Genomic DNA, 114,284 nt, shown 5'->3' on the forward strand with positions numbered 1-114,284 from the left:
GGTGGCTTTGCGTTGTTCGAGCGTCAAATGCCCACGGTCATCGGCATGCGCGGCATCGAACAGGCGACCGGCGAGCAAGCGCGCGCCGTACACCCGGAAATAGTCCTGTCCGGTGCCGACAACCATGATCGACGTCTTTTGGTCCGGCGTGCCGGGCCGATGATATCCTGAAAAGTTCGTCGAATTCTGGTCGCCCGGGGCGTTGTTGCCGACCGTGACGCCGGTGACGCCGGGCAGCACGGCGAACGCGCTTAGCAATCCGGCGCGTTGCGCGACGTCGAGGGCGGGGTCACGGAACGAGCGGACGATCATCAACCCATCGCGCCGGAAGCCGAGATCCGCGTCGCGGATGTGCGCGGTCTGCGCGAGCATGGCAGCGGTGGTGATCGCAAATGCGATCGCGATCGCGAACTGGAACACCACCAGCGCTCCACGTAGCCGCGCACCGGCACGCCCGCCGCCCGGCGCACGCGCCGAAGCCAGGACCGCCGCTGGGCGAAAGCTGGACAGCACGAACGCCGGGTATAGCCCCGCGACCAAGGCAACGCCCAGCACCAGCGCGATCATCGGCAACAGGATGCTGTCCCAGCCACCATAGTGTATCGCCAATGTGGTCCCGCCGAGTGCGTTGAGGAACGGCAAGGCGATCTCGGCAAGCGCAAGGCCGGTCAACGCCGCCATCGCGACCGTGGCGACCGCTTCGCCAAGAAATTGTAGCACCAGCGCGCGCCGCGTGCCCCCCAGCACCTTGCGCATCGCCACCTCCCGCGCCCGGAGCCCGGCGCGCGCGGTCGCCAAATTCACGTAATTGACGATGGCGATCAGCAGCGTCAGCAACCCGACCACGGCCAGCGTCGTCACGATCGCACGGTCGCCCGGCGTGTAGAGATGCATGCCGGTCAGAGGGCGCAGCGTCTGGAAATACTGGCCTTTCTTGAGGTTGCCGCTGGCATAAGCGTGGCGATCGAGAAAGGCTGGCAATTGGGCTTCGAAAGCGCGTGCCGCCGTCTCGTCGGGGAAACGCAGCAAGGTGGTCAGCGACGTGCTGCCCCAATGGTCCCAATATTCGCTGGCGAAGCGCGCGGGCACGATTTGCGCGAACATCTCGTCCTTGAACGTTACGTTGGCGGGCATGTCGCGCAGCACCGCGCCAACGCGGTAGGCGTACAGCTTCCCCTGGACCGAGATGCCGAGCGTCTGGCCGATCGCGGGCTGGCTACCGAAATATTTCCGCGCCGCGCTCTGCGTGATCACCAGCCCGTCGGGGTCGGCGATCGTCGCGGTCGGATCGCCCTCGACCGCGGGAAAGCGCATCAGGTCAAAGAAGTTGGTGTCGACCGTACCGAGTTCCTCGGCGGTCGCTTGCGCGCCTTGGCGGATCGTCACCGACGCGCCATTATACCGCGTCGCCGCCAGCTGGGGATAATCGGCGCGCATGATCTGGAGCTGATTGCCCATCGTGTACGGGTTGGTGTCGGGCGGATAGCCCGGCATGATATAGCGTTCCTCCACCAGCCACAGCCGGTCCTGCCCGGGCAGCGCTCGGTCGAAGCTCGCTTCGAACCGGACGAACAGGGCCAGCACGATGAAGGTCGCGATCCCGAGCGCGAGCCCGCCAATGTTGAGCGCCGCGAACAGCCGATGGTGCGTGAGCGAGCGATAGAGCGAGGTCAGCATCTTATGCCGCCCGGCGTGCGGAGGAGAGGATACGGCCATCCAGCATATGCACCGTGCGCTTGGCGATGTCGGCATGCGCCGGCGAATGCGTTACCATCACGATCGTCGATCCGTCGGCGTTGAGCTGCTCAAGAATGTCCATCACCTGCGCCCCATTCTCGGTATCGAGATTGCCGGTCGGCTCGTCGGCGAGGATCAGCCGCGGCGTGCCGACGATCGCGCGCGCAATCGCGGCGCGCTGCTGCTGGCCTCCCGAAAGCTGGTAGGGATGGTGCCGCTGGCGGTGCGCGATGCCGACGCGATCCATCGCCGCAGCGACGCGCTCTTTCTTGTCCCGCGACGACATGGGACGATAGGCAAGACCGAGCGCCACATTCTCGGCGATCGTCAACTCGTCGATCAGATTGAAACTCTGAAAGATGAAGCCCAGTCGATCGCGCCGCAGCTTCGCAAGCTCGCCCTCCGGCGCGCGCGCAATGTCGGTGCCCTCGAACAGATAGCGCCCGCCGCTCGGGCGATCGATCGTGCCGAGGATATTGAGCAGGGTCGATTTGCCGCAACCCGACGGCCCCATGATCGCGACGAATTCGCCCGCCTCGACGGCGAGTTCGATCCCGCCGAGCGCGGTCGTCTCGATCTCGTCCGAGGCATAAGTGCGGCTGACATCCTGGAGCTGGATCATGGACACATCCTGTTTGAGGAGAAGAGTCTGGCTATTTGAGAAAAAGCGTCTGGAAGGCGGAATAGGGGCTGAGCGCGGTGGTCACGATCCGCTCGCCGGGGGCGAGGCCGGAGATGATCTCAACCTGATCGGGATTGCGCCGCGCGGTAACGATCGCGCGCCGCACGGCTTTCGCATCGCCGTCGAGCACGAAGGCCGTGGTGCCGCCAGCATCAAGCCAGCCGCCCGAGGGCGCGACGATCGCAGGCCGGTCAGCCCCGAGCACAAGCCGCACGTCGAGCGTCTGGCCACGGTTGAGCCCGAGCGGCGCGCTGCCCCGGAAGGCGAGTTCGACGCGAAAGCGGCCGGCGGTCACTTGCGGCAACACCTTCAGCACGGTCATCGGATAGCTGCGCCCGTCAAGGTCGGCGGTCGCGCCTAGGCCCGTGCGGACACGGCCGAGATAGAATTGATCGACATCGGCGGTCAGCTTCCATTGCCCTTCCGAATCGATCTGCCCGACCGGATCGCCGCTCTTAAGCATTTGCCCCGGCTGGAGCGTGAAGGCGGTGAGCCGCCCGGCGACCGGCGCGCGGATCACCAGCGCCGATAGGCTCGCGCGCACCATCGCCAGGCTCTCGCGCAATTGCCGCGCGGTCGCGGCGATCCCCGAGGATTGGTCAGCCAGCGTGACGGCCGCCTCGCTCGCGCCGCGCTGGAGCGTGGCGACCCGCGCCTGCTGGTACGCGACATCCTCGCGCACCGGATCGATCGCGGCGCGCGCGATAATGCCCTTGTCGAACAGCACCTGTTTTTGCCCGAGCAGCGTCTGTGCCTTGGACAGTGCGTTACGCGCTTCGGCGAGATCGCGCGCGCCGCCCTGGCGGGTGTTCTGCACCGACAGGCGTTGTCCGCTGGTCGCGCTCAACTGGCCGACGATCTCGGCCGAGCGGCTGGCCACATCGAGTGCGAGCGTCGGGTTGGAGAGGCGCGCGAGCGGCGTGCCCGCCGCGACCATCGCACCATCGGCCGCGGCCAGTTCGGCGACCTGACCGCCGGAGATGGCGGTGACAAAGACGGTGCGCAGCGGCGCGACTTCGGCGCGCAACGGCACGTAATCGCGGAACGGCGCGCGCACCACCACCCCGGTGCGGATCGCGGCGGCGTCCACGCTCAGCGCATTGGCACCGGGCATCAGCCCCCACAGCAGGATCGCCGCCGCGACCACCGCAATGCCGATCGCACTGCGCGCGATCATGCGCCGCCGCTTGGCGTGCGGCCGCTCGATGCGCCGGTCCATCGCGGCTCCGGAAGGGGTCGTCTGCGTCATGCGGACACTATATCGAATGCCGGATGATGGCGCTAAGGCACGAAAATCCGTCGATTTTCGAGCTAGTCCAGGCGATCGGGCATCCCATCTGTACGGACTGTCCGTTTCCGGACACTATGTGCGACCATGTCAAGCGAATCGCCCGTCATCCTGATCGTCGAAGACGATGCCGACGTCGCCAAGGCCGCGCGCCTGTTGCTCGAACGCCAAGGCATGGCCGTTTCGATCGCGGCTGATCCAGCGGCAGCCTGGGTGCGCCTCGCCGAGCGTCCGATCGACGTCATCCTGCTCGATCTCAACTTCGCGCGTGGGCGCACCAGCGGCGAAGAGGGGTTCGCGCTGCTCGACCGGCTCATCGCCGCCGACCGTCACGCCGTAGTGATCGTCGTCACCGGCCATAGCGGGATCGCCGTCGCGGTCCAGGCGATGCGCCAGGGCGCGACCGATTTCGTGATCAAGCCGTGGAGCAACGAACGCCTGCTCGCGACGGTCCAGCGCGGCATTGCGCTGCGCCGCGCAAAGCTCGACGCGACGAGCGCGCCGCCGGTTACCGAGGGCCTGTTGCTCGGCGAAAGTGCCGCAATCGCGCGGGTGCGCGATCTGATCGCCCGAGTCGCCCCGACCGAGGCACCGGTGCTGGTCAGCGGGGCGACGGGCACAGGCAAGACACTGGTCGCCCGGCTGCTCCATCAGAGCTCGGCGCGCGCCGATGCGCCCTTCGTCACGCTCCACGCCGAGACCGCCGACAGCGCGACGCTTGCGGCGCAATCCACCGCAGCGCTGGGCGGGACGCTGGTGATCGACCAGGTCGATCGCCTGGCGCGTGCGCTGCAGGCCGACCTTGCACAGCGGCTCGACGGCGCGCGCGTGATCGCGACGACACGGCTCGATCGCGCGAGCCTGCGCGCCGCAGTCGGCGAAGACCTGCTGTACCGGCTCAACACGGTCGAGATCTTCCTGCCACCGCTCGCCGCACGCGAGGGCGACGCGCTCCTGCTCGCGCGCCATTTCCGGTCGGTCTTCGCGCATCGGCATGGCAAGGTCGATCAACCGATCTCCGACGCGACCGCACAGGCCATTGCGCAGTCCGCGTGGCCCGACAATGTCCGCGAAGTACGCCTTCTCATGGAACGCGCAGTGCTGCTCGGCACCGACGGTGCGACCGGGCTGGACGACCGGCCCTCTTCGGCCGCCGACGATGCCCAACGGGTCCCCGAAACCGTCCGGTCGCTCGCGCAGAGCGAGCAGGCGATGATCGATGCCGCGCTCAAGCGCCACGCGTTCAATGTGAGCCGCGCTGCCGCCGAACTGGGACTGACACGTGCGGCGCTGTATCGGCGGATGGCGCGCTATGGCCTCTGAGCGCAGCCGTCGCTTGGTTCAAGCCCTCGTGCTTACGGCGGCGGGCGCGCTCCTCGCGCTCGCCGCGACGCGCGGAATGTATGCGACCGCGGTGCTGGCGACGATGGTCGCGATCTGGACCGGCTTACTCGGCGCGATCGATGCCACCGCGCCGCTCCCCGCGCCAGCCGCCGCGCCGCATACACCGTCCGACTCCGACGCGCTGCACCGCCTGACCGCCTATCTCGACCTCTCCCCTGCCCCGCTGGTATCGCTCGATGGCGACCGGCTGAAGGCAGTCAACCGCGCGGCGCGACGCTTGCTGGGCGCAAACGATCTGGTCCCCGATGCACCGACCGCGCTGATCGAAGCGCTGTCCGCCACCCGCCCCGGCCGCACCGCAAAAATCGAACTGGACGATGCCGGTGCGGTACGAAGCTATGCGCTTACCACGAGTGACCTGGCGCTGGCCGACCGGATGCTGCGGATCGGTGCGTTGATCGATATCGACACCGAACTCAAGGCCGCAGAGGCCGCCGCTTTGCGCGAGCTCGTGCAGGTGCTGAGCCACGAAATCGTCAACGCGCTGACGCCGATCGCATCGCTTGCCGCCACAGCCGTGGCGATGCTCGACGATCCCGTACCCGCGCTGCCGGAGGTTCGCGAAGCGATCGAAACCGTCGCGCGGCGTGCGGCCAGCCTGCACCGTTTCGGCGAAAGCTACCGCGCGCTCGCGCGCCTGCCGCACCCCGACCCACGCCGCATTGCGGTCGCCGGGTTCGCAAGCGATCTCGCCAAGCTGTTCACGTCGCGCTGGCCGGCGATCGACCTGGTGGTCGAAACGCAGGAAGCCCCGGCATCCGTGATGATCGACCCGGATCAGATCACCGCCGCGCTCTGGGCCGTGCTGCAGAACGCGGCAGAGGCACTGCGCGATCTGCCGACCGCCCAAATCCGCTTGATGTTTACGGCGCATGTTGGCCGGACGCTGATCGCGATCGTCGACAACGGGCCCGGAATCGCGGCACAGGACGCCAGCGAAATCTTTCGACCGTTTTTTACGACCAAAGCCGAGGGTAGCGGAATAGGCCTGTCGCTCGCACGCCAGATTCTGCGCGGCCATGGCGGCGATCTGACACTGGCCTTCTCGCGCTCGGGGAAAACAGCCTTTGAGGCAACGCTTCCGGCGTGATTGCGGGAAGCTTCCAATTTGCCTCACTATTCCAGCAAGATCGGCGAATGATCGGAAAGGCCGCGCCAGCGCGGGTGACGCATTGCTCTCACGGTGATCTCACGCTTGACCTGAAAACAGGCCGAGGCTGGGTCTCACCCGCCGCGCAAGCCAGGTAAGAAACGCCGCAGCCGCTACCGTTCGCACCGGTCAGGCATGTTCAATCGCCCGCGAATGCGATCAGATTACCGTCCGGATCGCGAACGATGAAGGTGTTCGATCCCCACGGCTCGCGCCTCGGCTGCTGATGGAATTTCGCCCCGGCGGCCTCATATGCAGAGAACAACGCCGCAATGCCGCGCACCGTGATGACGGCGGCGAGCAGGTCCGTGTTCCTCGCGCGACAATCCTCGGCATAAACCGGGCCGTCAACAAACCGCAGGTTCAGCCTTGCCGCGCCGCGCGCGACCTGCGCGTAAAAGGGGGGCTCGCCGTGCGAGAAGACCAGCTCGAAGCCGAGCGTACCGACATAGAAGGCCGCAGCCGTCTCAACATTCGCGACATAGATTTGCGGCTCGGCGGCGAGCAGGGTCGGTTCGTCAATCGGCGGCATGGTCGTCCTCCAAGGGATCGGCAATCCTGAGCATGATCTCGGCCGCGGCGAGCAAGCTTGCGCGCTCAGCCTCGCTCAGTCGTTCGGCCATCATGGTGCCGAGCCACTCGCGGCGCTGGGCCATCGCCGAACCCAGCGCGCTGCGTCCCCGAGAGGTCAGCGTGATGACGTGGCGTCTCCGGTCCGTCGGATCGACCGTGCGCTCGATCAGCGAATCGCCCTCCATCCGCACAAGAAGGCGGCTCAGCGATTGCGGTTGCAGCCCCTCCGCGCGGGCGAGGGCCACCGCACTCATCGGCCCGTTACGATACAGCGTCGCAATCAGCGCGAGCCCGCCGCCCGTCAGCTCGGCTGCACCCGCCGACCGGCGCATGGCCCGTGCAAGGCGCAGCACCGCCCGCACGATCCGCGCCTCGTCACTTTCCCGATCGTGCGCGCTCGACATAATACTACGCATAGCGTATTAATTGGTGACAGACAATAGGAGCGTGGGCGTGCCGGACCTTGCGAGAACCAGTGCCGCCCTGCCGCGGACCGCCCCCTCCCGGCTTTGGCGCGATGTCATGGCGATCGATCGGGGGGAGCCCTTCAGCGTGCGCATGTTGCTGATCGCCGCGCTGGGCATGGGAGCCCCCGTTGTCGCCGGCCTGATGCTCAAACACGCGGAGGCGGGCTTCACGATTGGACTCGGCGCAATCCTGCTAGCCGGCACGGGCACGGGCGGCAGCACGGCAGCACCGCCTCCACCCCTCAGCCAGACGGTTGCCCCTGCGCTGATCGCCGTTGCTGCCGCGACGGCGATTGCCGGATTGCCGCAGCCCGACATCGCGTTGATCTTACTCGCCGCAGTGGCCGCTCTCCTGTCGGGTTACAGTCGGCCTATTGCAGGGGCTGCCATCCGTTTCATCATCTATCTCGTGCTGAGCGTCGGCTTTCTCGACGGTGCCCCGGCGCATCGTGGCGCTGCCGCGCTGATATTCGGATCGGGCGCGTTGTGGAATATTGCGCTACGCGGCCTCCTGTCCGGTGGCGGCAGCAAACGGCAAGGCGCTGCGCAAAAGACCCGCCAAGGGCCGACCAACGCGCAACGTCGCGCCCACTTTCGCCGCACGCTGTACCGGCTCGAGGGATGGCAGTTTCCGCTTCGGCTTGCGCTTGGTCTCGGCATCGCCAGCGGTCTGCGCCAGCTATGGCCAACGCATCATTTCTTCTGGATCCTGCTGACGGTCGCGCTGCTGACGCAACGCCCGATCGAACATGTACCGGTGAAGACGGTGCAGCGATTGACGGGCACGCTCGGCGGCGTTGCCCTGACGGCCGCGATCCTGTTCTGCCTCTCGTCGCCGATTGCGCTTGGCAGCGTCGCGTGTCTGCTCGCGACGGTCGTGCCATGGGCACGCGCGCGAAGCTATCTCCTCTACGCAATCGTCAGCACCCCGCTGATCCTGCTGGTGCTCGATATCGGCAAGCCGATCGCCCCCGCCCTGCTAACCGACCGACTGATCGCAACCGTGGCAGGAGGTCTGACGGTGGTGGCCCTCAATCTGCTCTTCGATCGCTTGCTTGCCGCCAGTGCCGGCTCTTCTCCAGAAAGACCAGGGCGACGATAGCGGCGGCGAAGCCCGACGAGGCTCCTACACCAAGCGCCCAGCGCGGCCCCATATGGTCGGCGACCCATCCCACGATCGGGGCCCCGATCGGCGTTCCTCCCATGGCAACGCCGATGCGCAGCGCCATCACGCGGCCGCGCATGTTCGGCTCGGTCGACAGCTGCATCAGGCTGTTGGTCGTGTTGGTGAAGGTGAGCGCCGCGACCCCGATCAGGACCAGCGCAGCGGCGAAGAACCAATAGCCAGGCGCGATCGCGGCCAGCGCGCAGCCGATCCCGAAAAGGCAAGCTCCCACGAGCAGCGCGGGAAATCCGGGCTGCTCGCGCCCTGCGCTGAGCAACGCCCCGCTCACCGTGCCGATCGCCATGATCGACGACAACAGGCCATAGCCGCGCGCGTCGGCATGGAACACGCTAACCGCCATGGTGGAGATAAAGATCGGGAAGTTCAGCCCGAAGGTGCCGATCAGGAACAGCATGATCAGGATCGCCTTGAGGTCAGCGCGCGCCCAGACGTAACGGAAGCCGTGGGTGAAACTGCCGGTGGTGCGGCGCGCGCGCGGTTGCGGATGCAATTCGCGCGCGCGCAGCGACAGCAGCGAAACCAGCACGGCGACGAACGACGCGCCGTTGATCAGAAAGGCCCACCCCGTGCCGATCGCGGCGATCACCAAACCCGCGATCGCCGGGCCGATCATCCGCGCGGCGTTGAAGGAGGTCGAATTGAGCGCGACGGCGTTGCCGAGGTCAGCGTCGCCCACCAGCTGCGCGACGAACACCTGCCGCACCGGCGCGTCGAACGCAGCGGCGCTCCCGAACAGGAAGGCAAAACCATAAACGTGCCAAAGCTGCACCCTGCCGCTGACGGTGAGCACGCCAAGCGCCAGCGCGAGCACGCCCATTGCCGCTTGCGTGGCGATCAGCAACGTGCGCTGGTCGAGGTGATCGGCGGCGAATCCGGTCCAGGGCAGCAACAGAAACTGCGGACCAAACTGCAACGCCATGACGAGGCCGACCGCAGCAGCGCTATGCTGGGTCAGCACCGTCAGGACCAGCCAGTCCTGCGCGGTACGCTGCACCCAGGTGCCGATGTTGGAGACGAACGCGCCGCCGACCCACACCCGGTAATTATAGCCCCGCAGCGACCGGAACATTCCGGTCGCGGGCACGCTCACGAACGCTCGGGCGTGGCACCGCCATGGAAACGCCCGAAATGCCGGGCGGCAAAGAGCCCGATCGCCAGCATGCCCAGCCCGAGCGCAGCGGCATGCACCGGGTTGCGCCCGTCGAAATCACCGACCTGGGCGACCAGCAGATAGAAGAAAACGAGATTGGCAAAGCCCCACAGCACATTCACGGTCGAGGACGACAGCCCCTCACCGGACGGCGTGGCAAAGGGGCTTTGGAACGGCCGCCCCATCATTCCGCTGACGAAGTGCGGAACCGCATTCGCCAGAAAGGCGCCTCCGAAGGCATAAGCCAGTAGGTGAAGCCAGGGCATCAGGCGGTCCTTTCCAAAAGGGCGAGGATGTCGTCGGTCGATCCGCTCTCGCCCAGCCGCGGAAAGACGCTGCGGATACTGTGATCATGCGCTTCCGGCCGCGTATCGGTCATCGCGTCGGTGGCGAGGGTGACGTTGAAGCCGTGCTCATAGGCCTGACGGGCCGTCGCCTCGACACCCGTTGCGGTCGCAACGCCGGTGATGACGACCTGGGTGACCCCAAGCGCTTTCAACCGCGCTTCCAGATCGGTGGTGGCGAACGCGCCCCAGCTTTGCTTCGTGATCAGAATGTCGTCCGGCTGCTGGCCGAGTTCGGACACGAGCGTGGCGAAATCCGCGGGCACTGTGCTGAGATCACGTCTCGGCTGCTCGGTTCGCCCTGGCGGGACGCCCGTGACGGTCACCAGCACCACCGGCAGACCATGTGCGCGAAACGCATCCGCCAGCGTGCGGCTGCGTGCGATCACGTCCCCGATAGGAGGCGCGACCGGGGTGCCGACGATGCCCTTTTGGAGGTCGACGATGATGAGGGCGGTTTTCGGATCAAGCGCGGTGAGCGCCATGGGACGGTCCTTTCGAAGGCGAAAAGCGGGCGCGCTCAATCCCCGACGAGGCGTTGCAGCAGGGTGAGCGCGGTCGCGAGCTGGTCTTGTTCTTGCGACGACAGACGCGCGCGGATGGTGCGCGCAAGCCAGTCCTGCCGCGCCGCACGCCCTTCGCTGGCCCACTGTCTGCACGCGTCGGTCAGCGATAGCAGGGTCTTGCGTCCATCGTGGGGGTCCGGCGCGCCGTGCACCAGGCCGGCGCTTTCGAGTGCAACAATGACGGTCCCCATCGACTGCGGTCGCATCGCTTCCGCACGGGCCAGTTCGGAGGTCGTGGCGGGACCGTCCTTCTCCAGGCGAAGCAGGACGGCGATCTGGGACGGGGTGAGGTCGCCGACTCCCCCTTGTTCGCGCAGCCGTCGTTTCAGCTTTCCCGACACGCCACGAATGCCCTGCGCCAAAGCCGCGATACGGTGGTCTTCCTGAGTCTCTTCTGCGCTCATGTCGGCACATTATAACAATACAGCTAATCTGTAAAGGTTATCTGTATATTGCCGGTTAGCACAACATTCGCTGCCGAAAAATTGGATCGAACGAAAAGCGAATCTTCTGGCTCTGGGGCTACGCCGCCTTTGGTGCTGGCCGGAGCATTGGGACGCGAAGGCCTCGAACTGGGTTCCGACATCATCGTCAACGAGCGTAAATACGGCAGCTACAACGACGCCCCCTTTGCGCCGCCCACGCTCAGCGGCGATCCGGAGACCCTGCCGCACTCCCTACACCCAAGCGCCAGTCCGCTGGAGTTCACGATCGTGTCTGCGGAGCAACGACCGGTGCGGTTGGTTCCCTATTACCGTATCGCGCACGAACGGTACGCCACCTATTGGAAGCTGGGGTCGGGCGCAGCCCAATCCGGGCGGGCACCGGCCACGACTTGAAGGGGCATCCGGCGCACCCGCCAGCGCCACCGCGAGACCGACCCGGCTGCTCGTGCCTGACGCGGACAGAACTGTAATCCCGGCGAGCACGGCCCGCCCTCGCCGCAGAACCGCATACGGTCAACGCAACCGTCGGGGCGCTGGCGGTCGGTTGCCAATCTCGCAAATGCGGGGTTTGTCGATCAGCGCTGCGGCCTCTATGTCACCGCAATGGTGTTCCGTTCGATCGTTATCGCCTCCGCTGCGGCGCTCCTGCTGACCGCCTGTTCGTCGAATGACGACAAAGAGGCGCGGCGTCGCGCGGCGGGCCCTGCCCCCTCAGCTGCAGCGCTCTTGCGCGTTGCCAGCGCATCCAGCGGCGAAAGACTTTTCTATCAGTGCTTCGCCTGCCATTCGATCCAGCGCGACGCTGCGGATCGTAGCGGGCCGAACCTGTTCGGCGTCATGGGTGCCGAAGTCGGCCAACGTCGGCCACGCTTTGCCTATAGCGGCGCGTTGCAGCTGCTCGGCGGGCGTTGGACGCCCGAGCGGATGGATGTCTGGCTTACCAATCCGAAGCGGATGGTGCCTGGCACGGCGATGGGGTTTGCAGGGCTGGCCGATCCACTCGACCGCGCCGACGTGATTGCCTACCTGCAAAAGCAACACTGAACCGCCACCGATCGCACCGGCTGCGGGGACGCATGTCCGCGTTTGAGCAAGCTCCGATGCGGCTTACGTGGATGCCTTCATCGCCGCCGGCTTCACCAAGCGCGATGTGCTGGACGTCGCCACCAAGGTGATGAGCAACCACACCAACCCCATCGTCCATAGGATCAGCTCGGTACCCCTTGATGCGCGACTGGTCGATGTGGAGATAGGCGACGCCCGGCGCGTCGAGCTGGCGCGCGGCATAGTCAAAGGTCGCTTGCGAATCGCTGTCCTGCATCGAGAGCGGTAAGTGCCGCTGGGCGAGAGCCGCACACCGCCCCGGTCCGCGCCAAAAACATCAGTGGCCCCTAAGTGATCTTGAGCAGAAAACGCGCTCTGTTCTGAAACGGGCCACCATGTTGCTGTCTCAGCGGCCGAGCAGCACGCGCGCCTGTCCCGCAATCTGCGCCAGCATCGCGGCATTGGGGGCGGGAGCCATGCGCGCGCGATCGACCACCGCTTTGAACTGGCCGACGCGGCCGGCATTTTCGGCGAGCCACGTTTCAACCAGCGTCTGCGGGTCCGCACCGGGTGCCGCAGCGCCGCGCCCCAGAAATTCCAGCCGCAATTGCTGGAAGTCGCGCGCGAGGCCTGCGATCAGCAGGCGCTCCCACGGGTCGCTCGACGAAATGCGCGCGGCATTGGCTTGCGCCCAGTCGAGCCCAAGCGCCTGGCCCAGTCGCGTGAAGGCACGCGTCAGCACGGTCTCGTCGAGCCCGAGCCGTTCGCCGAGGTCGGCCAAACCGACCGCGCCATCCAACTCGAACAAGCGCACCACCTTTTGCACCAATTTCTTGGGCGCACCTGCGGTTTCGAGGGTGGTGGCGATACGCGCGCTTTGCGCGCTCGCTTCCTCGAGCAGCAAGGCCTTGGTCTGCTTGTCGAGTTGCGCGATGCCCTTTTGAAGCCGCGCCAAAGCCGCGCCCGGTCCGGTGCCGCTGCGCGTTACGCGCAGCAAATCGGCGATCTGCGAGCGCGTCGCCACCGCGACTTCGTCGAACAGTGCGATCCGCGCATTTTCGGGCATCGCCGCCGTTTCGATCTCACGCCACAAAGCGGGCAGGTCGAACAGGCGCTCGGCGACGACGAACATCGCCGCGATGTCGCTCATCGCCGCGCCTTCTTCCTCGGCGAGTTCGAACGGATAGAGCACGCCCATGCGGTTGACGATGCGGTTGGCGAGTTTGGTCGCGACAATTTCGCCGCGCAGCCGGTGCTGGTCGATCGCCGCGCCAAATTTCTTGCGCATCGCGGGCGGGAAAGCGGCGTGGAGATCGGGCAGCAGATCGGGATCGAGCCCGAGCCCGGCCTTTTCGATCGCGGCCTGCAGCGCGAGCTTCGCGGTCGCCAGCAGCACCGCCAGCTCGGGCCGGGTCAGCCCACGACCCTCGGCGGCACGGCGCAGCAGATCGTCATTGCCCGCCAGCCCCTCGACCGCGCGGTCGAGCGAACCGCCCGCCTCGAAGATCTCGATCAAGCGGACATAGCTCGGCACGTCACGCGCGCCATCGCTCTCGGCGATCGACAGCGCCAGCGTTTGCAGCCGGTTATCCTCCAGCACGAGATGCGCGACGTCGTCGGTCATCCCGGCGAGGAAGGTGTTGCGCTTGTCATAACCGAGGCGACCCTCGATCATCTCGCGGTTGAGCGCGATCTTGATGTTGACCTCATTATCCGAGCAGTCGACCCCGGCCGAATTGTCGATGAAGTCGGTATTGATGCGCCCGCCGCGCGCCGAAAAGGCGATACGCGCGGCCTGGGTGACGCCGAGATTCGCGCCTTCGCCGATCGCGGTGGCGCGCAGATCCTCGGCATCGACGCGCAGCCGATCATTGGCGGGGTCGCCGACCGCGATGTTGTTCTCGGCGCGCGCCTTCACGTAGGTGCCGATGCCGCCGAACCAGATCAGATCGACCGGGGCCTTGAGGATGGCCGAGATCAGCGCGCCCGGCTCCATTTCGCTCTCTTCCAGCCCGAGCGCGGCCCGGATCTGCTTCGAGAGCTTGATGACCTTGTCGGTGCGCGGGAACACGCCGCCGCCCTTGGAGATGAGCGAAGCGTCGTAATCGGCCCAGCTCGACCGCGGCAAAGCAAACATACGCGCACGCTCGGCCCAGCTGGCGGCGGGGTCGGGATCAGGATCGAGGAAGATATGGCGGTGGTCGAACGCCGCGACGATCTTCAGCGTTTTGCTGAGCAACATGCCGTTGCCGAACACGTCGCCCGACATGTCGCCACAGCCGACGACGCGGATCGGTTGCGTCTGCACGTCCACGCCGCGCTCGGCGAAGTGGCGCTGGACGCTGACCCACGCGCCCTTGGCGGTGATGCCCATCGCCTTATGGTCATAGCCGACCGAGCCACCGCTGGCGAAGGCGTCGCCCAGCCAGAATTTATGCTCGAGCGCGATCGCGTTGGCGACGTCGGAGAAGGTTGCTGTGCCCTTATCGGCGGCAACCACGAAATAGGGGTCATCGCCGTCATGGATGACCACGTCGGCCGGATGCACCACCGCACCCTCGACGATATTGTCGGTGATCGACAGCAGCGCGCGGATGAACACGCGGTAGCTTTCGGTGCCCTCCGCCAGCCACGCATCGCGGTTGGCGGCGGGTGGCAATTGCTTGGGGTAGAAGCCACCCTTGGCACCGGTCGGCACGATCACGGCGTTCTTGACGCGCTGCGCCTTCATCAAGCCCAGGATTTCGGTGCGGAAGTCGTCGCGTCGGTCGGACCAGCGCAAGCCGCCGCGTGCGACTGGCCCCGCGCGCAAGTGGATGCCCTCGATTCGCGGCGAATAGACCCAGATTTCGCGCCATGGCACGGGCGCGGGCAGGCCGGGGACGAGATGGCTGTCGAGCTTGAACGCCAGCGCCGCCTGGCCGGCGGGGGCAAAGGCGTTGGTGCGCAGCGTGGCGGCGATGACGCTGCGCAGCGAACGCAGGATGCGGTCGTCGTCGATCGCGGAGACGGTGTCGAGCCCGGCATCGATCGCCGCGTCGGCGGCAGCGATCCGACCGAGGCGCTGGGATGCAGCGTCCTCCCGCCCGCGTTCGACCTGAGCCTTTCGAAGGGCCTTGCCGCGCGCAGGTGCTTCGCCACGCTCAACACCAACGGGGAGGGCACCCGCCGGGTCATGCGCGGCGGTAAAGCGTTCGATCAGCGCGGCGGCCACCTTGGGCGCGCGGCGCAAAGCATCGACCACCGTGACCAGGCCATAGGTCAGCCCGGCCTGACGCAGATAGCGGAACCAGGCGCGGAACAGCACGACCGATGCCGGTGCCATGCCAGCATCGACGATCAGGCGGTTGAACGCGTCGTTTTCGGCCTTGCCCTCCAGCACGGCCTGGATCGCATTCTCCAGCACACTGGTATCGGCGGACAAGCGCACGCCTGCCGCCTCGACCAGAAATTCATGGACGAAGCCCTGTTCGTCGCCGCTCAGCGCGGTCGGCAATTCCTCGATCACGCGGAAGCCGAAATTCTCCAGCACCGGCACCGCGTCCGACAAGGCCAGCGCGCCGCCCAGGCGATAGATTTTCAGCCGCGCGGCCCCGTGTTCGTCGCGATACATCCGCACCGAGCGATCCGCCGGCGTTTCCAGTCGCGCCAGCCGCACAATGTCGCGCGCCGCTTCCTCGGCGGTGTTGGCACCGCGATAGCCAGAGGGGAAACTGGCGGCATGTTTCAGCGCAAGCCGCGCGGCGCGCGCCGCATCGGTCTGCTCGACCAGCGCCGCCTCGACTGCGGGCACCCAGCCGCGCACCATCCGCGCGATCCGCGTGTCGAGCGCATCGGTATCGGGCAGCACCCCGCCATCGCGCAGGTCCAGCGTGAAGCGAATCAGCGCGATCGTGTCATCGACTTCGATCGACCAATTGAGCACACTGGCATTGGCCGCCTCGGCCAGCATCTCGCCAATGGCGGTGCGGCGCGCGGTGGTCAAATCGTCGCGCGGCAGCCACACGAACGCGAACAGATGCCGCCCGAGCACGCTGCGCACCAGCCGCAGCTTTGGCCGGGGGCGATCGGCCAGCGACATCGCGGTCAGCGCGACATCCTCGAGCGATTCGGGTGTGAAGGCGATGACCAGATCATGCGGCAGCCCGGCCAGGGCATGCGTCAGCGCCTTGCCGGTATGGCCCTTGGGATCGAAGCCGAATTTCGCCTCGAGCGCGGCGAGGCGTTCGCGCAACACCGGCACATCCTGCGGGGCCGCGTTGAGCGCGCTGCTGGTCCACAACCCGGCATGGATGGACAGACCCGTGACCGTGCCCTTGTCGCGCACCGGCACCACCGCGAGATCGAGCGGGACATGGCGATGCACACTCGAAATCAAATTGGATTTCAGCAGCAAGGGCGCTTGGCCGCCTTTGGCGAACCATTCCATCGCAAGCGCGCGCGAGGCCTCGGCGAGGATCGGCACGGGGCTGGGGTTGCGGGCAATACCCAGCGCGGTTTCATTCCCGCCGACCCACCATTCATGCCCCAGCAGCGTGAACTTCTGGTCGAGCAGCCAGAACAGCAAGGCGGCCCCTTCTCCCGCGGGCAACGTGGCGATGTCCGCCGCCATCGCGTCCTGCAGCGCTTGCCAATCCCCAACGGCGGCACGCACATCCGCCAGATTGCGCTCCAGCGCGGCAACGAGATCGCGCCGCTCGCGCGCATCGGCGCGTTCCAGCTCGATATAGATCATCGATTCGGGCGAGCCCGTATCGTCGACGCTCACCAGCGCCCCGTCCGAATCGCGGCTTACGCACACTACCGGGTGGATGATGCGGTCGATCGCGATGTCGTGGCTGCCGATCGTCGCGGCAATCGAATCGACCAGAAAGGGCATGTCGTCATTGACGATCGCCAGCCGCATCCGCCGACGCGGGTCGGTGCCGGGCAGCGGCTCGAGCGCGATATTGGGGATACCGGTCGCGCGCCGCTCGGCGGTGGCGGCGACAAAGGCGGCGGCATCCGCGCGCTCGGTCTTGCCGAACCCCTGCAACTCGCCCGGAAGCGCACCCTTGGTCAACCGGACGGCCAATGCATCCGACAGCGATTTCAGCGTGGTTTTTGCCATAGCCGCCCTATGCGCCGGTCGCGTGACGACCTCAAGACTTGTGGCAGCGCACAAAATTCAGGCCGTCGCGCGGCCGCGATGGCGGATCACACCATCCGGCGCATCGCGCGTTCGGTCAGCGCGGCATCGTCGCCGATTTCAGCGACGATATCGAACATACCGCCGTCGCTCGCGCGGGCGAGCAGCAGGACATAATCGCCCGGTGCGACGCTGCTTTCGATCGCGACGCTGGCGAGCGTCGGGCGATTGGCCAGCGCGGCCGCACGATCGACGCGCACCTTCGGATTGGGGGTGCGGGCGGCACGCTCGGCCTTGACCACGCCCTTGATGCCGCCCTCGAACGAATCGAGGAACTCGCCCAGCGCCCCACGAGCGACGCCCATGCGGCGGGCGTGGGCAAGGACGGCCGCATATTCGGTCAAGCGGGTTTTGTCGTAATCGGCACCGAAGATGAGTTTGACGATGGGTGTCATCGGCGCGCGCAACTGTACGGCGATCCCTGCCGATGCCAGCAGCGCCTCATAACCGACCGGATCGGCATCCGCCGCTGCGGCAAATTCGTGGGCGCGGCTGAGCACGCGGTACAGCGTCGCGCGGTGGCGCGTGTCGGCGGCGCGGAGCGCGGCGGCGGTCTGCTGCGCGAGCATCAGTTGGTCGCTCAGCGTGGCACCGGCGGCCGTCGGGCTTTCGGGGTCGAGCGGGGCCTCGTCGTCGATCCCCGCGCTCGGGCCGTCCGCCCATACTGGCGCGGTCGCGGCCGCTTTGGGGGCGGTGGCGACGGCGGCCGTGATTTCGGCCTGGAGCTTGGCCTGCGTTTCCGCGTCGACCAGCTCCTTCCAATTGATGACGCCGTAGATGAAGTCGATCGAATCCTCGTCCGAGGAAAATGGCATCAAAATGCCGCGATACATGGTGTTGAACCCACGCGTGCTGACAAATTCCGCCTCAAACCCGATCGGCGCGCGATTCGCGATGATTTGCAGATAATGGTCGGTCAGGCGCGACAAGAGCGAGCGACTCGGTACATGTGCGATGTGGGTGACGGACGAATCCAGCGCGCATTCCTCGCGCAGCGCCTTGCCAAGAAAGGCGATGGCGGGATTTTCGATCCCGGCGGAGAAATCGAGCAGCACGCTGTGCGGGCCGAAATCGGTGATATTGGCGGGATCGAGATCCTCGATCGAGGGATAAGCGCGCCCGCCAAGCAGCGAAACCCAATAGTTATAGGCACGAACGTGCATCCGCCGTTCGTCGGTGCCGACGTCTATCTGGGTATCGGCGACGCCAGTATCGGCGTCGTGGTCGGCGCGACCGCTGTCGATCTCATCCGTGCCGAGCCGATCTTCCTCGAAACCGCGAACACTATCCATTGCGCAAACGCCTCACCTGGCGCGACCCGACCCGACATGGGCGAGCGTCACCGGCACGCCTTGTGCGCCGTGCGTGGTAAACGTCGGGTAAAGGGCATCCGTTTTCGGAGAATGCGCGATGCCCCCGCATCGCAACGCTTGTCAGCCCGCGAACGACCTGATAAGCGCCCGCCCTCGCCTTGGTTCGCAGGAACCAACGCCATGCCGCTTTAGCTCAGTTGGTAGAGCATCGCATTCGTAATGCGGGGGTCACAGGTTCGAGTCCTGTAAGCGGCACCATACATTTTTTTGTAAATGTCGGATTTTGTGTCCCGCCGTGGTGTTGGCTTCACCGCCTTAAGCTTGAACTCCCCGCCGACCTTCCGTCGTTGCATCATCACCGTCCGGCTCCAAAAACACCTTATCTCGGTGTCCACGAAACCGGGTGTAGTTGGCGGGCTCTCGCTCGGGCAGCGCGCTGTAATGGTGCCGCTGACTCGGATGCGCTCTGATCCCGGTGATATCCCCAATGCCCGAGCGCGCGTATACTATAAGCCAGCGCGCATCAGGAGGTGGCCTGATGATTTCGGAAGCCACGCCGGTCTTACGGCAGGGCTATGGCTATGCCGACGCGCCGGGCATCTACGACGACATCCAGATCGCCGGATAGCGGGCGGTCACCGATGCCGTCCGTGCCTGGGGTGGTCAGATCGTGATGCAACTGTCGCATCTCGACCGTCAGTCGCACCCTGATATCCAACTCAACGGCTATCCGCCCGATCAATGCCTGCAGGATGGCCCAATCAGCGCAGCGACGATGTCCTCCCTCACCGGGGAGGATCAGGCCCGCGCCCGCTGCCGCGCCTTCAACTGCGCCCGCCATCCCCGCCCGCGCCACCACATGATGATCCCCGTCACCGCCAGAATTGCCGGTAGCAGGCCGCCCAGGAAGATCACGATCTGCCACAGCAGCCCCATCTGGGTGCCGTCGTGGATGCGGCGCATCGTGCGCGCGAGCGGTTCGGGTGCCGCGCGCGCAATTTCGGCCATGCCATCGGCATCATGGACCGCAACACCCGTGGCGTCGCGCACGAACGCGACCTTCCACATCGGTTTCTGATCGCTCGGCCAGTCGATTTTGGCGACCGCACCGGCATGCGCGGCGCGCGCGCTGCGGAGTACGGCATCGAGCGCGTGCTGCGGCTGCGCGAGCGGCACCGGTCGGCCCCCCTTAGGCCCCGTCCGCATGGCATTGGGGCCACCGCCAAAGACTTGCGGGAAGGCGATCCACGCCCCCGTCAGCGACAGCACGAACAGCGGCAGCGCGATCCAGAAGCCGAGCAAATGGTGCAGATTGGTGTCGGCGTTGCGGTGCCGCCGCCAGCGCAAACCGCGCACCCAACGCCCGACCGTCGGCCACCACAACCACAGCCCCGATACGCACGACAGCAGCATCGCAACGCCGATCCAGCCGACCACTTGCCGCCCGACGCCGGGAATCAGCAGCGATCCGTGGATCATGTGCAACGTGCGGATCAGGCCCCCACTGTTATTGGCGACATCGAGCACATGCGCGCTCGCCGGATCGATCCAGACCGTGATCCGCGCAGGCGGCCCTTGCACCCCTTGCCGGCTGCTTGCCGGGCTGGCGGAGACGACCACGGGTTCGCCGGGCGCGTCTGGTAAGGTTAGCGAAGCGATCGCGTCACCGGGTTGAAGCACCACACGCGCCGCAGCAATGTAACGCTGTGGGGCCAGCGTCCCATTGCCACTGGTCGCATAGCGTTGCGGATTCAGTGCATGGTCCAGTGCATCATCCCACACCAGCGCAGCCCCAGTGAGCGACAGCGGGATGATCAGGATCGCCAGAATCAGGCCGATCCATTTATGCACTTGGAACCAGGCGTTGCGCAGACCGATCTTGCTCATCACACCTCCGCCCACTGGCGCAACAAATTATGGTAGACGCCGGTCAGCCGGACGATTTCGCTATCCCCCTGCCCCAGCCGCGCGCCGACCGACTGGATCGCGGTGTCGAGATCGAGCAGCGTGGCGCGCGCTTCGGTGTTGCGGATCATCGACTGGATCCAGAAGAAGCTCGCCACGCGCACGCCGCGCGTCACCGGCGCGACATGGTGCAGGCTGGACGCGGGATAGAGCACCATCTGCCCGGCGGGCAGCTTCACGCGCTGTTCGCCAAACTGCATCTGGATGACGAGTTCGCCACCGTCATAACTGTCGGGATCGGCGAGGAAGAGCGTCGCCGACAAATCGCTGCGAATCCGAAAATCGCTGCCGCGCCGGATGCGGATCGCGGTGTCGACATGCGCGCCAAAGCCGTCGCCTTGCGCATAGCGGTTGAACAATGGCGGAAACACCTTGAGCGGCAATGCGGCGGCCACGAACAAGGGCGAGGCGGCAAGCGCATCGAGCACCATCGCCCCGCCGCGCCGCGCCGCGTCCGAATCCTCGGGCAATTGCGCATTGTGCTTGGCCAGTGCCGATTGATTGCCAGACGTATCGTTGCCGTCGATCCACGGCGCGGCATCGATCAGTGCGCGCACTTCCGCAACTTGGGCAGCGGTTAACAGATCTGGAATGACGGTCAGCATGCTGCAGCAGTCCTGAGCGCCTGAACGCCGCGCTTGCGCAGCGCGGGGATTTCGGAGGTCGCCAGCCACGCCGCCGCTTTCTCGACAAAGGCCGGGGTCGCGGTCGCGCCCGCGCGGCGGAGCCAGCTCAGCGCCTCCTCGATCGCGCCCTTGGTCGCCAGCATCCGGGCATGGTTGAACGCGCCGCGGAAATCGCCGCCCTGCGCCGCGCGAGCATAGCAGGTTGCCGCCTTGGCGAGGTCGCGCGGGACCACCCAGCCGTCTTCATGAAAGCTGCCGACGAAATTGATCGCCTTGGCATTGCCGAGCGCCGCCGCCTTGCAGAACCATTCCAGCGCCAGCGGCTTGTCCTCGGCCACGCCCTGCCCGAGCGCCAGCAAGGTCGCGTAATTGTACATGCCCCAATCGAGCCCGCGTTCGGCGGCGATGCGGTAACAGGCGGCGGCCCGTTGCTTGTCCGGGGCGGTGCCCCAGCCAAGGTCGTAGCACCGCCCGACCATGTTGATCGCCATCAGGTGATGCTGCGCGGCCGCCTTGATGAACCAGCCGAGCGCGGCCGGCGCATCCTGCGCGACACCCGCGCCATCGAGCAGCACTTGACCGTAGAGCGCCTGCGCCTCGGCCACGCCTTCCTCCGCACACGCGCGCAGGAAGGCGGCGCGCTCTTCCGGCGATCCCGCCAGCCGCGCGGCGATCTCCGCTTCCGACAGCGCGATCAAAACGCCACCTTCACCGTGCCGAACACGGTGCGGCCGGGCGCGATCGACGCATAATGGCTGGTGTAGGTCTGCGTGAAATAGACCTTGTCGGTCAGGTTCTGCGCGTTGACCGACAGTTCCAGCCGGTCGTTCAGCTTGAAGCGCGCCTGCGCGTCGAAGCGCCAATAGCTGGGAATGCCGCGCGTAAGGATCTTGGTCGCGGGGTTGACCGTAATCACGCCCGCACTGGTCTGCGTCGCGGTGCGATTGTCGGCGTACCCGCCATTCTGCTTGTCCATATAATAGGCACCGCCGCCGAGCGAGAAGCGCTTGGTCAGCTCAACATTGGTCGACAGAGTGAAACTGTTGCGCGCGGTCTGCGGCACATCCTTGCCGGTGTTGACCGAGGGCACCTGCACTGTCGTCGCCTTCGCCGCGCCGTTCGCGGCGACCGTCAGCGCGGTATAGCCACCATCGACGATCTTGGCGTCGAGGAAGGTATAGCCGCCAAACACCGTCCAGCCCGGCAGCACAGTACCGCTGGCGGTGAGTTCGACACCCCGGATGCGCGTCGAGCCGAGATAGGCGATATTGTTATTGGCGTCGGTCACGCGGGCATTGGCGATGTCGGTCTGGAACACCGCGAGGCCCAGCGCCAGCTTTTCGCCAAACAAGCTGGCCTTCGCGCCGACTTCATACGATTTGGTCTTTTGCACCTTCAATGAATCGAGCACGTTCGCGGTGGCCGAGGTGGTTGGCAGCGCATTGTCCTCACGGCCCTCGCCCAGCAGGCTGTTGGGCGGCGTCGCTGCGGTGGCATAGCTGGCGTAGAGGCTGGTTTCCTTGGTCGGCTTGAACACCAGCCCCGCCTGCCAATTGAACAGCTCGTCGGTGCGGGAGAAGCGGAACGACGTGGTCGCATTGGCCGCCTGACCCGGCGTAATCCGCGAAGTGAAGCGGTCATAGCGCGCGCCGACGTTCAGGATCAGCGACGGCAGCAGCGTGATCGAATCGAAGCCGTAAAGCGCCTGGGTCTCGGCGTCGTTCTGCGTCTCTTCCAGCGGCAGCGAGCGCACGATCGGCGACGCTGTGGACGACGTGTCGCTGGCGTAATTCACCCAGGGGTCGTTCGGATTGGCCGAGAAGATGCTCGCGCAATAATAACGCGCAACGGTTGCGGTGTTGCAGCGCGGGGAGATGGTCGAGCCGTTGGACAGGATCTCGACCCCGCTGGAATTGAGATAGCCGCGCGTGACATAGGTGCCGCGCCGCGCCTTTTCCCACGACACTTCGGCACCAACCGCAAAATCATGCTTGATCGCGCCGGTGTTGAAGCTGCCCGACAGATCGAGCTGGTCGATGATGCTTTCGGTATAGCTGTAACGCGTATTCGAGCGCCGCCACACCTGCCCGCTGCCATAGACGTTTCCAGTAGAATCGTCGGGCAGGGTGTAAATATAGGCCTGGCTGTCGTGGCTGAAACGCGCGGTGTTGCGCAGCGTTACCCCGCCAAAATCATGCTCGACCCGCACCGTCGCCTGGTCGGTGGTGCTATCGCGGAAATCGCGGCTGGTGAGGCCGTAAAAGGTCGAGCGCGCGACATAGCCGGTCTGGCCGGTGGCGGTGGTGATTTGCCCCAACGCCGGTTCGGTGCGGATCGCGCCCGTCCCCGGCGCATTGGCGATCGTGTAGAGATAGGGAATGCCGCTGTCGGGCAATTCGTGGCTTTCGAGGCGATAATATCCAACAGTCAACCGCGTCGGCGTGCCAAGCCCGATCGTGAAGCTGGGGGCGACACCCCAGCGCCGTTGATAGATGGCGTCGCGTCCGGCGACATCCTGATCGTGCCACAGGCCTTCGATCCGGAAGGCGGCGGTATCGCTGAGCTTGAGGTTCAGATCGCCAACGATGCGCTTATAGTCGGCATTGCCATAGCTGCCCGCAATCGAGCCAAAGGTGCGCGCCTGTGGCAGCTTGGTCAGGATATTGATTGTCCCGCCCGCGCTGCCGCGCCCGCCGAGCGTAGAATCCGATCCGCGCACGATCTGCACCGAATCGATCGCGAACACTTCGCGCGTCTGCGAGGCAAGGTCGCGCACGCCATCGACATAAATCGACCCCTGACTGTCAAAGCCGCGTATGAAGGGGCGGTCACCAATCGGGTTGCCGCCCTCCGCCGCGCCGAAGGTGATGCCGGGGACCGTGCGGAGCGCATCCTGCAAGGTGGTCGAACCGGTTTGTTCGATCACCGACTTATCGAGCACCACGATCGACTTGGGCGTGTCCACGATCGGCGCGACCAATTTGGGGTCAGCGGGGCGACGTTCGTGGATGCCGTTGACGATGATATCGGCCTTGCGATCCGGGTCCTCATCGTTGGCGGGCGGCGGAGCGACGTCATTGGCAAAGGCCGGGAAACTGGCAAACGCCCCGACACAGGACAAAGCGAGATAAGCGGGCTTGCGAACGGCGTGTGACAAAGTGTGATCCCCTTGAAGATGGAGATCGGCTATTGCGAGTCACTCGCATTGTCAACGCTATTGCGATTTATTCGCATTTTTGCGCTGCCAGCACCCAGCTTCGCAAAGCGCTGGCGAGGTTGGGGGGATCGTCCGCCAGGATGCGCACGGAATCGATTTGCGCGATCAACGCGTTGAGCGGCAGCAGGCGCATTTCCGCCTGCGCCTCCAGCGCACGCCAGAAGATCGGTTCCAGACTGATCGAGGTTGGGTGTCCGGCAATGGTTACCGAGCGCTTGACCGGGCCGATAAACCCGCCCGGCGGCGCTTCAACCACGCCCTCGCCCCATCGGGGCATCGAACAGGGCGGCGATCTGCTCGATGATCGTGCCCCCTAGCTGTTCCGCATCCATGATCGTCACCGCGCGCGCATAATAACGCGTCACGTCATGGCCAATACCGATCGCCGCGAGTTCGACCGGCGACTTGGCTTCGATCCAGCCGATCACCTGCCGCAAATGGCGTTCGAGATAGCTGCCCGAATTGACGCTCAGCGTCGAATCGTCGACTGGCGCGCCGTCCGAAATCACCATCAAGATCTTGCGTTCCTCGGGCCGCGCAATGATGCGCGAATGCGCCCAGAGCAGCGCCTCGCCATCGATATTTTCCTTCAGCAATCCCTCGCGCATCATCAGCCCAAGCGAGGTGCGCGCGCGCCGCCATGGCTCGTCGGCCTTTTTGTAGACGATGTGGCGCACGTCGTTGAGCCGCCCCGGCTGCGGCGGCCGCCCGGCGGCGAGCCAGGTCTCGCGCGATTGCCCACCCTTCCACGCGCGCGTGGTGAAGCCGAGGATCTCGGTCTTGACCCCGCACCGCTCCAGCGTGCGCGCCAGAATATCGGCGCTGATCGCCGCGATCGAGATCGGGCGGCCGCGCATCGAGCCGGAATTGTCGATCAGCAGCGTCACCACCGTGTCGCGGAAATCGGTTTCGCGCTCGACCTTGTAGCTGAGCGACAGCGTCGGGTTGACCACGATCCGCGCCAGGCGCGCCGCATCGAGAATGCCCTCTTCCTGGTCGAAATCCCAACTGCGGTTCTGCTGCGCCATCAAGCGGCGTTGCAGGCGGTTGGCGAGCTTGGTCACCGCCCCCTGCAAATGCACCAATTGCTGGTCGAGATAGGAACGCAGCCGCGTCAGTTCATCGGCATCGCACAGGTCGGTCGCGGCGATGACTTCGTCATAGGCGGTGGTCCAGGCTTTATATTCGAATTGCGGCGCGAAATCCGCAAACGGTCGGTTGGGGCGAACCGGGAGCATCCCCTCCTCGCCTTCGTCGCCTGGCTCGCCGTCCATATCGTCGAACGACTCGTCGCTTTGCTCGGTACCTTCGCCCTCTTCGCTGTCCGAATCCTGCTCGGACCCGCGCGCCTCGATTTCGCCCTGGCCCTGCTCGCCTTCGTCCTCGCCTTCGTCGCCCTGATCGTCCTGCTGCTCTTCGGTCCCTTCGTCCTCGGAACCGCCTTCTTCGGATTCGTCGGGGATCATGTCCCCTTCGATCAATTCAAGATCTTCGAGCAGCTTGGTGGTCAGGCTGGCAAAGGCGCGCTGATCGTCGATCGCGAGGCCCAGCGCATCGAGGTCGCGCCCCGCTTTCTGCTCGATCCAGTCGCGCACCAGGTCCAGCCCCGGCGCGGTAGCTTCGAGCGGCGGCGCACCGGTCAACCGCTCGCGCACCATCAGCCCGAGCGCGGTCGACAGCGGCACCTCGTCGCGCGTGCGCGCGCGTGTGATCGGGTCGGCGCGCAACCGCGTTTCCAGCGCAACGTCGAGATTGGCGGCGATCCCGGCATAGCCGCGCCCGCCGAGCGCCTCGACTCGCGCGCCCTCGACCGCGTCGAACACCGCACGCGCCACCGCCTCATGCGGGGCAATCCGGCCGTGCAGCGCGGTATCGTGATAGCGCAGCCGCAGCGCGAAACCGTCGGCGAAGCCCCGCGCCTCGGCCACTTGCTCTTCCGGCAGCGTGCGCGCGGGCATTGGCACCTTGATGTGCTTCCCCGACTGGCTCGGCGAATCGGCGGTGAAAGCGAGCTCGATCTCGGGCTCATGCGCAACCGCGCGCGCTGCGCCGCCCAGCACGGCCTTGAAACGATCGAGGGGGGTCTCAGTAGGCACGGCTCAGCTCCGACGACACGCTATGCCTGCGGACAAAAAGGGCAAGACGATGGATCATGGCGTCCCTGCTACCAGATTGCGGCGCGTCGGAAAGCGGGGATGTTCCGATACTATCCTTCGATCCTCGGCAGGCCAGATGCAGCGGCGGCATCCCTGCGACCGCGCAGGTAGCCCTCAATCGTGCTGACCCGGTCGCGCAGCGCGACATGGCTATCCGCCAACCGCGTCAGGCCGTCGCTGAGCGCGGCCAGTTTTTTCTCCAGCCCATCCATGCGCTCTTGATAGGTCAAAACGGCCTTGATGAGCCCGAATGCCTTTTCGCTCGTGCTCACGCGGGGTCGCCTGCCAAGGCGCGATCGATCGCCGCGCAGGCGCGGTCGATCGATTCATTCATCGCGTCCAACTGGCGGTTCCACTTCGCCAGCCTGATTTCAAGCTCCGGCAGCACCAGGGCGAGCGCCTCGTCATAACTGTCCGATTCGCTTTGCCGTCCAGCAAGGTATCGGGTCGAAGCCTCACGCAGGACATGCCCAACAGATTTCCCGGCACCGGACGCATAAGAGTCCAGTGCCGCCTTATTCTCAGGCGTGGTCAGGAAGGTGACACGTTCGGTCCGCATCGAGGCGCTCCTTATCATGTCCTTATAAGGTTTTCGTGCGCCTGCGACAAGCAGCCTTCACAACGGGATGTTGTCGTGCTTCTTCCACGGGTTCTCCAACTGCTTGCCACGCAGCTTGCGCAGTCCCAAAGCGATCCGGCGGCGGGTCGAGTGCGGCTGGATCACTTCGTCGATAAAGCCCTTGCTCGCCGCCACGAACGGGTTGGCGAAGCGTGCTTCATACTGTGCGGTCTGCTCGGCAATCTCCTCGGGCGTGCGGCCGCGGAAGATGATCTCGACCGCGCCCTTCGCGCCCATCACCGCGATTTCGGCGGTCGGCCAGGCGTAATTGAGGTCCCCGCGCAGATGCTTCGACGCCATCACGTCATACGCCCCGCCATAGGCTTTGCGTGTGATCACGGTGATCTTCGGCACGGTCGCTTCGGCATAAGCGAACAGCAGCTTCGCGCCGTGCTTGATGATGCCGTTCAGTTCCTGCGCGGTGCCCGGCAGGAAGCCCGGCACGTCGACAAAGGTCACGATCGGGATTTCGAAGGCATCGCAGAAGCGCACGAACCGAGCCGCCTTTTTGGACGAATTGATGTCCAGGCACCCGGCCAGCACCATCGGCTGGTTGGCGACGAAGCCGACCGTGCGCCCTTCGATCCGCCCGAAACCGGTGATGATGTTGCCGGCATGGGTCGGCTGCACCTCGAAGAAATCGCCTTCATCGACGGTCTTTCGGATCAGCTCGTGCATATCATAGGGCTGGTTGGCGGACGCCGGCACCAGCGTGTCGAGCGATTCCTCGATCCGGTCCCACGCATCCGACGATGGCCGCTCGGGTGCGCCTTCGCGGTTCGACGCGGGCAGGAAATCGATAAAGTCGCGCGCCGCCAGCAACGCCTCAATATCGTTTTCAAACGCGACATCGGCCACGCCCGACTTGGTCGTGTGCGTCACCGCGCCGCCCAATTCCTCCTGCGTGACGATTTCGTTGGTAACCGTCTTCACCACATCAGGGCCGGTGACGAACATGTAGGACGAATCCTTCACCATGAAGATGAAGTCGGTCATCGCCGGGGAATAGACCGCGCCGCCCGCGCACGGCCCCATGATCAGGCTGATCTGCGGCACCACCCCACTCGCCAGCACGTTGCGCTGGAACACCTCGGCATAACCGCCAAGCGAAGCGACGCCTTCCTGAATGCGCGCACCGCCCGAATCGTTGAGGCCAATCACCGGCGCACCGACCTTCAGCGCCATGTCCATGATCTTGCAGATTTTCTGTGCATGGCGTTCCGACAGCGACCCACCGAACACGGTGAAATCCTGGCTGAACACGAACACCAACCGCCCGTTGATCGTGCCCGATCCGGTGACCACGCCGTCGCCCGGAATCTTCTGCTCGGCCATGCCGAAATCGACGCAATTATGCTCGACATACATATCAAGCTCTTCGAACGAGCCTTCGTCGAGCAGCACATCGAGCCGCTCGCGCGCGGTCAGCTTGCCCTTGGCATGTTGTGCAGCGATGCGTTTCTCACCGCCGCCCAGGCGAGCGGCTTCACGTTTACGTTCCAGTTCGGCGATGGTCGAAGACATGATCACTCCCTAAAACTCTTTGCAGCGTCTTTTCGCGGTTTGGCGACGGAACGCAAGCCATGCACCCTTGCCAAGCACCAGCAGGGAACGGCAAATGCGCGCGCATAGGAGACCAAGATGCCCGAGCAGGAGCTTTACCCCGTCCCACCCGAATGGGCTGCGCGCGCGCGCATCGACGCGGACGGCTATGACCTGCTCTATGGCCGCAGCCTGGCCGATCCCGGCAGCTTCTGGCTCGATCAGGCCAAGCGGCTCGACTGGATCAAGCGGCCCGAGATCGCGGGCGACTGGTCGTTCGACAAGGCCGATTTCCACATCCGCTGGTTCGCCGACGGCAAATTGAACGTCGCCGCCAATTGCCTCGACCGGCATCTGGCAAAGCGCGGTGGCGACACGGCGTTGATCTGGGAGCCGGACGAACCGAGCGAGCAGCCCCGCCGCTTCACCTATGCCGAGCTCCACCAGGAAGTGAGCGTCTTCGCCAATGTGCTGAAGGCGCAAGGCGTAACCAAGGGCGACCGCGTCACCATCTATTTGCCGATGATCCCCGAGGCCGCGTTCGCGGTGCTCGCGTGCGCGCGGATCGGCGCGATCCATTCGGTCGTGTTCGCCGGTTTCTCGCCCGAAGCGCTCGCCGGGCGGATCGAGGATTGCGGCTCGACCATCGTCATCACAGCCGACGAAGGCCGCCGCGGCGGCAAGCGCGTACCGCTCAAGGCCAATGTCGACGCCGCCGCCGCGCACGCGCCCGGCCTGAAGACTGTCCTCGTGGTGGCCGCCACGGGTGCCGAAGTGCCATTCGATGGCGCGCGCGACCGCTGGTATCACGAAGCCCGCGGGGGCGTGTCCGCCACCTGCCCGCCCGAGCCAATGGGTGCCGAGGACCCGCTGTTCATCCTCTACACCTCAGGCAGCACCGGCCAGCCCAAGGGCGTGATGCACACCAGCGGCGGCTATCTACTGTGGGCCAGCCTGACCCACGAATTGTGCTTCGATTATCGCCCTGGCGATGTGTGGTGGTGCGCCGCCGATATCGGCTGGGTGACCGGGCACAGCTATATCCTGTACGGCCCGCTCGCCAATGGCGCGACGACGCTGATGTTCGAAGGCGTGCCCAATTGGCCCGACGCCAGCCGCATCTGGCAAGTGGTCGATCGCCACAAGGTCCACACGATCTTCACCGCCCCCACGGCGCTGCGCGCGCTGATGAAGGATGGCGACGATTTCGTGGCCCGGACCGATCGCAGCTCGCTCAAGCTGCTCGGCACCGTCGGCGAACCGATCAACCCCGAAGCATGGCGCTGGTATCATGAGGTCGTCGGCGGCGGACGCTGCCCGATCATCGACACCTGGTGGCAGACCGAAACCGGCGGCGCGATGATCGCCCCCATGCCCGGTGCGACCGCGCTGAAACCCGGCTCCGCGACCAAGCCGATGCCCGGCGTCGACCCGCAACTGGTCAACCCCGACGGGCAGATTCTGAGCGGCGCGACCGAGGGCAATCTCGTCATCGCGCGGAGCTGGCCGGGCCAGATGCGCGGCGTGTGGGGCGATCGCGAGCGCTTCTTCCAGACCTATTTCACCACCTATCCCGGCAAATATACGACGGGTGACGGCGCGCGCCGCGATGCCGATGGCTATTGGTGGATCACCGGCCGGGTCGATGACGTGATCAACGTTTCGGGCCACCGCATGGGCACCGCCGAGGTGGAAAGCGCACTGGTGCTGCACCCCGAAGTGGCCGAGGCCGCCGTCGTCGGGATGCCGCACGACATCAAGGGACAGGGCATTTACGCCTATGTCACGCTCAATTCGGGGCATGCCCCGTCCGAGGCGCTACGCAAGGACTTGATCGGCTGGGTCCGCAAGGAAATCGGCCCGATCGCAGCACCCGACAAGCTGCAATTCGCACCGGGCCTGCCCAAGACGCGCTCGGGCAAGATCATGCGGCGCATCCTGCGCAAGATCGCCGAGGGCGACGTGTCGAGCCTGGGCGATACCAGCACGCTCGCCGACCCCTCTGTGGTCGATGATCTGGTGGCCAACCGCGTGGCCTGACGCGCGCAGGCACGTGTTGCGGAGCCCCCACCCCACTGTTATGGTCAAGCATAACACAGGTTTTAGGGGGCTCCTTCATGCGTACATCCACCTTCGCCCGGCTCGCCGCCGCGGCCGCCATCGTCGCGCTCGCGGCACCCACGCTTGCCAAGGATGCCAAAAGCGGGCCGCGTTACGGCACCTTCGGCGTCGATCTCACGACGCAGAACAAGGCGATCAAGCCCGGCGACGATTTCTGGACCTTCGCCAATGGCGCTTGGGACAAGCGCACGCAGATCGCCGCCGATCGCACCTCGGCCGGCTATTGGGTGGTGATCAGCGACGAAGCCGAACAACACGTCCGCGACATCCTGACCGACCTTGCCGCCAATCCCGCCAGCTTTGGCGCATCGGGCAAGCAGATCGGCGATCTCTATGCGAGTTGGATGGACCAGGCCGCAATCGATGCGCATGGCACCGCGCCACTCCAGCCCTATCTCGCCAAGATCGCCGCCGTACAGGACAAGGCCGCGCTGCAAACGCTGTTCGCCAGCGTCGGCTATGCCTCGCCGGTCGAGCTTGGCCAATTGCCCAATCCGTCCGACCCGACCCGCTACGTCGCTGCCGCCAGCCAGGGCGGGCTCGGCATGGGCGGGCGCGATTACTACCTGCTCGAAGGCGCGAAATATGACGGCTTCCGCAAGGCGTATCGCGACTATGTCATCCAGATGCAGACGCTGGCGGGCATTCCCGATGCCGCGACCAAGGCCGACGCGATCATCGCGCTCGAAACCGCGATGGCCAAGGAGCAATGGAGCCCCGAGCGCCAGCGCAATCTGATGGAAATGTTCAAGCCGATGGACCGCGCGGGCATGAAAGCGCTCGCGCCGCAATTCGACTGGGACTTGATGCTGAAGACCGCCGGGCTCGACAGCATCCCGACCGTCATCATGGCGACCAGCACCGCGCTGACCGCCAATGGCAAATTGCTCGATTCGGTGCCGCTGCAGACGTGGAAGGACTGGGTCGCGTTCCGCTTCGTCAGCGATCACGCGCAATTCCTGCCCAAGGCGTTCGACGAAGCGAGCTTCGCCTTTTACGGCAAGACGCTGCGCGACCAGCCGACCCAGCGCGACCGCTGGAAGCGCGGTGTTGCCCTCGTCAACGGTGCCTTGGGTGAGGCGGTCGGCCAGATCTACGTCGCGCGCTATTTCCCGCCCGAGAGCGAAGCCAAAATGGGCGAGTTGATCGGCGATCTGCGCGGCGCGCTGGGCGAGCGGCTCCAGGCGAATAGCTGGATGGACGCCAAGACCAAGGCTGCGGCCCTGGCCAAGCTCGACAAGTTCGACCCGCGCATCGGCCACCCGGTCAAATATATCGACTATGCCAGCCTCAAGGTGGATCGCGGCGATCTGCTCGGCAATGCGATGCGCAGCGGCGAGTTCCAGCACCAGCTTGATCTCGACCGACTGACCAAGCCCGTCGATCGCAGCCTGTGGGACATGACCCCGCAGACGGTGAACGCCTATTACAATCCGCTCTCGAACCAGATCACCTTCCCCGCCGCCATCCTGCAGCCGCCCTTCTTCGATCCGAAGGCCGATGCTGCGGTCAATTACGGCGCGATCGGCGCGGTGATCGGGCATGAGATCGGCCATGGTTTCGACGATCAGGGCAGCCTGTTCGACGGCACCGGCAAGATCAGCAACTGGTGGACGCCCGAATCCAAAAAGGCCTTCACCGCGCGCACCGCCGTGCTCGGCAAGCAATATGACGGCTATGAACCGATCCCCGGCACGCACATCAAGGGCTCGCTCACCATGGGCGAGAATATCGGCGATCTCGGTGGCGTGGAAATGGCCTATGCCGCCTATCAGCGCTATCAGGCCAAGCACGGCAAGCCACCGGTGATCGGCGGGCTGACCGGCGACCAGCGCTTCTTCCTCGCCTGGGCGCAAGTCTGGCAGGAAAAGGACCGCGAAGGCGCGCTGCGCCAGCAATTGCTGACCAATGCGCACAGCCCGGCCTTCTTCCGCGTCAATGGCGTCGTCCGCAACGTCGATGCCTGGTACACCGCCTTTAACGTGAAGCCCGGGGACAAACTGTACCTCGCCCCCGCCGACCGGGTGCACATCTGGTAAGGCGGGCCGCGGCTGGATGTTGGCAGCGCAAAGTCGTATAAGCGCAGCATGGCCCAGATGAATATCTCCGTCCCCGACGCGCTCAAGCAATGGGCCGAAAAGCGCGTCGCGGCGGGCAGCTATGCCAACACCAGCGAATATCTGCGGGATCTGATGCGGCGTGATCGTGACGCCGCATCGGAGCTTGAATGGCTCCAGGCCGAGATCGACAAGGGGATCGCCTCGGGGATCGACCCGCGTCCGGTTGAACAGATTTTCGCCGACCTCAAAGCAAAGCATTTGCCGACGCATGATTGATGTCGTGGTCGCCGCCGAAGCAGCAGCCGATCTCGACTCCATTCTCGGCTTCAGTGTCGCCACCTTCGGCGAAACCGCCGCCGCGCGCTATTTCGACCTGATCGAGCGCACGATCGCCCGGCTTCGCGATTTCCCGGACTCGGGTATGCTCTACCCCGGAATCATCCCACCTGTGCGCTATGTCGCAGCGGGCAGCCACCGCATCTTCTACAGCCGCACCGGCGACATGCTGACGATCCAGCGCGTCCTGCATCAAGCGATGCGTCCCCATGGCCGCATCGCTCCACCGGCCTGAACTACCGCAGCAGCACCAGTTCTTCCGCCATCGACGGATGCAGCGCGACGGTCTGGTCGAAGGCGTCCTTGGTCAGCCCGGCCTTCACCGCGACCGCCGCCGCCTGCAGGATCTCGGGCGCATCGGGGCCGATCATGTGCAGCCCGAGCACCACGCCGGACTCGGCATGGCACACCATCTTGTACAGCGCGCGTTCGTTGCGGCCGGCCAGCACATTCTTCATCGGGCGGAAGTCCGAGGTATAGACTTTGACCGAGCCGAACTTGTTCTTCGCCTGCGCTTCGGTCAGGCCAACGCCCGCCATCGGTGGATGGCTGAACACCGCGCTCGGGATGTTCTCATAATCAACGCGGTGCGGCTTGCCGCCGAACAGCGTATCGGCAAAGGCCTGCCCCTCGCGGATCGCGACCGGGGTCAGTTGCACGCGATTGGTCACATCGCCGACGGCATAGATGCTGTCGCAGCTCGACTTGTTATCGGCATCGACCACGATCGCGCCCTTGTCATCCAGATCGACGCCCGCCGCCGCCAGGCCCAGCCCTGCGGTATTGGGGGTGCGCCCGGTCGCGAACAGCACGCAATCGACTTCGATCGGCTCGTGGTTGGTCATCGACACGAGCAGGCTGCCATCGGCTTGCTTCTCGATGCCGCGGAACGCTGCGTTGAAGCGGAAATCGAGCCCCTTCATCATCGAAATCTGCAACAAGCGGTCGCGGATCGACTCATCATAGCCGCGCAGAATCACGTCGCTGCGGTTGATCAGCGTCACCTTCGCGCCGAATTCGTTGAAGATGCCGGCAAATTCATTGGCGATATAGCCCGCGCCCGCGATCAGGATGCGCTTGGGCACGGCGTCGAGATGGAACACTTCGTTCGAGGTGATGCCAAGTTCGTGGCCGGGGCATTCCGGCACCACCGGCGTCGCGCCGACCGCGATCAGAATGTATTTCGCGGTCACTTCGCGCCCGTCACCCAGCCGCACGCTGTGCGGCCCGGTCACGTCGGCGCGATCAAGGATAATGTCGACGCCATTGTTGTTCAGCGTAGCGGTATAGGCACCGTTGATGCGGCTGACCTCTTCCATCACATTGTCGCGCAGCCGCACCCAGTCGAAGCCGAGATTGTCGGGCACGTCCCAACCGAAACGCCTGGCGTCCTTCAGATCCTCGGCGAAGTGCGCGCCGTAGACGAGCAGCTTCTTGGGCACGCAGCCGCGGATGACGCAGGTGCCGCCGACGCGATATTCCTCGGCCACCGCCACCTTCGCGCCATGCGCGGCCGCGACGCGCGACGCGCGCGTGCCGCCCGAACCGGCACCGATGACAAAAAGGTCGTAATCATAAGAAGCGGTGGTCATCGAAAGCTCCGTTAAGGACATTCAGCGCAAGCCCGCGCGGCGCATCGGCATGGCGTCGATCGCAGCTATCACGGTTGCGGGGGTTATCGGATCGGTCTGGCGCAGGGCTTCATGCCCGTCCTTGCCAATCAACAGGACAGTGAAACGGTCGCGGGGGAGCGACCAAAGTCGGCGCAACGCGGCTGCGGAATCGCGCGCACCTGCCACGCGATCCGCCAGGATCGTGACGATCACGACGTCGCGCGCGGCGAGCGGCTCCTGGCCTGCGGCAAGCGCAGCGATCTGCTGCTGCGCTTGCCGATCGGTTTCGGCGGGCGCGGCGATGACGAGCAACCGGTGGTGATGACGCATCTCCACCACCGACTGGGTCATCAATGCCAGCGCCGCCAGCAACATCAGCCGAACGCGCGCTTGATCAAATCGGTGGTCGACACGTCGAACTCCTGCCCGCCCGCATCGGCCGCCTTGGCCATTTCCTTGCCCAGCTCGACACCGAACTGGTCGAACGGGTTGATGCCGAGCAGCACGCCGTTCACGAACACGCGCTGTTCGTAGAAGGCGATCAGCGCACCGAGCGTGCGCGCGTCGAGCACCTCGAGCAGGATCGTCGAGGACGGCCGATCGCCCGAATAGCTGCGCGCCAGATCGTCATTGGGCCGCCCCTTCATCAGAGCCGCGCCTTGCGCGAAGGCGTTAAGCAGCAACTGGCGGTGATGTTCCTCGGCCAGCGTATCGCCGGGTTCGATCACCGCGACGAATTCGACCGGCACCAAATGCGTGCCCTGATGCAGAAGCTGGAACACGGCGTGCTGGGCATCGGTGCCGACCCCGCCCCAGGTGATCGCCGCGCTGGGCCGATCGAGCCGCTTGCCGTCGATCGTCACGCCCTTGCCGTTCGATTCCATTTCGAGCTGCTGGAGATAGGACGGCAGCAAACGCAGCCGCTCGTCATAGGCGAAGGTCGCGCGCGTTTCTGCGTGGCGGACTTGCGTGTAATACAGATCGGCAAAGGCGGCCAAAGCCGGGGCATTCTGGCTGAGCGAGGTCTGGCGGAAATGGCGGTCCATTTCGCCCGCACCATCGAGCATGTCCTGGAAATTATCCCATCCAAGCGCGAGCGCCGCCGGGAAGCCGATCGACGACCACAGCGAATAACGCCCGCCAACCGACTCGGCGAAGGGCAGCACGCGGGTTTCATCAACGCCCCATTCGACCGCCTTGTCGGGGTCAGCGGTCAGCGCGACGACACGGCCATAGACGTCGTCCACCCCGGCCTCACCCATCCACTGCAGCACCGATTCGGCGTTGGTCAGCGTTTCCTTGGTGGTGAAGGTCTTCGACGCGATCACCAGCAGCGTGGCGGTCGGATCGAACTTCTTGAACACCTCTTCCAGTGCCGCGCCGTCGATATTGGAGACGATCGCAACGTCATAGCGGCTATCGTCGCGCCCCAGCGCATCGATCAACAGGTCCGGTCCCAAAGCCGATCCGCCGATACCGACATGCAGCACATGGCGAATCGGCCCGAGCGCCTCGCCCTCGATCGCGTCGATCAACGCCCGCATCCGCGCGTGCAGCACGCGCGCTTTCGCTACGTCATCTACGCTGCCTTCGCCGCGCTCGGCGACATGCGTGACCGCGCGGCCTTCGGTGGTGTTGATCACGTCACCCGCGAACAGCGCCTCGCGCTTGCCCGCCAGATCCTGCGCCTTGGCCAGCGCCTCGAACGCGGCCACCGCTTGCGCGGTCAAATGCGTCTTCGACCAGTCGAAATGCAGGCCAGCGACATCGACGCTGAAGGTCGCCAGCCGGTTGGGGTCTTCGGCGAACAGGGTTTCCAGGCGCGGCGCGGGCAAGGCTTCGATCGCGGTCCAGTCGGCAGGCATTAGGGCACCTCTTTGGCAAATGGGGGCGGGGGGAGGATCCGCCTTAGATTGCCCTAGCGCCGTGCAGTTACAACCGCCAGCTTGACGCGACACCGGAGCGGCACCAAACCGCGCGCATGGCCGCCCCCTCCTCCCCCGCCCGCAAATCCGAAACGCGCGAGACGCTCGTCTTCCTGCTCAAGCTCGCGGTGATCGTGTTCGTGTTCCGCAGCTTCGTCTTCGCGCCGTTCAGCATCCCGTCGCAATCGATGCTGCCGCGGCTGTACATTGGCGACTATCTCTTCGTGTCGAAATGGAATTACGGCTATTCGCGCTGGTCGCTGCCCTGGGGTGTACCGCTCATTCCAGGCCGCATCCTCGGGCGAGATCCGGCACGCGGCGATGTGGTGGTGTTTCGCGGGCCGCCCGGCGACGATGTCGACGTGATCAAGCGCGTGATCGGCCTGCCCGGCGACACGATCCAGATGCGCCATGGCCAGGTCATTCTCAACGGCACGCTAGTGCCCAAGGTCCGGATCGCCGATTTCACCATGCCGCTCAGCCCCAATTACCCGGCGATCAAGGAGTGCCCGAGCGAGTATGAGGATAGCGTGAAGGGCGTGACCGTCTGCCGCTACCAGCAATTTCGCGAAACCTTGCCCAACGGCAAGAGCTATGCCGTACTAGACCGGGGCGAGCAAGCTGGAGATAATACCGGAATTTACTTTGTCCCGGCGGGCCATGTCTTCGTAATGGGCGACAATCGCGACAATAGCGCTGACAGTCGATACCCTGCTCCACACGATGCTCTACCTGGGCAGTCGAGCGGCATGGGCATGGTGCCGATGGAGCGCATCCAGGGCAAAGCGGTCGTATCCTTCTTCTCGACCGATGGCTCGGCCAATTGGTTCCTGCCCTGGACCTGGTTCTCGGCGGCACGCTGGAACCGGATCGGGGCGGGTTTTTGACGAGCGCCCTGCACGACTGGCTGGCCGCGACGCTCGGCCACGCGCCGATTGATCTTGCGCCGTTCGAACGCGCGCTGACGCATGGCAGCCAGGCGGCCGCCAATTACGAGCGGCTCGAATTTCTGGGCGACCGCGTGCTTGGCCTGGTGATGGCGGAATGGCTGTTCGAGCTGTTCCCGGGCGAACCCGAAGGCGCACTGTCCAAGCGGCTGAACGCGCTGGTGACGGGCGCGGTCTGCGCCGATGTCGCGCGCGGCCTCGGCGTCGCCGCACAGCTCCGCCTCGGCAAGCAAGCGCGCGACGATGGCGCCTCCGACAGCGACAATGTGCTGGGCGACGTGATGGAGGCGCTGATCGGCGCGCTCTATCTGGAGGCCGGGCTGGACGGCGCGCGCCGCGCGATCCGCAAGGTCTGGGCCGACCGCCCCAGCCGCCAGCTCGCGGCCCCGCAACACCCCAAATCCGCGCTGCAGGAATGGGCCGCCGCGCACAACCGCAAGACGCCCGCTTATGACGTGGTCGAACGCTCGGGCCCCCACCACGCCCCGCGCTTTCGCGTAAAGGCAACGCTCGGCACCTTCGCCGAAGCGGAGGCTGAGGGCAGCTCGAAGCAGGAAGCGGAAACGGCAGCGGCAGCGGCGTTGCTCGCGAAATTGCGGTAGGCGCGCGCCAGGCCCTTCGACAGGCTCAGGGCGAACGGGTATAAGGTGAGCACATCTCCAATACCGTTCGCCCTGAGCCTGTCGAAGGGCACCCATCCAAACGGGCAAGGCTGACAAATGGCGTTCTGGACCTACCTCCTGCGCTGCGCCGATGGCAGTTTTTATACGGGCCATACTGACGCGCTTGAACATCGCATCGGCCAGCATCAGTCCGGCCAAATCCCCGGCTACACGCAAACCCGCCGCCCGGTGACCCTGGTTTGGAGCCAAGACTTCCCCTCTCGCCTCGAAGCGCTGGAGGCAGAACGCCAGATCAAAGGATGGAGCCGCGCCAAGAAGCAGGCACTGATCGCTGGCGATTGGGAGCGGCTTTCCTTACTGGCACGGAATCGCCAAGATACGAGCAGCCCTTCGACAGGCTCAGGGCGAACGGAATTGGCGGGCGATGTCTCCCGTACCGTTCGCCCTGAGCCTGTCGAAGGGCCTGCACTACCCAAGGACCACCAATGACTGACCCCACCCCCCAACATTGCGGCCTCGTCGCCATTCTCGGCGCGCCCAATGCGGGCAAATCCACCCTGGTCAATGCGCTGGTCGGCCAGAAGGTCGCGATCGTCAGCCCCAAGGCGCAGACCACGCGCGTGCGGCTGATGGGCGTGGCGATCGAGGGCGATACGCAGCTCCTGCTGGTCGACACCCCCGGCATTTTCGAACCCAAGCGGCGGCTCGACCGCGCGATGGTGCAGGCTGCCTGGGGCGGTGCCGAGGGCGCTGACGTGCTGGCGCTGGTGGTCGATGCCAAGGGCGGGCTCGGCGCGAAGGTCACCGACATTGCCGAGGCGATCAAGGATCGCCGCGAACCCAAATATCTCATCCTCAACAAGGTCGATCTGGCCGACAAGGGCAAGCTGCTGCTGCACGCCGAGAAATTGACCGGGATGGTCGAGTTCGCTGAAACCTTCTTCGTCAGCGCGGCGACCGGCGACGGCCTGCCCGAATTGAAGGCGCATCTCGCCAAGGCGATGCCCGAGGGGCCGTGGCATTTCCCCGAGGATCAGGTGTCCGACGCGAGCGAGCGCAGCCTCGCCTCCGAAGTGACGCGCGAACAGCTTTATCTCCAGCTCCACGCCGAACTGCCGTATGCCTCGGCGATCGAGACCGAACAGTATAAGGAACGCGAGGACGGTTCGGTCGAGATCCACCAGCAAATCCTGGTCGAACGCCCGACCCAGCGCGCCATCGTGCTCGGCAAGGGTGGCGCACGCATCAAGGAAATCGGCGCGCGCGCGCGGGCGGAGCTCAGCGAGATTATGGGCCGCCCGGTCCACCTCTATCTGCACGTGAAGGTCCGCCCCGGCTGGGATGACGAACGCGACGTTTACCGCGAAATGGGGCTGGACTGGGTCGACTGATGCGCGAGCGCGCTTAGACGCCCGCGTCCGCCAGCACTTCGTCCACCCAGGCGGGCACCAATTCCCCCGCCGGGCCAAGCCGGGTTTCGTGGAAATAGCCGCTCCCCGCCGACGGTTCGAGGTTCAGCTCCAGCGTTCGCGCGCCCGCATAGCGCGCACCCTGTACGAACCCGGCGGCGGGATAGACCGCGCCCGAGGTGCCGATCGACACGAACAGATCGGCCTCGCCCAGCGCCCGCTCGATCCGGTCCATCGCATAGGGGATTTCGCCGAAGAACACGATGTCGGGCCGCAGCGCCGTCGCGCCGCATGCGCCGCACCTTGCCCCAGGCGGCAAATCCGCCTCCCAGCGCACCTGCACGCCACAGGCCGCACATAAGGCCGATTGCAATGCGCCGTGCATATGGAGCAATCGCCTGGCCCCGGCGCGCTCATGCAGATCATCGACATTCTGGGTCACGATCAGCAATCCGCCGCGCCACGCAGCATCCAGCCGTGCCAGCGCGTCATGCGCCGGATTGGGCATGACCGCTGCCAGTGCCGCACGCCGCGCATCATAAAAGCGATGGACCAACGCCGGATCGCGCGCGAGCGCTGCGGGCGTGCAGACATCCTCGACGCGGTGCCCCTCCCATAGGCCACCAGGACCGCGAAAGGTGGCAATTCCGCTTTCGGCCGAAACACCGGCCCCGGTCAGGATCACGAGATTGCGCGGCACGGACATCACCGCGAGCATAGTGCCATCCTTGCGCGCAGACCACCGCCAAAGGCTTTGCCCGGTGCCATCGATCGGCCAATTTACGAGTAAAGCGAAATGACAACGCCATTTTATAGTTAATATTTTATGGATTATTACAAAACATTCATCCCTGCGGCCTGCCGCCGCTCCAACGCTCTACAATACAAAAAAAAGAGCGATTGGATTTTCGGATGAACTTTCTCACACAAGTTAAAATCGGTAAACGATTGCTTATCATCGGCGCAGCATCATTGCTGGGCCTTGCGCTGGTCCTTATCCTGTCCGTAAATCAGTTGAACTCCGCTTTGCGGCAGGGTTTTAACGAGCGCACCAAGCAGACGCTCGAAGTGGCGTATAGCCAGCTTCAGCGCTTCCAGGCGGAAGAACAAGCCGGGCGGATGACGCACGAGCAGGCCCAGGCCACCGCAAAAGAAGCGATCCGAACGATGCGCTTCGGCAAGGACAGCTACTTCTTCATCCTCGACACCAATTACCGGATGATCCTGCACCCGGTGAAGCCCGAGAAGCAGGGCAAGATCGTCCGGGACGAAAAGGATGCCGACGGCCGGACGCATTATCAGACGATGGTCGAGACCGCCCTGTCGCCCGCGGGCGCGGGCTTTGTCGACTATAATTTCAAGCTCCCCGACGGATCCGGTTCGAAGCCGAAAATCTCCTATGTACGGGTGTTCAAGCCATGGGGTTGGGTCGTCGCCACCGGCGTCTTCAACTCCGAAATCAACGAAGCCGTTGCCCGCTCGGCGTGGAACCTCGCCATTGTCGTGGTCCTGATTCTGGCCGCGCTCGCGGCCGTGATCCTGACGATCAGCAATTCGATTACCGCGCCGCTCAAACACATCACCACCCGCATGGGAAGCCTGGCCGAGGGTGATACGCAGGCGGAGATCCCCGGCACGGAACGGGGCGACGAATTGGGCGGCATGGCCCGTGCGCTGCTCGTCTTCCGCGACAACGCCATTGCCAAGTCGTTTGCAGAAGCCGTCCAGGCCAAGTCGGACGCCGATCAAAAGGCGATCGTGTCGCTCCTGTCGGAAAAGCTGGAAGCGCTGTCCGAAGGCGATCTCACCAGCACGCTGCACGACGGCGTTCCGGCCGACTATGTGGCGCTGAGCAACAACTTCAATACCGCGCTTGCCAATCTGCGCGATCTGATCGGTGTGCTCGCCGAGGGTTCGATGCGGATCGAAACCGGTTCGCATGAAATCGCCGCCGCGTCGGACGACCTTGCACGCCGCACCGAGAGCAATGCCGCCAGCCTGGAAGAAACCTCTGCGGCGCTGTCGCAGATGAACACCCGCCTGCGCTCCAGCGCCGAGGCGGCGGATCGTACCGTCACCTCCGCCCAGCAAGCGATTGGCGTGGTCGGGTCGGGTCGCTCCACCGCCGAGCAGGCGACCGCCGCGATGATCCGCGTTTCCGACAGTGCGCGCGGCATCGACAGTGTCATCGAAGGTCTCGACAAGATCGCCTTCCAGACGCGCGTTCTCGCGATGAACGCGGCGGTCGAAGCCGGTCGCGCGGGCGAGGCCGGGCGTGGGTTCGCCGTGGTCGCCGATCTCGTTTCGGCACTGGCGATGCGGGCAGAAGAAGAGGCACGCCGCGCGCGCGAACAGTTGACCGCGACGCAGACCGATATCGTCGTTGCCGTCGACGCGGTGAAGAATGTCGACAACGTGCTGCAGCAAATCAGCGGCAGCGTCGAACAAGTCCACGAGTTCGTCGAATCGATGGCGAACGACAACCGCGCCCAGTCCTCGACGATCAGCGAGATCGCGTCGGCGGTGAATGCGATGGACCATTCCACCCAACAGAATGCCGCGATGGTCGAACAGACCTCGGCCGCCGCGCGCAATCTGGCGGGGGAAGTCGCCACGCTCAGCCGCCAATCGGCGCGCTTCAACGTCGGTTCGGATTCGTCGGCGGGCGTGCGGAAGCCGGCACCGGTTGCATCACGCCCGCGGCCAAGCGCGAAAACCGCCTCGCCGCCGATCGCAGCCCGCGCGCAGACCGCCGCCAACGCCGACTGGGCAAGCTTCTAGCCCGATATCGCGGGGTGGCACCGCCGGTGCCACCCCCAACCGCCACCCCACCGCACCACCGCTTCCCGTCCCTTTTGGGCGCTTGGCGGAGCCTTGCCACCAAGATCGAGGATCATCATGCGTATCTCCCGCTCCGGTTTCGCCATTGGCGCTTCCCTGCTTTCCATCGTCATCGCGTCGGGCACCGCCCACGCTGCACCGGATGTTTCGGCTTCGGCGAGCGCGCCCGCCGCGAACGCACTACCAACGTCCGAAGCCGGCAGCGCCAAGCCGACCGCCGTCGCCAACGTCGCCAAGCCGGCGCAGCAAGCGAGCGTCGATCCCAATCGGCCAGTGCCGCCCGCACAACGCTCGACCCCGCCGAGCGAATCGACCGAGCAGCGCTCGCCCGCTAACCCCTCGGTGCGCACCTATCCGCGTCAGGCCGACGGCCATGGCGTCATGCTGGGCGGCTATAATATGTCGCGCTGGGCCGAAGACTGGCGGATGATGCGCGATTCCAAGAAGCGCAAGGACATCCTCGATCGCCTCAAATACATCCCGATCGACGATGCGGGCAAAATCTACGTCACGCTATCGGGCGAGGTGCGCTATCGCCTCAACGACTATTCCGAACCCAATCTCGTCAAATCGGGCTATCGCCTGGAAGAGCAGACGCGCTTGGTCGGCGGAGCCGACGTCCATATCGGCCCGGTGCGCTTTTATGGCGAACTCGCGCATGGCGGGCTGAGCGGGTATAATTACGGCGTCGCTCCGGCGAAATCGCGCGATGCCCTGATCGCGCAGCAGTTCTTCGGCGAAATCAGCGGTACGATCGGCACTTTCGGCCTGGGCGTGCGCTATGGCCGTCAGGAATTCACCGATGGCCCGTCGAATCTGGTGTCGCAAAAGGACAACAACACCATCCACACCTCGGTGCAGGGCCTGCGCACCTGGGGCCAGACCGGTAGCGTCCGCGCCGATTTCTTCGATTTCAAGCAAGTCACGCTCGGCACCCAGGGGCTGAGCGACGACGTCGCCGATGACAAGACGCGCTTCTCGGGCGCGACCTTTGGCCTGGTGCTCGCCAATTCCAAGACCCGCAAGCTGTTCTTCGATCCGTTCGCCTGGCGCGAGCGCAACGATTCGCTGAAATGGGGTCGCGTCACCGGGCGCGAAGTGCGTAACTATTACGGCGCGCGCTTGTGGGGCAGCCTCGATCAGTTGACCCTCGATTGGACGGTCGATCATCAAAGCGGCAGCTTTGCCGGGCGCGACATCAGCGCGTGGAACGCCTTCATCGCGCAGACCTATGTCATCAACCCCAAAAACTGGAAGCCAAAGGTCGGCATCCATTTCGACTTTGGCGAAGGCGGTGGCAGCTATGGCACCGGCACCATCCACGTCGCCAAGGCCCCGTTCGCAGGCACGATTGCGTATAGCTATCAGGGCGCGCTCAACTTCACCAACCTGTTCCAGGCGTCGCCCAACTTCACGGTCTCGCCGTTCAAAACGCTCGATGTCACCACCGAATATCAGCATAGCTGGCGCGTCAGCCCGCACGATGCGATCTACCGGGGTGCCGGCACCCCTTATACCGGCAGCGAAACCCTTCCGGGTAGCAATGTCGGAGATGCGATCCGCCTGCAGGCGACGTGGAAGGTCACGCGTCGGCTGTCGGTCGTTGGGCGCTATGAATATTTCATTCCGGGCCCGATCCTTGACCAGCTCGGCTATGTCAATTCCCACTATCTGGCCAGTTGGATAAGCTACCGCTTCTGACGAACGGCCGGGCCCTTCGCTAATCCCGCCGTTTCGACCAATTCCGGCATGGCGTCGGCGGCTCTGCTTCGGTAGAGCCGCCACGCAGCAAATCGGGAGACGTGCGATGACCGCGATCGGGATTATCGGCAGCGCGGGCCGAATGGGTCAAGCGCTTGCCGCCGCTGTGCCCGACCTGGGGGCAACCTTGGCTGGCGGAATCGACGCGGGCGGCGACCCCGTCGCGCTGGCGCTCGCTGCCGACGTGCTGGTCGATTTTTCGACACCGGCAGCGCTGGAACGCACGCTTGCCGCCGCCCGGGAAGCGCGCACCCCGATCCTGATCGGCACCACCGGGCTTGCGCCTGCCCATCACGCGCTGATCGAGGCGGCCGCCGCCGACATCGCGGTGTTGCAGACCGGTAATGTCTCGCTCGGGGTCACCTTGCTCGCCAAATTGGTGCGCGAAGCGGCGTCGCGGCTTGGCCCGGACTGGGACATTGAAATCGCCGAGATGCACCATCGCCACAAGGTCGACGCCCCCTCCGGCACGGCCCTGCTGCTCGGCGAAGCCGCCGCCGCCGGGCGCGGCATCACCCTCGCCGAAGCCCGCGTGGCGGACCGTGCCGGGCTGACTGGCGCACGCTCGGAAGGCACGATCGGTTTCGCCAGCCTGCGCGGCGGATCGGTTGCGGGCGATCATCTGGTGGTCTTTGCCGGCGAGGGCGAGCGGATCGAGATCGGGCACCGCGCCGAAAACAGAGCGATTTTCGCGCGCGGTGCCATCACCGCCGCGCTGTGGCTCGCCGAGCAAAGCGCCGGACGCTACAGCATGGACCAGGTGCTGGGGGTTTGAAAAAAGCCGACGTCGTCGAATTTTATGCCCGGCTGGCGGCGGACAATCCCCATCCGGAAACCGAGCTGGAAGCGGGCAACCCCTTCCAACTGGTCGTCGCGGTCGCCTTGTCGGCGCAAGCCACCGATATCGGCGTCAACAAGGCGACGCGGCGGCTGTTCGAACAGGTGAAGACGCCCGCGCAAATGGTTGCGCTCGGCGAGGACGGACTGAAAGAGCATATCAAGACGATCGGCCTGTTCAACACCAAGGCCAAGAACGTGATCGCCTTGTCGCAGCGCCTGATCGACGTTTATGGCGGCGAGGTTCCGGCCGATCGCGACGCGCTCGAAACCCTGCCCGGTGTCGGGCGCAAGACCGCCAATGTCGTGATGAACGTCGCCTTTGGGGCCGAGACCTTCGCGGTCGACACCCACATTTTCCGCGTTGGCAACCGCACTGGCCTCGCGCGCGGCAAGACCCCGCTCGCCGTCGAACTCAAGCTCGACAAAGCGACGCCACAGCCCTTCCGGCTGCATGCACATCATTGGCTGATCCTGCACGGACGTTATGTGTGCAAGGCCCGGACGCCCGAATGCTGGCGGTGCGTCGTCAGCGACCTCTGCGCGTTCAAGCCGAAGTCGGCGGCCCCAAAGCGAGGCGCGAGCACGGAAACCTGACCTGCGCATTGGAAGCAGGGATCCGTTTGCGCGCGGCCGAAGGTAGGGACTGGCGCAGCGCGATCGGCTTTGCTAGGCGAAGACACAGGCACCCGTAGCTCAGCTGGATAGAGCGCTGCCCTCCGAAGGCAAATGCAAGCTCTTTCTGATGGTCGAGGGTGTCGTAAAAAACGAGTGAAACCAAGCGATTGGCGAAACTCGAAGGAAGCACGAAAATCGCATTCGAGGTCGCGGAAGCACCACGGAAGCAAACCGAAAGGAGGTTGTGGAGTACGAATGGCGATGATCGGCGAGGCTTTAGCCCGCGTCGTTTGAGCCATGTCGATTCTAGAATTCGCGATTGACCGTGGTCGATCTCGGACACTATCTGAATATCGATGCGCCCGTAGCTCAGCTGGATAGAGCGCCACCCTCCGAAGGTGGAGGCCACACGTTCGAATCGTGTCGGGCGCGCCAACTTAATATTAGGTTGATATCTTGCATATTTGCGGAGCGCCGTTGCAGAGCAATTCGCCGTATTGACCTCCAGATATTTTAGAGGTCATTCAAGTTGGCAGCGCCGCAGAGCGCGATGTTCAATTCTTGCAGGACGATTTCTTCCGGATAGCGGCTCCTCGTTGCCCTCCCGTGACCGAGTCCGGATCCATCCCGTCCCGTCGATTGCCGCTGCTAGTACATCAAACACCGCTGATGTCTTCATGCTACCAGACTGAGGCTTAGTCCGGGAGTCTTGGATCTGTCCCTGTCGGATGGCACGCACGGCGCTCGCTTGGTAATCTCTATAGCACTCGACGGGTGTACTCTCGTTCGGGAAGCGACCAGATCGGATGTCTCAAACGTCGATTGTCAGGGAAAATTCAGACAGGATTGTTAGAGAACAAACTGGGAATAATATAATGCACGTACTTGAGGCTACTCTTTGCTCATTTGCATTACGCCGCTGTATACGAGAACACGAACTGCATCGATCCTAGCGCGAACCACCCGCTGGAAGCGTTGTGCTCTTACGTTATTGAGCACAACGATATTTATTGCGTACTTTGCAATTAACTCGTCGCCCACATCAGCTTTGAGCGACGAGGATTGGGACTCGTGCGTGCATGCGGCCGAAATCGTACCCGATCGCTCGATCCGGGGATGCACAGCGGTTATCCAGGCAGGCGAGCGGATGATCACCCAGTTGGCGGCGGCTTATAACAATCGCGGTGTCGCGCTGCGGTCGAGTGGAGATATCGACCGTGCCATGGAGGATTACGATCGAGCACTTCGTTTGTCCCCCGACTACTATGTCGCGCTCAACAACCGAGGCGTTGCTTTAATGAGCAAGGGAGAGCTTGATCGCGCGATTTCTGATTTCGATCGCGCCGTACAACTGAGGACTGACTACCTCGGTGCCTATTATAATCGCGGGAAGGCACTCGGGCGTAAAGGACTCTTTGATCGTGCCATCGCGGATTATGATCTGGTCATCAAGGCTGATCCGAAGAATCCGACCTTCTTGTTCGAACGCGGAACGATGAAAGCGAACGCTGGAGATCAGAGCGGCGCGGATGCTGATTTCGAGCGCGCCGAATCGCTCAGGTCGAATGGTGCGCGGACGACGCGGCCACGATGAAACTCGCCCAACCTAGACGCCGTTGAACTTGTCAGGCTGATGGGAGCCGCAACTCCGCGTGAAGGCCTCCATTTCTGCCATTGGATAGTTCGACAGAGCCGCCGTGCAGTGTGGCGAGATCGCGGACGATTGCGAGTCCGAGCCCGCTTCCCGGTTTGGCCTCGTCGAGCCGCTCGCCTGGGGCGAACGCGCGGTTTAGTGCATCAGCCGGGATGCCTGGCCCGTCATCAACGATCGTAATAAGGAGCTGCCCCGTCGGGGTATCGCGCGTAGCCTTGATCGAGACAACACCACGAGCCCACTTGCAGGCATTATCGACCAGGTTGGCGACCATCTCGTCAAGGTCGTTGGGATCGACGGCGGCAAGCAATTCCGTCTCGGCTGTATGGACGATCGTCAGCTCACGATGAGCATAGAGCCGCCGCATCGCCGCGGCTATTGATGCGAAGGCAGGTTCGACCTGCGTGATGACGCCAGGCAGGCCGGCGTTGGCTGCGGCACGGGCTCGGGCAAGCTGGAAATCAATCTGGCGCTGCATCCGCCCTGTTTGCTGAGTCAGGACCGCGGCGCCCTCGGTATCACCTCTCGCGAGCAGCCGGCGCGCTTCGTCCGTCAGCACGGCCAATGGTGTCTTCAGGCCATGCGCGAGATTGCCCGCCTGCGTGCGGGCGCGGCGAACCATCTGGGTATTGGCGTCGATCAGAGCGTTGAGATCATCGACCAGCGGCCGAACTTCGGACGGGAAGTCACCAGGCAGGGTTTCTGCTTTGCCCGCGCGAATGTCGCCCAGCGCGTCGCGCAGACGGCGCATGGGACGCAGACCAAACCAGGCCTGCAACGTGCCGGCCCCAATTAGGGCTATTGCCAGTGTGCCGAGTGACAGGGCCAGCGCCTGATTAAAATGTCTCAGTACATCATCGACGATCCGCTGGTCGGCGCCAATTTGAAGCACGTAACCGTTTTCAGCGGTCTGCCACGGTCGCTCATATGCGATCATCGGCTCACCAGCCGGGCCAGCTTCGACTGAGCGAGTAAGCTGCCGATCCGCCCCCCGCGCGGGTGGCGGAAAACGCCGTTGCGGTTCGAGGGAGGCTGATTGTAGGACGATGCCGTTGCGATCGCTCACCTGCCAGTAATAGCCAGTCCCGGGCTGCGCGAAGCGCGGATCACTGAGCCTTTGTGCCAGAGCGACATGTCCGTCGGCCGTGCGGGCCAACAGACCTTCGAGCTCGTCGAGATGACCGATCAGCTCGGCATTGACAAGCTCCGTGACGTGCGCCCGGAACAGCGCGGAAATCGAAACGCCAGCGACAGCGATACCTGTCACGGTCGTGAGAATAACGCCAACCAGCAGCCGGGCGCGCAGACTTCTGACCATCAGCCGAACCTGTAGCCCAGACCGCGCAGGGTCCTGATGGTATCGCGGCCGATTTTGCGTCGCAGCCGACCGACATAGACCTCGATCGTATTCGAGCTGCGTTCCTCATTCAGGCCGTAGAGATGGTCGAGCAACTCGGCTTGCGTCACGACGCGGCCGACGCGATGCAGGAAGAGGTGGAGCAGGCGAAATTCCTGTGCCGTCAATTCGATCGGCTGGCCCGCAACATTGGCGGTGCCGGCAACGGGGTCAAGCACGATATCTCCGTGGCGCAATTCGGAGGTGGCTTGGCCCGCGACGCGCCGCATCAGCGCGCGCAGGCGAGCTGCGACTTCGTCGACGTGAAACGGCTTCGCCACATAGTCATCAGCCCCTGCATTGAGACCTTCCACCTTCTCAGTCCAGCTGCTGCGCGCCGTCAGGATCAGGACCGGTGTGGCGGCCCCGGTACGTCGCAACCTCCGTAAGACCTCGATGCCTGACAGGCCGGGTAAACCGAGATCGAGAACGATCGCGTCGAATTCTTCTTGCAGCGCGAAGGAAAGGGCGTGCTCACCATCTTCCACATGCTCAACGACAAAGCCAAAGCTGGCCAACCCTTCCTTCAGGCGGGCGCCAATGTCCTGATCGTCTTCGACAAGAAGAATGCGAATGGTCATGTCTCCTGATTGCTGCAGTCCGATACTGGATCAACCTGCATTTACGCTGACAGCTTGTGTTCAGACTAGCGTGGCAATCAGGCGTCTAGAAGTCAGTGTTGAGACTCGTGCCAATGTTAAAATTGCTCCTGATAATCGTTCGCATATCAACAATTATCTTGGTGACCCCAGCCTTCGCTCAGCAGGCCGCCGTGCTGTCGATTGATGCACTTGCCAATTCCGTCGTGGCAAGTAACCCCGAACGACGCTTTTATTTCCAGCAGATCGGGCTTGCAGGTGTTGAGCGCGACGCGGCTGATCGCCTGCCGGACCCTGAAGCTGCATTCGAGTTAGGCGAACGCCGGATGGCCGACGGCCTGACAGGTGCACCGAAAGGCGCCGGGCCGACATATGGCTTGTCGATTATGCAGCCGCTCGACTTTGCCGGACGCGGGGCGCTCCGTCGCGCCATCGCCGAGCATCAGATCGCGCTGGCGCGGCTCGGTCTTGCGCAATTCGACGCAACGCTCGCAAGCCGGGCACGCTCTTTGGGATATGCCTTGTTCGCGGCCGAGCGGAAAGCCGCCGCGGCACGCGACGTTGCCGCGCGGATGCGCGAGCTTGCACGCGTTGTGGAGCAGCGGGATCCGGCGGGCATCGCCACCACGCTGGACACGGCCATTCTGGATGCGGGTGCCATCACGGCGGAGCGAAATGCCGCGATGGCTGATTCCGAGACCAGCACGATCGTCTACGAACTGAATCAACTTCGCGGCGCGCCGCTCAAAGCGCGGCTCCGCATTGCTCCGCCCGATATCACGCTGCCCGGCCTTCCGTCGGTCGAGCGCATGGCGCAACAAGCTGGCATCAACAATTTCGAGATTCAGTCGCTGCGCGCGCAATTGCAGCAGCAAGGGTTGCGCGTTGACCTCGCACAAGCAGCGCGTGTGCCGAACGTCTCAGTCGGTCCCTACTTCAATCGCGCGAAGTCAGACAGCCGCGAGACCAATTTCGGCATACGGCTGACGACGACGTTGCCGCTTTGGAATAGCCAGGCTGCTGGCCTCGCACAGGAGTTGAGCCGTCAATCCCAGGGCGATGCGGCCCTGCTCGCCGCCAACCGACGGATCGCGAGGCAGGTTTACGAACAGGCAGCCTACTACGAGGCGAAGCGTCGAGCCCTTGCGGGCTGGCCAGCCGGGGCCACCGAGAAATTTGCGGCCGCAGCTACCGCCGCCGCCGATAGTTATCGCCAGGGAGCGATCCCGATCGCAACTTACGTCGAGATGCAGCGCCAGTATCTGGACGCGCTGTCGGCTCTGCTCGACACGCGACGTGAGGCTATGGAAGCGATGCTTCAACTTCGGGCGCTCAATGGCGGCCGCAGCTTCGACGGCGTGTCCCGATGACGCGGCGGATTCTGGAATGGACAACCGGTCGACCAGCCACGGTGATGATCATCGCTTTGCTGATCGCTGGTCTTGGAATCTGGTCTTTCGTGAATCTGCAAATCGATGTCATTCCCGACATCACAGGCGTGCAGGTGCAGATCAACACGACTGTTCCTGCCCTGGCGCCAGAGGAAATCGAGCGTCTTGTGACGCTGCCCATCGAGCGCAGCATGGGTGGTCAGCCGGGCCTGCGGGAAATGCGATCGCTCACCAAGACCGGACTGTCACAGGTCACGCTCATCTATCAGGACGGCACGGACCAGCTTCGCGCACGCCAATTCGTCAACGAGCGGCTTTCCGCAGTGCGCGACATGCTGCCAGCCGGATCATCGCCGCGCCTCGCTCCGATCACCACCGGGCTTGGCGAAATCTGGTACTACACACTCGAATGGGCGCAACCGCCGTCCGATTTGGACGAGCGGCAACAACTGATGGAGTTGTTCGAGGCTCAGGAATATATCGTGCGCCCGATGCTGCGCGCGATCGAGGGGGTCGCCGACGTCAATTCCAACGGCGGCCTCGAACGTCAGTTTGTCATCGAGCCTGATCTGAAGAAGCTCACGACAGCGGGCATCACGCCGAGCGAGCTTGCCCAGGCTGTTGGCGCCAACGTCGCCAATGCCGGCGGCGGGACCATCACCAAGAACGGCCAACGCTTCACCGTCCGAACCGAAGCGCGTGTCACGACGGCGGAGATGATCCGCGCATTACCCGTGAAATTCGCAGGTGGCGTGCGGCCGCTGACTGTAGCGGATCTGGCGACCGTGACCATCGGCCATGCTCCACGCGATGGCGCCGCGACCACCAACGGCAAGGAAACCGTGCTCGGCACAGTGATGATGCTGGTCGGGCAGAACAGCCGGGACGTTGCCCGGCGCGTCGATGCGCAATTGCCGAACCTGCGCGCCGCGCTGCCCAAAGGCATGATCCTTCAGGTTCAGTACGATCGTTCAGAATTGGTGGATCGCACCATCGCGACGGTCGAGCGCAACCTTGGCGAGGGAGCGTTGCTGGTCGCCGTCGTATTGCTGATCGTGGTCGGCAACTGGCGCGCGGCATTTATCGTCGCGTCGGTCATCCCGCTGGCCTTTCTCATGATGATCTCGGGCATGCATGCGCTCGGTATATCGGGCAATCTGATGAGCCTCGGCGCGCTCGACTTCGGCCTGGTCGTAGATGGCGCGATCGTCGTCGTGGAAAACACATTGCGTCTGATGGGCGAGGCACAGCGCCTCAAGGGGCGCGAGCTGACGGCCGATGAACGCCGTCGCATCGTCATCAACGCTGCGGGGGGCGTGGCGCGGCCCGTGTTCTTCGGCATGGCCATCATCGCGCTGGTTTATGTGCCGGTACTCAGCCTGGGCGGCGTCGAGGGGAAGCTGTTTCAGCCGATGGCGCAAGCCGTGATGCTGGCGCTGGCAGCGGCGCTGATCGTTACCTTTACGCTAGTGCCGGCGCTGTGCGCCCGGCTGCTACGAGGCGAGAAGGTGCGTCAGCCGAGCGTCAGTGAAAAGGAAGATTCTCTCCCGGAGATAACCGCCGACAACCACATCACGCATAACGGTGGCTTCGCCGGCCTCGTGATCCGGGGCTACCGTCCCGTCCTGGACTTCGCCCTCCGTCATCCCGCTGCCCTTCTCGTTCCATCGGCAGTCCTGTTGGCCGTGGCATTGAGGATATTCCTGACCCTTGGCTCGCAGTTTACGCCACGCCTCGATGAGGGCTCCATCACGGCGATGGTCTACAAGCCCGTGGGGATGTCGCTCGACCGTAGCCTTGAGATCGAGCAGCAAACCGAGCGTGAAATTTTGCGTCGCTTTCCGCAAGTGACCCGAACCTTCTCCCGCATCGGCACCAGCGCGGTTGCGACCGACCCGATGCCGCCGAATGAGAACGACCTCTACATCTTCTACAAGCCGCTCGACCAATGGCCGCAAGGTCCGGACATGCCGCGCAACAAGAGCGAGCTGGTTGCGGCGATCGAAAAGGCTGCCACTGCGCTGGCGCCGGAGCAGTCATTCCTTTTCGCGCAGCCTATCGAGATGCGCTTCAACGAAATGTTGGAGGGCACGCGGGCGGATCTGTCGGTCAAGATATTCGGAGACGACTACGACGTGCTTGAGCGGCTCGCCGCGCAGGCGCGAGAGGAATTGCAAGGCGTGCCCGGCACCGCCAATGCCGCATTCGAAGCGGCCAGCCGCACCCACAGTGTGGTGGTCGAGATCAATCACGACGCGATGGTGCGGTTGGGGCTGGGAACCGCCGAGGTCAACCGTGCCATTGCGTCAGCGATCGGTGGGGACGAGGTCGGCTTCATCGCGGACGGAGAGCATCGACACGCGATCGTCGTTCGTATGCCCGAGTCCTTACGCGCGGACACAAAATCGATCCTCTCCCTTCCATTGCGCGTCGGCGCGTCCGGCCTTGTGCCGCTGGACCGCGTTGCAAGTCTGCGCGAGATGAGAACGGTCGAACCGATCCTGCACGACAATGGTAAGCGCCGCGCCGCCTTGATGGTCAATCTCAACACCAGCGACATCGAAGGTTATGTGACCGCAGCGCGTGCACGCCTCGACGGCAAGCTTGCGCTGCCTGAATCCTATCGCATCGAGTTCGGAGGCCAGTTCCGTCAGCTAGAAGCGGCCCGAGCCCGTCTGATGATCGTCGTGCCGGCGGCGCTGCTGATGATCTTCTTGCTCGTTTATTCGGCGTTGGGGAGCGTCCGTCATGCCGCCGTCGTCTATACCGGTATTCCGTTTGCGATCACCGGTGGCGTGCTGGCACTCTGGCTACGTGACATGCCATTCTCGATCACCGCCGCGATCGGCTTTATCGCGGTCTCCGGCATCGCGATGCTGAATGGTCTCGTTCTGATCGATCATATCAATGCGTTGCGGCGGAAGCTGCCTGTTATCGAGGCAGTCCGGCAAGCCGCCACGGATCGGCTCCGTCCGGTATTGTCGACCGCCATGGTCGCGGGAATCGGCTTCGTACCGATGGCGATTTCACAGGGCGCGGGAGCGGAGGTGCAACGACCGCTCGCCACTGTCGTCATCGGCGGCGTCCTGTCGTCCACCGTTCTGACGCTGCTGCTGTTGCCGGCGATCTACCGATGGATGGAGCGCCGCTCCGCAGCCGTCGTCGAACGAGAGAAACAGCCGTTGGAAGTGGAGGTTTCAGCATGAAAAGATCGAATCGGCTCCGTGACGTGGCAATCTTAGCCGCTATGACGTCACTTTTCTTTGTCTCGCCGGCCCTCTCGCTCGCAAGTTCTCCTGTCCATGACAATCAACCCAGTCCTTTCTACGTGCAAAACCTGCCGGCGGAAGTGCGGGCAGGCCTTCAAAAATACAGGAAGGTATGTGGCGATGAATTGACAACAACGCGTGGCTTCAGCCGCTTCATTGACGTTGGGAACGTTCGTCTCATCGCTCTTCATCTTCATGAACTCAGATGTGGCGACCGCCTTACGTTTTGTAGCAGCGGAAAATGCCTCCATCAGGTCTACATGTCGCACCACGGACGATATCATCTGGTGATGAGTGTCAGGGCAAATGAAGTCACGTTGAGAGGCCTGGACAACACTCCGGCGATTGAAGTTGAATGCGGCTTTGGACTACAGCGTATGTGGCGATGGAACGGTAGGCGTTTCATCGGAAGATAGCATCATTGATCAGCCTGACCGGCCAAGTTTCCAGATCGATCTCGAAGGCAAGGCGCCTTTTCCTATGTGCTCAGCGCCGCGTTACAAAGCCTTAGAAATGTAATTCAGGACCATGTTCCATGCGAGCCCTTCATAAAGAGAACCATCTGATCGAACGAATAGGTTGGCTTCGCGCAGCGGTGCTAGGCGCCAATGACGGGCTGATTTCAACATCGAGTCTGATCGTCGGTGTTGCCGCCGCGACCGCCGCTTCCCACGAAATTCTGGTTGCTGGCGTAGCGGGGCTCGTCGCCGGAGCAATGTCGATGGCTGCAGGCGAATATGTGTCGGTCAGTTCCCAGGCCGATACGGAAGAAGCCGACATGGCGCGTGAGCGCCGCGAACTTGCCACGCAACCTGAAGCGGAGCTGGCCGAACTCGCCGCGATCTACGAGCAGCGTGGTGTAACGCCCGAACTGGCGCGACAGGTCGCCGAGCAGATGATGGCAAAGGACGCCTTCGGGGCCCATGCGCGGGATGAACTCGGACTGACCAGTCATGTGATGGCGAAGCCAGTTCAAGCGGCTTTCACTTCGGCGGTCACCTTCGCATCTGGCGCGACTTTGCCGCTGGCCGTCGCTCTCCTGTCGCCGGCCTGGACCGCCACCTGGACCGTCTCCATTGCCTGCCTCATCGGACTTGGCGTTCTCGGAGCGATCGGCGCTCGCGCTGGCGGCGCCAGCATATGGAAACCCACTCTTCGGGTCGTGTTTTGGGGAGCAGTCGCCATGGCCTCAACTGCGACCATTGGTGCCCTCATCGGTCGAGCCGTCTAGTTCGCGGAGCTCTCTATTTTTTAATCGATTTTGCACTCGATATTTGCATCGCTGCAGAATGGGATTTTCTGCGATGTATTCCAGCGGTACCCAATCACACATGCCGCGGACTTCAGGACTAGGAGAGAGCCACTGCGTACGCGGCCCAGATTTGGAAAGAGCTAGTCATTTCCTCATAGACCCGGGAGAAGCAAAATACCGGATACCTTGTACTTGGTCCGATATCAGCTCCGCGTTCGGTTCGGCGCACCCGTTTGGGTGGGGCTATTGGCGGCAGCCGGCGAACGCTGAAAGATGAGAGGATCACGATGCCCCAAAATAAATTAATCGCAGATTCAATCACATATGCGTTCGCACTTTTATCCAGTACGGCGCGCCATTCTCCTTGTGAGATTGGCTCTTTCCCCCACACATTGTCCTTGTTATTTCTGTAGCCTGCCGTCCGGCCATATCAGCCGTCACGCCTGCAGCGCCGTGCGCGCGGCCAGTATCTCGGGCCAGCGCCTTTACACTCGCCCTTGAAAGTGAAGGCGCGTTCTAGCTTTGTGTCAATCGAACGCCACGCCGATGCGCGTAGCGCTCCGCCAGACTATTCGACACTGTGAGCAAGCGCCGCCAGGTTCTATTTTCAGCTCGAAGGCATCCGGAATGTTCAGGGCAGCAGGAACTTCGAGGCAGGCGCCTGTGTCCGACAAGTTTCGGACGACGCAACTTATCACGGACGATCGCTGATTGAGAATGATCTTCCCCGTCAACAGCGTGCGGCGACGGCGAGTGGTGCGACGCTCCGTCATAACCAATACCAAACGACGCCGCAGGCGGTTGTCGCTGCCCCGCGTCTCGCCTCGACGGCCACCTTCGCGATTCCCGTATCGCGTGGCAGGTTATTGGCGAGTATTTTGAAGACGAGAGCCCCCGGCATAGCGCACTCGCAATACTTCAACGTAGAAACACCATCCGCGCGGTTTGGCCGAGCAGGACAAAGGCCAAAGATTCGTCCCAGTAGCTCAAGACTCCCAATCTGAATCGTTGGTGGTTCATGAGGGCCAAGGCACAGCTGATAGCCGCGCTCATAAACAGCATCATCGTAAGCGCTTTCCCGAATCCCCAGGGCAGCGGGCTTTGAGCACCGGCAAAGATCAGCACGATCAAAAGTTTGAGAGAAAGGCGACGGAGCACAAAGCGCGAGTCCGACGTCATTTTCGGCTCGGCTGCATAACGACGTCGTATCCGCGAAGAGGCAGTACGAAAGAGACACTGCGATAAACGCAATGTCGGTCGGGCAAAGGCATCCAAGCCCGTGCGGCGAAACCGAAACGCCGCTTTCAGAAAGGTTAAGGACAACGAATAAAGCAATCGCCGAAGACGAGGGCTTCGCGCGACGATGCGCTCGACAAGAACCATATCGATACCCACACTAGACCTCGGATCGAAATAAATCAGAGCGATCACATCGCTAGTGAAGTCGACGCGCCCGTGTCCGGTGAGTCTAAGCGGCTTGATATTGCGCAGGTAGTTATCGCCGAAGACCTTACAATATACGATGGTATATCCCGGATATTGTTTTGTATATCGGATCAACCCCGCAAGACACTGTCACTCAAGGAATGACGGTGATATCCAGCCAATGTCATCTAGCGGCTCCAACCCGCTGCCGACGCATGAGGATCAACGAGCAATGCCAAGCGACAGTAGTCGAGCAAGCGTGCCGCTCAGGTCGTTCTCGCGAGTCTGAATCATCAGTCTCGCCTGTGACGGCCGAGCGGCTCGTCACGGAGGTGAGACATGACTCTCCAATTTTTTACTCTGCCGGCTTCGCTCCGCGTTTCGCGGATCGCCTCGCCGAAACGCAATCCCGCATTCGCCGACCCGCGATGCGAGCGTGACCGTCCTTTCACGAAGTCTCCCCGCACGAACCGGACTCGACTGGTCGCGGCGTGGCGTGTCAATGGCGAGACCGGTCGGCTCGAATGCATCTGGATGCTTGACGCCGAACCAGACACGGGCGGCGGGTTGCGCCGATTGATCGAGCGCGCCGGACTCCTTCTTGCAGTTTACCAGCATGGTCGCTTTGCGGCGTGAGGCGTGTGATGCATTCCCTCACGCTGCATAAGGCCAGCACGGCGATGGTTCTGGTGTCCGCCGGCCTGGACGGGCTTCACCCCCGCCGGGGCGGCAATCCGTACTCGCGCAGAATCGCACGGTCGCGCGAAGGTGCGGACCCTCCCTGGTGAAGAGCGGCTGCGCTGCTCAAGCGCGGTCCGAATGCCGAGCGTCGTGAAGATGCATCGGTTTCATTATCCCCTCAGCCGACCAAGACCCCAAGCGCCGAAGACCGTGCCGAGAGGCGCATGGTCTCGGCGCTTGCGGCAGGAGATTCATCCAATGAATGCCCCCATCCTCAAGGCGGCTCTCAAGCCGCGCGGAAAAGACGAACGCAAGCTGTCGATGAAGGCGGTCCGTGAAGCCCAGAATGGGTTGGATGACACCTTCGAAAACGTCAAAGGCGACCGCAACGGCCTGATTGCCCGAGATGCGATCGAACGGCTGGCAAAAGACGGCCCCAATGAGGTTGCGCAAGAGCGACGCCTGCCAGCGGTTGTTCAGTTTTTTGGCGCTTTCAAGAATCCGTTCATTGCAGTGCTGCTGATCCTGGCTGGGATCAGCGCTGTAACGGACATCTGGCTTCGGCTTCAACATGGCGAGGATGCGGATCCGACAAAAGTCACCATCATCATCGTGATGGTGCTTGCCAGCGCCTTGATGCGCTTCGTTCAGGAGTACCGATCGAGCGCTGCGGCCGAAGCTCTGAAGGCGATGGTCCGCACGACGGCGACGGTTCTTCGTCGAGGATCGGCAACGTCAAATCCCGAAGCATTCGAAATCCCGATGCGAGAGATCGTCGCCGGCGACATCGTGCGTCTTTCAGCAGGGGATATGATCCCGGCAGACGTGAGGCTGATCGAATCCCGCGATCTGTTTGTGAGCCAGGCAGTGCTCACCGGTGAGGCCATCCCTGTTGAGAAGTATGACACGCTCGGGTCTGTCGCCGAGAAGTCCGCGGCGAGCGTAGCGTCCAGCGAAATGAACGCGCTCGACATGCCCAACGTCTGCTTCATGGGCACCAACGTCGTGAGCGGCACGGCGACCGCGCTTGTCGTTGCCACGGGTGCTCGCACCTATTTCGGATCGTTAGCCAAGGCGATCGTCGGATCGCGCGCTCAAACGGCGTTCGATCGCGGCATCAACAGTGTGAGCTGGCTGCTCATCCGCTTCATGCTCGTCATGGTTCCTGTCGTCTTTGTCATCAACGGCCTGACCAAAGGCGACTGGGTGGAAGCGCTGTTGTTCGGCCTTGCCGTCGCCGTCGGACTTACCCCCGAAATGCTGCCGATGATCGTTTCCTCGAACCTCGCGAAGGGCGCCGTAGCGATGGCGCGGCGCAAAGTCGTCGTGAAGCGACTCAACGCCATTCAGAACTTCGGCGCGATGGATGTTCTCTGCACGGACAAGACCGGCACGCTGACTCAGGACAAGATCATTCTGGAGCACCACGTCGACGTTACCGGGCAACCCAACGCTGACGTTCTCCGGTTGGGCTGGTTGAACAGCTACCACCAGAGCGGCGTGAAGAACCTGATGGATCAGGCCGTCGTGCGATTCGCCGGGGCGGAGCCAGCCATCACGAACACGGCCGCGAGCTACCGAAAAGTCGATGAACTTCCGTTCGACTTTGTGCGCCGCCGACTCTCAGTGGTCGTCGAGGGCGAGGACGGAGATCACTTGCTCATCTGCAAGGGCGCGGTTGAGGAGATGCTGTCGATCTCTACGCACGTCAGAAGAGGCAAAGATCTGATCCGCCTTGGTGACGTTGAGCGCAAGAATCTGGCTGCGATGGCTCGGGCGTACAACGAGGACGGATTCCGTGTGCTGGTCGTCGCCACCCGAGGGTTTGTGGCGTCCGAGGCCAAGACGCATTATGCCATCGCGGACGAAGCCGATCTCACGATTCAGGGGTTCCTTACTTTTCTCGACCCGCCAAAGGAGACGGCTGGACCAGCAATCGCTGCGCTCGCGGAGCATGGCGTCAAGGTCAAGGTTCTTACGGGCGACAATGCGGTCGTGAGTGCCAAGATCTGCCGTGAAGTAGGACTTGAACCGGGCCAAGCCGTACTCGGGCGCGACATAGAAAAATTGGACGACACCGCGCTTCGCGTTTTGGTCGAGGAGCGGACGATCTTCGCGAAGCTCACTCCGCTCCAGAAGTCGCGTGTATTGCAGGCGCTTCAGGCTAACGGTCATACCGTCGGATTTCTCGGTGACGGCATCAATGACGCCCCGGCGCTGCGCGATGCCGATGTCGGCATTTCCGTCGATAGCGGCGCCGATATTGCGAAGGAGTCGGCCGATATCATCCTGCTCGAGAAGAGCCTGATGGTTCTTGAGGAGGGTGTGCTGAAGGGGCGCGAAACCTTCGGCAACATCATGAAATACCTCAACATGACCGCCAGCTCGAACTTCGGAAACGTGTTTTCAGTGCTGGTGGCGAGCGCATTCATTCCGTTCCTGCCGATGCTGTCGATCCATTTGCTCGTGCAAAACCTGATGTACGACATTTCCCAATTGGCGCTGCCTTGGGATCACATGGACAAGGAGTTTCTCAGCAAACCGCGGAAGTGGGATGCCAAGAATATCGGTCGTTTCATGATCTGGATCGGGCCGACGTCCTCGATCTTCGACATCACGACGTTCGCTCTGATGTGGTTCGTCTTTGCCGCCAATAGCCCGGAGCATCAATCGCTCTTTCAGTCGGGCTGGTTCATCGAGGGCCTGCTTTCTCAAACGCTCGTGGTCCATATGCTGCGTACCCAGAAGATTCCCTTCGTCAACAGCACAGCGGCTTTGCCGGTCTTGCTGATGTCGAGCGTCATCTGCGTACTGGGGATCTATTTGCCGTTCTCTCCGCTGGGAGCAGCCATCGGATTGCAGCCCCTGCCTATCGCCTACTTCCCGTGGCTGGCCGGAACGCTGCTCTGCTACTGCCTCGTCGCTCAACTGATGAAGACCGTCTACATCCGCCGGTTCGGACAATGGTTCTGACGGCCAAGCGCATGAGAGGTCCTGATCATGTCCACATCACCGTTGATCCTGAGATTTGCGCCGCCGCAGGCTGGAGACTGCCCGCGACAAGGGCCGCCACCGCCGAGGCGACAAGCGCCGCGTCCGCCCCACAATCGCGAGCCGGGCGATGCCAGGTCGTCGCTTCGGAATCGGTTGGACAGACGTTTGTGTTGGGCTTTGGCGGTTTTGGCGATGTTCGTGACGCATGCGGCCGTTCACCTTGCTCGTCGCCGTCTGCTGGACGGTTTCAAGCTCAGATTCCTGCTGCGTTGCGGCGCACGGTTGAACAGAGCGGCGATATCGCGAATGCGGCGTTGCCGCTGGTGAGCCACACAAGCGCAAAACGATCGCTTGCATGGAACCAAAGCACGAGGCCCGGACCTGAACCGGACTTCGATCAGCAAGGAGCTTCAAATGGACGACCCATCTAGTCGCGGCGCGACCAACAACTCGCGCCGCTTGAATTCACGAGAAAACTAGGAGGGCAGCTCGCGGCTATTGGCGCCGGGCGCTCTCGCAACCCGACGCCAGGAGTAGCCCATGACTTATTTTACGACCCACGGACTTCCCAATTTCACTATCACCACCGGACTGAAGGTTTTCAGGCGTCGTCGGGTTCTTTTTTGCCGACTGATGGTGATCGCTTTCTACTTGCTGGCGCTCGGTCTTGTAGCGGTTCTTCAGGTAACCAAAGCGCACGCGCAAGAACTTCAAACGACTCCCGGCCATCCGGATGCGGCACGGCTCAACACTAGTGGACCGCAACCCATCCTGGCGATGCCAACGAAGGCACCGGGGGCCTCGCGTGACAATAAGGTGGAATCGGGCGGGCCCGACTGGTCGGGCGTCTATTTTGGCGGACACACCGGTTTCGGGGCTGGCAGCCTTGGCCCGGGAACGAACCCCGTCTTGAATCAGTCCGTTGGCCTGCCGCCTACGGTGACAGGAATGATCGGCGGCTTTCAGGGAGGCTACAACTTTCAGGCCAGCGATCGTTGGGTGCTCGGCGCGGAAGCCGATGTCACTTTTGTGAGCCCGCCCGATGAGACGCGACGGATACCGGCTCCCTTCAACACATCCCTGGATGTCGTGGGGACGGTGCGTGGCAGGATCGGCTATGCTTTTGGCCCATTCCTCCCCTATGCAACGGGAGGCCTCGCTTGGACACGAACGAACGTCGACATCAATGGCGATGACGGCAGCGTTTTGTCAAAACTGGGGCGCTGGCACGCTGGGTGGACGGCAGGCGCAGGTGTCGAAATGGCCTTGGGCGGACCATGGACGGCACGCGTCCAGTACGACTACCTCGATCTGGCTTCCTCGACCTATCGACTCGATGGTGCCGGACTGCGCGATGTGTCCGTCCGCCCCCGAACCCAGAGGTTCACGCTTGGCCTGAACTACCGACTGGGCGATGTGGCCTCGACACTCCCAAGACCACCGGCAACTGTCGAAATGTCGCCGGACTGGAATATTCATGGCCAGACCACATTCATCGCCCAAGGCTATCCCGCGATTCGTTCCCCCTACGCTTCCAGCGCCAGCCTGCCCGGTGGTGGGCAAGTTCGTGAGACGTGGACCGCGGACGCATTTCTTGGCGTGAGGCTTTGGGACGGTGGTGCGTTCTATTTCAATCCCGAGCTAGCCCAAGGCTTCGGGCTGAACGGGACGCTCGGACTCGCAGGCTTTCCAAATGGAGAAGCGCAAAAAGGCGGCGCTGAATTTCCGAAATTTCGGCCACAGCGCTACTATCTTCAGCAGACATTCGGTCTTGGTGGCGAGCAGGAGGATGTCGCAGACGGCCCCCTGCAACTGGCGGGGCGACGCGATATCGATCGCGTCACTGTCACGGTTGGTCGTTTCGCGGTTGGCGATTTCTTCGACGCGAATGCCTATGCCAAGGATCCGCGCGCGGATTTCATGAATTGGGCAATCTGGTCGTCGGGGGCCTATGACTTCCCCGCCGACCTTCCCGGCATGACGCGCGGTGCGGTCATCGAGCTGAATCGTAAGGATTGGGCTGTGCGAGCCGGGGCCTTCCAAGTGCCCAGGGAACCGAACAGTGATGTTTTGGTCTTCAATGGGGGCGGCGGTGGCGCCGTCGAGTTCGAGGAACGGCACAGCCTGTTCGGGCAGCCGGGTAAGGTTCGGATCGGCGCTTTCATCAACCGTGGTTACACCGGCGCGTATCGCGACGCTATCAACCTCGCGCAAGCGAGCCCTCAAACAGATATCAACGATGCGATGACGGCCCTGCGCCGCAATCAGAATAAGTATGGCTTTTATGGAAATATCGAACAGGCTTTGACAGCTGACCTCGGGCTTTTCGCCCGTGCAAGCTGGAACGACGGCCGCACCGAAATCCTCTCCTTCACGGACATCGACCGCAGCATTTCCGGTGGTTTCTCCCTAAAGGGTTCTGCATGGGGACGGCCTGCGGACACGATCGGAGTCGGTGCTGCGGTCAACGGCCTCTCGAGTGCACATCGTAACTTCCTCGCCGCCGGAGGCACGGGGTTGCTGATCGGTGATGGGAGACTGCGCTACGGCCACGAGTCGATCGTCGAGGCGTATTACGCCTTGCGGGTCAACGGCTGGAGCACCGTCACCTTCGACTATCAGTTTGTTGCAAACCCCGCCTACAACGCCGACCGCGGACCAGCCTCGATTCTGTCGCTTCGCGCCCACGCCGAATTCTGACAGCGAGTGGAGTGGCAATTCCAGCAATAGCGCGGGCTTGCGCCTCGGGAGGGCGCGACCGACGCAACGAGATGGGAACACATTCAGATGGATTGGCAAAGCCTTGGCCACACCGCACTCACGCTCGGGGGCGCATTCCTTCTTGGCGGCTTGATCGGCTTCGAACGGCAATGGCGCCAGCGCCTGGCCGGGCTGCGAACCAATACCCTCGTCGCGCTCGGCGCGGCCATCTTCGTCCTCTTTGCCGGGCTGTTCCCCGGCGAGGCGAGCCCGACGCGCGTTGCGGCCCAGATTGTTTCCGGCATCGGCTTTATGGGCGCCGGCATCATCTTCAAGGAAGGGTTGAATGTGCGCGGGCTCAACACCGCCGCGACGCTGTGGTGCTCCGCCGCGATCGGCGCGCTGTGTGGGGCCGGATTTTTCTTTCATGCATTGATTGCGACGACGTTCGTCATCGCCGTCAACGCAGTTCTGCGCCCGCTCGTGCGCCTCGTTGAGCGCCAGTCATTCGCCGCAAGCCCGTTGGACAGCGCATATGCGATCAGCATCATCTGCCATGGAGAGGCTGAGGCGCATGTTCGGGCGCTTCTTCTTCGCGATCTCGCCGGTGCGCTGCACATCCGCGACCTCGAAAGCACGAATATCGAGGACACAAACCGAGTCCAGGTGAGCGCGACAGTGCGAGCCGACACTCGGCAGGATCGCCTTTTGGAACAGATTATCGGTCGTCTCAGTCTGGAGCCGCTGGTAACATCTGCTCGGTGGCGGTTCGAGCCAGGCGAGTGACCGAGAAGCAATAGTTATCTAGGTACACGGCGGAGTAGATTCTCCAGGGAAGAATATTGAAAGTAGGTAAGTTGATCGAGAAGGTGAACAATGCTCAAGATCGCCAATGATATACGTCCCGGATCGGCGCTGACGTTGATCGCGATGGGCGTTGCGATGGCCGGCATTTTTATCGCCGATACGGTCACGGACTACGCCATCGCAGCGGCCGTATTCTACACAGCGGTCATTCTCGTTGCGACACGCATCTTGTCTGGCACGGCTGTAGTGGCCCTCGCTTGCATTTGTGTCGCGCTGACCCTGATCAGTTTTTTCTTGACCCACTCCGGTGCGTATGAGGTCGGCATCGTCAATACCGGGATTAGTATCGTTGCGATCGGCGTTACAACCTATCTCAGTTTAAGGATGGTGGCTGCGAAGGCCGAGGCGCTGGAGGCGCGCGATCGGCTTTTGCGAATTGCGCGGGTCACGACGCTCGGTCAACTGTCGGCGTCGATCGCGCACGAAGTCAACCAGCCCCTGGCTGCCGTCGTCGCCAGCGGCGGCGCGTGCACCCGATGGCTTGCCCAGGAGCCGCCAAATCTCGACAAGGCCCGCCTCGCGCTCGACCGCATCGTCAGCGATGCCAACCGGGCAAGCCAGGTCATCGCGCGCATTCGCGCCCTTTCGAAGGGCGAGGCGCCGCGCCGACAACCATTCGACCTCAGGGAAGCTGTCATGGAAATCGCGACCTTGTCGCGCGGCGAGATCGAGCGTGGCGGCGTCGCCTTGCAACTGGACCTGCATGACGGCCTACCTCGCGTTTTTGCCGATCGGGTCCAGATCCAGCAGGTCATCAGCAATCTCGTCCTCAATGCGACCGAGGCGATGTCGGACCGCGCATTGCCCGAGCGTCGTCTGCGAATTGCCGCCTCGCAGGATGGACGGGATGCGATCGTTCTCGCGGTGGCCGATTCCGGCACCGGTCTGGCGCCGGGAGCTCGTGAGCACCTCTTTGACGCCTTCTGGACGACGAAAGAGGGAGGCATGGGTCTTGGCCTTACCATCAGTCAGACGATCGTTGAAGCGAATGGCGGACAGATTTCCGCGGCTCCAGTCCCTGGAGGCGGGACCGTATTTGAGGTGCGCCTGCCGCGCCACATGGAGGCAGCCTGATGAAAAATGAACCGACGGCGGATTCGCGGCCGCAGCCCATCGTCTATGTCATCGATGACGATCGGTCCGTTCGCGCCGCGCTCGAAGATTTGCTCGCATCCGTTGGGCTACAGGTGCGCTCGTATAGCTCGGTTGCCGAATTTCTGGAAAGCTCCATGCCGGACGCGCCCGGCTGCCTGCTGCTCGATGTGAGAATGCCCGGACAAAGCGGGATCGATTTTCATCGGCAAATGCCTGAATACGGCATTCATCTGCCGACGATATTCATCACGGGACATGGGGACATCACGATGGGCGTGAACGCCATCAAGAATGGCGCCTTCGAGTTCTTGACCAAGCCGTTTCGCGACCAAGACCTGCTGGATGCTATCCAACAAGCGATCGAAAAAGACCGGCGAAGGCGCGAGAGCGAAGCGCGTTCGCTGGATTTGAATGCGCGTTGGGAGACATTGACGCCCGGCGAACGAGACGTTTTCAAGCTCGTTGTAAAGGGCCTCCTCAATAAACAAATCGCCGCCGACCTGAATGTTAGCGAGATCACGGTGAAGGTTCGCCGTAGCCATCTCATGCAGAAGATGCAGGCCAAGACGATTATTGACCTTGTTAGAATGTCGGACAGTTTGAGCGTTTGAATCTCGACTGAGAGGAGAGCCCCTGCACCGCGAACTGGTGCGCGATCTGCGCGGGCGTGCCACCCCCCCCCTTTCAGAACACGGTATATTTCGAAGATACGTTGGTATATCGAATCTATATAAGATCATCGGCCAATGAGCGTCTGTAGCCGTCTATTCTAGGGTGAGAATCGGGAGGTCTTGCCTTAGCTGCGGTCGGGGCGCGATGGTCGTGGTAGATGGTGCTTACAGAGCGATGCTCGCAACGAGCGGACGATGGACCGTCGCGAGGCCAGGAATCATTTCGAATAGATCTCGGTCGCAATTGACCGATGCTTGAATTCCGCCAGATCCGGTATTTTCTTGCGGCGGCCGAATATGGCAGCTTCCGAAAGGCGGCCTTGGCCTTGGGAATACAGGAATCGGCGATCAGCCGTCGCGTTCGCGATCTCGAAGACGAACTCGGCGCTTCCCTATTTCAGAGGCACAACGGCGGCGTCTGCCTGACGTTGGCAGGACAGCAGTTTGTGCGTCGAGCACGCAAAGCACTTCAACAGATCGACTGCGGCGCGAAGGATGTGGCCGCCATAGGTCGCTCCGAGCGGGGGCATATCAAGGTCGGCATCTTTTCGTCGCTCGCGTCTGGATTCCTGTCCGATCTGCTGGGAGCCTACGGCAAGGAGCATGCAAGTGTACGGGTCGAATTTTTTGACGGCGATCCTGCGGATCACGTTGCCTCGATCCGGCGACTTCAACTCGATGTGGCTTTTATCACGGGAACCACACAGTGGTCGGACTGTGAAACAGAGCAACTTTGGTCCGAGCGAGTATTCGCCGTACTTCCCAGCGATCATCCTCTCTCTGAGAAATCGGAGCTTGGCTGGCGTGATCTTGTGGACGAGAGATTCATTGTAAGTGACGGTGCCCCTGGATCGGAAATTCACGACTATTTGGTTCAACGCCTCGCCGATCTTGGGCGTCACCCAGAAATCGATACCCAATACGTCGGGAGGGACAATCTCCTGTCGCTTGTGGCGATCGGCCAAGGCGTCACGGTCATGAGCGAGGCCGGGACGGCGGCTCAGTTTCCGGGAACTGCCTATCGGCAGCTTGCCGGCGAGGTTCTGCCGTTCTGCGCGGTGTGGTCGCCGCGGAATGATAACCCGGCCTGGCGCCGCCTCCTCAGTCTTGCGCGTTCAATGTCGCGCTCGGCTGCCGCCACAATCATTCAGACGGTTTCGGCAGTTCTTTTGACTTCCTCGCTTTCGCAAATCCCCGATCCGTGGCTATGAACCGCTCCAGCATCGGAGCGATGAGGCGAACGGGATCGGCCGGCGGTTGCCTCGCTTCGCGGCCGAGAATTTCTGCGTAGGCCGTTAGGTCGCGATGCAGGCTTGCCGGTAACTCCACCGTGACCTTCACCGGTTTGTCGTCGACGATCGCTCCCAATTTCAGCTTGGTCATGTCAGCCTCCGTAGGGTTCGAGAACGAGATCGCGGGTGACGATGACGCGGACGGGCAAGCCTGGCCGGATGGTGAGGGTCGGTGCGATGTTGAGCTGGCGCTGGACGATCTGCTGGCCGGTTTGACTGACGCTATTGGAGGCACCCTGTCGCAGCGCCCGCACAATATCGCTGTCCTGGCCAGACGAGCCCGCCTCCGCACCGATGCTCAGAATCGTGGAAAGTGCAGCGGCCTTGAACAGTTCGCCCCAGTGATAGTCGACGCCATCCTCAAGGCCCGCATAGCCCTCGGCGTCCGCACCAGGCTGACGCTCCAGAACGATGGAGCGGCCATTGGGGAAGATCAGCCGGTTCCAGACGAGAAGTATGCGCCTCTGACCGAAGCCGACGCCACTGTCATACTGGCCGATAACGCGCGTGCCCTGTGGCACAAGCAGGATCTTGCCGGTCGGGCTGTCATAGATGTTCTCCGTCACCTGTGCGGTGATCTGACCCGGCAGGTCGGAGCGGATGCCGGTGATGAGCGCGGCCGCGATGACGGCGCCGGCCTGCAGGACGTTCTTCGACGCTGGCGCGGCAACGCGATCCGGCGAGACAGTGCGCTTGTCGGGCGTCTGATTGAGGAATGCGAGCTGACGATCCTGCGCGGAGGGTGTCGCTGGCTGCGGCGCAAGGCCGAGGCTGGCGAGATCGGCCGACGGCGTGGCGGTCGCAGTCGGCTGTGTCGAAGCTCCAGCCGTAGCGGGCCGAGTCTCGGTGGATGCGAACAGCCGTGCGGTCCGAGCCGCCTCCAGTTCCTGCGCCCGGCGCTGTTCCTCGGGGCTCGGTCCCGTCGGACCTGATGCCGGTGCGCCGATCGGCGGCACTGTGCCACCGTTCTGCGCGTTGAGGATCGGGCGACCGAGGTCGCCGGGCAGCGGCGGGCCGAGCTTCGGGACGCCGGAATAATCCTTCGGCAATCCAGCCAGACCGTCCGGTGTCGAGCGGTTGTCCGTAGAGTAAAGCTCCTGACCCTGGCCGCTGTGACGAGTCTGGAGCGCATAGATCAGCGCCCCACCGACACCGAGGCTTGCCGCAAGACCCAGACCGGCCAGCACCTTGCGGGACAGGCGGGTCACACGCGGCGGCTCGGCGCGCAGCCGCATGGTCGCGGCCGGCTCGCCGGTCAGCGGCCGAGCGTCGTCGTCGGTCGGCTGAGGCTGGGGCGCCGAACCGGGCGTCCGGCCTTCCTCCTTTTCGGGATCGCGTTCGTCGCTCACGATGCCGGCCTCCCGTCGGTGCGGGAGATGCGGACACGCTTCTGGTTCTTGCCCGCGCCGAACCGCAGTTCGGCGGCGGCGAACAGTCGATCGACGATCATGTAGTTGCCGCGCACGCGATAGTTCACCAGCTCGGAGGTGTCGCCCTCCGGTCCGACCACGAACAAGGGCGGCATCTCGCCCTGTCCGATGCCGCGGGGGAATTCGATGAACACCTGCTTGCCGTCATCGAAGGCGCGCAGCGGCCGCCACGGTGCGCGGTCGCCGGTCACCTCGTAGCGGAAATTGACACGGGCGAGATCGATGCCGCCCGACACCGGCTGCGCGGCCTCGGCTTGGCTGTTCTGGCGGCGCAGCGCGATGAGCTGGTCCTGCGGATATTGCCAAGACACCGATGCCATATAGGTCGATGGCGTCGCGCGCAGCTCCATGTGATAGGTGCGCCGGTCGGTGTTGATGACGAGATTGGTCATCAGCTCGGCCCGCGTTGGCTTCACGAGGATATGGACCTGCTTGGCCGCGCCAACGCCGCTCTCGGTATCGCCGATGATCCAGCGCACTGTGTCGCCAGCGGCGACAGGACCGGAGCCGACGAGCTGCTCGCCGGGCTGAAGCGCGATGTCGGTGATCTGCCCCGGCGAGGCGTAGACCTGATAGAGCGCGCCATCGACGAAGGGATAGACCTGCATCGAGTTGATGAAGCCGTTGCGGACGGGCTGGACGCGCGCTGCGGCATTGGCCTGGTTGACGCGCGCGGCGGGATCGGACGGTTCCGGCTCGGGCTTGCCGTCCTTGCCGATGGGCTTCAACTGACCAGGCAGCGGGAGCGGTTTGGGAAGCTCCACCACCCGGACGGGCGCTGGCGGATCGGAGGTCTGCACAGCCGGCACCGCATTGTCGTAGGAAATCTCCGGCGGCGGGGTGTGAGTGGCGCACCCTGCCAGCGCCGAACCGGCGAGCAAGATTCCCGGCAAAGCGGATTTGCGGAAAACCGGAACTACGTGGATGAGCAAAGCCGGGAGCCCTGCACTCCAAGGGGCGGCTTTGCGGAGTGCGGGCGTCATTGTCCAAGCTCCTTCGACCAGTTGATGGCGTTGATGTAGATTCCGAGTGGGTTCTTCCGCAGCGTGTCGGCGTCGCGTGGGGGCTGCACGACGACGGTGAGGATCGCGGACCAGCGTTCGGTGGAGGCCAGTGAGCCGTCCTGATAGCGTCGCTCGATCCAGGCGATGCGGAAGCTCGACGGCGAGGCGCGGATCACCGACGACACTTCGATCGCGATCTGCTGCTTGCCGACCTTGGTGAAGGGGTCGTTGGCGCGCGCATAATCGTTCAGCGCGAGCGCGCCACCCTGTGTCGTGAAGTCGTAGGCGCGCAGCCAGTTCTGCCGCACGATGATGGCGTCGGACGGGATCGAGCGGACCTGCTCGATGAAGCGCGCGAGGTAGAAGGCGATTTGCGGATCGTTTGGCTGATAGTCGGCGGTCGCCGGCGCGATCGCCTGCGCCTGGCCGAGCCGGTCGACCTGCACTACCCAAGGCACGATCGAGCCGTTGGCGGACTGCCAGACCAGCGCGGCCGAAAGGCCGCCCGCGAGGGCCAATGATCCGAAGGCCATGTAGCGCCAGTTACGGGCCTGCACGCGGGCGGAGCCGATGCGATCGTCCCAGACCTGAGCGGCGCGCTGATAGGGAGTCTCGGGCTGAGGGGCTTTGCCGTAGTGGGTGGATGGTCGCTTGAACATGGTCAGTCGCTTTCGGAGAGGTTGACGGAGGAGCCGCCGCCATGGCTGTCGCCGCTACGCACGGCGTGGGCGGCGGCCTGAACGCCATGGGACATCTGCTGCGAGCGCTTCATGCGTTTCGCCCAGGCCGGCGGCCCGTCGCTGGTGGAAGACGCAGCTCCGGGAGATGCGGCCTCCGCGGTGGCGGTCGTCGCAGCACCGGATGCGCCGGTGGCGATCTCCGTCGCGGCCTGGCCACCGGCCTGATAGCTCTGCTTCAGGCTGTCGGCGGCACGACCGGCTGCGCGCTTCAGCGGTGAGACGGCCGCCTTCGCGCCGGTGCTGGCAACACTGCCAAGACCCGACGCGACGCCGGATGCGCCGGCCTGGCCGGCCGCGCCGAGGCTGTAGGCGGTGGAGGCGCCACCGGCGAGGGCTGCACCGCCACGCGCGGCGGCGGCAGCGCCGCCAGCAAGTGCAGCGCCGCCTGTCACGACGGCGCCGGCAGCGGCCGCGCCTGCTGCGACAACGCCGCCGGCGGCAAGACCAGTGCCAATGGCCGCGCCGGCGCCGAGCTGCGGGCCACCGGAGATGAGGCCGTTAGCGATGCCGGGACCGAAGATGCCGAGACCAAGCAGCGACAGCGCGGCAAGCACGATCGCCATGGCATCGTCGATCGATGGCGTTGCGCCGTTGAAGCCCGAGGTGAACTCGGAGAACAGCGTCGAGCCGATGCCGATGATGACGGCGAGCACCAGCACCTTGATGCCGGAGGAGATGACGTTGCCGAGCACGCGCTCGGCCATGAACGCCGATTTGCCGAACAGGCCGAAGGGAATGAGGACGAAGCCGGCGAGCGTGGTCAGCTTGAACTCGATCAGGGTGACGAAGAGCTGGATCGCCAGGATGAAGAACGCCAGCAGCACCAGCGCCCAGGCGAAAAACATGCAGGCGATCTGGATGAAGTTCTCGAAGAACGACCAGTAGCCCATCAGGCTGGAGATGGAGTCGAGCAGCGGCCGGCCGGCATCGAGACCAGTCTGCGCCACCTTGCCGGGGCGCATGAGATCGCTCACGGCAAAGCCCGTTCCCGAAGCCTTCAGGCCGAGGCCCGCGAAGCTCTCGAAGACGATGCGGGCGAGATTGTTCCAGTTGGAGATCAGGTAGGCGAAGACACCGACGAAGAGCGTCTTCTTGACCAGCCTCGCCATGATGTCGTCGTCGGCGCCCCATGACCAGAAAAGCGCGGCGAGCGTGACGTCGATGACGATCAAGGTGGTGGCGATGAAACCGACTTCGCCGCCGAGCAGCCCGAATCCTCCGTCGATGTAGCGAGTGAAGACCTCGAGGAAATGGTCGATGACACCGGTGCCGCCCATGTCAGCGAACCTCTGGCTGAGCGGGCTCGGCCTGCATCGCAGGCCCGGTCACGTCCGCTGGCGCACTGTCTTTGTGGATGGGAGCGGCCGACGCGGGCGCGCTTGGAAACAGCGTGGTCGGCGCAACCGGCGATGGTGATGAAACGGGGGCCGGCTGGCCGAGGAAGCGGCGCCGGTTCTCTGCCCATGCCTTCAGGCAATTGGGATCGCGCGTGCCGGCCTCGCCGATCTCGGAACAACGAAGCAATTCGGCGGCGAGAGGATCCGATGTTGTGACCGGACGGCCCTGCGTCGCGAGGACGTCCGTCGAAACGTCCTTGCGGTTCATCTCGATCGCGGTCGCCGTGATGGCGACCGCGACGAAGACGATGGCGCCGACGCGAGCGAGGGTCTTGCCGTCCATCGTGCCAGCCTCAGTTGCCGCTGTTCGGGAACATGCGGGCATTGCCGGGCTGGTAGCCCGAGCCCGGCGTCAGGAAACGCCGGCGCTGCTCGCGGCCCTGTTCGGCGGCGGCGGCCTGCTCGGCCGACTGCAAGGCCTGCGCCCGGCCGTTGGCCGCCACGACGGCGGTGAGATCCGCGAGTTGCTGCGCCTGGAGCGCAAGGAGTTGGTTGCCGGCCTGCGTCGCCTGCAGCGCGCCGGTCGCGCCCTGGCTCTGGCCGATCAGCGCCGACATCTGCGTGCGATTGGTGTCGATGTTGCCGACGACGCCCGCCTGCACCCGCATTGCGTCCTGCAGGCCGCCGACCGTGTTCTGCCAGCGCGAGCGGGCATCGGTGACGAGTTGCTGATCCGAAGCGGACAGCGAGACGTTCCCGTACTTCTGCTGGAACATCCGGTCGATCTGCTGGACGTCGTAGGCGATATTCTGCGCCTGGTTGAGAAGCTGCTGCGTGCGCTGGACGGACTGCTGAAGCTGTTGCAGCGACGAGAACGGCAGGCTCGCAAGGTTGCGTGCCTGGTTGATCAGCATTTGCGCTTCGTTCTGAAGCGAGGTGATCTGGTTGGTGATCTGCTGAAGCGATCGCGCCGCCGTGAGCACGTTCTGCGCATAGTTCGAGGGATCGAATACGATGATGGCGTGAGCGGGCGTCGCCAGCATGGGCGCGAGCGCGACGGGAGCGGTCAGCAGCGCGGCAGCAAAACGCGCTGCGCGGGAATTGCGCAGTTTCATTGGGACGTCTCCTTGTTGGTGAGCGTGGGGATGAGATCGGCGGCCCAACCGACCTCACGGTGATCGAGCCATGCGGCGAGGAAGCCGTCGCGGCCGTGTTCGGCGACGATGCGGGCAATGGCCGCCTGGTCGGTCTTCGATGACGCGGCGCACAGAGCGAGCGCGACATCGGACAGACCGAGCTCGAAGAGGCGGTTGCCGCGCCGCGACTGGCAGTAATAGTCGCGCTTGGGCATTGCCCGCGCGATGATCTCGATCTGGCGGTCGTTGAGGCCGAAGCGCCGATAGATCGCCGTGATCTGCGGCTCGATCGCGCGCTCGTTCGGCAGCAGAAGCCGGGTCTGGCAGCTTTCGATGATGGCAGGCGCGATGGCCGAGCCGTCGATGTCGCTGAGCGATTGCGTGGCGAAGATGACGCTGGCGTTCTTCTTGCGCAGCGTCTTCAGCCATTCGCGGAGCTGGCCGGCGAAACCGTCATCGTCCAGCGCCAGCCAGCCTTCGTCGATAATGAGAAGAGTCGGCGAACCGTCGAGCCGATCTTCGATCCGATGGAAGAGATAGGAGAGAACCGCCGGCGCCGCGCCGGTGCCGATCAGCCCCTCAGTCTCGAACGCTTGAACGAACGCCGAGCCAAGATACTCGCGTTCAGCGTCGAGCAGCCGGCCGTAGGGACCGCCGACGCAATAGGGCCTGAGCGCCTGTTTGAGATCGTTCGACTGGAGCAGCACGACCAGGCCGGTGATCGTGCGCTCCTCGACGGGCGCCGATGCCAGCGAGGTCAGCGCCGTCCAGATATGCTCCTTCACCTCGGGCGTGATCGCCACGCCCTCGCGGGTCAGGATCGATACGATCCAGTCGCCCGCCCAGGCGCGCTCGGGCACGTCGTGAACGCGGGCGAGCGGTTGAAGGCTGACGTTATCGGTCGCGCCGTCACTGAGATCGCCGCCGAGGTCATGCCAATCGCCGCCCATGCCGAGCGCCGCCGCGCGGATCGAGCCGCCGAAGTCGAAGGCGAAGACTTGGGCGCGAGCATAGCGTCGGAACTGCAGCGCCATCAGCGCCAGCAGGACCGACTTGCCCGCGCCGGTCGGGCCAACGATCAGCGTGTGGCCGACGTCGCCGACGTGAAGCGAAAGCCGGAACGGGGTGGAGCCTTCGGTCTTGCCGAAGAGCAGTGGGGGCGCTGCAAAATGCTCGTCCCGTTCCGGCCCCGCCCACACCGCCGACAGCGGGATCATGTGGGCGAGATTGAGCGTGGAGATCGGCGGCTGGCGGACGTTCGCATAGACGTGGCCGGGCAATGATCCGAGCCAGGCGTCCACCGCGTTGATCGTCTCGGCCATGGCAGTGAAGTCGCGGCCCTGAATGACCTTCTCGACGAGGCGCAGCTTCTCGTCGGCAGCGCGCGGATCCTCGTCCCACACCGTCACCGTCGCGGTGACGTAGGCCATCCCGGCATAGTCGGCGCCGAGTTCCTGGAGCGCCATGTCGGCATCGGCGGCCTTGTTCGCGGCGTCGGTGTCCACGAGGACGGACGCCTCGTTGGTCATTACCTCCTTGAGGATCGCGGCGATCGACTTGCGCTTGGCGAACCATTGCCGGCGGATCTTGGTCAGCAGCTTGGTCGCGTCGGTCTTGTCGAGCAGGATCGCCCGCGTCGACCAACGATACGGAAATGCGAGACGGTTCAGCTCGTCGAGCAGGCCAGGTGTCGTCGCCGTTGGAAAGCCTGTGACGGTGAGGATGCGCAGATGCGACGCGCCAAGGCGCGGCTCGAGCCCGCCGGTGAGCGGCTGGTCGGCGAGCAGCGCGTCGAGATAGATCGGCGTTTCGGGGACGCGGACACGGTGCCGTTTGGTCGAGACGCAGCCGTGGAGATAGGTGAGCGTCTCCGCGTCATCAAGCCAGCGGCATTCGGGCATGAAGGCTTCGACCAGGCGCAGGATGCGATCGGTGCGATCGGCGAACCCGGTCATCACCTCGTTGGGGTCGAGGCCCGACTTTTCCCGGCCTTCATAGAGCCAGGATTCCGCGCGCGCGGCGTCCTCGGCCGGCGGCAGATAGGTGAAGGTCAGGAAATAGCTCGACTCGAAATGTGCGCCAGCTTCCTCGAAATCCGCTTTGCGCTCGGCGTCGACCAGCGCCGAGGCGGGATCGGGAAAGCGGCTGTCGGGATAGAGGTTCGAAGCTTGCCGCTGCGCCTCGACGAAGATTGCCCAGCCTGATCCAAGGCGACGGAACGCATTGTTGAGGCGGCCGGCGATGGCGACTAGCTCAGCCTGTACGGCGCTGTCGAGATCGGGGCCGCGAAACCGCGCGGTGCGCTGAAAGCTGCCGTCCTTGTTGAGGACGATGCCGGAGCCCACCAGCGCGACCCAGGGGAGGAAGTCGGCCAGGCGGCTGTTGCGATTGCGATATTCGGCAAGGTTCATCATGGCCGCGCTCCCCTCAGACCGAAAGGTGTGCGGGGACGCGCAGATGGCGGCGCACAACGTCGACGAAGAGCGGATCGCGCTTGGCAGCCCACACCGCGGTGACGTGGCCGATCGCCCAGATCGCGATCCCCACCAGCCAGAGGCGAAGCCCTAGGCCGACCGCGCCAGCGAGCGTCCCGTTCATGATGGCGATAGCCCGTGGGGCGCCGCCGAGCAGGATCGGCTCGGTCAGTGCCCGGTGAACGGGGACGGTATAGCCTGGGACGTCGCCGCCCTGATCGACAGCGCCCGTCATCAGACCAGCGCCCCGCCGCCGAACGAGAAGAACGACAGGAAGAAGCTCGACGCGGCGAAGGCAATCGAGAGACCAAACACGATCTGGATCAACCTGCGGAAGCCGCCGGAGGTATCGCCGAAGGCCAGCGTCAGGCCGGTAACGATGATGATGATCACCGCCATGATTTTCGCCACGGGACCTTCAATCGACTGCAGGATCTGTTGGAGAGGCTGTTCCCACGGCATCGACGAACCGGAAGCGTGAGCGGGGGCTGCCATCACCGCCGACAGAGTGGCGATGGAAACGGTCAAGACGAGATGATGGCGCGCGCGCCGCAGGCGTTGGATCACAGGCTTTCTCCTTCAGGTGCTGGGACGAACAAGCTCGAGCTGCCGTCGCCATCCGTGGTGGCCGGCGCGATGCGGTAGTCGCCGTCGAGACCGAGGCCTTCGACGCGCGAGAGTTCGGAGAGTCGCCGCGCGGACCCGCGACCGGAGAGGACGGCAACGAGGTCGATCGTTTCCGCGATCAATGCGCGCGGGACCGTGACGACTGCCTCCTGAATGAGCTGCTCCATGCGGCGCAGTGCGCCGATCGCGCTGCCGGCGTGGATGGTGCCGACCCCGCCAGGATGGCCGGTGCCCCAGGCCTTGAGCAGTTCGAGCGCTTCGGCGCCGCGCACTTCGCCAACGGGTATGCGATCGGGCCGCAGACGCAGCGAAGAGCGAACGAGATCGGAAAGTGAGGCAACGCCATCTTTTGTTCGCATCGCCACGAGGTTCGGCGCGGCGCATTGCAGTTCGCGGGTGTCTTCGATGAGGACGACGCGATCGGCGGTCTTCGCAACTTCGGCGAGCAACGCGTTTGTCAGCGTCGTCTTGCCGGTGGATGTCCCGCCGGCGACGAGGATGTTGGCGCGTGAGGAGACACTCCGGCGGAGTATCTCGGCCTGCGTCGCTGACATGATGCCGGCCGCGACGTAGTCGTCGAGCGTGAACACCGCGACAGCGGGCTTACGGATCGCGAATGCGGGGGCAGCGACGACGGGTGGCAGCAGGCCTTCGAACCGCTCGCCGGTTTCAGGCAACTCTGCGGATACCCGAGGAGCACCAGCATGAACCTCGGCTCCGACATGGTGCGCAACCAAGCGAACGATACGTTCGCCGTCCGCTGGTGACAGCCGCTCACCGGTATCGGAAAGTCCTTCGGAGAGTCGGTCGATCCAGAGGCGCCCATCGGGATTGAGCATCACCTCGACGATGCTGGCGTCATCAAGATAGCGCGCGATTGCAGGACCGAGCGCAGTGCGCAGCATCCTTGCGCCGCGCGCGAGGCCTTCCGAATTGTGGTGTGATGCTGTCATAGTGCCCCGTTTCTATCGGGGCCGATACAGTCCTTCCCCAGACGGGGATGATTAAAGGGGCCAGATTTCGGGGCGATTCAACAAAGATTCATCGACGTAGTAGTGTAGCGTGCAAATACAGGAGAACGGCGGTGTCGGACGCACGATACGCCAATACGCTCGCGGAGCTTGACCGGCTCTGCGCAAGCGTCTGATCCTCGCACAATGACCGCTCAATGCATTTGTTGTGGAGGTGATGGACATCCTCGATCGCGGAGATCATCCGGGGGGTGAGATCCTTCTTAATCGGGATCATGCACGGCGTTAGGCTGAACGGGACGGTACGTACGATAGCATCTTTGCAGCCATGAACCCCAGCCGAGTAGAGTAGCCTATGTTTCTTAGATCGGTTTTGGCCGCCGCCGCATTTGCTGCGGCGGTACTCCCCGCGGAATCGGTGTTCGCCGAGGGCGCCCGAAAAGCCAATCAAGGGCAACAGCGCGAGATCGGCAGCAAGGTAATTGAGAAGGCCAACGCCCTCCTTGACAGTTTAACACCGGCGCGGCGCAATGAAGCCCTCGTCGATTATAGATCACGGTGACGGACCGATCGGCGCGGAAAGAGATTTGTAGGCTTCCTCACCATTCAGCGCTGATTCAAGGCTATTTGACGCGCGATCGAACGCGGAAGAAACATCAACGCGTTTCGGGTAGCTCTGCACGGCTGAGCTTTTTGCGCACGCGCGCATGAATCTGGTCGACCCAAGCCAATCCCAATCGCCTGATGCGACCTTTCGGACACCTTAAGAGGAGAAAGTGTTCGATGCGAGACACCACAAAAAGCAGAAGGCGGATCCGAAGTGGCGGAGGCCAATGCGATAGTTGATTACTCATTGTTTTGGGTCTCCTTTGAGAAAATCTGCCACGGCTTTTTTTTGTTCGATGAATCTCAGGCGCTGGCACGCTATCCTGGCGTGCGCTTCGGCGGCCAGATCAACATGTTTGGAAGTGTCGGATAAAGGCGCAGACGCTCAAACGCCGCGGCTAAAGCCATCTCTCGGCGTCGAGCCGTCCAGCGGATATAATTTGCGATGAGCGCATAGGCGACAACGGGCAGCCTTTCGCCGCGTTGGACAAGGATAGCGATGCAACGTTCTAGTCCGTCATGGAGAGCACGCGTTGCAAAATAATGAAACGTGAACGGATCGCTGCGCGCTTTGGCAAAAGCGATCAGCATAGCGGCGATCAATCCGCAAGCATCGATCTCGCATTGAGAATCGCCGAAACAGCTGTCGACAAAAGCGATAATCTGAAAGCCCTTGGTCTGCTCGACTGAGGTCAGCGAAAAAGAACTACAAGAAGTTGCATCGGAAAGCGCCTGGATGCGTTCGGGAAGAGTCTTGAATTGTTCAGACATGAGGCGCCCCCATCAGCTAGTTAGAACAAAAGAGTTTTGTCTATTCAGATTGTTTCCTTTTCGTTTTGGTTGGCAGGCGACGACGCGGGGTATAGCAACGTCCGCGAGGCTATTGCGGACATGTCGGTGCTCGCGCCCGTGCGTCAACGTCGTCACCCGCCTTCTTGCGTGCTACTTCGAGCCGGTATTGCTTGTAGCAGCGTCGTTGCTGGTTGGCGTTCCGCCGATCTGGGGGATGCTGACCTCGACGCCGGTCGCGGCGACGAAGACCTTGAAGCCGATCAGCGCGACAGCAATCAGAAGATAGCCGCGTAGCACGCCCATCCAGACCTTCGTCATCAACGTCATATGCAGGGCAGGCAGCCGATTAAGCGGCGGCATGCGCCAGTTCCGGCGCTCGAGCATCGTCATCTTGGCGAAGCGGTGATCTTGATCGTTGCCATATGCGGCAGCGGGCACGTCATAACTACGCTTGCGTGCTGCGAACGAAAAGACGAACCCGCAAAGCCCCAGCAAAGAGCCGCCAATCAGTATTTTCAGAATTGTGCTGTCAGCCACATCTGGGAAGACGGTCGCCACGGTGAGGATGATCGAGAGCAACACAAGGGACCAGATTATTGCTCCGGTGAATACATTGAGCTTAGGACCGTTGGACCAGGGGCCGACAACCGCCTTGTCGTTGCAAAGGAGGAGCAGGAAGACCGTGGCACTTGGTAGCAGCACGCCAGCGAGAGCCTGCACGGCACTGACAAAGAGGCCCAGCAGCGCATCACTTGCGAAGGCAACAAGGCCTGCGGCAATGAATATGAGAATCCCGTAAGCAACGTAGAATCCGATGGCATCCGTGACTTTGCGATGCAATGAGTGCCTCACCCTGAGGACGTCGGCGATCGCATAAGACGTCGAGAGCGAGACGGCTGCTGCGCCGATGAGGCAAGCATCCAAAAGAGCGATTGCAAAAATCGTCGCCGAATATGGACCCACATATTTGTCCAGCGCCGTAAGCACCGCACCTGTATCCGTGAAATTGCCGAATTCCGGCCGTCCGGCAAACAATGCGGCACAGAACGCCATCATGGCAACGGCGCCGATTACTACCAGGAGGATCCCGAGGCAAAGATCGACTTTCTCGTAGCCGTTGAAGGCGGGCGTGATCCGCTTATCGACAACATAGCTTTGTTGGAAAAAGAGCTGCCAAGGTGCGACGGTCGTGCCAACGATGCCAATGACAAGCAGCATGACTGCCGCCATGTCGGAGTGAGCGGGCCATTGCGGCACGAGCAGTCCATGGGCGATCTCACCGATTGGTGGATGGATGGCGAGGAGCACAGGTATTAGCAACAGACTGCCAAAGACCAAAACCATCGCGAAGCGTTCAAACCGCTTGAAACTTCCGGTGCTGACGGCGGCCACTATGAGCACCGCCGCGACAATCAGTCCCGGAACTCTTGGCAAACCAAAATATTGGAGTGCGAATACGATGCCGATGAACTCGGTTACAATGGTTAGTCCGTTGAGAAGAACTAGGTCTATAAGGCTGAAGGCACCCCAGAACTTTCCGAAACGTTCGAATATCAGTCGTGCATGGCCAACGCCCGTCACAGCACCTAGCCGTGACACCATCTCCTGATTCACGTAAATCACCGGGATCAAGAGCATCAACGTCCACAGCAGAGAGGTGCCGTAGTTCTGACCTGCCTGCGTATAGGTTCCAAAAGCGCCGGCATCATTGTCGCCGACCATGACAATCAGTCCCGGGCCGACGATTGCCATCAAGGTCGCCAGCCTAGCCCGCCAAGTCTTTCGTACACCGGTGTCGTGCTGCCGGATGGTGCCGAACGCGCCGTGGATGTCGCCAATATGCGCGCTATCCAGGACAGCGGGCGCGCTTGAGGCCAATTCGATTTGTTCAAGCGATGTCGCAGAGGTATCGGACATTTCAAACTCCGTTGAGTTTTGCTCGTTTTTGGGTGAATTCACTGGATCAGAGCGAAGCGGTTGTTGGCTGGCCCCGCTGCGGCGGATGCTTTGCGACTGGGCAAGCTCCAGCCGTGTTGGGCGGAATGGCGAGCACGGCGAGCCCGACGTTGATTGCCCGTTGGACGAGATCGGCGGTGTGGCGCCCCCCTGGGAAAGCCACGACAAAGTCGGGTCGGCTGTCTGTCAGCATGAAATCGCTGCGCAGCCCTTCGGCCTTCTTGCCGTAAAACTCCCAATTTGGCGGGTAACGCACCACAGCGATCCCATGGCGACGCGCCCACGCCTCAGCGATGATGCCGACGCCTGCAATGCTGCCGTGGACCACAACGCTGATTGGCTTTCGCCAATGCAGTGCAGTTAGTTCGTGATGCACCATCTCGGCGTCCTCGAAGTGACGTCCTCCACAGACTAGGAGGCGCATGGCCGTGTCCTTTCGGGCTGCTCTTCGGGACACGGTGCTGGTGCGCGCGAGTTGGCGGTGATGCAGGGCGCAGGTACGCGATTTCCTTCCGAGCTGTCGTTGACCGGGGCGGGATCAGTCGTTCCCCGACGCGGCTTAGGAAGCTTTTCGGCAATGCCCATGCTTTCCACGCGGCGCCGCATCTCGGCCCAGACTTCGCTGGGTTCAATATTGAGTGCGTGCCACAGAACGACCAAGTGATAGAGAAGATCGGCACTTTCGCTGACCGTCTTTTGGGTCCGCTTCCTCACCGCCTCGAGAGCGACCTCGGCAGCCTCCTCGACAACCTTCTGCGAGATCTTCCGCAATCCGGCATTCATCAGCTCTGCCGTGCGAGCATGCTCCGTCAATGTCACATCATTCAGCGCGTTGTAGAGCTGCTCTAAATCGTTGGCGAAGATAGTATTCGCGCAAGTCGTATTAGTGCCTGCGGGGCGCGCAGGCAGCAAAGCCACCACTGCATTCATTAGTTAATCCCTTCGTTTGAACTTTGCTGCCAACAGCAGCGCTACGCTGCGCACGGCATTGCCGTGTGTCGCTATGATCAATCGTCAGGATTCTTCAGAGTGGCGGATGTCTCCAATTGCCAGCCCCCAATCAGCCGGCCATCGGATTCCTGATGCCAATGGGCAAGAAGCTTTGGTCTCGCCAAGTTGCGAGCGCCCAATTTCAAGCCGGGAAACACCCCGGCGAATTGAATATCATCATGGGCGACCACCGGTGGCGCCCGACGTGTGTCGATGTTGAGATGAGCGGCCATGGCCACCTCCGTCTGTTCAAGCAGTTGCTCGAACCCGGGTGGCCTGGACGGACGGTGCTCAGCGTCGAAGTGCTGGCGCAGTTACGTCGGCAGAACCGACCCGAGCGATGATGCAACCCAGCGGAGCGTCGATAGCAGGTGACTGACGCCTACTATCTCCCTCCGAGGGGTCGTTGCTAGATCGCGGGTTCATATGATCCTCTGCTGTGCCAATCCGGATCCAATTCACGACGAACTGGACCACGACGCGAACAACCCTGCCGGTCTTCACTTCGCGCGACATTCATATATACTCTGGGGGGTATATTACAACTATACCCGGGTATAGCGGAGGGACGCGATGGCGCATGCGGTGGCTGAGAAGCAGAAGCTGCTGAATAGGGTCCGACGCCTTCGAGGTCAGGTCGATGCGATTGAACGGGCCCTCATCGCGGATGAGAGTTGCGGCGACGTGATGCGGATAGTCACGGCCACGCGCGGTGCGATCAACGGAATCATGGCCGAAGTCGTCAATGGGCACATTCAAGCGCATATGGTCGATGCGAACCGCACGCCCACAGAAGCTGAACGTAATGCCGCGCTCGAATTAGTCGACGTTTTGCACACCTACATCAAGTGAACTGCGATGGCTCCACAAAAAACACCAGTCAATCAGCCTGCCCACGTCGATCCTATAGATCACGAGGCAAACTTGACGCATCGATACCCGCTCGGCACCCGTTCAAGGGAACTACTGACGTTCATCGATGGGCTATGGCGCCTCGTTAGGTCTGGAACGCTTCCCTTGCTGATCGGCATCCTCACTATCGGCATCTTCATCATCGACACCATAACCCCTTACGAGATATCCGCTGCGACGTTTTATGTGATTGTCGTTCTATTGTCGGCTCGCTTCAGCCACACGCGGGGCATGGGCACGGTCTCTGGAATATGCATCGCGTTGACGATCGCGAGCTACATCCTGACGCCGAGTGGAAGCTTCGGAACCGGAGTCGTCAACACCTCGATCAGCCTGCTGGCGATCGCGGCAACGACCTATCTCGCTGTCAAGATGGAGACCGCTCGTGTGGCGGCCGAACAGGCGCAGACCCGCCTTGCGCACGTCGCTCGGATCACGACTCTCGGCGAGATCGCTGCCTCAATCGCCCATGAGGTCAATCAGCCGCTCGCCGCAATCGTGACCAACGCCAATGCATGTACACGCTGGATTCACGGAGATCCCGCGAACCTAGAAAAAGCCGCGTCTTCGATAGATAGCATCGTCAGCGACGCAAACCGAGCAAGTGAAATCATCAAGCGCGTCCAAGCGCTGTCTATGCGTGCAGAACCAAAGAGGTCCTGGATTGAGATCAACGTCGTAATCAGAGAGGTGCTGGGGCTTTTGCAAAGCCGTTTCCGAGAAAGCCGAGTTTCCGTTTATACGAACCTGTCGAGTGATCTGCCCATGATCTTCGGTGATCGTATTCAACTTCAACAGGTTGCACTCAACCTTCTCGTGAACGCGATAGATGCGATGGGTACGCTGCAGAGCAGTGTTCGTGAGATTCGAATAAACTCCGCTAAATCAAGCGCGTCCGGCGTGATGATCACGATAGAAGACACGGGAGGCGGTATCGATCCTGGCTTCGTAAGGCATCTTTTCGATGCCTTTCACTCCACCAAGAGCGATGGCATGGGAATTGGACTTTCAATATGCCGATCAATTATTGAATCTCACGGCGGTAATATTTGGGCTGAGCCGACCAATCCGCGCGGCGCTACCTTTTGTTTTACTCTGCCTGGCGACAGGGAGAAAATACTATGAGACAGTCGAAACAGCCCGTCGTTGTGGGCGGCACGGTAGCCGTCGTCGACGATGATCTTTCCGTGCGTGAAGCGCTCAGAAATCTCCTGAGTTCTGTCGGACTTGATATTCACACCTTTGCGTCTACGCACGAGTTTTTGGCGTGGTCGATTCCTGATACGCCGATTTGCTTGGTATTGGACGTTAGAATGCCGGGTCAGAACGGCTTGGATTTCCAACAAGAGCTTTTCAGAACGCGTGTGGAGATCCCGGTCGTGTTCATTACGGCGCACGGGGATATCCCGATGTCGGTCCGGGCTATGAAGTTTGGCGCGATCGAATTTCTGACCAAGCCGTTTAGGGACCAAGACCTACTTGATGCGATCTATCTCGGTCTCCAGACTTCGCAAATCCGACGAAACGAGAAGACAATGACAGCTGATCTTCGCGCGCGGTACGATTCGCTTTCTGTTCGCGAGCGCCAAGTTATGGACATGATACTTGATGGAAAACTCACAAAGCAAATTGCTGCGAAGTTTGCACTCAGCGAAATCACGGTGAAGGTGTGTCGGGCGCAGATCATGCGGAAGATGGAGGCGGCATCCTTGCTTGAACTCGGGCGGATGTCCGAGAGATTGGAAAGAATAAGGGATTGAGAGGCAGTCGATTATTGCTGACTTCAATGCGGCCTTGGAGAGCAGCTTGGGCTCACGCAGGAGCGTGCGCGATCTGACGAGCTATTCTGCCTCGCCATCAACGTCCTCAGAAATCTCCTGATGAAGCTTCGGGCCCTTCGCGAGACGGCGGCCGAGAGCTGTGACAAACTGATCATAGCGTTCGCCAGCTTTGGCGCGCGCGGCCTGCGCAGCAGGTTCTGGCAAACTCGGTGTGGTGGTCACCCAGAAGCGCACGAAGACTGCGAGCATCTCGACCGATATTCCGATATCGCGCTCCATCCGCGACATGCGTCGGTCGAGCTGGTCGAGGCGTTTCGTGATGACGGCCTCCTGGCGTTCGGCGGCATCGGGTGAGAGGAATGACTCGATCGCCGCCTCCGCGACCAACGATCGCGAATGGTCGCGGCGCGCGGCGTGATCTGCGAGCCGGTTCATGACAGAGGGGTCGAGATAGACGGAGAGGCGTTGCTTGCGGGGTGGTTTCGTCACGGGCGTCTCACAGCTCCATGCCGTCACCGGGGTCGAGCGAGACCTGGCGCGCGACGCCCTGCATGAGCCGGTTCATACGGCTGGTGCGCACGGCATCGTCGTCAGACTCGTCCCGATCGGTATCGATCTCGAACGGGTTGTCGATTGGCACTTTCTTCTCGACGGGGTTCACCCGATTGAGTTCCGGTTGCTGGCGGCGTTCCGACTCGGTTGGATCTTCATCGGCGGGCTGCGCTAGCAAGGTGGCCTCGGCAATCTGTGGTCGGGCTGGCAACTGGTGCGTGGTCCAATCGTCGGGCTGTCCTTGCTGCGACGTTGTGAGCGCGGGCGGCGGCAGCAGGCGTTCCTTGAACCGAGCATCCTCGTAATAGCGCGCCTTCTTCGCACGAATCGGCGGCGTGCCCGCCGCCATGACGATCTCGTCGGTGGGAGGGAGCTGCATGATTTCGCCAGGTGTGAGCAGTGGCCGAGCTGTTTCCGAGCGCGAAACCATCAGATGGCCAAGCCAGGGGGACAGCCGGTGGCCGGCATAGTTCTTCATGGCCTTCATCTCGGTGGCGGTGCCGAGGGCGTCCGAAACGCGCTTGGCGGTACGCTCGTCGTTGGTCGCGAAGCTGACGCGCACATGGCAATTGTCGAGGATCGAATTGTTCGCCCCGTAGGCCTTTTCGATCTGGTTTAGGGATTGCGCGATCAGGAAGCTCTTCAGACCGTAGCCGGCCATGAAGGCCAGTGCTGACTCAAAGAAGTCGAGCCTCCCCAGCGCCGGAAACTCGTCCAACATCAGCAGGAGACGATGGCGTTCGCCCTTTGCTTGCAGATCCTCGGTCAGGCGTCGGCCGATTTGATTGAGGATCAGTCGGATAAGCGGTTTGGTGCGGTTGATGTCGGATGGTGGCACGACGAGATAGAGTGTTGCCGGGTATTTTCCGCCCACGATATCGGAGATCCGCCAGTCACAGCGCCGCGTCACTTCGGCGACGACGGGATCGCGATAGAGTCCCAGGAACGACATGGCGGTAGAGAGCACGCCTGAGCGTTCGTTGTCGGATTTGTTGAGGAGCTCGCGTGCGGCGCTGGCGATCACGGGATGCGGTCCGGCGTCGCCGAGATGCGCCGTCTTCATCATCGCATCGAGGGTGGATTCAATTGGTCGCTTCGGATCAGAGAGGAACGCCGCGACGCCGGCCAGAGTCTTGTCCTTTTCCGCATAGAGGACGTGGAGGATCGCGCCGACTAGCAGCGCATGGCTCGTCTTTTCCCAATGGTTCCGCTTGTCCAACGACCCTTCTGGGTCGACCAGGATGTCGGCGATGTTCTGGACGTCGCGAACCTCCCATTCGCCGCGGCGCACCTCGAGCAGAGGATTGTAGGCAGCGGATTTTGTGTTGGTCGGGTCAAAGAGCAGCACGCGGCCGTGCCTGGCGCGGAAGCCGGCGGTGAGCTGCCAGTTCTCGCCCTTGATGTCGTGAACAATCGCCGAGCCCGGCCAGGTCAACAGCGAGGGCACAACGAGGCCAACACCCTTGCCGCTTCGGGTGGGCGCGAAGCACAGAACATGTTCAGGCCCATCATGGCGCAGATAAGCGTGCTCGTAGCGTCCCAGCACGACACCATCGGGACCGAGAAGGCCGGCCGTCTCCACCTCCTTCTTCTCGGCCCAACGCGCCGAGCCATAGGTCTCGACCTTCTTGGCCTCGCGTGCACGCCAGACCGACATGCCGATGGCGACGGCGATCGAGATGAAGCCACCGGACGCCGCGATGAAAGCGCCTTCGACGAAGATCGCGGGTGCGTAGGCGTCGAAGCCGTACCACCACCAGAAGAAGGAGGGTGGCAGATAGAAAGGAAAGCCGAACAGCGTGAACCACGGCGCGCCCAACTCCGGCTGGAACGCCAATCGCCAAGCCACCCATTCCGTTGCGCCCCAAGTGGTGGCGAGGACGATCAGGAAAACGGTGAGGATCTGGCCCCATAGGATCTTCGTGGCGGACATTGGAACGGTCCTTTCGGAGAGAGGTTAGAGGCCGAGCCCTCGTTTGCGGCCAAAGCTCCAGTCGATGCCGCCATCATCGCGGGCGACGCCGGAAACATGCTTGCCGAGGTGCTTTTCCAGAGAGGGTGACCAGGGCACGAGTTGGAAGCCGAGGCCGTCGTCCAGCATGGCAAAGCGGCCGGAGGCGAGTGCCAAACGCTGGCGGTAGGTGCCGGCAACATACTCGCCGCTTCCCGCGCGATTGAACGGCTGGCCTGTTTCGGCGGAGAGTTTTTCGCCGGCCGCTTCCAGCTCGCGACGGCGCAGCGTGTCGATCAGCCCGCGATTGAAGGTGACACGCTGGCCGTGTCGCTCGCCGAAGCCCTGTCCGACCAGATGATCCGCGCGTCGATCCAGCGCCTGCCGTACCTCGGCGCCGAAGCCGGCCTCGGACAGGGCGGCAGGTTCGCGCGCGATGTTCTGCCGATCGAGCCAAGTCGCGCCGGTTGCCGTGACCTGACGATCGATATCGAGATCGGAGCGGACGGCGATTGCGACCCGGCGCTGTCCCTGTGCATCATCGAACGCACGCAACTCGACGATCGAACCCGCCGCGCTGTCACCGGCGGCTTCGAGATCGGGCAGCTTGATGTGATGGGTGCGGCCGTCGACGCCGTCGACCACGGCGTAGGCGGAGCCCTTCAGCTCGTCATCAAGACCGCGATCGACCAATCGGCCGATCACGGGCGCATCGAGGCTTTCGGCCGCGAGCACATAGCCCGCCGAGCCGCGTTCGATGCCGCGATCCGTCAAAGCCCGGTGCATGCGTTTGATGATGTCGCCGCGCTCGCCGAGTTCACGCAGAGTCGCCTCGGCCTTCGTGTCGATCGCCCATTGACCGGGGCCGACCTGCTCGGCGAGGCCGAGTGTTTCCAGCTTGCGGAGCCGTCCGACCTTCAGCGCATGAAATTCGTCGAGCCGGACGTTCGGATCGATCGCCGTCTCGATGACGCCCGTGGCATGGCCATCGCGGATAAGCTGGCGGTCAAGCTGCGTGAAGCGCTCGGCATCGACCTGGCGTTTCAGGCTGCGCTGGATGTCGAGGTCGGTGCGCGGCCCTAATTCCTGCGTGATGAGGTCACGCGCGCGGTCGCGCATTCCTTCCTTGATGTAGTCGCGTGAGATGACGAGGTCCTGCCCGTCGTCACGGACCCCGCGCACGATCAGGTGGACATGGGGATGCTCGGTGTTCCAGTGGTCGACCGCCACCCAATCGAGGCGGGTGTCGAGATCCTTTTCCATCTGCGTGACGAGATCGCGGGTGAAGGACCGCAGGTCGGCCATGTCGGGCGCATCGTCGGGCGAGACGATGAACCGGAAATGGTGGCGGTCGTCCTGGCACCGTTCCGCAAAGGCCTTCGGATCGGCGTCGTCGCCCCCGGGACCGAAGAGATGGGCCTTCTCCCCATCGCGGGTCACGCCTTCGCGGCGCAGATAATTGAGGTGGGTCGCGAGCGGCGCCGAGCGCGATGTCTGGCGCACGACGCGCGCCTTGATGACAGCGCCGCGCGTTCGCGCGGTGAGCAGCCGGTTCGCCTGGATGCTCGCACGCTGGCCCCGCCCGAAGCGCGAGCGGTTGCCGGACACGATCCGGCCGGAGCGTGAGACGCCGGCCCCGGCCTTCTTCGCCGCGGCGAGAGCCTGCGCGATGAAGGGACGAGCCTGCTGCGCACGGGTCGAGCGGATGCGGCCCGGCCGGATGCGGAAATCACTGTCGCCGGTCATGGCTGATGCCTCGCACATCGCGCCAAGCACAGGAAATCGCAGGAAAATCGGCGTAGTCGTGAGGTGCGGGGAAATCCCGCACATCGCGAAATCGCCTCATAACCTATTGAAAAACCACAACCGACCCAAGCCGCACCTCGCGGCCTTTTATCCTGCCATCGTCCGGTCGTGTTGCCTGCCTCTACCCTCAACGCACACCATGACGCGCTTGAGCACGCTATCGTGCGATCAGGAACCGGGCTGCTCATGGCGCATTCCTTTGGCCCGAACGCGGGACAAACAGCCCGCCCGACTGCGGCTCGATGGCGGAAACATCGCGCACGGACGATGTCGTCATCGCGGCATCGGAAGCGCGCTCGGCCGGTACGGGAACGGGTATCGATATGCGCTCAGCTTGCGCGATGAACAGCGGCGCGCGTGTCCAGGCGAGTGCATCGGCCGCGGCGGCCACGATCGGCCAAGTCGCATCGCCGCTGGTCACCGACGGCGCGACGATGGCGACATAGGCGCGCGTTTCCGCGGGCAGCGCCCGGCCCTTCAGCGAGTCCTCGTAACGACCAGGACCGGCATTGTAGGCCGCGATCCAGCCGGGCGATCCGTAGCGATCGAACAGCTCGCGGATGTAGCCGGCGCCGGCGATGATGTTGTCATGCGGATCATAAGGATCAGCGCCGAGACGGTGGCGAAGGCGCAAGCCTGCCCAAGTGGGCGGCATGATCTGCATCAGGCCCATCGCGCCCTTCGGCGAAAGGGCGCGTGGATCGCCTGCACTTTCGGCACGCATCACCGCCCTGATCCATGCGATCGGAACGCCGAAGCGCCGCGAAGCCTCGGCGATATGATCGCCATAGGGATCGCGTGGCGACGGTCGATCGGCGCCCAAGTCCTGCGCCATCGTGATCGCCGGCATGATGCTCGCGAGGCTAAGGCCGGAAAGGAGGAGGAGAGCCATGCGCCGGGCAGCGCAGCGCGGCCCGGACGCAATCGAACGGCTCCTCGGTTGACGAGAGCCAAGCATCGCTCAGTCCTTCTCGCCGCGATCGCGCGGACGCGACCAATGCAGCGACCAGGCCGAGCCGCCATCGTCGTCGCGGAACATGTTGGCGCGGATCGGGTGCGGGAATGTCGGATCGTCGATCAGCAGCGCGACGTATTCGCCGGCCTTCTCTCCGGAGCGTTTCCATCCGGCGCCGATCTCCGCGCCCGGCTCATTGTTCATGCCGTCGAAGACATGCACGCGATACTGCGGTGCGTTCTCAACCTCGGTCGGTTCGGCTGCGATGATTATGACGTCCTGGTTCAAAACCAGCGTCGTCAGATGCCCGACGAAGCCGGTCTCGTCGCGCGTGAATTCGCCAATCTGGGGCATGTCAGTCTCCTTCGCGGTGGGGATTGGGACAGCCATCGGCGAGCACCGCTCCCGCCGAATGGGAAGGCGGTCAGCGTGTCGGCGCACGCCATTCGAAGCGGCCGGTGCCGTCTTCATCGGTCCACAGTGGGACGGCACGGCCGATGATCTGGTCGGTCGAGATCAGGCCGAAGTAGCGGCCGTCGAGGCTGTCGCGGACCTGCCAGTTCATGAGGAAGACTTCGCCAGTCTGGACCCGGCGGCAGCCTTGCCAGACGGGAAGATCGCGGCCTGCGCGATCGCGCTCCAGTGCCGCACCGACCTCCACACCATCGACGGTGATAGTGAGGTTCGAACGGCAAACGGTCTGCCCGGAGACGGCGAGGATGCGCTTCATCAGCGGCACGCCCTTGGGCAGGTAGCCGCGCTCGGCGAGGAATGTCGCGAGCGGCTCGGGCGCATCGACCGCAACGAGATCGGTAACGTCGAGCGGCCCGTCGAAGTCGATCGAATAGAACCCGATGGGCGCGCTCGCCGATGCGTTCCAGATCAGCTTGATGGGCATCGGCGTGAGGCCGGGATAGCCGACGCTGAGCGCGGCGAGCGTCGTCGCCAGGAGAAGTCCGGCGCGGCTCACGACTCGGCCTTTCGGCGCAGCAGGAATGCGCGATGATGGTCGAGCGTGTAGGTGCGCGGCTCGTGTCCAGCAGCGAGCCGGTTGTGGACGTGACGCCAATGATCGGGCGAAACCGCTTCGGGATCGATGCCGATGCGCTCGATGGCGTCGATCGCCTGCAGCACGCGCTCGACCCTGGGCCAGCTCTCGACCTTCAGCAGGATTTCGCCGCCAGGACGAACGAAAGGCAGCGTCTGGTACGTCTCGCCGCGCGCAACCGAGCGCACGACGTCGATGCGCGAGATGATCGTTCCGAAGTCATTCGAGGCCCAGCGCACGAAGGCGAAGACCGCGCCGGGGCGAAAAGACAGGACACGCCGACGGCGATCGAGAATCTGTTCGTGGGCGTGCGTGCCGAAGCGGATCCAGTTCTCGATCTTCTTCTCAACCCAGGTCAGTTCGACATGGGTGAGATTGTCTTGGTGGCGTGCGGTCGGCGTCGGGCCGCCGCGCGCGCGGGGGGCCGCGGCGCCGGTCATGAGGGGTCTCCTTCGATGTGTGGGAATTCGCGCGCGAGCATCTCGCGCAGCATGTCGGCAACGGTAACGCCGCGCCGGAAGGCAGCGATCTTGATCCGTCCACGTAAGGCGGGCGTGACGTCGATCGTCATGCGGGCGGTGAAGGCTTCATCGTCCGGCGCGCGCGGCGCGGTGGCATCTGCGGCCTTGATCCAGGCCTCTTGATTGGTCGGACGTGCCGCAAAGCCGCGCCGTTCGGATCGCTCGCTCATGGTGAGATCCTTTCGAGCTCGGTGACGAGCGCCGCGATCTCGCGCGCGGCGGGTCCGTCGTCGTCGATCTCGAAAGCGAGCCGGCCCGATTGCGCGGCGTCGGCGTAGATGACGCGCTGTCCGATCGCCGTGCGCAGCACTGGCGGATCGTGGTCGGCGAGCGTCTCGGCCGTCTCGCGGGCGATCACGGTGCGCGCGCCGCAGCGATTGAGGACGAAGCGAGCGCGAAGCTCCGGCCGATAGATGCGCGCCTCCGACAGGAGCGCCAGCATCTCGGCCGAGGCCCAACCATCGAGCGGCGACGGCTGCACGGGGATCAGCACGAGGTCGGCGGCGAGCAGCGCGGATCGCATCAGCCCGGCGACGCGCGGCGGCCCGTCGATCACCACATGATCGACATCGCGCGCCAGCTCGGGCGCCTCACGGTGGAGCGTGTCGCGCGCCAGGCCGACGACGCCGAACAGGCGCGGCGCGTGCTCGCGGGCGCGTTGCTGCGACCAGTCGAGCGCCGAACCCTGGGGGTCCGCATCGACGAGCGTGACCCGCTTTCCCCTACCGGCCCATTCGCCGGCTAGGTGCAGCGCCAGCGTCGTCTTGCCGACGCCGCCCTTCTGGTTGAGGAAGGCCACGATCATCGGCGGCCTCCCGGGCGTGGACCGAAGGGAAGCTGCGGAGGGCCGGAGGTCCCGTTTCTCGCCGCGCCAGCGTTGGTAAGAGCGGCGCTGCTGGTGCGCCGCTTGCCAGCGGCGCTTAGCGCGTTCGCGGCCTGCCGGACGAGGTTTTCCACCTCTCGCGCGCGCTCTTCAAAGTTAGATTCTCTGTTAGATTCTAAGTTAGCGAGGCGATTTTCGGTTCTGCTGTCGTGGGTTAGGCCGTGTTTCGGTTCCCGTTGGCACGAGGGGCCGGTTCCTGATGGCACGCGCTTTCGGGTTCCCGATGGCACGAAGCCTTTCACAGCTTTTCCACAGGGCGGCGTCCGCTCGAAAGCGAGCAACGTTCGGCCGCCGGCCTCGATCTCGAGGAACAGCGTGTAGCCGGGAAGCGGCTGGCGACGGATGATGTCGCGCAGCTCGAAGGCGAAGCGTTTGTACGGTGACAACGCGCCGGATTTCTGGTGGAGGTGGCGAAAGTCGAATCGCCAGCCATTGCGCTGGCGCCCGCCGTGCTTGCGCACCAGGCGATAGAGCCAGCGATCGAGCCCGCCTGTGAGATCGAAATAGGCCCGGTCGATCGTCAGCACGAGCGCATCGTCGAGAACGGCTTGATAAAACCAGTCCGGGACGATCATCTCGATCCCGTCCGGCTTGCCGTTGCGGTTGGTGCGCTCCTTCCACTCGTTGATCCACGAGAAGCGATGACGCCGGCCCTCGGCGGATTGGCGGATCGAGGTGCAGACCGTCGTGGATTGCAGACGATCGAGCGCGGCCTTCAAGCGCTGATAGTCGCGTAAGGACGTGCCGCGGCCGATGAATTTGAGAATTTCATAGGGCGTGGCGACCATCAGGCGCGACGTGCGCAGGCCGGCGTCACGCGCCTCGACGATCTGGCTCGCCGCCCAGATCAGGATGTCGGCGTCCCAAATGGTCGCCATGCCGTGATCGGGCACGGCCTCGACGCGGATCGACACATTGCCGGCGGCGAAGTCGATCGGCGCGACGCGGTGCGATTTGGAGAGGGAGAAAAACGGATAGGCCATGAGATCCTGTGCGTCTCGTGCTGCGAACTCGCCGGGGAGCGCACGGAACAGATCGAGCTGCCCGCGCTCCGAGAGGGACTGGTGTCGCGCCGCCATTCGGGAATCCGGGGGCGATCAGCGCGCGTATCGTCCGGCATGTGCCGGCGGCGCAGGCGTATGGCGCTTGGCCGGAAGCACGCTGCCGCGCGGATCGGAGGTGGAGGTGACGGCGCCGCGCTCGGCCCAGGCCTCAAGATCGTCGACCGCATAAACGACGCGACCGCCGAGCTTGCGATAGGCCGGACCCGTTCCGTAAGTCCGATGCTTTTCGAGGGTGCGGGCCGATAGGCTGAGGAATTCGGCGGCTTCCTTGGTGCGCAGGTAGCGCGGCGGGAGAACGGCGAGATCAGGTCGCATGGGAGGGCCTCCGTGGGTTCGTTGGGGCCGCCGGGAAGCGGCGGGTAACGAAGGCCACGTTGGCGAAGCAGGGCCGGCGAGATGCAGGGCGAATTCAGGGGGGCCTAAATTCGCCCACCAAGAGTCGGATGGAGATCGGCTAAAGTTGCCGCCGATGACGAAGCAACGTGCGATACCCACCCACCATCATCGCGCGGGCATCTCGAAGCAGGGCTTTGGTGGCGTGGCGGGCGGAAGATGCCTGCCAGTCGTCGCGACCGAGAGCGCCGATCCGAAATATGACCTGCGCAATTTCTTGCTGGGTCGCGCCCGCGCGATGACCGTCGAAGGCCTGCAGCATCCGGCACAGCCGAGCACGTTGCTGCCGTGTCAGTCGGGTGTCGGGCGGTATGGCGCGGCCATGGAGGGCGGAGAGCAAGCGGGCGACCGATTGGAGCCGGTCGAAGCCTTCCAGGCCGAGCGGGATGAAGGCGCCAAGAGATTTGGCGGGTCGTGTCTCGGACGGATGAACAAGCGCTACGCGCTGACCGTTTCCGAGATCGAGAACCAGATGGGTCTCGCTGCCGACATCGACGCTTACGGCGGCGTCGATCGTCGGTTGGGGATCAGCGCTTGCGGACGGAATATCCGGAGGTGGGCCAAGAACGATGGCGCTTGTGTCTTCCTGGGGAAGCCAGATCACCTGCGCTTCGGGAGGTGCCTGCATCGGGTCTACGGGGAAATCGCAACCCCCACCGCTGCCCGATCCCGTCGGTCAGCGTGCGCAGATCACTTTCGCTGTCGCCGAGCGCTTGAAAATCCCTGTCGTAGGTTTCGTTGCGGCGCAGCCATTCCCACGCGACGTCGGACGCGGTCATGTCGGCGACGTGCGCATAGCGTTCCGATGAACGCCAGCCGGAAGCATCTGGTGTCATCGCGATCCTCCCTAGTCTTTGAATTTGTGGGAGAGTCAGGATTCCCGGCTGGGTTGTTCAGTGGAAGTCAGAGGGCCGGCAAAGGGTGGTGCCGAAACGGCATCGCGGCGATCACTGTGCGGAGCGGACCAAGTCTCGATAGCCGTGCTCGGTCATCCACTGCGCGCGGGCGAGATGCGTGTCATGGACCTGGCGGCACCGCTGCGGCTCACGTGCCGTATCGAGGCCAAAGAGAATCTGGACGGCTTCGCGCCAATCAGCTCCGTCGCGCGAGGAATCGAGCAGGCGCAGATAGAGAACCATATGCTCGCGGTCATAGGCCGTGAGGGTCTGGCTGATCGGAGGCGCATCGAGAAACGGCGGCATCGCGGATTCCATCAGGCGACTATATTCGCGCGGAAAGCATTCGTTAACACTCGTGCCCGGCATTACTGTGACAACGTGCGATGGATGGTGTGCGCCACGCGATCACGGCGCTGCTAACGCCTCGTCGGCCGGTCGTCCCGCTCATGGAGCAGCAGCACTCCTTCGCCCTTGTCGGTGGAAAGCAGGACGATACCGGCTGTTTCAAGCGCCCTTCGCACCTGATCGCGCGTCGACTCGTACACCTCTAATCCACTTTCGGACTCAAGGCGCTTGAGCGCGGTTAGCGATGTCCGGGCCTTGTCAGCGAGCGTCTCCTGTGTCCACCCCAGCAACGCGCGCGCGGCCCGCGATTGTCGGGCGGTGATCATGCATGATCACCTCCCACCGACGGACACACGCTTGCCAGAACTACGACTATAATAGTCGTTCTTTGCGCCCATTGCGAGGGTAATCGGCGTCTCAGGGCTGGCGGTGCCCTCGCCGGGCGGCCGAAGTGATTCGCGCTAGCAGTGGAAAGGCCCCGGCCTGTTCGGCCGGGGCCTTGCTCGGGGCTCAGTCGCCGCGGCGGGTCGGGCGGGACCAGATCAGCGAGTGGGTGTCGCCGTCCTCGTCGTCGAAGAGGTTGGCGTAGATGGGGGCGTTGAAGCTCGGATCGTCGAGCTTGAGGCCCAGATAGTCGCGGCCCTCGTTGGAGCGCTTGGACCAGGCGGCGCCGATTTCCGCGCGGCCGACCAGAACCCGGTGGCTGGGGGCGTTCTCGCCGGTGGCGCGGGTGTCGGGGACGATGCGCACGCCCTTGGCTTGGACGCTGAGGGTTACGATTTCGCCGGTGAACTCGTTCGAGCCGGTCTTCTTGAAGGTGCCGATGGTCGCCATTGTAAGTCTCCGTTTCGTTTTCGGGACCGCTCCATTGCGGCCTCGATGGCGATCGACAGGCCGGAGGCGACCGACGCCGCATCGCTTGCGACCGGAGCAACGCGGAGGATGGCAGGAACGACTTTGTTGTTTCGCGAGGAATGACGGCCTTGGCCGGCAGGGGAAGAAAGTCGGGACGCGCCGTTGCGGCATAGGCGGTCGAGGCGCAGCCGTCCTTCGGTCAGATCAGGCCATTGGAGAGGCCGTTCGGAGCGGTCTGGAGACAATCAGGAACGGAAGATCATGGCGACCCGGTCGCAACCAGCAGACGGCGCAAGCTGAAGATCATCTGCGACCCGTCCTCCCCTTGTACAGGCGAGGGTCGAGCTTTCGTTTCGAAGTCGGCCAGTGGAGATGACGCCCTCGACTTCGTGTTGCACCGTTCCCGCGCACAGAGGCGCCGAGCAGAAATCCGGGCGCTGTTGAGGCGGCCGCACGATGGGCTTCAGTCAGGTTCCGGTGACGCGGCTCCCTCTCCAACTGCACAACGCTGAGGGCTGAAACCCCCGACTGGTCGTCCCGGCGACGGTTCCGTCGTGGTGTCAGGCTGGTGCAATGCCCTGGCTGGACGGGCCGGTGCTTGCCATCCCAGCGACGCGCGCGAACGCGGTGACGCCGACCGCGACCGCACCGATGACGGAGAACACGAGCTGCCAGGTCTCCGACGGCATGGTGTGTTTCACGATGCCATGCGTGGCGTGGAAGCCGGCGATCGCCGCGGGTGCGACAAATGCCAGCGCGATCAGCAGGCGTGCCCAGAGCGGGCGGACAATTCCAAGCAAGAGCTGCCCCACGCCCAACGTCAGGCCGGCGCCGAGCATGCCGATAAGGATGGCGCCGAGCCAGCCCGCGCCAGTGTCATAGGCCCAGGTGCCGGCGGTCACGCCCGCGAAGAATGGCAGTGCGAACACCGCGAGCGTGAACAGCAACCAGCACAAGATGCCGATGGCTGCGAAGGATAGGACAATGCCGAGGATAATCATGGTGGTGTCTCCGAAAGAGCAAATTCTGACGGTCGCGCCTTCCACCACCACCACGGCGCATTCGGGAGCATAGCAAAAGCTGTGCTCCGTCGGGAGCGGAAACCGCAGGGGTCTCCGCGTCGCCTGGAAGGGTGGCGCGCCGTCATGGCGCGAAGGGATCGACCTCGTGGACGATCTCCGAGACGTCGCCGTCGTATTCGTTTGCGGGTGTCACCGAGAGAGTGCCGTCGCCCGCGCGGAAGATGACGATGACGGCCATCAGCGTGGTGGCGAGGCTGAAGGCGAAGGCGTGTGCGTCGGGGAAGGACATCGATCCGGCTCCTGTTTCGAGCGGAGGACCATCCCCCCGCTGACAGGCGCCCGATGTGTTCGGCCGATGGCCGCAATCACCGCGCAGGCAACGCCGGCGCGGCGGCACGCTATGCGTAGTCCGACCCTTTACGGGTTGATGGCGTCAGGCCATCGGCTGGACCAAGGACCAGCGCCATTCAGCGGGGAGTGGTCTTCTCCGGGCTGGAAGCCGAGTCGATGTGGCCGTGACGTTGGTGAAGCCGTACTGTCTGCGCGAGCTGCCGTGCGACCTCACCTGCGTCATCCGCAAAGCCTGGTGGCCATTTCCTCGACGGCTCGCGCTGAAACCCGCCACGCTGAAAATGCGGATGGAGGTGGCTGATAATCCACTCGATGCGTGAAGGAGGCACCAAGCCGGCTTGAGCCGAATAATGGAGTGCCTTGGCGAGATCGTGCCCGATGTTCGCGCGGTTCCAAACATCATCGGTCGCGACGTTAAGCAGATAGGATTTGAGGAGGAGTTCGATGGCAATTGCAATCGCATGAAGGGCTTGATTGTCGAATCCTTGATCCGCCGCCCATTCGGCGGCTGCAGCCTTCACGGTGGCATTCTCCAGGAAAACCGCAGCGAGAACGGCGTCCGAACGTGCCGGTTTCGGGAGTGGCTTCAGTCGCTGCATTCGTTGCGTTATGCCATAGGCTTGGCCGTTTAGCAGGTGCCCGATGCGGCGGCGCTTACGCGCCGCCGAATTTCCACACCGGGATGCCGAGCTTCTTGGCTTTGTCGGCGAGGTTGTCATTGATGCCGGTGCCGGGGAAGTGCAGCACGCCCTTCGGCAGGATTTGCAGCATCTCGTCATTGCGTTTGAAGGGTGCTGCCCGGCCGTGCTTCGTCCAGTCGGGTGCAAAGCCGATCTGTGGGACATTGCGATTCCTGGCCCAGAGAGAAGCGATCTTCTCGGCACCCTTCGGCGACTTGCCGTGGATCAGCACCATGTCGGGGTGCTTCTCGTGAACCTGGTCGAGCTTGGCCCAGATGAGGTGATGGTTGTCGAAATCGAGCCCGCCGGTGACGGCGATCTTCGGTCCAGGCGGCAGGAGCACTTCCTGCTCGGCACGCTTCTTCGCCATGATGAAGTCGCGGCTGTCGATCATCGCCGAGGTGAGGTTGCGATGATTGACCTTCGATCCTGACCGCGGGAGCCAGGCTTTGCCGACCTGGCGTTCGTAGTGCTCGGCGGCCTGGTCGCGCATCAGTTCGAAGGCGGTCTGGCGTTCGACCTGTGTCTTGCCCTCGGCGATCAGGCGCTCGAGATCGACCGACTTCACCTCGCTGCCGTCCTGTTCGCGTTGGGAGCGCTTTTGGGCCTGCTCGTTGTCGTCGAGCTCGCGGTTGATCCGTTCGGCGGCGCGATGAAAGACGTTCACGGTCGACCAGAGGAGATCGTCGAGGTCGGGTTCGAGGCGCGTGTCCTCCAGGGTCACGATCAGGGCGTCGAAGATGTCGGCGACCGCGCCCGCGACCGCGTTGCCGTCCGGCAGAAGCCGCTGATCGGGTTCGTCGGCGAAAGGCCGGTAGCCGTGGAGCTGCAATTCGTTGAGGACGTGGTCAGTCGGTGAGGATTCGTGGTGCGGTTCGTAGTCGTCGAGATCGCGCATCGGATGCTCCGTCGGATGGACCGCGACCGTCGCGGCCTTCATGGCGACGAAGCACACCGGCGGGGCGGCCCTGCACCCGGAGCGCGAGCGAGGGCCGGAGCGTCAGCGGAGGATGGCGGAGGCCGGCTATTTTGTTTCGCGATGGAAAGCGGCCCCTTGGGGCCGCGCCGGAAAATAGTCGGCCGCAGCCATTGCCGGGCCGGCCTGCCTGTGGGCCGATCGCCCTCTCGAAGGCCGAGGCGCGGTCCTCTCCGATCCGCTGCGTCTGAGCGAGTACGGCGGCGGGGCCGCTGCCGCTTCCTTACCGGCTATGCCGCCAGCGCCATGAAGCGTGCGACGTCCTGCGGCCCGAGCTGTACCCGAGTCTGACTGCGCAATGTCGCGATGCCGAGGGTGCGGAGATCCTCGTTGAAGTCCCCGAGCTGTGGAGAGATCACGATCGCCTCGATCCCGGCCGCGTTCGCCCGTTCGATCAGGCTGTCACGCGCACCATCGCCTGCCGGATCGTCATCGCGCAGGATGTAGAGCCGCCGCAGCGTGTCCGGGAACAGGATGGCGGCGAGATGTGCCGCGGAGAGCGCCGCCACCATCGGCATGTTGGGCACGACCTGGCGGATTGAAAGGACCGTCTCGATGCCTTCGCCGGCTGCCATCACTTCGCCACCAGCGCCAAAGCGGACCGCGTTGCCGAGGAGATCGCCCATCGCCCGGCGCGGGGTTTCGAATGGCGCCTTGTCGTGGCGTCGTGAGTCGAGCCAGGTGCGATGCGCCCCGGTGATCATGCCGTCGAGGTCAGTGACAGCGGCGATCATGGCCGGCCAAGTCTCGGTCGGCGCATGCTCGTCCGGGCGATAATAGCAGTGCGGGTGGAAATACAGATTTCCGGCTCCACGGAGATCCGTAATGCCGCGTTGCCGGAGATACGCCGCGACGATTGTGCCCGCAATCGGCTGCGACATGCGGATGAGGCGCCGTGCGGCTTCGGGCGATCCATGTGGTGCGGGCGCCAGCGGCTGGAAGGCGGAGGGTTCCGGCGCTGGTGGTGGCATGCTGAGGAAGAGCCGAGCCTCGTCGGCGACATCCTTGAAGTCGATGAGGCCGCAGCTCTCGCGGATGACGTCGAGGAGGTCTCCATGCTCGCCGGTAGCGGCGTCAGTCCATTTCCCGGCGGGGCCTTTGGGCGAGTCCTTGAGCCGGACGTACATCGAGCGGCCCTTAGTGTTACGGGCGTCGCCCACCTGCCAGTAGTTGCCCTGACGGTGGCCATTGCTGAGATAATGGCGGCACACCGCCTCGGCCTGTCGGCCGAGACGTTGCGCGAGATCGGATGCGTCGAGACGGGCCATCACGCTGCCTCCCGCTCGCCGACGCGCTGGATCGGGTAGGTGCCGATCAGCTTGCCGATGATGGTCGCGCCGTCCGCGCCGACGGGCACGAAGAAGCGGAGCTTCCACGAGATGATCTCGCTGAAGAGGCCAAAGGCGCGCAGGCGCTCGCGCATCGCGTCGGTGAAGCCGGAGAGTTCGATGCGATCGGCGCCCATGACGCGCACGCGACGGAGTTGGAGGCCTTCGGCGAGATCGAGGATTGTCTTGCCCTCGATGAGCGCGGCATAGGCATGGTCGGCGGACAGGTTCGTCGTTCCGACTGTCGTGGCGTTGGCGACCCATGCGGGCGACACGCGGCGGCCGATGATCCGTTCCCCGTCATCGGTCTGGAGCCGATAGACACGGCTCGACTCGTTGGGCAGCCGCTTCCAGATCGGCAGCAGCAGGCCAGCGACGATGTGGATCGTGGAATCGGAATAGGCTGGCACCTCCGCGATCTCGGCGTTCCAGGCGGCGGTGAACTCGGCGCGACTGGCGGCGATCCAATGGCTTTCGTCCATCATGCGGATGGAGGCGTGATGCTGCTCCATCGGCCGGATCAGCCGCACGCGGCGTTCGATCTCCCCGTCGTCGAGCATCAGCGAAGGCGCTGGAAGCTGAACCGCGGCGCGGTGGGAGCGCTCGTTGACCAGCAACTTGGCGACCGGATCGTCGAGCCAAGCCATCGCCTCCTCGGCGGTCATCGGCCGGTTGCGCTCGCGCTGTTGGATGGTCAGCAGGCTGGTTTCCGCGCCGGTGCCGGGATGGGTGTAGATGGTCTGGCGATCGGTGACGACGAAGCTCTCCGCGCGCAGCGTCTCCAGTCCGATGTCGTAGATGCCGGCGGCGATCGCGCCCTCGACCTTGGCGGTCAGAAGCTGCTCGAAGGCGGCGAACAGGACGTCCTGCAGGTCGATGGTGAGCGCGAGCAGGCGGTTGAGAAAGGTTGTGATCGGCGGGAGCTCGTCCTTGATGCCGTTGTCGTCCATCAGCTTCAGGCCGGTCGTGTCCTCGAACCGCTGGAGCGAGCACCCTTCGATCTTGCCGCGGACGATCAGGATGTAGAGCTGGCGAAGCGCATCGCGCGCATAGTGGCTCTCCAGATTGTCCTCGGGTCGGAACAGGCCCTGGCCGCCGGTCTGGCGCTGTCCGCGCGTGATCGCGCCCAGCGTGTCGAGCCGGCGCGCGATGGTCGATAGGAAGCGCTTCTCCGCCTTCACATTGGTCGCGATCGGACGGAAGAGCGGCGGCTGCGCCTGGTTGGTGCGGTGGGTGCGGCCGAGGCCTTGGATCGCGGCGTCGGCTTTCCAGCCCGGCTCAAGCAGATAGTGGACGCGAAGCCGCGTGTTCCGTGCCGACAGCTCCGCATGGTAGCTGCGGCCCGTACCGCCGGCATCGCTGAACACGAGCACGCGCTTCATGTCGTCCATGAAGGCCTGGGTCTCGGCGAGATTGGCGGACGCCGCGCGGGTCTCGACCACAAGGCGCTGTCCCTTGCGCACGATACGACGCGAGCGGCCGGTGACTTCGGCCACCACGTCCGCGCCGAAATGCTGGACGATCTGGTCGAGCGCGCCCGGCACCGGCGGAAGGCTCGCGAGTTTCTCGATCAGCTCGGTGCGGCGGGCGACCGCCTCGCGGCTCTCGACCGGCTGGCCGTCGCGAAAGACCGGACGCGAGGACATATTGCCCTCGCCGTCGCTGAAGGGCTCGTAGAGCTGCACCGGGAAGGAATGGGCGAGATAATCGAGGACATATTCGCGGGGCGTGATGTCGACGCGAATGTCATTCCACTCCTCGGTCGGAACTTCGGCCAAGCGCCGTTCCATCAGCGCCTCGCCGGTCGAGACGATCTGGATGACCGCGGAATGCCCGGCCTCCAGGTCCGCCGCGATCGAGCGGATCAACGTCGGCGTCTTCATCGATGTTAGCAGATGACCGAAGAAACGCTGCTTGGCGCTTTCGAAGGCGGAGCGCGCGGCGGATTTGGCCTGGCGGTTCAACGTCCCGGTCGAGCCGGTGATGTTGGCCGCCTGCATGGCCGCATCGAGATGGTTGTGGATGATGGCGAAGGCGCCGGCATAAGCATCGTAGATGCGCCGCTGCTCGGCGGTCAGCTCGTGCTCGACCAGCTCATATTCGACGCCGTCGAACGACAGCGATCGGGCGGTGTAGAGGCCGAGCGCGCGAAGGTCGCGGGCAAGCACCTCCATCGCCGCGACGCCGCCGGCCTCGATCGCCTCGACAAACTCGGCGCGGGTCGAGAAGGGAAAATCGTCGCCACCCCACAGACCGAGGCGCTGCGCGTAGGCAAGGTTCTGGACCGTGGTGGCGCCGGTGGCGGAGACATAGACGACGCGGGCATTGGGCAAGGCGTGCTGCAGGCGAAGCCCCGCGCGCCCTTGCTGCGAGGGCGTGACATCGCCCCGTTCTCCCTTGCCGCCGCCAGCGTTCTGCATCGCGTGCGCCTCGTCGAAAATGATCACTCCGTCGAAATCGGAGCCCAACCATTCGACGATCTGCTTGACCCGCGAAACCTTCTCGCCGCGGTCGTCGGAACGCAGCGTGGCATAGGTTGTAAATAGGACGCCTTCCGGCAGAGCGATCGGCTTGCCCCGCGGGAAGCGCGAGAGCGGCGTGACCAGCAGGCGCTCCATGCCGAGTGCGGACCAGTCGCGCTGCGCATCCTCAATCAGCTTGTCGGATTTGGAGATCCAGACCGCCTTGCGCCGGCCCTGCATCCAGTTGTCGAGCACGATGCTGGCCGACTCGCGCCCCTTTCCGACGCCGGTGCCGTCGCCGATGAAGAAGCCGCGGCGGAAGCGGACGACGCCGTTTGCATCATCGGCGGCGGCCGCCACGACATCGAAAGTGTCGTCGATGGTCCAGGAACCTGCGAGAAAATCGGAATGGGCTTCGCCCGCGAAGATCAGGGTTTCGAGCTGGGAGTCTGAGAGCGAGTCCATGATGGTCGCTGGCAGCGTCGGCCGATAGCTCGGCTTGGGCGGGGCGACCGAGGCCATGGCGGCGGATTGCACGAGCTTGGTGGGATGGGCCTGAGAGCCGGGAATACGGATCGTCTGCAATCCGTATTGCTCGTAGATCGCGTCGCTGAGGCGGGCGCCCTCGGCCGGGGTCCAGTCGACGGTCTCATAGGCGAGCGGCACGCCCTCGGGATCGGCGAGGCCCACGCGGGTCGCCGATGTCGCCGCGGTGCGCGCGAGATAGCCGCGAACGGTGCGCGGCGTGGCGCCGGTCGGCATGACCTGAACAGCAGGCGCGACAGCCAGGCGCGGCGGCACATGCTCGGCGATCCACGTCATCAGCGTGGCGATGTCGGGAGCGGTGCCGGGGGACGCCGGAAATGCGGATGGCTCGTCGGCCGGGATCTTGTCGATCACGGTCAGCCGGGTTTCGACGGTCGTGCCGTGCTTGGCATAGACTGAGCCATGGACGGCGGCGGTGAACACGACGCGGCCCCTCTCCTGCAGGCGGACGAAGGCGTCGCGCCAGGCCGGTATGTCGGGGCCGAAATTCGCGCCGGTGATCGCGACCAGGCGCCCGCCATCGGCGAGCCGCGCGAGCGCGGATGCGAGATGGCGATAGGCTGCGTCGGCGACACGCCCCTCGACATTGGCGAGGACCGAGAATGGCGGGTTCATCACCACGATTGTTGGGACGGTCGCCGGGTCGAGATGATCGTCGATCTGGGCTGCGTCGAAGCGGGTCACGGGAATGGCCGGAAAGAGGGAGGAGATGAGTGCGGCCCGGGTTTCGGCGAGTTCGTTGAGGACAAGCGTGCCGCCGGCGATCTCGGCGAGGATGGCGAGCAGGCCGGTGCCGGCCGATGGTTCGAGCACGCGATCGGCGGGTGTGATGGCGGCCGCAGTGATCGCGGCCAGGCCGAGCGGGATCGGCGTCGAGAATTGCTGGAAGGCCTGCGCCTCCTCGGAGCGGCGCGTGTGGGTGGGCAGAAGTCCCGCGATCTTGCCGAACAGAGGAACCGCCGCAGCCGGAGACCCGGCTTTGCGCAAAAGCGCCTTTCCGTATTTGCGGAGCATGAGGACGGTTGCGGCTTCGCAGGCGTCATAGGCGTCCTTCCAGTCCCAGGCGCCGGCAGTATCGGACGCGCCGAAGGCGGTCTCCATGGCGGTGCGCAAGACCGCGGCGTCGATGCGCTCGCCGCGCTCGATGTGAGGAAGGAGGAGAAGTGCCGCGGCATGGATGGCGGCAGCGTCGGTCGGCTGATCGGCGGCGGTCGGCAGCGCCGCCGCAAGGGTGTGAGCATTCATGGGAGACGTCCTCGGGAGAGCGGAGCGGGAAAGCCCGCCGGCGCTCTCTCTCGGACCGGACGGGCTCAAACCCGTCCCGGCCTTCCTCTCGCTCTCAAGGGGCGCGGCCCGGCCGCGCCATCAAGCGACAGACAATGGTCTCGATGATGTCAGGCACCATCGCCGCCATCGATCACCTCGGCGAGCCAACCGTTGGTATAGATCCACGCCACAGTTTCGCCGGTCGCGAGATCGAGGACATGCGCGCCGCCACCGAAGCCATCGAGACGCGGCCGGGAGCAGGTGTTGGCGTACTGAAAGCCCCATCGGCCGGTGAGGTGGAATTCGGCGGCGCAGCGTATGACGAACTGGATCAGCCGTTCGGGATCGCCGGTGACATCGTCGCGCATCCAGAGTTTGGAGCCGCCATGCTCGGGCTGGATGGACAGGAGGAAGCCATCGGACGGCGGTTCCTCGGATGCTCCGTCCTCGGACAGTTGGTTGTAGAGATCGAGCGCGCGGGCTGCGGTCTCGGGCGTGCCGACATCGAGCAGGCATGAGAAATGGGTGAAATAGTCGGCCATGAGGCCACTCCCGGAGAGCAGGGAACGGGAGAGCCGGCAGGCGCTCTCTCCTCCATGTCCGGCTCGCCACGTCCGGGCCAAACTCTCCCTCTCGATCGGCGCGCATGAAAAAAGCCCGACGCCCCCGAAGGGACGCCGGGCTCGTCAAGTCAGATGAGGACCGCCGTCACTCCGCGGCGGCGAGGTGCCGTTCCTCCTCATCATCGGTGTTGGTCTCCTCGTCATCGCCGTCGAGGAAGTCCGGCAACGCCTCGTCGCCCTCGCCAGAGTCCGCCTCGGTGCTTTCGGCATCGGCGCCGGAATTGCGCAGCGGTTCGGGCAGCCAGCCCGTCTCGGCGAGGAGACGTTCGGCTTCGGTCGCCATGTCGCCCTTCTTCAGATGTGCGATGAGTTGGGCGGCGCGCTCGCCGGCGCCTTCACGCACCGCTTCGAGGATGCGGGGCTTGGTGACGCGGCCGAGATAGTTGGCGACGGTCGGCCGCCACCCGGCTTCGGCCATGTCGAGCCCGACCGCCAGCGACAGGCGATCGGCTTCGGCGATGCGCTGTTCGACACTATGCGCCGAGACACGGCCACCGTAGCGATCGGCCCGCTCATAAAGCGCATTGACGCCGAACGAAGCGCAATGGGCGAAGAGTTCGGCCTGTTCGGGGCCAGTCAGTGCGGCCAGCCCATCCCAGAGATCAGCGACTTTGGCCGGGAGCCGTTTGCGCCAGCTATCGTGCCGGGCCTCGATCGCCTTGGCATAGACGCTGTCACGAAGCCCTTCGGGCTGCGAATGGAAGGTCGTGCCCCGCACGCTGACCTCCATCGCGAAGCCGTACTGGCTGCCGCCGTAGAACACGTCCTGGCAGAACTTGTGCAGGACGGCGACGAAGGCGACCGAGGGATCGGTGGCGAGCTTGTCGCGGAGCGCGAGGGTGCGATCGGCGGTCAGCTCCGTGATCAGTCGATCGGGGAGCGGCTTGATCGTGTCGTCCTCGTCCTCCTCCTCGGGCTCGGCAGGTTTGCCGCAGATGGTGATGACCGCGCGCTGGACCGAAGGCGACGCCGGATAGTCAGCGTCATCGTCGCCGCCATCCTGCTCTTCACCCTCGCCATCGCCCGCCTGGTTGGCGATCTCGTCCTCGGGTCGGACATAGCCGCGGTCGATCGACAGCGTGCCGTCGGCGTCCAGGCTGACGAAGACCCCGGCGATCGCGATGTCGGCGGGTTCGTAGTGGACCGGCCGCTCGTCGAAGCTGGCGAGCGCGGTTTCGATTTCGCCAAGGCGCTGATCGATCTCGTCCGGCAACTCGTCGGCGTTCTCATATTCGGCCTCCAGCTTGGCGCACTCGGCGTTGAGCGCCTCGATGGTCGCCTGTTCGTCAGCCGTCAGGTCGAGCGGCGTGCCCACGATCTCGCGCAGGCCGTGGGTGGCGCCATAGGGGAAGCTCATCGCCACCTCGATCCATTTCCAGCCTTCGCCGGCGATCGCTTCGGCGGAGGCTTTCAGCTTGTCGGCGACCAGGCGATCGAGCAGCGCAGGATCCTGCAGCCAGCCGCCGTCGTCATCCTGGAAGAGATCGCGCAGCACGCAGCCGCCGTTGGTTTCATAGGCATCGATGCCGACGAATACGGCCCGCTTGTCGGATGCGCGGACGGCGGTCTCGGTCAGCATGCGCCGGATCTGGTAGGGTTCCCTCTGCCAGCTATTGCGAACCGACTCCCAGACCTGCTCCTGACGCGCATGATCGTTGGTGACGGTGAAGGCCATGAGCTGTTCGAGCGTGATGCCGTCCTCGGCATAGATATCGAGCAATGACGGCGAGACGGCCGCGAGGCGAAGCCGCTGCTTCACGACCTGGACGGACGCGAAGAATGCAGCCGCAATCGCCTCCTCGGTCATGCCCTTCTCGCGCATCGCCTGGAACGCGCGGAACTGGTCGAGAGGATGCAGCGGGGCGCGTTCGATATTCTCGGCCAGCGACACCTCGTCGACGAGGATGTCGGCATTGGCGTCCGACACCACGCACGGCACCTTGGAGGTCTTGGTGAGGCGCTTCTGCTTGACGAGGAGCTGCAGCGCGCGGAAGCGACGCCCGCCCGCCGGCACTTCGTACATGCCGGTTTCCTGGCCGTCGGCATCGAGCACCGGCCGGACGTGGAGGGACTGGATGAGACCGCGCCGGGTGATCGACTCGGCCAGCTCGTCGATCGAGACGCCAGCCTTGACGCGGCGGACGTTCGACTGGCTCAGCACCAGCTTGTTGAAGGGGATGTCCTGCGCCGACGACAGGGTGATCTTCTGAATGGCAGTTGCCATGAGACTTACTCCGCGACGGGCGCCGAAAGCCTCTCTCTCGACCCTAAACCCGTCACGAAGCGAAGCACCGCCCTCTCACTCTAGGAGGGCAGCGACACCATCAAACGCCATCGGTAAGGTCACTGCCAGAACCGGCGATGATCCCGCGCCAGTCCTTCGTATTCGCCCATGACGGCTTGATGCCGCCCTAGAAATTCGAGCGCGGTTCGATGCCGAGGAAGCGGATCATGTTGTCGGGCGCGACGAAGTTGACACCCGAACCCAAGCTGCGGTCGCCTGTTGCGACGAGGCGGCGGAAAATCGCTACCTTGTCAGGATGCATGGGGGCGCCGCCCCACACAGCGTCCTGTACATATCGCGCGATGAAACCGGCGAGGACGTCGGCGACCTGAATGCCGATAGAATCGTGCGATCGCTGGAATTGCAGGTCGGCCGCCTGCGAGAATTCGAAGTCGGCCGTCTGCAGGGGCAATTTCACGCCAAGCTGCGCCAGGTCCTCTGCGAGCTTCTTGTTGTGCAGAAGAATGTCTCCGAACTGCAATTGCTCGTCGTGGAACAGCGTCACGCCGGAAACCTGCTTTCGCGCGAAGCGATTGATCCGGGCGTAGATGTTGGTGAACGATGTCAGGTTCGGCAGAACCCAGAGCAGCTTCCCGGCGGGATTCTTGTCGGGAATCGGTAATGCCCGCTCGACGGCCTTGGCTTTCGGCAGCTTGCGGAAGTCCTTCAAGCTGTCGCGCGCAAAACGGATGATCCCCGCCGCCACGTCAGTAGGCGGAACTCCGCTTCCCTGCGCCCACCGAATTATTTGCTTGTAAAGTTCGCGTATTTCCGCGTGGTCTCTGCTTTGGCAACATGCGGCAAAGGCGTGAGCCAGCTCGGGAGGTGCATATAGCGCCATGTAGTTCGCCATAACGCCCTTCATCCAAAGGGCGCCAGGTTGAGTGTCACATTCCCCCACATAGGGCACCACCATTCGCTCGATGATGTTCACGACAACGAAGAAGTGCTTGTCGACAAGCTCGATAAAGATTGGGGCGCGGCGCGTCTCAAGGAGGTCCAGAAGATCAAAGATGAAGCGCGGCTTGTCATAAGCCTGTTTTGATTTGAGCTCCGACGACTGGATGCGGTGCGCCTTTTTTAGTGCGCCCAATTTATCGGTGAAGTCCTGGTCGAGCGTGCAGCCGAATGCAGCCAAGGCGAACATGCGCTGTTCGACGAAGTAGGAGTCGATTTTGACCGTGCTCAGGTCGCCGGTATTGCCGCTTTCATCGATGTAATATTCCGCAGGCGCCTGCTCTAGCATTCTGTATCCAGTCGCTCGTTTGGCGATTGTGCTCCATGCCGCACCACTGAATAGGTGACCTGGATCTGGGCCACAAGACAGCCCGGAAACAGTATGGCTAGGGGACGCAAAGCCGGAGACACGGACAACCGCATCTCCGGCATTGCGGGGATCAGGCGGCGCGATCGAGCAGCTTCTTGGCCTTGCCTTCGAGCTCGAGCCGCGCGTCCTGGTGGGGCTTGTCGCGCGCGACGGCGGTGATGCCCTGGACGAAATCGAAGATGCTTTCCGGCGGGCGGCCTTCCTCGGCCAGCACCGCGTCGATGATTTTGCCCGTCTCGGCTTTCGAGAAGCCGCGGCGGCGCAGGAATTCGGTGCGCTCTTCGTCCTTGTGCGCGACGATGCGTTCGCGCGCCGCCTTGATGCCGGTGATGAACGGCTGCGGTGAGGAGTCCGCGAAGCTGAGCAAGGCCGGCGCCGCCTCATGGGCGAAGCGCGAAGCGGCGTATTTGGAATGGCGGATGGAGATCTCCTCGAAATCTTCGACGCCCCACAAATTGCGATTCTGGCACACGGCCCTGAGATAGAAGGACGCGATACCAAGGGTCTTGGCGCCCACTTCGCTGTTCCAGGCATAGAAGCCCCTGAAATAGAGATCGGGCGATCCATCCGCGAGCTTGCCGGCTTCGATCGGATTCAGATCGTCGACGAGGAAAAGGAAGACGTCGCGATCGGAAGCGTAGAGCGTCGTGGTGTCCTTGGTGATGTCGACGCGCGGATTATAGACGCCGGTCGACCAGTCGAGGACACCGGGCACTTTCCAACGGGTGTCGCCGGTGCCGTTGCCGGCGATGCGCTGCACGGCTTCGACCAGCTCGTGGTCGTAGATCCGGCCGTAGTCGGGGCCGGTCACGGCGCGCAGCTCGACGCGGCCGTCGTCGGTCTCGAGGGTCTTGATCTGCTCGGCGCGGTGGGCGGTCAGCCCATATTGCAGGTTGATGCCGGCGAGCGCGGCGGGGAGCTGCCGCAGATAGGCGGCCGGCGCGCCGACCTGGCTCGCGAGCTGACCGAAACTCCAGTGCGTCGGAGCGATGGGCTTGTCGGCGCCTGGTAGGATCAGGGCAAGCCGTTCGGGATCGGTGCGGCTGGCTTCGACATGGATAAGCGCGGATTCGACAACGCGCGTTCGGCTGCGCTCGGTGCGCTCGCGGACGGTCCGGCCGAGTTCGGCGAGCGAGAGATAGCGCTCGTCGTCGGGTCGCGAGAACCACTCCGAGGAAACCCGACCGATGCGCTCGCCGCGGTTGATGTCCACCTTCCAGCCGCCACTCACGTCGCGCCGGGCATCGAGAACCTGCATGTTCATGGGATCAAACTCCATGACGGGCGCCGGAAGACTCTCTCCCGACCCTCAACCCGTCACGGAAATCCGGTCCACACTCTCACTCTAATGAGGGCGTTGCGGGGTCTCCCCGCAGAAGGGGTCGGCCGAGACCCTGGGCTCGGCCGCAGGGGAAGGCTTTCCCCTCCAGGCCCCCTCTCAATCGCTGGCCCTTCCAGTCGGTTTGGGGGAGATTGAAAACTGTCAGAAAACCGCATATATTTCTGACAGGAGAAGTGCCGTGCAACGACTGACCGAACAGATTCTGGCGCACACCGAGGGCTTGCCCGAGGGCGCTCCGATCGCGGCGAAGAGCCTGCTCCATCTCGGCAATCGCGCCGCGGTGGATCAAGCCTTGTCGCGACTGGCTGAACGTGGCCGGCTGATGCGTGCCGGGCGCGGCGTCTATCTGCGCCCGGTTTCGAGTCGGTTCGGCGTCCGCGCGCCCTCCGTCGAGAAGGCCGTCGAAGCCCTCGCGCTCCAGCGCGGCGAAACCATCGTGTCGAACGGTGCCGCGGCCGCTAACGCGCTCGGCCTCACGACACAGGTGCCGGTCCGGTCGGTCTATCTGACATCGGGCCGTAGCCGGACGATGAATCTGGGCCAGCAGGTCGTCGAGCTGCGGCATGCGCCGCGCTGGCAGTTGGCGCTGGCCGATCGGCCCGCCGGACAGGCGGTGCGAGCGCTCGCCTGGCTGGGGCCGGAAAAGGCAGAAGCCGCCTTGATGACGTTGAAGCGCAAGTTGCCGTCTTCCACGTTCGGCGAACTCGTCGCGGTCGCGCCCCAGCTACCGAGCTGGCTCGCCAGGACGGTCGGCAAAGTTGCATACGGCCGAAGGAGCCATTCTCAGGTGGGCGGCCTACCTATTTAGATTGTCCGAAATTTGTATATTTATTTCGGACAATCCACTTGGTTCGCGTCCGAAAAAGGACTACAATTTTCGGACATGAACACCGACTCGCCCGATCTGAAGAAAGCCATGCTCGAGCGCATCCGTGCGGATGCGCCACGCAAGGTCTGGACGCCCAGTGACTTCGTCGATCTCGCCTCGCGGGACGCGGTCGATAAGGCGTTGCAGCGGCTGACGAAGGTCGAAATCCTTAGGCGGATTGATCGTGGGCTCTACGATCAGCCTGGCTTCAACAAACTCACCCAGAAACCCAATCCGCCTGATCCGCGCTCAGTCATCGACGCCGTCGGGCGACGTGACCAAACCCGGATGCTTGTCGACGGCATGACCGCGGCGAACGATCTGGGCCTAACTGACGCCGTCCCCGCCAAAATCGTGGTGCACACCGACGCTCGGCGCCGCGCGATCAAGCTCGGCAACGTAACGATCACCTTCCGTCCAACCGCGGCCAGCAAGCTATTCTGGGCCGGACGACCAGCGATGCGCGTCGTCCAAGCGCTTCACTGGCTGCGCGATCTCCTGGTTCGTGAAGGAGAAAGTGATCAGGTTAGGCGCAAGCTCGCCAATCTTTTCGAAGATCCCACGGTGGGACCGCCCCTCAAAGCGGATCTCACTGCCGGTATGACAGCTCTTCCGACATGGATGTGGGTGTTTCTCAAGCCGCTCGTTGAAAGCGACGCCGGCGTTCGTCGTCGGCACGTCGATGATGATCGTGATGATGCTGATCATGATCGTCATCAACAAAGAACGGCGGACGATGCCGATGATCAGCGTCATGCTGCCGTCGCCCGGCCCAAGCGAAAGCCGCTCTCCCCGCAGAAGGCACAAACTGCCAAGCGCGGTGCAGCCCGGGCGGTGAAGACATGAATCCGGCTTTCGACGAGGTTCTCGCGGCCGGGTCGGACGCGATGTTGAGCGCCTTCGATACGACGGCGCTACGCCTCGGCACGGCGTCTCAGAATATCGAGAAGGACTTCTGGGTCTGCTGGACGCTGGATGCCTTGTTCAATGGCTTGAACGTATGGCTCGCCCCGTCGGCAAGCGGTTTGTGTCTGATGTTCTGAGCAGTCTGCGAAAACGTATCCGGCCTTTCGACGCGAGGTCGTTGGCCAAGATGGAGATCCGCGCGTCCTGGTCCTCATAAAGGGGCCGGCATCGAGTGCCATTTTAAGCCATAGGGTTCCAGGTCACCGGTCGACTGTCAGGCCATCTTTCACTTACCTCCCGCAGACATCATCCAGCCGGTGCAAGGTGCATCGGCTGATCTCGTTCACGCCGCTTGTGCGGCTGGATCGTAAGTACGCTCATGACGCAGCAGCGCCCAGACGATGCGCGCCATCTTGGCCGCTAGCGCCACCACGACGGTGTTGTGATGGGAACGCGACAAAAGGCCGCGTAGCCAGGCGCCAAGTCGTGTGTCGCTCTTGCTCATCGTCGGTAGTGATGCCCGGGCACCCTGGATCAGGTTTTTCCGCAGATAGCGGCTTCCGCGCTTGGTAATGCCGAGCAATCGCGGTTTACCCCCGGTCGTTGCTTGACGCGGCACGAGCCCAAGCCACGCGGCAAGATCCCTGCCCCGTCCGAATGTTCGAGCGTCGCCAACTGCAGCTACCAGCGCCGTCGCGTTCAGCGCGCCGATACCAGGAATAGTCAGGAGGCGCCGCGTTCGCTCATCCGAGCGGGCAGCCTCGGTAAACTCGGCATTGAGATCTGCGATCCGGTCATCAAGGGCAATCCAGCGCAGACGCATATCACTGACGAGCCGGTGGATACGAGAGCCCAGCACTGGCTCGTCACCATCGAGCATCTCACCCAGCCGGACGGCAAGCTTTGCGCGTCCTTGCGGGACTATGTAGCCGCGCTCCAGAAGAAGACTTCTGATCTGGTTCATCAACGAGGTGCGATCACCGACAAGCTGGTCACGGATGCGATGCAGCGTTTGCATGTCGAGTTGTTCCTCGGTTTTCAACTCGACGAACCGCATGGTCGGCCGTGTTGCCGCTTCCGCGATCGCCTCAGCGTCGCGGTCGTCGTTCTTCTGCGCCTTAACGTATGGACGGACATATTCCGGCGACATCAGCCGAACGGCATGGCCTTGTCGTGCCAGCGCCCGTCCCATGTGATGAGCTCCGCAGCAGGCCTCCATCGCCACGACGCAAGCCGGCAGACCTGCGGCGTATGTGATGACCGTGTCGCGGCGCATCCGTCGGCGGACGACGACCTTGCCGGTCGCATCCAGCCCAACCACGCTGCAGCTGTTCTTGCCTAGATCAATTCCCAGAACCGATACGTCCATGACCTTCGCTCCTTCCTCAAACGACCTGCTGTCGTAGGATGACAACGATTCGGATAAGGGGCGAGCCATCCATAAAGAGGGCGGACCCCGCCTCCTCTTCAAAGGTGGAACCTCCCTGTCCAAAGGGTTTGGTTTGATCAATCGCTTCTCCGAAGACATTGATGTCACGGTGTTTCGGGACGACATCGGCGAGCCGGCGACCATCGAGGAGCTCGAAGCGCTGAGTAGCAAAAAGCGCCGGGCGCGCCTCGATGCGATCAAGGACGCCTGCCAAGCCTACATCAACGGCCCGCTGCGGGCTGAGTTGACGCAGATCCTGCAGGACCGGCTTCAGGCTGCCGGCCTCGATGCCGGCGCGGCCCGAGTGGAAGCCGATGACGCTGATCCCGACGGGCAGACGCTTCTGATCTGGTATCCCGCGGCGACGCCGCGATCGGATTATGTGCGGGCAGCGATCAAGATCGAGTCGGGCGCGAAATCCGCGCTCGATCCGAACAGCGAAGTGCCGATCAAACCCTATGTCGATGATGATCTGCCGGCGCTCGACCTGACCGTGCCGGCCGTCCGCACGGTCGATCCGGAACGTACCTTCTGGGACAAGGTTGTCATCCTCCATGGGCTGCGGCGCTGGTTCGACAAGCGCGGCGAGCTGCGCGGGGGCGGCCAACGCGTTTCCCGTCACTATTATGACCTGCACCAGCTCGCCGCGGCCCGCGTCGGCGCCGCCGCCATCGCTGATCCGGCGCTCGGTGCGGATTGCGTCGCGCACGCCCGGATGTTCTTCAATCGACCGGACTTCGATCTCGCGAGCGCTGCGCCTGGCTCGTTTGCACTCGCCCCGCATGACGCGATGATCGAGCAACTGCGCGTCGACTACAGGGCCATGCAGGGCATGATCTTTGGCGATCCACCGGATTTCGAGGCGGTGCTCGACAGCATCGGCTCGCTCGAGACGCGTCTCAACAAGAAGGGCGATACGGGAGGCGGGGCCGCGCGATGAACCAGTTGGAGGGAGCTTTCGACACCGGGCAAAAGGCAGACGCGCGTGGCGCGGGCGAAGCGATCGTAACCCCGCTGCGCAAACGCCGCCTCAGCGGCGAACTCTACGAGCGCGACCCGAAGATAGAAGCCCTCATCGCCGAATTGGCAGTCCTGCCGCGTGATGGCTTGATCGCCAGGGCGGAAATCACCAAGCGCTCGGACCCGGGCTACGTCCCGAGCGAATGTCTCGTTTACTTCATTCGCGCGAGCCGTCGCGACAACAACGAGGTGTGGTTCGAGCGCCTCTATCGGATCTTGACCGAACGGGTGCTGCGCAGTTTGCCCAGGGCGGAAAGCTCCGATGGAAAGACGGAATCGCTGACGCGCGGGGTCGTGCGCGACAAGGTGTTCGGCCGGTTCGTCGAGCTCTTTTCGGCGGACCGCGCCGCCTACGACGAAAAGGTCGACTACTTCGAGGTGCGCTTCGATGGCGCGCTAGCGAGCCTGCGGCGCGATGCGCAGGAAAAGGCCTGGCGCGACGAAAACCGTTCCCAGCCCCTCGAATATGACGAGGAGAGCGGAGAACTGTCACCGGAGGTCGAGGCGGCCGCAGGGACCCACGATCCCTTCGCCGTGTCGGATTTCGACGACCCGTCTTACCGGTCGCGCCTGGATGCAGCGATTGAAGCTCTACCGACAGAACAAAGCAGGATCATTCACATGTTGAGACAGGGCTTCCCCATCGACTCCAAGGAGCCGGACGTCATGACCATCGCCAAGGCTTTGGGCCGCTCCGAAAAGACCGTCCGAACCTACCGCGACAAGGCCTTCGCCGCCCTGCGAGCTGCCATGGCCGACGGAGACGAGCGGTGAGCCCCGGCGGCG

General features: G+C 63.6%; 108 protein-coding genes, 2 tRNA genes and 1 pseudogene (2 of these 111 cut by a window edge). 40 read left to right on the plus strand and 71 right to left on the minus strand.

The features are described from left to right. The 3 genes in view from H4W01_RS14575 to H4W01_RS14585 are tightly spaced (at most 31 nt apart) and all read right to left on the minus strand, a layout consistent with a single transcriptional unit that may run on beyond the window. A protein-coding gene (locus tag H4W01_RS14575; RefSeq protein ID WP_209611978.1) for an ABC transporter permease crosses the window boundary here: on the minus strand, positions 1-1,677 show its 5' portion. The gene continues 735 nt to the left of window position 1, outside the view; only the first 1,677 of its 2,412 coding nucleotides appear in the window; its start codon is at positions 1,675-1,677; its stop codon lies off the left edge, out of view. A gap of 1 nt (position 1,678) precedes the next feature. After that, positions 1,679-2,359, minus strand: coding sequence for an ABC transporter ATP-binding protein (locus H4W01_RS14580; RefSeq protein ID WP_010404505.1), 681 nt, complete (start codon positions 2,357-2,359; stop codon positions 1,679-1,681). 31 nt (positions 2,360-2,390) lie between these two features. Next, entirely contained in the window at positions 2,391-3,668 is a 1,278-nt protein-coding gene (locus tag H4W01_RS14585; protein ID WP_334685290.1) for an efflux RND transporter periplasmic adaptor subunit, read from the minus strand. A gap of 126 nt (positions 3,669-3,794) precedes the next feature. Between H4W01_RS14585 and H4W01_RS14590 the strand changes: the two genes are divergently transcribed. After that, on the plus strand, positions 3,795-5,030 hold the full coding sequence (locus tag H4W01_RS14590) for a sigma-54-dependent transcriptional regulator (RefSeq protein WP_209611980.1): 1,236 nt from the start codon (positions 3,795-3,797) through the stop codon (positions 5,028-5,030). 13 nt (positions 5,031-5,043) lie between these two features. Continuing rightward, positions 5,044-6,201 carry a sensor histidine kinase gene (locus H4W01_RS14595; protein ID WP_334685291.1) on the plus strand — a complete coding sequence of 386 codons (1,158 nt, stop codon included), beginning with the start codon at positions 5,044-5,046 and terminating at the stop codon, positions 6,199-6,201. 199 nt (positions 6,202-6,400) lie between these two features. On the opposite strand, the gene H4W01_RS14600 is transcribed toward H4W01_RS14595, so the two are convergent. Further along, the gene (locus tag H4W01_RS14600) at positions 6,401-6,793 is read right to left on the minus strand and encodes a VOC family protein (RefSeq protein ID WP_209611984.1); all 393 of its coding nucleotides are present in this window, start codon (positions 6,791-6,793) and stop codon (positions 6,401-6,403) included. Continuing rightward, entirely contained in the window at positions 6,780-7,238 is a 459-nt protein-coding gene (locus H4W01_RS14605) for a MarR family winged helix-turn-helix transcriptional regulator (RefSeq protein ID WP_209611986.1), read from the minus strand. The genes H4W01_RS14600 and H4W01_RS14605 overlap by 14 nt, the downstream gene beginning before the upstream one ends. Before the next feature lie 118 nt (positions 7,239-7,356). On the opposite strand from H4W01_RS14605, the gene H4W01_RS14610 reads away from it, so the two are divergent. After that, a complete protein-coding gene (locus H4W01_RS14610; RefSeq protein ID WP_209611989.1) occupies positions 7,357-8,403 on the plus strand; it encodes an FUSC family protein in 1,047 nt (348 codons plus the stop codon). Here H4W01_RS14610 and H4W01_RS14615 read toward each other — a convergent pair. The 4 genes from H4W01_RS14615 to H4W01_RS14630 are packed head-to-tail and all read right to left on the minus strand — an operon-like array spanning position 8,333 to position 10,951. Next, positions 8,333-9,577: an MFS transporter gene (locus tag H4W01_RS14615; protein ID WP_209611991.1), complete on the minus strand. Its 1,245-nt coding sequence runs from the start codon at positions 9,575-9,577 to the stop codon at positions 8,333-8,335. The two genes, H4W01_RS14610 and H4W01_RS14615, sit on opposite strands and share 71 nt — an antisense overlap. Then, entirely contained in the window at positions 9,574-9,903 is a 330-nt protein-coding gene (locus H4W01_RS14620) for a hypothetical protein (RefSeq protein ID WP_209611993.1), read from the minus strand. Before H4W01_RS14620 ends, H4W01_RS14615 begins: the two co-directional genes overlap by 4 nt. Then, positions 9,903-10,466, minus strand: coding sequence for an isochorismatase family protein (locus H4W01_RS14625; RefSeq protein ID WP_209611996.1), 564 nt, complete (start codon positions 10,464-10,466; stop codon positions 9,903-9,905). Before H4W01_RS14625 ends, H4W01_RS14620 begins: the two co-directional genes overlap by 1 nt. A 35-nt stretch (positions 10,467-10,501) precedes the next feature. Beyond that, positions 10,502-10,951, minus strand: a complete 450-nt coding sequence (locus tag H4W01_RS14630) for a MarR family winged helix-turn-helix transcriptional regulator (protein WP_334685292.1) — start codon at positions 10,949-10,951, stop codon at positions 10,502-10,504. Positions 10,952-11,080: 129 nt separating this feature from the next. On the opposite strand from H4W01_RS14630, the gene H4W01_RS14635 reads away from it, so the two are divergent. From H4W01_RS14635 to H4W01_RS14645, 3 genes are all read left to right on the plus strand, one after another. Then, a complete protein-coding gene (locus H4W01_RS14635; RefSeq protein ID WP_334685293.1) occupies positions 11,081-11,386 on the plus strand; it encodes a hypothetical protein in 306 nt (101 codons plus the stop codon). Between the two features lie 210 nt (positions 11,387-11,596). After that, positions 11,597-12,037: a c-type cytochrome gene (locus tag H4W01_RS14640; RefSeq protein WP_209611998.1), complete on the plus strand. Its 441-nt coding sequence runs from the start codon at positions 11,597-11,599 to the stop codon at positions 12,035-12,037. Between the two features lie 67 nt (positions 12,038-12,104). Then, entirely contained in the window at positions 12,105-12,326 is a 222-nt protein-coding gene (locus H4W01_RS14645; protein WP_209612000.1) for a hypothetical protein, read from the plus strand. Between the two features lie 117 nt (positions 12,327-12,443). Here the strand turns inward: H4W01_RS14645 and H4W01_RS14650 are convergent, their stop codons facing one another. Next, on the minus strand, positions 12,444-17,147 hold the full coding sequence (locus H4W01_RS14650) for an NAD-glutamate dehydrogenase (protein ID WP_209612002.1): 4,704 nt from the start codon (positions 17,145-17,147) through the stop codon (positions 12,444-12,446). Between the two features lie 86 nt (positions 17,148-17,233). Then, a complete protein-coding gene (locus H4W01_RS14655; protein ID WP_209612005.1) occupies positions 17,234-18,517 on the minus strand; it encodes a PAS domain-containing protein in 1,284 nt (427 codons plus the stop codon). Positions 18,518-18,720: 203 nt separating this feature from the next. Here H4W01_RS14655 and H4W01_RS14660 point away from each other — a divergent pair. Then, a tRNA-Thr gene (locus tag H4W01_RS14660) sits at positions 18,721-18,796 on the plus strand. Positions 18,797-19,336: 540 nt separating this feature from the next. On the opposite strand, the gene H4W01_RS14670 is transcribed toward H4W01_RS14660, so the two are convergent. The 9 genes from H4W01_RS14670 to H4W01_RS14710 all read right to left on the minus strand — a co-directional run bounded on the left by H4W01_RS14670 (position 19,337) and on the right by H4W01_RS14710 (position 28,645). Continuing rightward, positions 19,337-20,425, minus strand: a complete 1,089-nt coding sequence (locus H4W01_RS14670) for a PepSY-associated TM helix domain-containing protein (protein ID WP_209612009.1) — start codon at positions 20,423-20,425, stop codon at positions 19,337-19,339. Beyond that, positions 20,425-21,108 (minus strand): Fe2+-dependent dioxygenase, encoded by a 684-nt coding sequence (locus H4W01_RS14675; protein ID WP_209612012.1) that lies wholly within the window; start codon positions 21,106-21,108, stop codon positions 20,425-20,427. The genes H4W01_RS14670 and H4W01_RS14675 overlap by 1 nt, the downstream gene beginning before the upstream one ends. Beyond that, positions 21,102-21,827 carry a tetratricopeptide repeat protein gene (locus tag H4W01_RS14680; RefSeq protein WP_209612014.1) on the minus strand — a complete coding sequence of 242 codons (726 nt, stop codon included), beginning with the start codon at positions 21,825-21,827 and terminating at the stop codon, positions 21,102-21,104. Before H4W01_RS14680 ends, H4W01_RS14675 begins: the two co-directional genes overlap by 7 nt. Continuing rightward, the gene (locus tag H4W01_RS14685) at positions 21,824-24,286 is read right to left on the minus strand and encodes a TonB-dependent receptor (RefSeq protein ID WP_209612016.1); all 2,463 of its coding nucleotides are present in this window, start codon (positions 24,284-24,286) and stop codon (positions 21,824-21,826) included. The genes H4W01_RS14680 and H4W01_RS14685 overlap by 4 nt, the downstream gene beginning before the upstream one ends. 67 nt (positions 24,287-24,353) lie before the next feature. Continuing rightward, positions 24,354-24,623 (minus strand): ribbon-helix-helix domain-containing protein, encoded by a 270-nt coding sequence (locus H4W01_RS14690; RefSeq protein WP_209612018.1) that lies wholly within the window; start codon positions 24,621-24,623, stop codon positions 24,354-24,356. Continuing rightward, positions 24,595-26,442, minus strand: a complete 1,848-nt coding sequence (gene cobT / locus H4W01_RS14695; RefSeq protein ID WP_209612020.1) for a cobaltochelatase subunit CobT — start codon at positions 26,440-26,442, stop codon at positions 24,595-24,597. The genes H4W01_RS14690 and cobT overlap by 29 nt, the downstream gene beginning before the upstream one ends. 110 nt (positions 26,443-26,552) lie before the next feature. Beyond that, on the minus strand, positions 26,553-26,774 hold the full coding sequence (locus tag H4W01_RS14700; RefSeq protein ID WP_209612022.1) for a hypothetical protein: 222 nt from the start codon (positions 26,772-26,774) through the stop codon (positions 26,553-26,555). After that, positions 26,771-27,061: a hypothetical protein gene (locus H4W01_RS14705; protein WP_209613538.1), complete on the minus strand. Its 291-nt coding sequence runs from the start codon at positions 27,059-27,061 to the stop codon at positions 26,771-26,773. Before H4W01_RS14705 ends, H4W01_RS14700 begins: the two co-directional genes overlap by 4 nt. Before the next feature lie 57 nt (positions 27,062-27,118). Beyond that, positions 27,119-28,645 carry an acyl-CoA carboxylase subunit beta gene (locus H4W01_RS14710; protein ID WP_010404551.1) on the minus strand — a complete coding sequence of 509 codons (1,527 nt, stop codon included), beginning with the start codon at positions 28,643-28,645 and terminating at the stop codon, positions 27,119-27,121. Positions 28,646-28,762: 117 nt separating this feature from the next. Between H4W01_RS14710 and acs the strand changes: the two genes are divergently transcribed. The 4 genes from acs (at position 28,763) to H4W01_RS14730 (ending at position 33,415) form a co-directional block, all read left to right on the plus strand. Continuing rightward, positions 28,763-30,703 carry an acetate--CoA ligase gene (gene acs, locus H4W01_RS14715; RefSeq protein ID WP_209612025.1) on the plus strand — a complete coding sequence of 647 codons (1,941 nt, stop codon included), beginning with the start codon at positions 28,763-28,765 and terminating at the stop codon, positions 30,701-30,703. Between the two features lie 77 nt (positions 30,704-30,780). Continuing rightward, positions 30,781-32,823 (plus strand): M13 family metallopeptidase, encoded by a 2,043-nt coding sequence (locus H4W01_RS14720; RefSeq protein WP_209612027.1) that lies wholly within the window; start codon positions 30,781-30,783, stop codon positions 32,821-32,823. Between the two features lie 57 nt (positions 32,824-32,880). After that, a complete protein-coding gene (locus H4W01_RS14725) occupies positions 32,881-33,120 on the plus strand; it encodes a type II toxin-antitoxin system ParD family antitoxin (protein ID WP_102719646.1) in 240 nt (79 codons plus the stop codon). Further along, entirely contained in the window at positions 33,113-33,415 is a 303-nt protein-coding gene (locus H4W01_RS14730; RefSeq protein ID WP_209612032.1) for a type II toxin-antitoxin system RelE/ParE family toxin, read from the plus strand. The genes H4W01_RS14725 and H4W01_RS14730 overlap by 8 nt, the downstream gene beginning before the upstream one ends. A 1-nt stretch (position 33,416) precedes the next feature. Here the strand turns inward: H4W01_RS14730 and gorA are convergent, their stop codons facing one another. Genes gorA through pgi form a run of 3 tightly spaced genes read right to left on the minus strand, consistent with a single transcriptional unit; the run spans position 33,417 to position 36,658 of the window. Then, complete coding sequence (gene gorA, locus H4W01_RS14735; protein ID WP_209612034.1) at positions 33,417-34,772, minus strand: glutathione-disulfide reductase; 1,356 nt, start codon at positions 34,770-34,772, stop codon at positions 33,417-33,419. Between the two features lie 21 nt (positions 34,773-34,793). After that, positions 34,794-35,168, minus strand: coding sequence for a DUF4174 domain-containing protein (locus H4W01_RS14740; protein WP_209612036.1), 375 nt, complete (start codon positions 35,166-35,168; stop codon positions 34,794-34,796). After that, complete coding sequence (gene pgi / locus H4W01_RS14745; RefSeq protein WP_209612039.1) at positions 35,168-36,658, minus strand: glucose-6-phosphate isomerase; 1,491 nt, start codon at positions 36,656-36,658, stop codon at positions 35,168-35,170. Before pgi ends, H4W01_RS14740 begins: the two co-directional genes overlap by 1 nt. A gap of 116 nt (positions 36,659-36,774) precedes the next feature. On the opposite strand from pgi, the gene lepB reads away from it, so the two are divergent. The 4 genes from lepB (at position 36,775) to era (ending at position 39,679) form a co-directional block, all read left to right on the plus strand. Further along, positions 36,775-37,605 (plus strand): signal peptidase I, encoded by an 831-nt coding sequence (gene lepB / locus H4W01_RS14750; RefSeq protein ID WP_209612041.1) that lies wholly within the window; start codon positions 36,775-36,777, stop codon positions 37,603-37,605. After that, a complete protein-coding gene (gene rnc / locus H4W01_RS14755; RefSeq protein ID WP_209612043.1) occupies positions 37,602-38,267 on the plus strand; it encodes a ribonuclease III in 666 nt (221 codons plus the stop codon). Before lepB ends, rnc begins: the two co-directional genes overlap by 4 nt. A gap of 117 nt (positions 38,268-38,384) precedes the next feature. Next, positions 38,385-38,777, plus strand: coding sequence for a GIY-YIG nuclease family protein (locus H4W01_RS14760; RefSeq protein WP_209612045.1), 393 nt, complete (start codon positions 38,385-38,387; stop codon positions 38,775-38,777). Beyond that, positions 38,774-39,679 carry a GTPase Era gene (gene era / locus H4W01_RS14765; protein WP_209612047.1) on the plus strand — a complete coding sequence of 302 codons (906 nt, stop codon included), beginning with the start codon at positions 38,774-38,776 and terminating at the stop codon, positions 39,677-39,679. The genes H4W01_RS14760 and era overlap by 4 nt, the downstream gene beginning before the upstream one ends. 13 nt (positions 39,680-39,692) lie before the next feature. Here the strand turns inward: era and H4W01_RS14770 are convergent, their stop codons facing one another. Beyond that, positions 39,693-40,403, minus strand: coding sequence for an NAD-dependent deacylase (locus H4W01_RS14770; RefSeq protein ID WP_209613390.1), 711 nt, complete (start codon positions 40,401-40,403; stop codon positions 39,693-39,695). A gap of 206 nt (positions 40,404-40,609) precedes the next feature. Here H4W01_RS14770 and H4W01_RS14775 point away from each other — a divergent pair, with 206 nt between their 5' ends. The 6 genes from H4W01_RS14775 (at position 40,610) to H4W01_RS14800 (ending at position 47,348) form a co-directional block, all read left to right on the plus strand. Next, complete coding sequence (locus tag H4W01_RS14775) at positions 40,610-42,478, plus strand: methyl-accepting chemotaxis protein (RefSeq protein ID WP_209612049.1); 1,869 nt, start codon at positions 40,610-40,612, stop codon at positions 42,476-42,478. Positions 42,479-42,595: 117 nt separating this feature from the next. After that, on the plus strand, positions 42,596-44,239 hold the full coding sequence (locus H4W01_RS14780) for an alginate export family protein (RefSeq protein WP_209612051.1): 1,644 nt from the start codon (positions 42,596-42,598) through the stop codon (positions 44,237-44,239). 106 nt (positions 44,240-44,345) lie between these two features. Continuing rightward, positions 44,346-45,074 carry a 4-hydroxy-tetrahydrodipicolinate reductase gene (gene dapB / locus H4W01_RS14785; protein ID WP_209612053.1) on the plus strand — a complete coding sequence of 243 codons (729 nt, stop codon included), beginning with the start codon at positions 44,346-44,348 and terminating at the stop codon, positions 45,072-45,074. Next, positions 45,071-45,733: an endonuclease III gene (nth, locus tag H4W01_RS14790; RefSeq protein ID WP_209612055.1), complete on the plus strand. Its 663-nt coding sequence runs from the start codon at positions 45,071-45,073 to the stop codon at positions 45,731-45,733. The genes dapB and nth overlap by 4 nt, the downstream gene beginning before the upstream one ends. 379 nt (positions 45,734-46,112) lie before the next feature. Further along, positions 46,113-46,189: transfer RNA gene (locus tag H4W01_RS14795), tRNA-Arg, on the plus strand. Positions 46,190-46,901: 712 nt separating this feature from the next. Then, entirely contained in the window at positions 46,902-47,348 is a 447-nt protein-coding gene (locus H4W01_RS14800; protein ID WP_209612057.1) for a tetratricopeptide repeat protein, read from the plus strand. 31 nt (positions 47,349-47,379) lie between these two features. On the opposite strand, the gene H4W01_RS14805 is transcribed toward H4W01_RS14800, so the two are convergent. Continuing rightward, the gene (locus H4W01_RS14805; protein WP_006022561.1) at positions 47,380-48,726 is read right to left on the minus strand and encodes a sensor histidine kinase; all 1,347 of its coding nucleotides are present in this window, start codon (positions 48,724-48,726) and stop codon (positions 47,380-47,382) included. Next, positions 48,726-49,379: a response regulator transcription factor gene (locus H4W01_RS14810; RefSeq protein ID WP_024343199.1), complete on the minus strand. Its 654-nt coding sequence runs from the start codon at positions 49,377-49,379 to the stop codon at positions 48,726-48,728. The genes H4W01_RS14805 and H4W01_RS14810 overlap by 1 nt, the downstream gene beginning before the upstream one ends. A gap of 119 nt (positions 49,380-49,498) precedes the next feature. Here H4W01_RS14810 and H4W01_RS14815 point away from each other — a divergent pair, with 119 nt between their 5' ends. The 3 genes from H4W01_RS14815 to H4W01_RS14825 all read left to right on the plus strand — a co-directional run bounded on the left by H4W01_RS14815 (position 49,499) and on the right by H4W01_RS14825 (position 55,294). Continuing rightward, a complete protein-coding gene (locus tag H4W01_RS14815; RefSeq protein WP_006022563.1) occupies positions 49,499-50,773 on the plus strand; it encodes a TolC family protein in 1,275 nt (424 codons plus the stop codon). Then, complete coding sequence (locus H4W01_RS14820; protein WP_006022564.1) at positions 50,770-54,000, plus strand: efflux RND transporter permease subunit; 3,231 nt, start codon at positions 50,770-50,772, stop codon at positions 53,998-54,000. Before H4W01_RS14815 ends, H4W01_RS14820 begins: the two co-directional genes overlap by 4 nt. A 598-nt stretch (positions 54,001-54,598) precedes the next feature. Beyond that, positions 54,599-55,294: a VIT1/CCC1 transporter family protein gene (locus H4W01_RS14825; protein ID WP_006022566.1), complete on the plus strand. Its 696-nt coding sequence runs from the start codon at positions 54,599-54,601 to the stop codon at positions 55,292-55,294. Positions 55,295-55,842: 548 nt separating this feature from the next. Here the strand turns inward: H4W01_RS14825 and H4W01_RS22985 are convergent. Next, positions 55,843-56,088 (minus strand): PilZ domain-containing protein, encoded by a 246-nt coding sequence (locus H4W01_RS22985; RefSeq protein WP_080655009.1) that lies wholly within the window; start codon positions 56,086-56,088, stop codon positions 55,843-55,845. Positions 56,089-56,233: 145 nt separating this feature from the next. Next, positions 56,234-56,698 (minus strand): hypothetical protein, encoded by a 465-nt coding sequence (locus H4W01_RS14835; protein WP_156186937.1) that lies wholly within the window; start codon positions 56,696-56,698, stop codon positions 56,234-56,236. A 981-nt stretch (positions 56,699-57,679) separates the two neighbouring features. Here H4W01_RS14835 and mgtA point away from each other — a divergent pair. The 6 genes from mgtA to H4W01_RS14865 all read left to right on the plus strand — a co-directional run bounded on the left by mgtA (position 57,680) and on the right by H4W01_RS14865 (position 66,959). Continuing rightward, the gene (mgtA, locus tag H4W01_RS14840) at positions 57,680-60,394 is read left to right on the plus strand and encodes a magnesium-translocating P-type ATPase (protein WP_006022571.1); all 2,715 of its coding nucleotides are present in this window, start codon (positions 57,680-57,682) and stop codon (positions 60,392-60,394) included. Positions 60,395-60,955: 561 nt separating this feature from the next. Then, a complete protein-coding gene (locus tag H4W01_RS14845) occupies positions 60,956-63,115 on the plus strand; it encodes a carbohydrate porin (RefSeq protein ID WP_006022572.1) in 2,160 nt (719 codons plus the stop codon). 87 nt (positions 63,116-63,202) lie between these two features. Then, positions 63,203-63,901, plus strand: coding sequence for an MgtC/SapB family protein (locus H4W01_RS14850; RefSeq protein ID WP_006022573.1), 699 nt, complete (start codon positions 63,203-63,205; stop codon positions 63,899-63,901). Between the two features lie 90 nt (positions 63,902-63,991). Further along, the gene (locus tag H4W01_RS14855) at positions 63,992-65,056 is read left to right on the plus strand and encodes a sensor histidine kinase (RefSeq protein WP_006022574.1); all 1,065 of its coding nucleotides are present in this window, start codon (positions 63,992-63,994) and stop codon (positions 65,054-65,056) included. Beyond that, on the plus strand, positions 65,056-65,688 hold the full coding sequence (locus H4W01_RS14860) for a response regulator transcription factor (RefSeq protein ID WP_006022575.1): 633 nt from the start codon (positions 65,056-65,058) through the stop codon (positions 65,686-65,688). The genes H4W01_RS14855 and H4W01_RS14860 overlap by 1 nt, the downstream gene beginning before the upstream one ends. 311 nt (positions 65,689-65,999) lie before the next feature. Then, positions 66,000-66,959 (plus strand): LysR family transcriptional regulator, encoded by a 960-nt coding sequence (locus tag H4W01_RS14865; RefSeq protein WP_024343196.1) that lies wholly within the window; start codon positions 66,000-66,002, stop codon positions 66,957-66,959. On the opposite strand, the gene H4W01_RS14870 is transcribed toward H4W01_RS14865, so the two are convergent. The 11 genes from H4W01_RS14870 to trbB all read right to left on the minus strand — a co-directional run bounded on the left by H4W01_RS14870 (position 66,892) and on the right by trbB (position 76,741). Beyond that, entirely contained in the window at positions 66,892-67,131 is a 240-nt protein-coding gene (locus H4W01_RS14870; RefSeq protein ID WP_006022577.1) for a DUF2274 domain-containing protein, read from the minus strand. The two genes, H4W01_RS14865 and H4W01_RS14870, sit on opposite strands and share 68 nt — an antisense overlap. Before the next feature lies 1 nt (position 67,132). Then, positions 67,133-68,275: a TrbI/VirB10 family protein gene (locus H4W01_RS14875; RefSeq protein WP_080655011.1), complete on the minus strand. Its 1,143-nt coding sequence runs from the start codon at positions 68,273-68,275 to the stop codon at positions 67,133-67,135. A 110-nt stretch (positions 68,276-68,385) separates the two neighbouring features. After that, positions 68,386-69,453, minus strand: coding sequence for a P-type conjugative transfer protein TrbG (gene trbG, locus H4W01_RS14880; RefSeq protein ID WP_006022579.1), 1,068 nt, complete (start codon positions 69,451-69,453; stop codon positions 68,386-68,388). Continuing rightward, positions 69,450-70,133, minus strand: a complete 684-nt coding sequence (trbF, locus tag H4W01_RS14885; protein ID WP_006022580.1) for a conjugal transfer protein TrbF — start codon at positions 70,131-70,133, stop codon at positions 69,450-69,452. The genes trbG and trbF overlap by 4 nt, the downstream gene beginning before the upstream one ends. A 2-nt stretch (positions 70,134-70,135) precedes the next feature. Beyond that, positions 70,136-71,491, minus strand: coding sequence for a P-type conjugative transfer protein TrbL (trbL, locus tag H4W01_RS14890; protein WP_006022581.1), 1,356 nt, complete (start codon positions 71,489-71,491; stop codon positions 70,136-70,138). Between the two features lies 1 nt (position 71,492). Next, entirely contained in the window at positions 71,493-71,894 is a 402-nt protein-coding gene (gene trbK-alt, locus H4W01_RS14895) for a putative entry exclusion protein TrbK-alt (protein WP_006022582.1), read from the minus strand. Positions 71,895-71,904: 10 nt separating this feature from the next. Then, complete coding sequence (gene trbJ / locus H4W01_RS14900; protein ID WP_006022583.1) at positions 71,905-72,666, minus strand: P-type conjugative transfer protein TrbJ; 762 nt, start codon at positions 72,664-72,666, stop codon at positions 71,905-71,907. Continuing rightward, complete coding sequence (gene trbE / locus H4W01_RS14905; RefSeq protein WP_006022584.1) at positions 72,663-75,101, minus strand: conjugal transfer protein TrbE; 2,439 nt, start codon at positions 75,099-75,101, stop codon at positions 72,663-72,665. The genes trbJ and trbE overlap by 4 nt, the downstream gene beginning before the upstream one ends. 13 nt (positions 75,102-75,114) lie before the next feature. Continuing rightward, positions 75,115-75,396: a VirB3 family type IV secretion system protein gene (locus H4W01_RS14910; protein ID WP_006022585.1), complete on the minus strand. Its 282-nt coding sequence runs from the start codon at positions 75,394-75,396 to the stop codon at positions 75,115-75,117. Then, entirely contained in the window at positions 75,396-75,728 is a 333-nt protein-coding gene (locus tag H4W01_RS14915; RefSeq protein ID WP_006022586.1) for a TrbC/VirB2 family protein, read from the minus strand. Before H4W01_RS14915 ends, H4W01_RS14910 begins: the two co-directional genes overlap by 1 nt. Further along, entirely contained in the window at positions 75,725-76,741 is a 1,017-nt protein-coding gene (trbB, locus tag H4W01_RS14920) for a P-type conjugative transfer ATPase TrbB (RefSeq protein ID WP_024343194.1), read from the minus strand. The genes H4W01_RS14915 and trbB overlap by 4 nt, the downstream gene beginning before the upstream one ends. Before the next feature lie 373 nt (positions 76,742-77,114). On the opposite strand from trbB, the gene H4W01_RS14925 reads away from it, so the two are divergent. After that, a complete protein-coding gene (locus tag H4W01_RS14925) occupies positions 77,115-77,321 on the plus strand; it encodes a hypothetical protein (RefSeq protein ID WP_006022588.1) in 207 nt (68 codons plus the stop codon). 362 nt (positions 77,322-77,683) lie between these two features. Here H4W01_RS14925 and H4W01_RS14930 read toward each other — a convergent pair whose 3' ends face one another. The 5 genes from H4W01_RS14930 to H4W01_RS14950 form a co-directional block, all read right to left on the minus strand. Beyond that, entirely contained in the window at positions 77,684-78,136 is a 453-nt protein-coding gene (locus H4W01_RS14930; protein ID WP_006022590.1) for a hypothetical protein, read from the minus strand. A 171-nt stretch (positions 78,137-78,307) separates the two neighbouring features. Beyond that, the gene (locus H4W01_RS14935) at positions 78,308-80,074 is read right to left on the minus strand and encodes an NRAMP family divalent metal transporter (RefSeq protein ID WP_006022591.1); all 1,767 of its coding nucleotides are present in this window, start codon (positions 80,072-80,074) and stop codon (positions 78,308-78,310) included. Between the two features lie 46 nt (positions 80,075-80,120). Further along, entirely contained in the window at positions 80,121-80,492 is a 372-nt protein-coding gene (locus tag H4W01_RS14940; protein ID WP_242443339.1) for an SLOG family protein, read from the minus strand. A gap of 32 nt (positions 80,493-80,524) precedes the next feature. Continuing rightward, a complete protein-coding gene (gene hisE, locus H4W01_RS14945) occupies positions 80,525-81,043 on the minus strand; it encodes a phosphoribosyl-ATP diphosphatase (RefSeq protein ID WP_006022593.1) in 519 nt (172 codons plus the stop codon). 77 nt (positions 81,044-81,120) lie between these two features. After that, positions 81,121-81,336 carry a hypothetical protein gene (locus H4W01_RS14950; protein WP_124810155.1) on the minus strand — a complete coding sequence of 72 codons (216 nt, stop codon included), beginning with the start codon at positions 81,334-81,336 and terminating at the stop codon, positions 81,121-81,123. Positions 81,337-81,676: 340 nt separating this feature from the next. Between H4W01_RS14950 and H4W01_RS14955 the strand changes: the two genes are divergently transcribed. The 3 genes from H4W01_RS14955 (at position 81,677) to H4W01_RS14965 (ending at position 83,775) form a co-directional block, all read left to right on the plus strand. Then, complete coding sequence (locus H4W01_RS14955) at positions 81,677-81,955, plus strand: metal/formaldehyde-sensitive transcriptional repressor (RefSeq protein WP_006022595.1); 279 nt, start codon at positions 81,677-81,679, stop codon at positions 81,953-81,955. Between the two features lie 165 nt (positions 81,956-82,120). Continuing rightward, complete coding sequence (locus H4W01_RS14960; RefSeq protein WP_197057830.1) at positions 82,121-83,140, plus strand: sensor histidine kinase; 1,020 nt, start codon at positions 82,121-82,123, stop codon at positions 83,138-83,140. Then, positions 83,137-83,775 carry a response regulator transcription factor gene (locus H4W01_RS14965; RefSeq protein WP_006022597.1) on the plus strand — a complete coding sequence of 213 codons (639 nt, stop codon included), beginning with the start codon at positions 83,137-83,139 and terminating at the stop codon, positions 83,773-83,775. The genes H4W01_RS14960 and H4W01_RS14965 overlap by 4 nt, the downstream gene beginning before the upstream one ends. Before the next feature lie 81 nt (positions 83,776-83,856). On the opposite strand, the gene H4W01_RS14970 is transcribed toward H4W01_RS14965, so the two are convergent. The 26 genes and pseudogenes from H4W01_RS14970 to H4W01_RS15095 all read right to left on the minus strand — a co-directional run bounded on the left by H4W01_RS14970 (position 83,857) and on the right by H4W01_RS15095 (position 109,197). Continuing rightward, positions 83,857-84,285 (minus strand): hypothetical protein, encoded by a 429-nt coding sequence (locus H4W01_RS14970; protein ID WP_006022598.1) that lies wholly within the window; start codon positions 84,283-84,285, stop codon positions 83,857-83,859. Positions 84,286-84,292: 7 nt separating this feature from the next. Beyond that, positions 84,293-86,281, minus strand: a complete 1,989-nt coding sequence (locus H4W01_RS14975; protein WP_006022599.1) for a conjugal transfer protein TraG — start codon at positions 86,279-86,281, stop codon at positions 84,293-84,295. 24 nt (positions 86,282-86,305) lie between these two features. After that, complete coding sequence (locus H4W01_RS14980; RefSeq protein ID WP_033965849.1) at positions 86,306-88,045, minus strand: relaxase/mobilization nuclease domain-containing protein; 1,740 nt, start codon at positions 88,043-88,045, stop codon at positions 86,306-86,308. 244 nt (positions 88,046-88,289) lie between these two features. Further along, positions 88,290-88,955 carry a lytic transglycosylase domain-containing protein gene (locus H4W01_RS14985; RefSeq protein ID WP_063830810.1) on the minus strand — a complete coding sequence of 222 codons (666 nt, stop codon included), beginning with the start codon at positions 88,953-88,955 and terminating at the stop codon, positions 88,290-88,292. Positions 88,956-89,066: 111 nt separating this feature from the next. After that, complete coding sequence (locus H4W01_RS14990) at positions 89,067-89,414, minus strand: DUF736 domain-containing protein (protein WP_006022602.1); 348 nt, start codon at positions 89,412-89,414, stop codon at positions 89,067-89,069. 70 nt (positions 89,415-89,484) lie between these two features. Beyond that, positions 89,485-90,030, minus strand: a complete 546-nt coding sequence (locus tag H4W01_RS14995; RefSeq protein WP_006022603.1) for a S26 family signal peptidase — start codon at positions 90,028-90,030, stop codon at positions 89,485-89,487. Next, positions 90,027-90,548 (minus strand): DUF2840 domain-containing protein, encoded by a 522-nt coding sequence (locus H4W01_RS15000; RefSeq protein ID WP_006022604.1) that lies wholly within the window; start codon positions 90,546-90,548, stop codon positions 90,027-90,029. Before H4W01_RS15000 ends, H4W01_RS14995 begins: the two co-directional genes overlap by 4 nt. Further along, a complete protein-coding gene (locus tag H4W01_RS15005) occupies positions 90,545-90,799 on the minus strand; it encodes a hypothetical protein (RefSeq protein WP_006022605.1) in 255 nt (84 codons plus the stop codon). The genes H4W01_RS15000 and H4W01_RS15005 overlap by 4 nt, the downstream gene beginning before the upstream one ends. Further along, positions 90,796-91,434 carry a ParA family partition ATPase gene (gene parA, locus H4W01_RS15010; protein ID WP_006022606.1) on the minus strand — a complete coding sequence of 213 codons (639 nt, stop codon included), beginning with the start codon at positions 91,432-91,434 and terminating at the stop codon, positions 90,796-90,798. Before parA ends, H4W01_RS15005 begins: the two co-directional genes overlap by 4 nt. 335 nt (positions 91,435-91,769) lie before the next feature. After that, positions 91,770-92,591 (minus strand): annotated as a pseudogene (locus tag H4W01_RS15015) (replication initiator protein A); the annotation flags it as partial. A gap of 18 nt (positions 92,592-92,609) precedes the next feature. Then, a complete protein-coding gene (locus H4W01_RS15020) occupies positions 92,610-92,891 on the minus strand; it encodes a helix-turn-helix transcriptional regulator (protein WP_006022608.1) in 282 nt (93 codons plus the stop codon). 139 nt (positions 92,892-93,030) lie between these two features. Then, positions 93,031-93,573, minus strand: coding sequence for a DUF2285 domain-containing protein (locus H4W01_RS15025; RefSeq protein ID WP_223806899.1), 543 nt, complete (start codon positions 93,571-93,573; stop codon positions 93,031-93,033). Continuing rightward, entirely contained in the window at positions 93,497-93,805 is a 309-nt protein-coding gene (locus H4W01_RS15030; protein ID WP_006022609.1) for a transcriptional regulator domain-containing protein, read from the minus strand. The genes H4W01_RS15025 and H4W01_RS15030 overlap by 77 nt, the downstream gene beginning before the upstream one ends. Positions 93,806-93,916: 111 nt before the next feature. Continuing rightward, positions 93,917-94,171 (minus strand): DNA -binding domain-containing protein, encoded by a 255-nt coding sequence (locus tag H4W01_RS15035; protein ID WP_006022610.1) that lies wholly within the window; start codon positions 94,169-94,171, stop codon positions 93,917-93,919. A gap of 113 nt (positions 94,172-94,284) precedes the next feature. Continuing rightward, positions 94,285-94,539 carry a helix-turn-helix domain-containing protein gene (locus H4W01_RS15040; protein WP_006022611.1) on the minus strand — a complete coding sequence of 85 codons (255 nt, stop codon included), beginning with the start codon at positions 94,537-94,539 and terminating at the stop codon, positions 94,285-94,287. 184 nt (positions 94,540-94,723) lie between these two features. Next, the gene (locus H4W01_RS15045) at positions 94,724-95,047 is read right to left on the minus strand and encodes a DUF736 domain-containing protein (protein WP_006022612.1); all 324 of its coding nucleotides are present in this window, start codon (positions 95,045-95,047) and stop codon (positions 94,724-94,726) included. Between the two features lie 581 nt (positions 95,048-95,628). Continuing rightward, complete coding sequence (locus H4W01_RS15050; protein WP_006022613.1) at positions 95,629-96,069, minus strand: hypothetical protein; 441 nt, start codon at positions 96,067-96,069, stop codon at positions 95,629-95,631. Between the two features lie 142 nt (positions 96,070-96,211). Further along, positions 96,212-96,379, minus strand: coding sequence for a hypothetical protein (locus H4W01_RS15055; RefSeq protein WP_006022614.1), 168 nt, complete (start codon positions 96,377-96,379; stop codon positions 96,212-96,214). A 178-nt stretch (positions 96,380-96,557) separates the two neighbouring features. Then, positions 96,558-96,962 carry a hypothetical protein gene (locus H4W01_RS15060; protein WP_137903083.1) on the minus strand — a complete coding sequence of 135 codons (405 nt, stop codon included), beginning with the start codon at positions 96,960-96,962 and terminating at the stop codon, positions 96,558-96,560. Between the two features lie 133 nt (positions 96,963-97,095). Then, entirely contained in the window at positions 97,096-98,019 is a 924-nt protein-coding gene (locus tag H4W01_RS15065; protein WP_006022616.1) for a DUF2493 domain-containing protein, read from the minus strand. Positions 98,020-98,327: 308 nt separating this feature from the next. Continuing rightward, positions 98,328-99,365, minus strand: coding sequence for a DUF7146 domain-containing protein (locus H4W01_RS15070; protein WP_006022617.1), 1,038 nt, complete (start codon positions 99,363-99,365; stop codon positions 98,328-98,330). Beyond that, positions 99,365-103,678 (minus strand): strawberry notch family protein, encoded by a 4,314-nt coding sequence (locus H4W01_RS15075; protein WP_006022618.1) that lies wholly within the window; start codon positions 103,676-103,678, stop codon positions 99,365-99,367. The genes H4W01_RS15070 and H4W01_RS15075 overlap by 1 nt, the downstream gene beginning before the upstream one ends. Before the next feature lie 149 nt (positions 103,679-103,827). Then, a complete protein-coding gene (locus H4W01_RS15080; protein ID WP_006022619.1) occupies positions 103,828-104,241 on the minus strand; it encodes a hypothetical protein in 414 nt (137 codons plus the stop codon). Positions 104,242-104,407: 166 nt separating this feature from the next. Next, on the minus strand, positions 104,408-106,546 hold the full coding sequence (locus H4W01_RS15085) for a ParB/RepB/Spo0J family partition protein (RefSeq protein WP_006022620.1): 2,139 nt from the start codon (positions 106,544-106,546) through the stop codon (positions 104,408-104,410). A 187-nt stretch (positions 106,547-106,733) separates the two neighbouring features. Next, on the minus strand, positions 106,734-107,852 hold the full coding sequence (locus H4W01_RS15090; RefSeq protein WP_006022621.1) for a DUF3800 domain-containing protein: 1,119 nt from the start codon (positions 107,850-107,852) through the stop codon (positions 106,734-106,736). Between the two features lie 151 nt (positions 107,853-108,003). Then, positions 108,004-109,197, minus strand: a complete 1,194-nt coding sequence (locus H4W01_RS15095; RefSeq protein WP_024338475.1) for a hypothetical protein — start codon at positions 109,195-109,197, stop codon at positions 108,004-108,006. A 256-nt stretch (positions 109,198-109,453) separates the two neighbouring features. On the opposite strand from H4W01_RS15095, the gene H4W01_RS15100 reads away from it, so the two are divergent. The 3 genes from H4W01_RS15100 (at position 109,454) to H4W01_RS15110 (ending at position 111,186) form a co-directional block, all read left to right on the plus strand. After that, positions 109,454-110,083 (plus strand): DUF6088 family protein, encoded by a 630-nt coding sequence (locus H4W01_RS15100; RefSeq protein ID WP_006023614.1) that lies wholly within the window; start codon positions 109,454-109,456, stop codon positions 110,081-110,083. A 75-nt stretch (positions 110,084-110,158) separates the two neighbouring features. Continuing rightward, on the plus strand, positions 110,159-110,989 hold the full coding sequence (locus tag H4W01_RS15105) for a DUF6088 family protein (RefSeq protein ID WP_006023613.1): 831 nt from the start codon (positions 110,159-110,161) through the stop codon (positions 110,987-110,989). Next, complete coding sequence (locus H4W01_RS15110; protein ID WP_334685294.1) at positions 110,986-111,186, plus strand: hypothetical protein; 201 nt, start codon at positions 110,986-110,988, stop codon at positions 111,184-111,186. The genes H4W01_RS15105 and H4W01_RS15110 overlap by 4 nt, the downstream gene beginning before the upstream one ends. A gap of 206 nt (positions 111,187-111,392) precedes the next feature. Here the strand turns inward: H4W01_RS15110 and H4W01_RS15115 are convergent, their stop codons facing one another. Next, complete coding sequence (locus H4W01_RS15115) at positions 111,393-112,418, minus strand: IS110 family transposase (protein ID WP_159513066.1); 1,026 nt, start codon at positions 112,416-112,418, stop codon at positions 111,393-111,395. A 67-nt stretch (positions 112,419-112,485) separates the two neighbouring features. On the opposite strand from H4W01_RS15115, the gene H4W01_RS15120 reads away from it, so the two are divergent. The 3 genes in view from H4W01_RS15120 to H4W01_RS15130 are tightly spaced (each overlapping or abutting the next) and all read left to right on the plus strand, a layout consistent with a single transcriptional unit that may run on beyond the window. Then, positions 112,486-113,418 carry a nucleotidyl transferase AbiEii/AbiGii toxin family protein gene (locus H4W01_RS15120; RefSeq protein WP_334685432.1) on the plus strand — a complete coding sequence of 311 codons (933 nt, stop codon included), beginning with the start codon at positions 112,486-112,488 and terminating at the stop codon, positions 113,416-113,418. Continuing rightward, positions 113,415-114,272 carry a response regulator transcription factor gene (locus H4W01_RS15125; protein ID WP_006023611.1) on the plus strand — a complete coding sequence of 286 codons (858 nt, stop codon included), beginning with the start codon at positions 113,415-113,417 and terminating at the stop codon, positions 114,270-114,272. The genes H4W01_RS15120 and H4W01_RS15125 overlap by 4 nt, the downstream gene beginning before the upstream one ends. Further along, positions 114,269-114,284 carry the 5' portion of a hypothetical protein gene (locus H4W01_RS15130; RefSeq protein ID WP_006023610.1) on the plus strand. The gene runs 563 nt beyond the window's last position, so only the first 16 of its 579 coding nucleotides appear in the window; the start codon lies at positions 114,269-114,271; its stop codon lies off the right edge, out of view. Before H4W01_RS15125 ends, H4W01_RS15130 begins: the two co-directional genes overlap by 4 nt.

Origin of the sequence: Sphingomonas sp. PL20, assembly GCF_017875905.1 — a bacterium.
In the GTDB taxonomy this organism is placed as follows: Bacteria; Pseudomonadota; Alphaproteobacteria; order Sphingomonadales; family Sphingomonadaceae; genus Sphingomonas; species Sphingomonas echinoides.

Bases quoted from the DNA above. Each gene is read 5' to 3' on its own strand.
- H4W01_RS14580 (WP_010404505.1), bottom strand. From the start codon at position 2,359: ATGATCCAGCTCCAGGATGTCAGCCGCACTTATGCCTCGGACGAGATC.
- H4W01_RS14585 (WP_334685290.1), bottom strand. From the start codon at position 3,668: ATGACGCAGACGACCCCTTCCGGAGCCGCGATGGACCGGCGCATCGAG.
- H4W01_RS14590 (WP_209611980.1), top strand. From the start codon at position 3,795: ATGTCAAGCGAATCGCCCGTCATCCTGATCGTCGAAGACGATGCCGAC.
- H4W01_RS14600 (WP_209611984.1), bottom strand. From the start codon at position 6,793: ATGCCGCCGATTGACGAACCGACCCTGCTCGCCGCCGAGCCGCAAATC.
- H4W01_RS14605 (WP_209611986.1), bottom strand. From the start codon at position 7,238: ATGTCGAGCGCGCACGATCGGGAAAGTGACGAGGCGCGGATCGTGCGG.
- H4W01_RS14610 (WP_209611989.1), top strand. From the start codon at position 7,357: ATGGCGATCGATCGGGGGGAGCCCTTCAGCGTGCGCATGTTGCTGATC.
- H4W01_RS14620 (WP_209611993.1), bottom strand. From the start codon at position 9,903: ATGCCCTGGCTTCACCTACTGGCTTATGCCTTCGGAGGCGCCTTTCTG.
- H4W01_RS14625 (WP_209611996.1), bottom strand. From the start codon at position 10,466: ATGGCGCTCACCGCGCTTGATCCGAAAACCGCCCTCATCATCGTCGAC.
- H4W01_RS14630 (WP_334685292.1), bottom strand. From the start codon at position 10,951: ATGAGCGCAGAAGAGACTCAGGAAGACCACCGTATCGCGGCTTTGGCG.
- H4W01_RS14640 (WP_209611998.1), top strand. From the start codon at position 11,597: ATGGTGTTCCGTTCGATCGTTATCGCCTCCGCTGCGGCGCTCCTGCTG.
- H4W01_RS14650 (WP_209612002.1), bottom strand. From the start codon at position 17,147: ATGGCAAAAACCACGCTGAAATCGCTGTCGGATGCATTGGCCGTCCGG.
- H4W01_RS14655 (WP_209612005.1), bottom strand. From the start codon at position 18,517: ATGGATAGTGTTCGCGGTTTCGAGGAAGATCGGCTCGGCACGGATGAG.
- H4W01_RS14670 (WP_209612009.1), bottom strand. From the start codon at position 20,425: ATGAGCAAGATCGGTCTGCGCAACGCCTGGTTCCAAGTGCATAAATGG.
- H4W01_RS14675 (WP_209612012.1), bottom strand. From the start codon at position 21,108: ATGCTGACCGTCATTCCAGATCTGTTAACCGCTGCCCAAGTTGCGGAA.
- H4W01_RS14690 (WP_209612018.1), bottom strand. From the start codon at position 24,623: ATGCCCCGATGGGGCGAGGGCGTGGTTGAAGCGCCGCCGGGCGGGTTT.
- H4W01_RS14705 (WP_209613538.1), bottom strand. From the start codon at position 27,061: ATGCGGACCGAACGTGTCACCTTCCTGACCACGCCTGAGAATAAGGCG.
- H4W01_RS14710 (WP_010404551.1), bottom strand. From the start codon at position 28,645: ATGTCTTCGACCATCGCCGAACTGGAACGTAAACGTGAAGCCGCTCGC.
- acs (WP_209612025.1), top strand. From the start codon at position 28,763: ATGCCCGAGCAGGAGCTTTACCCCGTCCCACCCGAATGGGCTGCGCGC.
- H4W01_RS14720 (WP_209612027.1), top strand. From the start codon at position 30,781: ATGCGTACATCCACCTTCGCCCGGCTCGCCGCCGCGGCCGCCATCGTC.
- H4W01_RS14725 (WP_102719646.1), top strand. From the start codon at position 32,881: ATGAATATCTCCGTCCCCGACGCGCTCAAGCAATGGGCCGAAAAGCGC.
- H4W01_RS14730 (WP_209612032.1), top strand. From the start codon at position 33,113: ATGATTGATGTCGTGGTCGCCGCCGAAGCAGCAGCCGATCTCGACTCC.
- gorA (WP_209612034.1), bottom strand. From the start codon at position 34,772: ATGACCACCGCTTCTTATGATTACGACCTTTTTGTCATCGGTGCCGGT.
- H4W01_RS14740 (WP_209612036.1), bottom strand. From the start codon at position 35,168: ATGTTGCTGGCGGCGCTGGCATTGATGACCCAGTCGGTGGTGGAGATG.
- pgi (WP_209612039.1), bottom strand. From the start codon at position 36,658: ATGCCTGCCGACTGGACCGCGATCGAAGCCTTGCCCGCGCCGCGCCTG.
- lepB (WP_209612041.1), top strand. From the start codon at position 36,775: ATGGCCGCCCCCTCCTCCCCCGCCCGCAAATCCGAAACGCGCGAGACG.
- H4W01_RS14760 (WP_209612045.1), top strand. From the start codon at position 38,385: ATGGCGTTCTGGACCTACCTCCTGCGCTGCGCCGATGGCAGTTTTTAT.
- era (WP_209612047.1), top strand. From the start codon at position 38,774: ATGACTGACCCCACCCCCCAACATTGCGGCCTCGTCGCCATTCTCGGC.
- H4W01_RS14770 (WP_209613390.1), bottom strand. From the start codon at position 40,403: ATGTCCGTGCCGCGCAATCTCGTGATCCTGACCGGGGCCGGTGTTTCG.
- H4W01_RS14775 (WP_209612049.1), top strand. From the start codon at position 40,610: ATGAACTTTCTCACACAAGTTAAAATCGGTAAACGATTGCTTATCATC.
- H4W01_RS14780 (WP_209612051.1), top strand. From the start codon at position 42,596: ATGCGTATCTCCCGCTCCGGTTTCGCCATTGGCGCTTCCCTGCTTTCC.
- dapB (WP_209612053.1), top strand. From the start codon at position 44,346: ATGACCGCGATCGGGATTATCGGCAGCGCGGGCCGAATGGGTCAAGCG.
- H4W01_RS14800 (WP_209612057.1), top strand. From the start codon at position 46,902: ATGATCACCCAGTTGGCGGCGGCTTATAACAATCGCGGTGTCGCGCTG.
- H4W01_RS14805 (WP_006022561.1), bottom strand. From the start codon at position 48,726: ATGGTCAGAAGTCTGCGCGCCCGGCTGCTGGTTGGCGTTATTCTCACG.
- H4W01_RS14815 (WP_006022563.1), top strand. From the start codon at position 49,499: ATGTTAAAATTGCTCCTGATAATCGTTCGCATATCAACAATTATCTTG.
- H4W01_RS14820 (WP_006022564.1), top strand. From the start codon at position 50,770: ATGACGCGGCGGATTCTGGAATGGACAACCGGTCGACCAGCCACGGTG.
- H4W01_RS14825 (WP_006022566.1), top strand. From the start codon at position 54,599: ATGCGAGCCCTTCATAAAGAGAACCATCTGATCGAACGAATAGGTTGG.
- H4W01_RS22985 (WP_080655009.1), bottom strand. From the start codon at position 56,088: ATGACGGAGCGTCGCACCACTCGCCGTCGCCGCACGCTGTTGACGGGG.
- H4W01_RS14835 (WP_156186937.1), bottom strand. From the start codon at position 56,698: ATGGTTCTTGTCGAGCGCATCGTCGCGCGAAGCCCTCGTCTTCGGCGA.
- mgtA (WP_006022571.1), top strand. From the start codon at position 57,680: ATGAATGCCCCCATCCTCAAGGCGGCTCTCAAGCCGCGCGGAAAAGAC.
- H4W01_RS14845 (WP_006022572.1), top strand. From the start codon at position 60,956: ATGACTTATTTTACGACCCACGGACTTCCCAATTTCACTATCACCACC.
- H4W01_RS14850 (WP_006022573.1), top strand. From the start codon at position 63,203: ATGGATTGGCAAAGCCTTGGCCACACCGCACTCACGCTCGGGGGCGCA.
- H4W01_RS14855 (WP_006022574.1), top strand. From the start codon at position 63,992: ATGCTCAAGATCGCCAATGATATACGTCCCGGATCGGCGCTGACGTTG.
- H4W01_RS14860 (WP_006022575.1), top strand. From the start codon at position 65,056: ATGAAAAATGAACCGACGGCGGATTCGCGGCCGCAGCCCATCGTCTAT.
- H4W01_RS14865 (WP_024343196.1), top strand. From the start codon at position 66,000: ATGCTTGAATTCCGCCAGATCCGGTATTTTCTTGCGGCGGCCGAATAT.
- H4W01_RS14870 (WP_006022577.1), bottom strand. From the start codon at position 67,131: ATGACCAAGCTGAAATTGGGAGCGATCGTCGACGACAAACCGGTGAAG.
- H4W01_RS14875 (WP_080655011.1), bottom strand. From the start codon at position 68,275: ATGCGGCTGCGCGCCGAGCCGCCGCGTGTGACCCGCCTGTCCCGCAAG.
- trbG (WP_006022579.1), bottom strand. From the start codon at position 69,453: ATGACGCCCGCACTCCGCAAAGCCGCCCCTTGGAGTGCAGGGCTCCCG.
- trbF (WP_006022580.1), bottom strand. From the start codon at position 70,133: ATGTTCAAGCGACCATCCACCCACTACGGCAAAGCCCCTCAGCCCGAG.
- trbL (WP_006022581.1), bottom strand. From the start codon at position 71,491: ATGGGCGGCACCGGTGTCATCGACCATTTCCTCGAGGTCTTCACTCGC.
- trbK-alt (WP_006022582.1), bottom strand. From the start codon at position 71,894: ATGGACGGCAAGACCCTCGCTCGCGTCGGCGCCATCGTCTTCGTCGCG.
- trbJ (WP_006022583.1), bottom strand. From the start codon at position 72,666: ATGAAACTGCGCAATTCCCGCGCAGCGCGTTTTGCTGCCGCGCTGCTG.
- trbE (WP_006022584.1), bottom strand. From the start codon at position 75,101: ATGATGAACCTTGCCGAATATCGCAATCGCAACAGCCGCCTGGCCGAC.
- H4W01_RS14910 (WP_006022585.1), bottom strand. From the start codon at position 75,396: ATGACGGGCGCTGTCGATCAGGGCGGCGACGTCCCAGGCTATACCGTC.
- trbB (WP_024343194.1), bottom strand. From the start codon at position 76,741: ATGACAGCATCACACCACAATTCGGAAGGCCTCGCGCGCGGCGCAAGG.
- H4W01_RS14925 (WP_006022588.1), top strand. From the start codon at position 77,115: ATGTTTCTTAGATCGGTTTTGGCCGCCGCCGCATTTGCTGCGGCGGTA.
- H4W01_RS14930 (WP_006022590.1), bottom strand. From the start codon at position 78,136: ATGTCTGAACAATTCAAGACTCTTCCCGAACGCATCCAGGCGCTTTCC.
- H4W01_RS14935 (WP_006022591.1), bottom strand. From the start codon at position 80,074: ATGTCCGATACCTCTGCGACATCGCTTGAACAAATCGAATTGGCCTCA.
- H4W01_RS14940 (WP_242443339.1), bottom strand. From the start codon at position 80,492: ATGGTGCATCACGAACTAACTGCACTGCATTGGCGAAAGCCAATCAGC.
- hisE (WP_006022593.1), bottom strand. From the start codon at position 81,043: ATGAATGCAGTGGTGGCTTTGCTGCCTGCGCGCCCCGCAGGCACTAAT.
- H4W01_RS14950 (WP_124810155.1), bottom strand. From the start codon at position 81,336: ATGGCCGCTCATCTCAACATCGACACACGTCGGGCGCCACCGGTGGTC.
- H4W01_RS14955 (WP_006022595.1), top strand. From the start codon at position 81,677: ATGGCGCATGCGGTGGCTGAGAAGCAGAAGCTGCTGAATAGGGTCCGA.
- H4W01_RS14965 (WP_006022597.1), top strand. From the start codon at position 83,137: ATGAGACAGTCGAAACAGCCCGTCGTTGTGGGCGGCACGGTAGCCGTC.
- H4W01_RS14975 (WP_006022599.1), bottom strand. From the start codon at position 86,281: ATGTCCGCCACGAAGATCCTATGGGGCCAGATCCTCACCGTTTTCCTG.
- H4W01_RS14980 (WP_033965849.1), bottom strand. From the start codon at position 88,045: ATGACCGGCGACAGTGATTTCCGCATCCGGCCGGGCCGCATCCGCTCG.
- H4W01_RS14985 (WP_063830810.1), bottom strand. From the start codon at position 88,955: ATGCCGGCGATCACGATGGCGCAGGACTTGGGCGCCGATCGACCGTCG.
- H4W01_RS14990 (WP_006022602.1), bottom strand. From the start codon at position 89,414: ATGCCCCAGATTGGCGAATTCACGCGCGACGAGACCGGCTTCGTCGGG.
- H4W01_RS15000 (WP_006022604.1), bottom strand. From the start codon at position 90,548: ATGACCGGCGCCGCGGCCCCCCGCGCGCGCGGCGGCCCGACGCCGACC.
- H4W01_RS15005 (WP_006022605.1), bottom strand. From the start codon at position 90,799: ATGAGCGAGCGATCCGAACGGCGCGGCTTTGCGGCACGTCCGACCAAT.
- parA (WP_006022606.1), bottom strand. From the start codon at position 91,434: ATGATCGTGGCCTTCCTCAACCAGAAGGGCGGCGTCGGCAAGACGACG.
- H4W01_RS15020 (WP_006022608.1), bottom strand. From the start codon at position 92,891: ATGCGACCTGATCTCGCCGTTCTCCCGCCGCGCTACCTGCGCACCAAG.
- H4W01_RS15030 (WP_006022609.1), bottom strand. From the start codon at position 93,805: ATGACACCAGATGCTTCCGGCTGGCGTTCATCGGAACGCTATGCGCAC.
- H4W01_RS15035 (WP_006022610.1), bottom strand. From the start codon at position 94,171: ATGCCGCCGTTTCTCGATGCGCCTCCGATCAGCCAGACCCTCACGGCC.
- H4W01_RS15040 (WP_006022611.1), bottom strand. From the start codon at position 94,539: ATGATCACCGCCCGACAATCGCGGGCCGCGCGCGCGTTGCTGGGGTGG.
- H4W01_RS15045 (WP_006022612.1), bottom strand. From the start codon at position 95,047: ATGGCGACCATCGGCACCTTCAAGAAGACCGGCTCGAACGAGTTCACC.
- H4W01_RS15050 (WP_006022613.1), bottom strand. From the start codon at position 96,069: ATGATTATCCTCGGCATTGTCCTATCCTTCGCAGCCATCGGCATCTTG.
- H4W01_RS15055 (WP_006022614.1), bottom strand. From the start codon at position 96,379: ATGTCCTTCCCCGACGCACACGCCTTCGCCTTCAGCCTCGCCACCACG.
- H4W01_RS15065 (WP_006022616.1), bottom strand. From the start codon at position 98,019: ATGCGCGATCTCGACGACTACGAACCGCACCACGAATCCTCACCGACT.
- H4W01_RS15070 (WP_006022617.1), bottom strand. From the start codon at position 99,365: ATGGCCCGTCTCGACGCATCCGATCTCGCGCAACGTCTCGGCCGACAG.
- H4W01_RS15075 (WP_006022618.1), bottom strand. From the start codon at position 103,678: ATGAATGCTCACACCCTTGCGGCGGCGCTGCCGACCGCCGCCGATCAG.
- H4W01_RS15080 (WP_006022619.1), bottom strand. From the start codon at position 104,241: ATGGCCGACTATTTCACCCATTTCTCATGCCTGCTCGATGTCGGCACG.
- H4W01_RS15085 (WP_006022620.1), bottom strand. From the start codon at position 106,546: ATGGCAACTGCCATTCAGAAGATCACCCTGTCGTCGGCGCAGGACATC.
- H4W01_RS15090 (WP_006022621.1), bottom strand. From the start codon at position 107,852: ATGCTAGAGCAGGCGCCTGCGGAATATTACATCGATGAAAGCGGCAAT.
- H4W01_RS15095 (WP_024338475.1), bottom strand. From the start codon at position 109,197: ATGAACATGCAGGTTCTCGATGCCCGGCGCGACGTGAGTGGCGGCTGG.
- H4W01_RS15105 (WP_006023613.1), top strand. From the start codon at position 110,159: ATGAACACCGACTCGCCCGATCTGAAGAAAGCCATGCTCGAGCGCATC.
- H4W01_RS15110 (WP_334685294.1), top strand. From the start codon at position 110,986: ATGAATCCGGCTTTCGACGAGGTTCTCGCGGCCGGGTCGGACGCGATG.
- H4W01_RS15115 (WP_159513066.1), bottom strand. From the start codon at position 112,418: ATGGACGTATCGGTTCTGGGAATTGATCTAGGCAAGAACAGCTGCAGC.
- H4W01_RS15125 (WP_006023611.1), top strand. From the start codon at position 113,415: ATGAACCAGTTGGAGGGAGCTTTCGACACCGGGCAAAAGGCAGACGCG.